The organism is Mesorhizobium sp. M8A.F.Ca.ET.165.01.1.1 (genome assembly GCF_004792065.1).
Classification (GTDB): domain Bacteria; phylum Pseudomonadota; class Alphaproteobacteria; order Rhizobiales; family Rhizobiaceae; genus Mesorhizobium.
In genome coordinates this window covers 57,672-168,834 of record NZ_SRTH01000016.1, presented here as the reverse complement: position 1 = coordinate 168,834, position 111,163 = coordinate 57,672, and the positions used below count along the sequence as shown (strand labels likewise).

The window sequence follows — 111,163 nt, the reverse complement described above, 5'->3', positions numbered from 1 at the left end:
GCTAGCGATTCCTTCTCACGAGAAACAGCCATGGTGTTGTCCTTCTAAAGCGCTGGGGCAAGGATGACGGCCGGGTCCAGGCCGAGGGCGGAGACAAACGCCATCGCGTCGGGGTCATCGGCGAAAACTTCCGGGTGATCGGGTGCGAACCACCGGGCAAAGAACTTCGGCTGCGCTGCCAGCATCGCGTACGCCTGATCCATCTTGTTCAGATCGATGAGGCGCTGCATCACGATCGATTTCCGCACCTTCTCGCGCTCAACGATCGGGCTGTAGTCGGGGAAGGCTTCAGCCAATTCCTCCGCCGTCGCGTAGTCGTCAAAAAGGATCTCGCCTGGCGCCGGCTGATAGTCGTCATCCACCGCGTGGAAGCTGTGGCCCTTGTTGCTGTAAGCGAACATGCCTCGTCTCCCGCTCAAATGTTGTCTTCCCAGCCGTTCAGCAGGACGTTCGTGCTGCCGTTGCTGGACGCGTAATAAATGTTCGTGCTTTCGAGGATGAAATCGAACTGCGAATTGACGTTGATGTTCGACCCGGTAATGCCGCCATTGCCGTTGCCGAGCGGAGGCGCATTCGTGGAGTTCCATGCGCCGTAGGAGTTGTTAGGGGCCAAGATGGCGCGCGTGTTGTCGCTCTGCGCCATCAAGATGGTGCCTCGGATGGCTGAGGCAGTTGTAGGCACGAAGCTGCCGATCGCTACAGCAGTCCACGTCGGCGTGGTCGGGCTTCCGCTGTTGCCACTCGCCATTACCGGGACCGTCGTCGGGTTGGTGCCGATCTGGAGCTGAACACGGCGCCCGTATTGCAACGTTCGCCACAGATTCGACGAGCCATCGTTGCGCACAGCCCCTACGCGCGCCTTGTGGGTATAGGTGGCGGGCATCGTCGGCGCGGTCGCGCTTGTCGACAACAGCGCGGCGGTGGTGGTGCCGTTCCAGATGACCCACAGATGATAGAACGTGTTTGACGCTTCAGCGCCCGTGTCCAGGCCGTTGGCGCCGGATGCGGAAATATCGGCCGTGACGTTGATCGCCGTCAGTCTGGCTGAATTGCCGCTGGCATCTTCGACCGTCAACGCATCTGCGGTCACGGTCGCTTGTGTGTTGCTGGTGACGATGGCTTTCAGGTTGCGGTAAGCGGCGACGAGGAGCTGCTTCGAACTAAGCAGCATACTGCCGTCCGCGTCGGGAACAGTAACCGTGCGCGTGGTCGCCGTGGTGACGCCTGAAACCTGAAACTTCACCTTCTTGGTGGCGTCTGCCTCGTCCACAATGAACGTGGTGTTGTCTTCCAGGCTCTTGTTCTTGAGCGTTTCCGTGGATGTCGACGAGTAGGGCGGCACTGCCGCGCGCTGATACCCGACGCAAGCCCAGTTGCCGCTGCCGAGAGACCGGAGCGTCATGATGTCGCCGGCCGCCGTGGTGATGTTCGCAGCGCCCGGCAGGATCAAGCTGGTTGCGTTGTGCGTCAGTGTCAGAATGCCCGCGAACGTCAACACGCGGACCGCGCCAGCGCCTACCGTGCCAAAGCCGGTGATCGTGACAGTTCCAGTGATGGTGACCGCAACGCCTGTCGCGTTGGCAAGATTGACGGTTGCGGCCGACGCCATGCTGGTGCCGGCTGCGTTGAAATTGTCGCTGCCGCCTATAGCGGTTGTTGCGCCCGAGCCGCCGGCCGTCATTGGCCGTGCGGCGTTGGCGTCGTCGACCAGATCGGCCACCAGCGCGTTGTATTTCGCGCTTTCAATCGTTGTGTTTGGTGTTCCGGCAGTCCCCGGAGGCGCCGTATATACTCCACCAGCGCGAGGCATGGCCGCTCCAATCCTATTGGTCGGCGCGACAGTGCTGGTGCCTCTACGAAAAGATAAGCCGTTTGAAATGTGACCGGGCTGCTGTAGACGGGTGATGGGCCGAAAGCTTGGGGGCTTTGCATGGTGCGGACGCTACTAGCTGTCCTGTCTTTCGCAGCGTTGGCAGGGTGTGATGACATCGCCGGCAGCGACACGGCCTACACGCTCTATCGTTCGTCGGTAACCGGTCCGATGCGCATCCATATTGCGACATTCGATGCGGCTCAAAAGGCAGAGTACAACGATGAGAACTGCCGGATTGCGGCTGGCTTGTTTCAGGCGCAGCCCGGTGTTCTCGTCCGATACTGGTGTGAAAAGGGTCGATACAAGAAATAGGGCGCTACCGATTCCCTCGCCGTCGCCGAACCATCGCGTCAACGGCTTCTTTCACCGACTGGTTGCTGCGGATTGAGCCATCAGGCATCGCCTGGTAGGTGCCCTTGTCGCCTTCGGGCTTTTTCACGGCCACGATGGCTTCGCGCCATGCGAGCCCCAGATACCGGAATGCGGACGCGTAGTGTTCGGCCCAGTCCTTCACTGGGATGTCACGGAACGCCTTCTTGTCGTCGTCCCACTCGCGGCGGAAAGCCTTCAGGCCCTCGATGCCGTCAGCCACGCGTTCATTGTCCGCGAACCGTGCAAGCTTGATTGTCTGGCGGCCGGCGTTCACGCCATCGGCAAAGCTCGCGAGACCGACCATCTTCGGCTTGCGACCGTGATCCTTCAGGGTTTGCAGCCGCGTGCGAGCCGTTCCCCACTGCGGATGCAGGATGTCATGCGGAACGTAGTCGTTGCCCTTGTAGCCCTTGTCGTCGAGCCACTTGCACCAGTCCGCAATGTCTTCGCTGTCCGGCTCGTAGAAATCAACGATGATCGGCGCGCCGTCGATGACCTGGAAACACCATATCGGGTTGTTTGCGGCCTTGCCGAGATCCCAGGCCGTATGAACCGGATAGGCTGGGTTGACCGCGATCGGCTTGCCGATGCGCCCGGCTACTTCCGCCTTGGCGACTTCTGCTCCCCAATACGAGCCGACGAGCGCGCCCGCGAACGAGCAATAGAATTCCTGGTCAATCAGGAGGTCGGCAATCTCTTTGCCGAACAGGCCGGTGTAAATCACCCGCTGCTCTTCAATGTCCGCTTCCGATATCGCCTGTGTTGCGTCGACGCCCAGGACTTCCGTGAACCAGCCGCGCGGGTTCGACAGTCGATCGAAGACGTTGCCCTTTGTCGCGTCCAGCATGCCCTTGGCGTGGTTCTTGCCGCGCGGCGTGGTGATGAACGAAGCCCAGCCGCCGTTCTCGGCAAGGATCGGCGACAGGTACGCCCAAGCCGCCGGCTTCGCCAATGCCCATTCCGAAAAGGTGATTCCGACCGGTGGCGAGCCGACCAGGCTGTTGAAGTTGTCTGAGCCGACAACCTGAAACGTCGATCCGACCTTGAAGCGGATGAACATTTCGTTGTCGTTCATGTTATCGATTAGCGCCTCCGGGAAGGCCTCGAACAGCCGGCGCTTGCTGGTGTGAGGGTTTACAGCGTTCCAGATCGCTTTTCGCGCCTGAGAGGCCTCCGGCAGCATGTGCCAGTAGGTGCCGGGCCGCTCGTGCGCCGACACGGCATGCATGTTCAGGTTTATCTCATCCTTGCCGGCGCGCCGATGCCAGAACAGGAGTTGGCGCTTACACCCCTGCTCCCAAGTGTCCCATGCCTTCTTCTGATACCAGCGAGGCCGCCAGCCGGCGTTAGGAAGCTGAATCGTCGGCATTCGCCTTCGCTTCCTGGTCCGAGAGCTTCAGGACTTGCACGACAAGCGGCCCGCCGTCCCCATCCGTGAGCGCAACCTTGCTGCCGTACTTCTTCGGCCGCATACGTTCCGCAATCCATTTGCGCGTGTCGATCCGTAGCCGCGCGCGCTGGATGTTCTCGCTGTTGAGCTGTTCCGTGGTGCTGCCGTCGCCGTTGGTCCTGGTCATGTAGTCGTTGCGGCTGTCGTCAGCGATGTCGGGCATTTCATCCACATGGCCGTCCGTCTGGAGTTCGCGCGCCCGCGTGTACTGGTCCAGAAACGCCGCGTGGTCCGATTTGAGCAGCCAATTGAAAACCGTCGATCGCGAAGGCATGTCTTCCGCCTCACAGATCGACCGCAAGCTTTGCCCGTCTGCAAGCCGCTCGCAGATCGTGTCCGCTATCTCCTGGGAATAACTGGTCGGTCTAGCCATTGTGAAGCCGCCCCCATATGCCGCGCTTCCGAAGCGGCCGGATTGGTGTGAAGCTCTTTCCGCGCGACCCATAACGCGTCGTGCTGCCCCAGCCGTTGCACCGGTAGCACCACATAATCGAGCCGGTCAGCATCGAGCAGACAATTGACCCGTCTTCACTGACGAGGCGCCGAACGCCGGGATTGATGACCGTATGTCCTTTGCCGTCGCATAGCTTACACTTGAGAAAGATTGGCACGGCTCCGGGCCACTTCATCACGATTGCCGGCTTCATGGTCACTGCCTCCACGAACAGGCGATGATGGCCAAGGCGCCAATGATCATGGTCCCGATCGATCCGAACACCACGAGGCCAGCAATAGCCGCTGCTGCTTGAGCCATCATTTGTTGCCTTCCTTCAATCGGATCTGGACCAGCCGGACGTTGATTCCGAGCCGCTTCGCTATCTCGCGCGCCGACAGCCCGAGCGCTTTCATGTCCTTGATCGATTTGCGCCGCTGCACCGCCAGTTGCCGGCCTCGATGCTTGAACGGGCGCTTCACGCGCACATCGCCCTTTGATTTCGCCCGTGCGACGTACTGGACGACTGTCGTCACCGAAATGTCTAGACAGTCCGCAATCGTCTCGTAGGTCGCCATCTCCTGGTACATGTCGAGCGCCTGGTTGCGGCGCCTCTTCACGATGTCGAGCGCCTTTCCGCCCTTCTTGTTGAAGCTGCTGAAGGCGTGGAATGGTTGTCGCCGTCTCGGCGCGATCATGACGCCCTCCGCTGGTCGAGCGCAGACCGACCCGGAGCGGGATCGCCAGCAACAAGCGCCGTGACGTTGCGCTGCGTCGGGATTGCGTGCGGCGTGATCGTGCGACCGGGCATCACCGCTGCGACCTTGCTCAAATTTGCGCTAGGTTCCGAATTCCGCAAACTTGCGGTTTGATTTGGCGGCCGACGCTTCTTGCACTTCTGGAACCAGACCGACGCCAGGCCCTTCCAGAAGGTGACACCATGCGTAGCGGCGAAGCGCCGGGCCTCTTTGTCCATCGACGTGCCGACAGCCCTGATGGTGCTGGCCAGGTCCTCCGCCATGATATGCGGCGCGAATTCCCGATCGGTCAGTAGATGCTCAACAGCCTTCAGGTGATTGGCTGTGATCGGCTTGAAGCCGCCGGCAGCAACGGTGGTCAGGAACTCCGCAACTCGGGTTTCGACATAACCCAGGTTGAGCTTCTGCAGCTCGCCAACCGCAATCGTGTCATTTGCCTTGAAGTTGCCGGGGAACTTGGGAATGCGGATGCCGGCGCCGGCAGCGGCCTTCAGCGTGGCGATGGCGTCGGGCTTCTCTGCCGCCAATTCAGCGAAGAACAGTTCCAGAGCCGAGACGTTTTTACGGTTGCGGTTGATGTCGACGAACACCGACGCCTCAGCCGCGATGTTTTCCGCTTGCACGATGACCGCCGGAACATGCGTCACCTTGGGATGGAGCTTCGCGGCCTCAAGGCGGTGCTGCCCATCGGTCACGTGGTAGCCGTCGCCAGCAGGCACGACGACCACGGCGCCGAACGAGCGCCACGTGAACGCCTTGACGATTGCCATCACGCGCTGCTCATCGAGCGGGCGCTGATACAGCGGGTCGACTGTGATCCGTCCGGTTTCGATCCAGTCAAGTACCGGCACGTCGCCGGGATCGGGATAATCCTGCTCAGTCATGACGCTTTCCGTTTGTTGAAGGGCAAGACGTTGGAACCGGCATTGTCTTCACCGGCCCCTTCTTCTCTTGGGGTAATCATTGAGGGGGAATAGGCGGCAGATTTTGCCGGGACAGACCGGCAGATTTTGCCGGGACAGGCGCTGTTTTGTCCCGGCAGATTTTGCAGGGACAAATCGGCCCTTTTCGCCGCTTTTTTCTGACGCTCAATTTCCTTCAGATGGCTTGTCCTCGCGTCGGCATGCAGCCGGGCATCATCGCGCCATGGGTTTATCAGCCTGTATGTCGACACCTTGCCGCCCGCCTTTGCTGGCGTGAGGTAGGCCCGTCCCGCGTCGTTCTTTCCAAGCAACCGTGCACGGCTGGTACGAAACTGCCTATCCCCAAGACCGGTCAGCGCCTGTGCTCTCGTGGAAGCGAGCCAGGTTTTGCACGACGGCCATGCCATCACCGCCACATATGCCGCCAGCACCTTGAAATCGGCCGGCGTCAGCGTCGGGTCGATGTTCGCGGTCTCGATAAGATCGAGCTTGAACGATGCCTTCGACCGATCGAGTTCTTCTTTCATGAAGCGCCCTTCTGCCGTGTGGCGTTCGCCATCAGGGCGGTGAGCGCCCGTTGAACAGCAAAGATGCTCTTTTGCTGGTGAAGGTCGTTGAAGTCAGTGCCGACCTCGGGCGGCATGGCGTAGGGGAGCGACGTTTTGCGCGCATAGAACTCGCTGGCGCCGAGCCCATTGAACTGTGGCAGCGGCTTGTCGTTCTCAGCCGCGATGAACACCCGGTTCTCGAGCCGGTCGGCGATCGCCGCGATGTTCGAGGCCGAGAAGCAGACCAGCACTGTAGGCTTGATCTTAATCCCATGTAGGGCCGTGCGTACGGTCAGCGCTGTGGCAAAGCCCTCGCAAAGCCAAGTATCGACGCCGGCACAAAGACGGTGCGACGCGCCGGCTGTGGTGCCGCCGAACAGGAATTTTTTGACGCCGTTCTCCCAGATCAGCTGAGATGATGTCACCTTGCCGCCGATCCGCGCCGGGATCACGATAGCAGAGACGCACCCCGGCTCCGGCACCAAGTAGTCGCCGCCGATCCGGCGCACGTCTGCCACAGACACGACCATGGCTTTCTCGTCGCGGAAGCCCTTGGCCGCCAGGTAGGGATGGCAACCCACGCGCGCGGCGCCGACTAAAGCATCAGCGATCTGCGCGGCGCGCCTGGCATCCGCTTCCTGCTTCCTTTTCGAAAACTCGATCTGCTTGGCGATCTTCTGCCGATCGCGCTTTTCCACATCGCCGCCGATGCCGACAGTGACGTTTTCGCCAGTCTGCCAGTTGTGCGCGGTGACGTGTGTTTCGTTGATTATCAAGCGCCCATCGCCCTTACCGTTCTTGCCGGAGAGCGTGTCAGTCTGAAGCCATTTGCCATATTCGCGGCGCTTCGGCGGGTTGATCCCGACAGATGAGCAGGCCTTGTCGATTGCGTCGTCGATGCTCATGCCGCGCGCCTCGGTTTGTTGCGGAACCGCTTGATTTCGCGCTCGACCAACTGCCATGCGTCGACCTGCACCCGGCTGTGCTCGCATGGGGCCTCGAACAGCCCATATGGCAGCTTGCTACCGGGGTAGATGCCCCTCCACACGCCATAGGCCCACTTGCGAGACGATTCCTCGCCTTTGCGCCCGTTCGACAGGCAGTAGGCCAAGGCGGTGTTCCAGATCGCCTTCGGATCATCGAGACATTTCGCACGTAGGCCTTTGCGCGGCGCGAAGGCGTTCTTGATGCTGAAGTCGACATCGATCAGCTCGCCGTCGACAACCTGGATTTCACCATACTTCGGCCGCTGCCACCCACATGAAAGGCAACTGTCGTGGTGCGGCTCCATCTGAAGCCCGCACTCGCCGCAGAAGTATTTCTGCTTGACCTTCTCGGATGGCTCGCGGGCCTCGCTGTCCTTTTTCTGAGCGCTCGACAGACTGTCGACGCCATGTTCGAACAGCCAGGCGGTGTCCTCGGCGAACGTCACGCAATTGCCTGAGTGGTCGAGCCACAGCCCGAACTCTTTGCCTTCGGCGATCCGCATCACGCGGCCGAGTTCCTGAATATGTGACGAAAACGATTTGCGGTAGGGCCGGCAGGAGATGCCACAGAGCACGTCAGGAACGTCGAAACCTTTGGTCAGCACCGCGCAGGAAACAAGGCCGTGGATGGCGCTGTCCGGCTTGCGGAATTCGTCAATCTTGTCGCGCCGCTCTTTGTCCGAAGCGTCCAGGTAACTGATCTGCTGGAAGTTGAAGCCGGCCGCCGCGAACTGGCGGCAAAGCTCTTCCCCGTGCGCGACGGATGGCGAGAAGACGAGAGTTTTTACAGGCCCGCCGAAGTGCGCTTGCGTCTGCTGCACCCATGTGTGGATGACATCGCCTATGATGGTAATGCCGCGCTGCCCGGCGTCGTCGTCGTCGTACTCCCCGGTAAACGCTTTCTTCGCGCCCTTCATGTCGGGGGTGACGCAAGCCTTGATCTTGAGCGGAGTCAGCCACCCGTCAGCCAGTAGCTGGTTTGTGGTCGCACCATTAACGAGCGCGTCCCAGTGATCTGCCATGCCGTCCGTGAACGGCGTCGCCGTCAGCCCCACCACAATTGCATCGTGCGCGCGGTCGATCAGATCCAGGTTAGATTTGTATTCGCAATGCGCCTCATCGACGATGATGAGCTTCGGCAGTTCGCTGTCTTCGTAGCGGCGGCGGCCGACCGTCTGAGCCGATGCGACTTGCACCGGTTTCGTTGCGTCGGTCAGCCAGTGGTCCGCCTGGATGATGCCGTGGTCGATGCCGTATTTTGCAAAGCGTTGGCTGGTCTGGTCGATCAGGGTGACGCGGTCGACGATGAACCACGCCCTCGATCTCTTGGCCTGGTTTTTGGTCACAAGATCAATGGCCGTTTCCGTCTTACCGAAGGCCGTAGGCGCAACGAGGATGATGCGACGCGCGCCTTCGCGGATACGCTGGCGCAAAAGCTCTTCCGTCCGGACTTGGTGCGGGCGCAGTTCGATCTGCTGATAGACGGGCGGTTGAGCGTTCATGCCGCCGCCCCCGGTGCTTCGTCGATCATCCTGCCGCATGTGGTCAGGAACCACGACCAATCGATTTCGCTGACGCCGGCCGGCTTGGCCCGGCTGAGGAAGCGAGCGAACTGCTCGGCCCATTCGCGCGGTATGTTGCCGTCGAATTCGATAATGGCGGCCCGCTCTTCGAATTCTACGTTTTCGTCAGAGCGAAGATACTCGGCAATGGCCTTGCTGTTCTTGGCGATGAAGCCGCGGGCTTGCGCCGGCAGCTTTTGACCGTTGACGATGCGCAACGCGCTACCGTCGAGCACGATGTTCGCACCAAACGACCGCACCCGGTCGACGAGATCGGCCACGTCAGTCAAGCGGGATCACCTCGTCTGACGGCTGCTGATCGAGCGGGATGACGATATCGCTGGACCAGCCGAGTTCGATAGCCCGCTTCTGCCAAGCCTTCGCCCGCTTCAACCAGCCGGCCTTGTCTGCGCTCTCCTGCGTCAGTCGGGAGGTCAGGACGCGTATCTCTTCGTCCTTGCCGGCAATCACGGCCTCAAAGCCGCCCTTTTGCCACTGGACCCACATGTCCGCGAACTTGCTGTTTTCCGCTTTCAGCTTGGCGTTTTCTTCTTCGAGCCCGCGAACCTGTTCCTCCAGGTCCGCCGCGACACCGTCGGCGGCATCGCTCGCCTTCGCTTGGGCAATAGCCTCGTCACGGATTTTGACGTGTTCCTTCACCGCGTCGGGAAGGGCAGCGCGCGCCGCGTCACGCTGGCGATCGTGTTCAGCCTGTCCTGCCGCCCTGTCGGTCTTGGCCTTATCTTTGGCGGCCCGCTTCTCGGCTATGACGTCTGTGGCGGCCTTAGCTGGCTCATTGCCTTGCGCGACGCGCGAGCTGATTTCTGCCTGCACGGCCGGCAAATCATCCTTTACAGCGCCAACATCACGAGCCGGAATCTGTCCAACGCGTTGGACACTTTGGCCGGTAGCTTCGGCGATCGCAGTAATGACTTTGCCCTGGTCGATAAGCTGATAGGAACGCTGCCGGGAAATGTCGAATTCGGCCCTTACGTAGGCCTCCCAGCTACCGTAGCCGAGAGCCTTCCACGCCTTGCCTTCATAGGCCTTGGTGATGTCTGACCAAGCATTGTCGATGTGTTGGCGGATACGCTTAGTGAGGGCGGTCGCTTGCGCTTTGGTCAGCGCGTCGGGCGCGACTTGCGTTTTGATCATGCAGCTTCTTCCATGGAGAGCAGGCGCCGCAGTTCGGCCAGCGCCTCGTCAGGGGTTGAGCCGGATGCGGTGACGCCGCTCGCGGGGTCGCGAGCGATCACTGTGCCGTCGGCGGTTCGGATGAAGGTGAAGCCGGTCACGCGGCGGCTTTCTGCGCCTTCAGTTGCTGCAAGAGACGGTGACACGGCCCTTCGATTTTCGCCGCGCCACTCTCCATCCGCCAGACGGTGGAGTAGTTGCAGCCCAAGAAGGTGGCGAGTTGAGATCGTTTCCAGTTCCTGGCGTTTCGGATTCGGACGATGTCGTCAGGGGAAATCGGTTCGAGGGGCGGAATGACCTCCGTCAGCATGGCGGCTCCAATGCGTATCGCGTTGACTAATGCGTTAAGCATATACGAAGCATCCCGAAAAACAATGCAGCGCGCATAGCTATTTTCGTGCATACTGCATGAAATCTCGCTTTTCTGAGGATAACTGATGCACAAAGAGCAGACCCCGGCCGACCGCCTACGCGAAGCGCGTCTGAACGCCGGCTTTAAATCCGCGACCAAAGCCGCCGAGGCTTTAAAGATTCCGCTTGGGACCTATGCGGGCCACGAAAACGGCTCACGGACTTTCGACACTGAGGCCGCCAAGCTCTACTCGAAGGCCTTCAATGTCCGCGTGGCCTGGCTAATGTTCGGCGAGATGCCGATGTACACCTACCCGGAAAGTTCGGATGAAGTGATCCGCGAGATGGTTCGCGTTCCGCTTGACCAGTGGGACCCGGCCGAACCGGATCATGGGAGCCACATCGACAGCAGCCAGGTCGGCGAGGATGGCGGCGTACTATCTGGTGCGCACCGATACACGCCGAAAATGCCCGGAGCGACGCCAGAGATTGATGTAAGGCCCGGTGCCGGCCACGGTCAGGTAGGCGCAGAGGTGGTCGCCATTTCAAGCGCTGGCACGGTCACGGGCCATAAGGTTGTCAGCGAATGGCTGATCCCCGACGCTTTCTTTAGGCACGAGCTGCAAGCCTCGCCGGCTGGCTCGATCTTCATGGCCGTTGTGGGGGACAGCATGGCGCCGACGCTCTACCCCGGCAACCGGATCATTGTCGACACGCGGCAAAGCAACTTCGGCGCCGACGGAATTTATGTGTTCGACGATGGCGACGGCGAGCCTAGGGTGAAGCGCCTATCCAAAGTGCTTTTCAGTCAGCCGCCAGCCGTCACGATCCTGTCGGACAACCCCGCGCATCCTCCGCAGAACGCATTACTTGAAGACGTGCGAATCATCGGTCGCGTGGTCGGCCAAGTTTCCCGGCTCTGAGAAAAGTAGGGCGTATCGCATATATTTAATGCGATACGCATTGACTAGGTTAATGCGGCATGCATAAATGGTTCCAGCGAACACGGAGCCAGTCATGCACACCGCCGCACATTCAACCTTCGCCGATCTCGTCCGCCCTGTCGGCCTCGATGTCGAAGCGCAAGATCGACTCGCTACCGCTTGGCGCTACTCGCTTCGCGAAGTCGCCGACCATCTGCTTTTCATCCGCCAGCACCTCGCCACCATCGCGCAGCGCGACGAGATGCTGACCGCGACCATCCGCCGCCACAGCCCGAAGTTCGTCGGCTATGCCCGCCAGCAGCTCGCCTATCGTCTGCCGCTGTACCTCGCCGCAGTCCGCCGCGTCACCGAATACGAAATCAAGATGGATCTTCACGGGGTCGCCTACGCCCGTTCCAGCGATGCGTGGGAGGCCTGATCCATGGGCCTCTTTCCCCTCCAGACCTGGAACAGCATCGGCGTGTCTTCCGCAATCGCGGTGCACAGGGCGGCAGTCGCGGCCGACGAGGCCATGTTTAACGATGCAGGCCACTGTCTCGACCTTGCCGGCGCTGAGCGTACCGAAGCCCGTGAGCAAGCCGCCTGGGAAGCGTTCATCGACGTTCAGTGCGACACCGCCGCCGATGTCCAAGCCAAGATCGCCTATGCGCTGGCGCCGGCCGTCGGCTTCCGGGAATGCAACCTCAGCATGATCGGGCTGAAAGACGGGGAAGACTTCGACCTTGATAAGGGTCCCGCGCGCACCCGCCGCTTTCTCCAGTCGCTGGTGCTGCCGTCATGATCCGCCCTCGTGCACGTGCACGCGTATGCGCGAGCTATTTTTCGGTGCTACTGTCATCCGGCTTAGGCTCGCCCCGGTTTTTCCCGGTTCGGTCCCATGCTGGTCCGAAGGACTCGCCGAACAATTCGCTGAAGTGTTCCCGAAGGGCGGCATCGATCTTCGCACCGTGCGGCTGGCCCTTGAGCTTGTCGATTTCGCTTTGCAGGTTCCGCAGCTGTTCCATCGCCACTTCCACATCACGACCGAGAGCGAGGGTGGTCAGGTGGGCGCTGAGTTCCATAAGCGCCTCCATGTCTTCGACCGACATTCGCGCGAACGCTGCCCGGGCAGCTGCAAAAGCCTTTTTCTGCTCCTCTTCGGAGGAGGGCCTTTCAAGAATGTCTACGACTTGGGTGCCAAACTGGGAACGACGCAGCGCGCGTTTTTGCATAGCCGGGAGACGTGAACTGGCGACTAGGCCCATTTGGACCAGGCGGCGAATTGCCTCCCCGCGCGATCGTATTCGGTTGGCAAACATCCAATCGTCCAGCGCCGTCAACTCGGACGGCGACATCATGATCGGAACGCGCTGGTCTTTAAGTTCGTCGGCCATACCGGGTCGTATAAAAGTTATGCACAAGTTGCGCAAGTTGCGCCTTGCAAGAAGTTCTCAACAGAGTTAATATCTTACGCAAGTTGCACAACATGACAGGAGGCAACGACGATGAAGACGGAACGGTTCGCCCTGATGCTATCGCCCGAAATGGTGGCGGAGGTGGGCGAGTATCGACACCACAACAAGATCGGCTCGTTGGCTGAAGCCATGCGCAGATTGATCACCCAAGGACTGAAGGCCGAAACGAAAACGGCGACCAGCGAGCTTGCAGGCTCAAACTGATCGCCGTTCGAAATGAAACCGCCTTGCAGGGCGGCTCCCCATCAACCATCAACGCCCTAGGAAGCAAAGATGATCAGCGCTCTAAATAGCACCGCATCAGCGGGAAATCCAGACCGGAGGAAATTGCCGGGCGAAAGCTACGGCGACCGGTGGCTTCGCCTGTACGCGGACGACATGAAGATCTACGCCCGCTGCGACCTCGAAGACCTGTCCGAAATCTACGATGCGTTGAAGAACGCCGCCGACGCTGCGTGTTCGGTTTACAATCGGCCTTGCGTCGACACCGACGGCCCTAGCGGCGGGTTCCTGAACGATATCGGTGAAAAGCTCGACGAGCGCCGCGCCGCCCTGATCGAGCACGTGCGCCGCCGGCCTCTGACGACCGAAAAGGAATGGGACGCCTGTTGCAAAATCCTCATGCGGTACGAGGCTGATTGCGGCGCCGAATTCGAACAGTTTTCGCTGATCATCGAGCAAATGCGGGGCAAGCACCCTGCACTGGTCGGCCGCGCATGAACGCCGCCGTCACCATCACAGCATCGACAGGGCGCATCGCCGCCCTGATCGACGCCTACAACCGCGCCTTTGAGGCGAACGAAGCCGCGTGGGAAGCGCGCGGCGTTATCGAGGAAGCGCATGACTTTCCGCTTCCAAAGATCCAGGTCGGGCGCTTGCTGCTCGGCCGCAAGGATGACGGTACCGAGGATTTCATGCCGATCTTTGCGTATGACGAAGGCGACATTCGAAAGCATCTGGAATCGCACCTGCGGGCTCAGCTTTCGATGTTCAGCCGGCCGCAGGATCGCGAAGCCGTTCAGAGGCGGTATGAGGAACGGATTGAACGTCTCGCGGCCGACCTTCGTCAGCAGGAAGAAGCGCGCGCCGATCTCGAACGCGAAACCGGACTGGCTGCGGCCCATGCTGTGGCGTCTGCATCAAGCGACCAGCTCGACGACGCGATGGATGCTATCACCAGCGCCTGCATCGAGACGTTGCACGACGCTCGCGAAATCGCGGCCTTCCTCATCGGCTGGATCGCGCTCGACAACGGCCTCCATGATCCGGATCGCCTGCTGAAAGAGTTCGTCACCAACCTGGCGGGAAAGGCGGTACAATCATGAGCCGTCTCATCCCACATGACGGCCGATCAGATCATAGACACGAGCTATGACCTGATGGCGCTGATGACCGTCGCCGAAGCCGTGGCGAGGGTGCTGGAAGACAACCCCTCGCCGGGAATGGCGGGGGCTCTGGCTCGCCTCTTGGCGTTGATGACTGAGCTTAATGCTCCCCTTCACGATGCACTCGAAAGCCATGAAGGGCGGAACGGCGGTGCGAAGTGACCCGCGCCGTGAACCACTACGATCTGGAAAGCGAAGTGCGGGACGCCGTTTTGCTTTTCGCTGGGCGCATCGCCTTGGAAAAGAGCGAGGCGGTGCTGACCAAGTGGGAGGCCGTTCACGCAGCCGGAGGCGGAAAGTAAGCTGATGGCCAGCAGCGTGGCAGAATACAAGCGCCAGACCCGCGCCCATATCGCGGGTCTGCAAGGGCAACTGACTGCGGCCGAACATAGGGCCGCCCTAGCCGAACGGGCAGAACGCCAGATCGCCAGCGAGCGCGATATCTGGAAGCATCGCGCCCTGGAGGCTGAGGCGGCGCTGAAATCGAGCGGGGCGCGTCCGTGAGCGCTATCCTGGCCGAAGCCAAGACACCGGAAGAGTGGGTGGCCGTGTTCGCTGAACGCGGCATTCACCTTTCGGCCAGAACAATCCGCGCCGACGCTCGCCGCCTCAGGGCTTGCCGGATGCTCGGCAAAGTGATGATGCTGCTGCCCGAGCATATTGACCGCCTGTTTCAGGAGCCTGGACCTTGCCCCTCGAACTCTACGAACGAAACGGATGGTGGTGGTTCAAAGGCCGGATCGACCGCTTACCGACCGGCAAATATTACCGACAAAGCAGCGGCGTACCTTCGTCAGCGCCAGAAAGAGACGCCCAAGCGGCAGTCTTCCAGTTCGAAGGGCGTGAGATCAAACGTGATCTCGTTGGAGACGAAAAAGCGCTGACGTTCGCCGATGCGGTTTTGCTCTACCCGGCGAACCCGATGGAGGCGACCGATCTCCAGAAGATATTGCCGCACATCGAAGACCGCGCCGTAACAACGATCACGCCTCAGGAAGTCCGCAACCTCGGCGCCACCCTCTATCCCACGGGGTCGACGGATTCTTGGCAGCGCCACGTCGTCACTCCAATTCGCGCCGTCATCAACAACGCCCACGACCTTGGGAAATGTCCACCGATCCGAGTGAAGGCCTATTCAAAGGCGGAGCGGCTGAAGCAGGACCGCGTGCGCGGCAAGCAAAGCCGCGTCGAGAAGGTTCCGGGATCTTGGGAATGGCTCCTGGCCTTCCGTACGAAGGCGAACCGCTATCAAGCCGCGATGGCGCATTTCATGTTCGTGACCGGCGCTAGAATTAGCCAAGCAGCAGCTATCCTGCCCGATGACCTTGACCTTCAGAACGCCCGCGTTTGGATGCCCGAGGCCAAAGGCACCGAAGCGCAGTGGGTCGACATCCCTATGGATCTCGTCGTTGAGCTTGCCAACCTACGCCCGCGCCGCCCGAGACAAGGCCCCCATGGCAAAACCCGCATGAAAGAGGCGCGCGTGTTCGGCTATGCCAGCAAAAACGGCGTGTACAAGGCTTGGAAAACGGCATGCAAGAACGCCGGGATTTCTGAGATCATGCCTCACGCCGCCGGCCGCCATGGGTTTGCCACCGAGATGCTCGTTCGTCAGAAGCTCGACGCCCGCACGGTGGCTAAGGCGGGGCGGTGGTCTGACATGGCGCTGATGCAGAAAACCTACATGCACGAGGAAGACACCTCGGACAAGGTGCAAGCCGCTCTTCGTACAGGACGCGTACAGGCCACGAAGGCGGCGTCAGCTAAAGCACGGAAAGCAAAGGCGAAATCGGCATAGTGATTTCCGCCCTCCGAAGGCAGAGGTCACAGGTTCGAATCCTGTCGGGTGCGCCAAGTTCCAGAGGTCCGTTCCGGACACATAGGTTACGGTTTATACCGGAGACATGGGTAACACTTTTGGCCCGAACGGGTTTGGAGCCTGACTTGGCCGCAACCACCCCCAAAACCAGGCGTGTTCTGGTCACCGGCGCCGGCGCTGTCGACGGCATCGGCTTTGCCATTGCCCGCCAGTTTGGCCAGGCCGGGCATGCGGTTTTCCTGACCGGCGCCAGCGCGCGGGTGCTGGAGCGCGCTGGCGAGCTTCGCGGCGAGGGCATCGACGCCAAGGCCGCGGTCGCCGATCTCACCATTGCCGCGGAGGTGGAGCGGCTGCGGGCGGAGGTCGGCGCTGTCGATATCCTGGTCAACAATGCCGGCATGGGATCGCTGGCCTCGCCCTCCGTCGACAAGACGTTCCTGACGATGAGCGAGGCAGAGTGGGACCAAGGCATCGAGACCAGCCTGAAGACGGCGTTTCTCGTCACCAGGGCGTTTCTGCCGGCGATGGTCGAAGCGGGGTATGGGCGTATCGTCAATGTCGCATCGGTGACCGGGCCGCTGGTTTCCTACGAGGGCACCGCCGCCTATTCCGCGGCGAAGGCCGGGATGGTCGGCCTGACCCGGACATTGGCGCTGGAAGTGGCGCGGCACGGCGTCACCGCCAATGCCGTGGCGCCTGGCTGGATCGAGACAGGCGCCTCGAGCGAGCCCGAGCGGATAGCGGCTCGGCATGCGCCGCCGGGCCGCGCCGGGAGGCCGGATGAGGTCGCGGCGGCAGTCGTGTTCCTGGCCTCCGAGAGCGCCAGCTATATCAACGGCGCCTTGCTCGTCGTCGACGGCGGCAACAGCCTTGAAGAACGCAAGGGATAACCGCGCGGCCGGCCTTGTGCCCGAGCAGATTTCGACCTGCTGACGTAATTCCCTCCCTCCAAACGAATGTGATCTCTCTTTCGAGAGAAATTTCCGCGTTGGCAAACAGGTCCTGCCTAGGTGCGCCCCGCTTGACTCAATCATCAGTCTGTACTAATCATAAGTCATGACTGTTGATAGCGTACAGCTCGCCGCCCTGGGCGATCCGACCCGAAGGCAGATTTTCGAGCTGATCGCGGAGCGGCCGCGCTCGGTGGCGGAGGTCACGCGGCAGGTCAGTGTGTCGCAGTCCGCGGTGTCGCAGCATCTGAAGGTGCTTCGGGATTCGCGGCTGGTGCGCGCGGAGCCGAAGGGCGCCAGCAACGTCTACCACATCGATCCGCACGGGCTTGGCCAGATGCGCGCCTGGCTCGACCGGTTCTGGAGCAAGACGCTCGCGGCCTACAAGCTGGCCGTCGAGACCCCACCAGAGGAGTCACCATGAACACCCAGGTCCCCATCGCCTCCGTGAAACAGTCCGTCGTGGTCGAGGCGCCGATCGAACGCGCCTTCAAGGTTTTCACCGAGGATTTCGGCAGTTTCAAACCGCCAGAGCACAATCTGCTTGCAGCCGAGGTCGCCGAGACGGTGTTCGAGCCTCGGGTCGGTGGCCACGTCTATGATCGCGGCGTCGACGGCAGCGAGTGCCGCTGGGCGCGCGTGCTGGCCTATGAGCCGCCCAACCGCGTGCTCCTGAGCTGGGACATCAGCCCGCAATGGCGCATCGAGACCGACCCGGCCAGAACCAGCGAGTGGGAGGTGCGGTTCACCGCCGAAACGGCTGAGCGTACCCGCGTCGAGATCGAGCACAGGAACCTGGAGCGCCATGGCCAGGGCTGGGAAGGTGTCCGCGATGCCGTCGCCGGCGATCAGGGCTGGCCGCTCTACCTGCAACGCTATGTCGATCTGGCTGCACGGCGGGCCTGACAGCAGCTTTTAAAGGCGCTTCGCCGCCTGCGGTCAGGGCACCATGCCCCTGCACGCCCAGGCGACATTGGCGAACGACCTCGGCCCGTCCGGTCGTCCGGCCTGATAGGCATCGCGAACGGCAGCCTCGGCGCGCTCGCGTTCGGCTGCCTCCAGCGTGGTCATGTATTTGCCGAGCGGGCCCTCGCCGGCTGATATCGGCGCCCAATAATCGGCGAAGTCCTGATAATCCATGCGGATCATCAGCTCGGTTTCGGTCACGTCGGCCAGCCCCTGTTCCACGAAACTCCGCTTCATTTCGCCGGGCTGCATCATCGGCTGGAAGCAATAGCGGCTGCGCAGCTGGCGTCCGCTCTCGCTGAGCGCCGCCACAGTGTCGATCATCATGCGCATGCCCGCCATGCCGCCGAGATGGTCCCACACCACGGCCGCGACCACGCCGCCCGGCCGCGTAACACGGCGCATTTCGGCAACCGCCTTGCCGGCTTCCGGCACGAAATGAAGCACCAGCAGGGCCAGCGCACGGTCGAACGCATTGTCCGCGAACGGCAAGGCGGTGGCATCCGCCTGCTGGATTTCGATGCGCGGATCGGCGTTGCGCCGCTTTGCCGCCTCGACGAAAACAGGCGAAAAGTCGATTGCCTCGATCGACGCGAGTTCGGCGGATTTCGCCAGCTCGAACGTCAGGCTGCCGGTGCCGCAGCCAACGTCGAGTATCTTTTCGCCAGGGGCAAGTCCGGCGAAGCCGATGAACTTGGGCGCGAGCTTTCGGCTCCAGCGGCCCATGAGTTGCTCGTAGCCGGACGCGTCATGAACGGTGAAACTCGATGTCATAGGCGCCTCCCCCGGCTGCAGGCGCAGGCTAGACCCCTATCGAGATGAAGCCAAGACGCGGGGAGCACGGTGAATGCCTGCATCCGGGACGGGACAAGGGACCGGTGGTTTATGCGAAGCCTCTGAACGTCGCCACGCTCTCCCGCTCCACCAGTGGACACTCCAGCTTGGTGATGGGATAGCGCCCCCGTCCCGCCACCGCCGGCGCTTCCAGCTGCTCGATCGCCCATTGGCCCATGGCCATATGCGGCAGGATCGAGGTGGTCAGCGGCGGGAAGAGATGGCGGGCGATTTCCTCGTCGTCGTAGCCGACGACGGAGATATCTTGCGGGATGTGCAGGCCGGCTTCCTTCAGCGCCTCGTAGCAGCCGATCGCGGTGCGGTCGTTCTGGCAGAAGATGGCGGTCGGGCGGTCCTTCAGGGCCAGCAGCTTCACAGTCGCGGCGTAGCCGGCGCTGGCCGACCAGTCGCCCTCCACCACCAATTCGCCGTCGAACGGGATGTCGGCGGTGGCGAGCGCCCGGCGGTAACCTTTCAGCCGGTCCTGCGCCGCCTGCATCCAGGGTTCGCCCGTGATGGTGGCGATGCGGCGGTGGCCGTGACTGATCAGATGGCGGGTCGAGCTCTGGCCGCCGGCGATCTCGGAGGGCACCACGGCGGGGAAGGCATAGTCCGTCGTGTAGCAGTTGAGCAGGATGACCGGGATGTCGAGGCCGTAGAGGAAATCGGGCGCCGTGATCTCGCGGGTGAAGATGGTCATGTAGATCAGCGCCGAAATGCCCCGCCTGGTCAGCGCTGAAATGGCGCGCGGCTCCATCACGGCGTCGCCCATGGTCTGCGCCACCAGCAGCACGTTGCCGGCATTCCACGACGCCTGGCGGGCGCCCTCGATGGCGACCACGGCTTCCGGGCTGGTGGCGAGCTGGTCGACAGCGAAGCCGATCACGCCGTCGAGTCCGTCGAAGGCGGCGCCCTCGAAAGCCGCAACCGGCTGCTTCAGCGCCGAGAAGGCAGGGGCGCTATAGCCGAGCGCCCGCGCCGCCTCGATCACCCGCTCGCGGGTCTGCTTGGACAGGCGAATGCCGGGCGAATTGTTGAGCACGAAGGAAACCGTGGCCTGCGAGCAGCCGGCGGCGCGCGCGATGTCGGTCATGGTGACGCGCCCCTTGGGCTTTGCCGGTGCCTTGCGACGCTTCGCGGTTGCGATGTCCGGATCCGTCGTCTCGCTCATGCCGCCCCCCAATCCCCGCCCTGTCTAGCGGCGGCCTGCCGGGCCGACAAGATGGTGTGACGCTGCCAGTCCGTGGGCGCGTCGGCCAGACTAATAGTTATTATCATTCTTGCGGCCCATCCGTCATGCGGGCCCAGCCTCGCAAAAATACCCACATTTGCAAGGCTCCGGCTCGGCGCTGTCAAGCATCGCCGCGTCACCGAATCGGTTCTCCCATGACACCCGAGCGCCACCAGATCGATCCTTTGCTAATAGTATTTACTAATACAAGGATGCGCTGTACCGTCAATCCATCGCATCCAGCCCGATCGGTCCGGCTGCGATGGAAATGCCTGTGAATGGCCCGACGGCGAGCGGATACTGCTTCCGCAAACCATGTCTCAGATATGTGATATGTCAGACAAATCGGACTATTTACGAATGAAGAATGGTTGTCTAAAGTCCGTGGCCGTGGCTGGGAACGACGCCATTCTTCTCAGTGCCGGGAACCCCTTGAGGAGGAGGGCGTCCACGCCGCAGACGGCAATTCAGGTGAGCAAGACAATTCTAGTGAGCAAGTCCGGCCAGTCCTACGACTGACCAAAACGGGAGGTTGAACATGAAATCCTTGATACGCAATGCATCCATGGCCGCCGCGGCCCTGGCTGTCGGCCTGACGGCGACGGCCATCGCGCGCGCCGACGACAAGCCGACGCTGGCCTTCGTCGTCAACGGCGCTTCCGACTTCTGGAAAGCGGCCGAAGCCGGCGTCAAGAAGGCGCAGGGCGAACTGCCCGACTACACGCTCGAACTCAAATATCCCGAACAATCCTCGGTCGCCATCCAGCAGCGGCTGATGGACGATCTGGTGACCGCCGGCGTCAAGGGCATCATGGTCTCGGCCGTCGATCCCAAGACCTCGACCGATGGCTTGAACAAGATCGCCTCGCAGACGGCGCTGTTCACCACGGACTCGGATGCCCCGCAGACCAAGCGTGTCGCCTATATCGGCTCGTCCAATGTCGACGCCGGCAAGCAGGCGGCCGAAATCGCCAAGAAGGCGATGCCGAACGGCGGCAAGTGCCTCGGCTTCGTCGGCCTGCTCGGCGCCGACAATGCCAAGGAGCGCATCCAGGGCATGAAGGACGGTCTCGCCGGCACCAAGATCGAGCTCGTCGACGTGCGCGGCGACGACATCGACCAGGCGCGTGCCAAGAAGAATGTCGAGGACGCGCTGGTCGCCAGCCCCGACGTCACCTGCATGGTCGGCTTCTACTCCTACAACACGCCGCGCATCTATGAAGCGCTGCGCGACGCCGGCAAGCTCGGCTCGATCACCGTCGTCGGCTTCGATGACGATCCGATCACGCTGGGCGGCGTCAAGGAAGGTACAGTTGCCGCCACCGTCGTGCAGCAGCCCTTCGAATGGGCCTATCAGGGCATGAAGCTGATGGCTGCCTATCTCAAGGGCGACAAGTCCGGCATTCCGGCCAACGGGCTCATCATCATCCCGACCAAGATCATCGGCAAGGATGACGTCGACGCCTATGCCGCCAATCTCAAGGCGATGGCAGGAAACTAAGACCACAGGCAGTTCAGCCGGCTCAAGTGACTTGAGCCGGCTGTTCGCATTGACGAACCCTGCCGGGGTCGTCAGTCTGCAGAACGAGCCGTTTTGGCTCACCGGCTGCTGTCAGGCATGATGAATTATTCCGACACATCCATCACGGCGACCACCCCGTTCCTCAGCCTCGAGAACGTGCGCAAGACCTATCCGGGCGTCGTGGCGCTCGACGGGTTTTCGATGGAGGTCAGGCCGGGCGAGGTCATCGGCCTGGTCGGCGAGAACGGCGCGGGCAAATCCACGCTGATGAAAATCCTCGGTGGCGTCACCACGCCGGATACCGGCACCATCACGGTCGATGGCACCGCCCATAGCGGCCTGAGCGTGGAGGGCAGCCTGGGTTCGGGCATCGCCTTCGTTCACCAGGAACTCAATCTGTTCGAGAATCTCGATGTCGCCGCCAACATCTTCTTCGGCCGCGAGCCGCTGCGCGCCGGGCCGCTGCGGCTGGTCGACCGCGCGAAACTGCGCGAAATGGTGGCGCCGCTGCTGAAGCGCGTCGGCGCCAATTTTTCCGCCGACACACAGGTCGCGGATCTCTCGCTGGCGCAACAGCAGATGGTCGAGATCGCCAAGGCGCTGTCGATCAAGGCAAGGCTGGTCATCCTCGACGAGCCGACATCTAGCCTGCCGCTCGCCGAGACCGACAAGCTGCTCGACGTCATCAAGGCGCTGAAGGCCGACGGCATCTCGGTCATCTTCATCTCGCACCGCTTGCACGAGATCGAGCGCGTCGCCGACCGCGTCGTCGTGCTGCGCGACGGCATGCTGGCCGGAACATTGGGCAAGCGCGACATCAACCACGACCAGATGGTCAAGCTGATGATCGGCCGCATGCTGAAGGAACGCGAAAAGGCCTCCGAGGCCGCGCGTGCCCCGGGTGCCGTGGCGCTCTCGGCAAAGGCGGTCCGTACCCCCACCTATCCCAGCCGGCCGGTCGATCTCGATGTCAGGCGCGGCGAAATCCTCGGCCTTGCCGGTCTCGTCGGCTCGGGCCGCACCGAACTGGCACGGGTGTTCTTCGGCATCGAAGCCAGCCTTGGCGGCACGCTGGAGCTCAACGGCAAGCCACTTGCGCTGGCGAGCGCGGCGGACGCCGTCGCGCAAGGCATTTTCCTCGTGCCGGAGGATCGCAAGCTGACCGGCATCCTGCTCGACCTGTCGATCGCGCAGAATATCTCGCTGCCCAATTTGCCGGCGCATGCCAAGCGCACGCTGGTCTCGAACAGCGCGGAAGCGGCTACCGCCGAGAAGCAAAAGAAAAATCTCGGCATCAAGGCGCCTTCGGTGCAGACGCGCACGGGCACGCTGTCGGGCGGCAACCAGCAAAAGGTCGTGCTCGGCAAATGGCTGGCCATGAACCCCAAGGTGATGATCCTCGACGAGCCGACGCGCGGCATCGACATCGGCGCCAAGGCGGAGATTTACGGGCTAATGCGGGCGCTGGCCGATGCCGGCGTCGCCGTGCTGATGATCTCCAGCGACATGGAAGAGGTGATCGGCGTCTCCGACCGCATCGCCGTGATGCATGAGGGCCAGATCTCGGGCATCCTCGACAAGGACCATTTCAGCCAGGAAAACGTGCTGCTGCTGGCGGTTGGCAAGCCGGCAAACTAATGCATGCCGCGCAAAAGTGGCCCTCGGTTTTGCGGCAACGGCATGCATAAACAAAAAGCTGAAGCGCGCGACGCGCTTTAGCTAAGCGGAGACGACGATGACAAAGAAAGATCTCGGCCTGCTGATCCTGATCCTGGTGGTCGGAGCGATCGTTGCCATCATCAATCCGCGCTTCCTCTTGCCGATCAATCTCGCCAACACCTCGAACCTCATCGGTCTCTTCGGTATCCTGTCGATCGGCCAGGCCTTCGTCATCATCACCGGCGGCATCGAACTCTCCGTCGGCTCAGTCGTCGCGCTGCTGGGCACGCTGTTCATCGACTTCATCGCCGTGCGCGGCATGGGATGGCCGATCGCCTTCGTGCTGATCCTGGTGCTCGGCGCCATCATCGGATTGGCGCATGGCTGGCTGATCACGCGGCTCAAGCTGCAGCCCTTCGTCGTCACCCTGTGCGGCCTGTTGATCTATCGCGGCGTCGCGCGCTTCTACACCGCCGACGGCACCGCGGGCTTCGCCTTCGGCCAGAATTTTCCCGATCTCGAGTTCCTGACCGCCGGCCGCTCCTGGGGCGTGCCGAATTCCTTCTTCGCGCTGATCGTCATCGCCATCGTCATGTGGGTGGTGCTGCACCGCTCGGTGTTCGGGCGCTATCTCTACGCCATCGGCAAGAACGAGGAGGCGGCGAAATATTCGGGCATCCGCACCGGGCGGGTCGTCATGGCGGCTTACGTCATCTGCGGCGTGCTCACCGCGCTGTCTGCGATCTATTTCGCCATGTACACGCGCTCCATCTCGCCGGCCAGCCATGGCCAGTTCTACGAGCTCTACGCCATTGCCGCGGCCGTGCTCGGCGGCTTCTCGCTGCGCGGCGGCGAGGGCTCGCTGATCGGCGTCCTCCTCGGCACGGTGCTGCTGCAGGAATTGCAGAACCTGGTCAACCTGCTCGGCATCCCCTCCTCGCTCAACTTCGCGGTGATGGGGGGCGTCATCCTCGTTGGCGTGCTGGTCGACCAGCAATGGGGCGTGTTCCGGGCGCGCCGGCGGATGGTCGATGCCGCCCGCAAGGGCGCGGTCGGGGCGGCCGCGGAATAAGTCCCGCCCGCCCGTGTAGCTGCTTGTTCCTGCCGCCAGATTATTATAATAGCATAACCTGTGCTGCGGAGGCTGACGGGACATGCGCTGCGATTTGCGAGGCAAGGTGGCGCTGGTCACGGGAGCCGCCGGCGCCATCGGCAGTTCGATCTCCAAACGCCTGTCGGACAATGGCGCGGCGATCGTCGTCGCCGACATCAATGGCGAGGGCGCAAGCCAGGTCGCGGCGGGGTTGAGCGATGCGATGGCTTGCGCCACCGACATCCGCGACCCCGCCTCGGTGGACGCCGCGATCGCCGCGCTCATGCAGCGCTATGGCCGCCTCGACATCCTCATCAACAATGCCGGCGTCAACACGCTGGCGCATCGCGTCACGTTAGACGAATTCCCGGCCGACGAATGGGACCGCATCACCGGCATCGACCTCGATGGCCTCTACATCATGAGCCGGGCAGCACTGGCCCCGATGCTTGCCGCCGGCAAGGGCGGGCGCATCGTCAACATCGCCTCCGTCGTCGGGCTCGCCGCCATGCGGCTGCAAAGCCCGTTCGTCGCTGCCAAGGCCGGCATCATCCATCTGACGCGGTCGATGGCAATCGAGCTCGGCGCCAGGGGCATTCTCACCAACGCCATCGCGCCGGGATCGGTGATGACGGCGCTGACCGCCAAGCTGTTCTATGGCGAGGACGGCAAGTTCGCCGGGCGCACGCAGGAATTCCTCGCCCATGTGCCCCTCGCCCGGCCTGCCCGGCCGGAAGAGATCGCCGAGGCGGTGCTGTTCCTGGCCTCGCCGGCCGCCAGCTATGTCAACGGGCAGGTGCTGGCCGTCGATGGCGGCTGGACGGCGGGATACATGATGTGAGCGGGGCCATGGAAATCGATCTCACCGGCTCGACAATAGAACGGGAAGGCGCGAGCAATCCGGTTGCCGAGGCGGCACTCGCCGCCTTGCGCGCCAATGGCGGCCGCGTCCTCGAAGGGGCGCGGCCCGCCGACGTCCTGTCCCCCGACATCGTTCTGGTATCATGCCCGCTGCGTCCGGGAAGCACGGCCGAAAATCCCGGCACCTTGTATGCGGCCGCGCGCAAGGCGGCGGTGGCCATGACCGAGCGCGGCGGCGGACGCATCGTCTTCCTGCTTTCGGTGACTGCCGGCATGCCGATGCGCCGCCATCCGCGCTTTTCCATGGAGAACGCCTCGATCCTGACCGGCATGCGCACGCTGGCCATGGAGTTTGGCCCCAAAATCCTGGTCAATGCCGTCGGCGTCGGCTTGGTCGAGGACGAGACCATGGTTTCGGGTGACAAGGCGATGCTGAGCCATGTCCCGGTCAACCGCGCCGGCAATATCGAGGAAGCGGTTGCGGCCGTGCTGTTCTTCTGCGATCCACTCAACACCTATACGACGGGCCAGATGCTAGGCGTCGACGGGGGATGGATGGCGGGCTATGGGCGCAATTTCTGAACCGTTGACGCTGAAGGCCGGCGCAATCGAGGTCGGGCTGGTGCCGCAAATCGGCGGCTCCGTCAGTGCGCTGCGCTGGCGCGGCATCGATCTGATGCGCCGGCTTTCGGACGGCGATCGCGAGGCCGACAACGTGCTGGGCGTCGCCATGTTCCCGATGACGCCCTATGCCAACCGCATCGCCGGAAATGCCTTTGAGTTCAGGTCAAAGCGTTGGCAGGTCCTGCCCAACAATCCGCCGGAAAAATTCAACGTGCATGGCAGCGGCTGGCAGCATGGCTGGACTGTCGTCGAGGCAGGAGCCGGTAGCGTGACCCTGGCGCTGGATATCGCTGCCGCCGGCGAACCCTTTTCCTATCGCGCGACGCAGGCTTTCGTCGTTTCCGACGAAGGGCTTGATGTGACCATGACGCTGACCAACACCGGACCGGTTTCCCTGCCGTTCGGCTTCGGCCTGCACCCCTGGTTCGATCGCGATCCGGACGTCACTCTGCAATTCAAGGCCAAGCGTTTCTATCTCGAGGAGCCCGACGGCGTTTCCGGCGACCCGATCACGCTGCCACCCGAACTCGACTTCGCCGAAGGCCGGCCATTGCCAGCGGGCTGGCGCAACAATGATTATGCCGGCTGGGGCGGCGAGGCGAGCATCCGCTTTCCCTCGCGCGGCGCGGGGCTGCGGATCACGGCCGATCCGGTCTTCAGGCACCTGATGCTCTATGCCGACCCGACAAAACCGTTTTTCTGCGTCGAACCCCAGACCAATGCCTCCGGCGCCTTCAACCGCGGCCGATGGGATGATCCCGAAGAGGGCGTCATCGCGCTTGGCCCGGGGGAGAGTGCAGCCGGCGCTGTTTCGTTCATGCCCTTCGCGCTTCAATCCTAGAGCAGCCGAGCCAGCAGGCCGCCGTCCACCTGCATGGCACTGCCGGTGACGAAGGACGCGGCATCCGAGATCAGGAAGCCGATGGCCGTGGCGATCTCCGAAGGGTTGGCGATGCGGGCGATCCGGTTGGGCTCGAAGGAGAGGCCCAGCGCCTCCGCGCCGCCGGCCGCTTCCAGGCCGTCGAGCGTCATTCTTGTGGCGACCGAGCCGACCAGCACGGCGTTGACGCGGATGCGGTCGACGGCATAGTCGAGCGCCATCTGCCGCGACAGGCCGACGACCGCCGCCTTGGTCGCCGCATAGGCGGGCACACCGGGAACGGTGGCGTCGGCATGGACGGAGGCGATGTTGACGATGGAGCCGCCGCCGGCCGCGCGCAGCAGCGGCAAGGTCGCCCGGCAGACGCGGAAAATGGCCGTCAGATTGACTGATATGGTCCTGTCCCAGTCCTCGTCGGAAAGCTCTTCCAGCCGCTTGCCGGTCGGATAGATGCCGGCGCAGTTGACGACCGCGTCGAGCCCGCCGAACCGTTCAGTCGCCGCAGCAACGGCTGCCTGGACGTCCGCTTCGCGCGTGAGGTCGCTCTCCCGGAAGACCAGCTGGCTCCCGCCATAACGGCTCGCCAGTGCCTTGCCGTCATCGCCGTCCAGCCCGGCGCCAAAGACCTTGGCGCCGACGGCGACAAGGTATTCCGCCGTTGCCCGGCCGATCCCGGTCGCGGCGCCGGTGACGAAAATGCGTTTGCCGACAAATGTCATGCGGAAACCTGTGCCTGACGCTCGGCCTGCGCTGCGGTGACCGAACGCAAGACGCGATCCTCGCCGCCTTCGCCGCGGCCGAATTCATCGACGATGCGGCCGTCGGCGACGACCAGGCAGCGGTCGCAAAGGCCAATCAATTCCTCGAGTTCCGACGCGACGATCAGCAGTGCGACGCCCTTGTCGGCCAACTCGACCACGAGCCGGTAGATCTCATGCCGGGTTGCCGCGTCGACGCCCTTGGTCGGCTCGTCGAGCAGCAGCACCTTCGGCGCCCGCATCAGCACGCGGGCAAACAGCAGTTTCTGCTGGTTGCCGCCCGACAGATGGGTGACCGAGGCCTGCGGCGACGAAGCCTTGACGTTGAGCGCACGCATGGCTGCCACGATGGCGTTGCGCTCCAGCCCGCCGCGCACCACGCCGTGCCGCGACAGGGGCACGAGATTGCCGATGGTGATGTTGGCGCCGACCGGCAGGTTGAACAGCAGGCCGTCACGCTTGCGGTCCTCGGTCAGCAAAGCGATGCCGGCGGCGCGGGCATCGGCGGGCGATTTGATCGATACCTCCTTGCCGCCGACGTGGATCTCGCCCTCGGCCGGCACGCGGCCGTAGATCCCGTGCAGGATCTCGCTGCGGCCCGAGCCAAGCAGTCCCGCCAATCCGACGATCTCGCCGGCTGCGACGGACAGGTTGATGTCCCTCGCGCCATGGACGGCACCGCCGTGGCCGGCGACGCTGAGACGGCGAACCTCCAGCGCGGTCGGTGCGCCGACAGGCGCGGCATGCTCGGGGAACAGCCGCTGCAACTTTTGCCCGGACATCGAGAAGATGAAGGTCTCGGCGTCAAAATCCTCGCGAGCAATGCGCACCGCCATCTGGCCGTCGCGCAGCACGGTGGCGCGGTCGCAGATGGCGAGCACTTCCGGCAGGCGATGGGTGATGTAGATCATCGCCACGCCCTGTGCCTTGAGCCGACGCAGCACGGCAAACAGCGCGTCGACTTCGGTGCCCGAGAGCGACGCGGTCGGCTCGTCCAGCATCAGCACGCGCGGCTTCATGACAATGGCGCGGGCAATCATCACCAGATGACGCTGCGCCGAGGTCAGCGATGCGACATAGGCCCTGGGGTCGATATCGATGCCAAGATCGGCAAAGATCTCGGCCGCCCGCTGCTCGAGCTTCCGCTGGTGAACCAGCACGCCGTCGCCCAGACCGGTGCGGCCGGCAAAGACATTCTCGGCGACCGAGAGCTGTTCCAGCACCTCAATTTCCTGCGGCACGTAACCGACGCCGTTCGATCGCGCGTCGGCCGGAGAGGCAAAACTGACAGGCCGGCCGTCGAGCTGGATCGTGCCGGTGTAGGAGCCGGCCGGATGCACGCCGTTGAGGATCTTCACAAGGGTGGACTTGCCGGCGCCGTTCTGGCCGAGCAGAGCGTGGATTTCGGCAGACACCACGTCGAAATCGACACCGCGCAATGCCTGCACGCCGCCAAAATTCTTGGCGATCGCGGTAGCTGAAAACAGCGGCGGTTGGGTGGTCGACACAGTGGTCCCTCAGGATGTTGCCGGGTCCGCAGGATGCGGGCCCGGCGGCAGGTGTTACTGGCCGGCGCTGTCCAGCATCTTGTAATAGGGGTCAAGGTCGGCTGCGGTGATCACCTTAGCCGGCAACGGATTGCTGTAGGGAACCGTCTTGCCCTGTGCGAGGTCGCCGAGCAGTTCGGCAACTTTGGCGCTCTCCTCATAGAGCGGCTGCGCGACGATGCCGTAGGCGGCGCCCGATTTCACCAGGTCGAGGTTCTGCCTGATATAATCCATGCCGATGATGACGACGTCGCGTCCGGCCTTGCGGGCGGCGCCCGACCAGGTCTGGATGCTGTTGCCGGTGGTGCCGAAGGCGGCGGTCACGTCGGGATTGCCCTGCAGGATGGCCACCGCCTTGGCTTCGGCCGCCGACGGCTCGAAGCCTTCCATCTGGGTGTCGAGCACCTTGATGCCGGGGTACTTTGCCGCGATGGTCTTGCGGAAGGCATCCGACATGGCGTTCTCGGTGTCGTTGGAAGCGCCTTGCGTCAGCGCCACGGTGCCCTTGCCCCCGAGCTTGTCGCCGATGGCGATGGCCGCATTGGCGCCGACCTCGGCGATGTTCTCGCCGGTCGCAGCCTTCAGCCCATTGACGGTGCCTTCCGGCGGCAGCACGTGCCAGGTGACGATCGGGAAACCCTCCTTGGCAAGCTTGGTGATATAGGAATAGATCGCCGGATCGACCCCGTAGACGCCGATGGCGTCGTATTTGGTGCGGGCAAGCGCCGCTTCGGCAAGCGGCAGCGTCGCGGGAATATCCCAGTTGGTGGCACTCGGATCGCCGACGACCTCGCAGGTGTAGCCGAGCTCCTTGCACTTGTTGAGGAAGCCCGCCTGCATCAGCCTGTGCACCGGGTGATCCTTCATCGCCTGTACCCAGAGCAGATGCACATCCGCCGCCCGCGCTAGGCCCGCCACGCCCAGCGAGGTGGCGACTGTCGCCGCCACCAATGCGGCCCGGATCAGCCCTTTCTTCACCTGAATTTTCATGCCTTACCTCCCATGGTTCACCGGCATTTTTTGCCGGCGCAATATCCTGGCCGGTTCAAGCCCCGGCGATGAAGTAGCGGCGGCGCACTATGTCGAGGCCGACGGCCATGACCATGATCACGCCGACGGCGATCTGCTGCCAGTTGGAGTTGACGCCGATGACGACGAGGCCGCTCTGCACCACTTTCAGCATGAGGATGCCGACGACACCGCCGGCGACCGTGCCGGCGCCGCCGAACAGGCTGACGCCGCCGACCACGACACCGGCGATGACCGTCAGTTCCCAGCCGCTGCCGATCGAAGTGCCGCCGCTGCCGAGATCGGCCATGACGAACATGCCGGCGATCGCCGACAGTGCGCCGACAGTGATGAAGGCGCCGATCTTGCAGGCATTGGTGTTGATGCCGACGAGATGCGCCACTTCCTTGTTGCCGCCGGTGGCATAGATGTTGCGCCCGAGCACGGTGCGCCGCAGCACGAAATCGGCTGCCACCGCCGCGATGATGAAGAAGGCGAAACTCCAGCCGAGGCCGAAGGCGAGATCCGTACCGCCGATCGTATTGATCGCCTCCGGCAGCGGATAGACGGGATAGCCTCCCGTCACCACCTGGATCAGCCCCTGGCCGATGAACAGCATGCCGAGTGTCTGGATGAAGGCTGGAATGCCGAGCCTGACGACAATCAAGCCATTGAGCAGGCCGATCAATGCGCCGACGCCAATGCCGCAAAGAATGCCGACGGTCACCGGCAAGGCGGCCGCGGTCATCAGCTTGGCGGCAACCACCGCGGACAGTCCCGCGACCGAGCCGACGGACAGGTCGAACTCGCCGGCAACCAGCAGAACCGTCTGGCCGATGGCGATGATGCCGACAAAGGAGACGACGTTGAGAATGGCGCGGATGTTGCGCTCCGACAGGAAAGCCGGTTCGAGCAACCAGAAGAAGGCAATCAGCAAGGCCATCGCCGCCAGCACGCCGACTTCGCCCACCGCAATCAAGCCGATCAGTCGCCGCCGGAACGATTGCATGTCCCGGCGCGGAGAGCTCACCTCAGCCGCGCTGTTCATCCTGACCTCCCTGGCGGCGCCTGTTGCCGGATCCCGCGGCCGGCTCCATTCACCCGCGCCAATCCCGGCGCACTCCTCGTCTTCATTAAGATTATAATATTATAACTTGTCAACGATGAAAATTCCACGCCTCGCGACAGCGCGTCGCGTCGCTGGAAAGCGTCCGCTGCAACCGCTATGAATGGGCTGATGTGATCCGTGGGACTTTGCCTTGGTGGATCGCGCTCTCTTGGAGCAGGGTGATGACCGATAAGCCGCCGGCGGGCGAGAAAAAGCCGCAGCGCCTCGGCGTTCGCGAGATCGCCAAGCGCGTCGGCGTTGCGCCGATGACGGTGTCACGTGCGCTGTCCAATCCCGACATGGTGTCGCCGGAGACGCGCGCCAAGGTGCTCGAGGCGATCGAGCAGGCCGGCTTCGTGCCCAACCGCCTGGCCTCCAGCATGCGCGGCAATGGCCGCATGATCGGCACGGTTGTGCCGCCGCTGATCAATTCGGGCATAGCCGAACAGGTGCAAGGCATGTCCGACGAATGCCACGAGAGCGGCTATTCGATGCTCCTGGTGCAAGGTGAATTCACGCAGGAGGCCGAGGAGAAGGCGATCCGCAATCTGCTTGGTTGGCGCCCGGTCGGCATGATCCTGCAGAGCTTCGTGCAAAGCGAGACGGCGCGCGCGCTGCTGAAGAGCAGCGGCGCACCGGTGGTCGAGATCTCCGAGATCAAGGGCCGCAAGCCAATCGACATGGTGGTCGGCGTCTCCAATTTCGAGACAGCCTATGCCATGACCATGCATCTGGCGGCGAAGGGCTACAAGCGCATCGGCTTCGTCTCGACGCCGATCCACGGCAACGATCGTCTCCAGCAACGCCGCACCGGCTACCACGCGGCCTTGACCGAACTCGGCTTCAAGAACCATGCCGACCTGGAGGTCGAGGTGCCGATCACCGCGCAAGGCGGCGCCGAAGCGCTGGTGACGCTGACCTCCCGCCACAGGGATATCGACGCGATCTTCTTTTCCAGCGATACGCTCGCTGTCGGCGCCGTGCAGGAATGCCACCGGCGCGGTTGGGCGGTGCCTGGAAAAATCGCCATTGCCGGCTATGGCGACATGGATCTGGCCGCGCAGCTTCATCCGCCGCTGACCACGGTGAAGGTCAACCGCTACGGGATGGGACGGCGCGCGGTGCGGCAATTGCTGGCAAGGCTCGGCGGCGACACCAAGGTGCCGACCATCACCAGCCTCGGCTTCGAGATCGTCGACCGCGAAAGCGCTTGACGTCTTGATGTTAGTCGAAACGCGCCCCTAGCTTCGTCATCCTAGGGTCTGCGCCGCGTCGCTTCGCTCCTTGCTCCGCCCTAGGATGACGAATTGGCCGGAGGGCTTTTGCCAACCTAAAGGCCACGCTTCCCCGCCTCTTCGCGCCGCCCGAGGCGTTTCTCCCAGCCTTCGGCATGGACGTTGAGATAGGCGTTGGGATCGTAGGGATGATCCTTGATCGCATCGATGTCGAGGTCGATGCCGAGCCCCGGCGCGTCCGGTAGCGACAGATGGCCATTGTCGGGATTGACGGTCGGATGCCAGCTCACCAGCTCGCGCGTCCAGGGGTCGTTGAAGGCGTCGAAATGTTCCTGAATGAGGAAGTTCGGCACCGCCGCCGCCAGTTGCAGGCAAACCGCCGTCGCCACCGGTCCGCCGCTCTGGTGCGGCGCGATATGGCTGCCATGAGCAAGCGCCAGATTGGCCACCTGCATCGACGGCCCGATGCCGCCGAGCGACATCGGCTCGGGCTGGAAGATGTTGACGCCGCCGCCGGCCGCCAGCGTGTAGAACTGACCGACCGTGTCGTACATCTCGCCCGTCGCCACCGGGATCGGCGAGCGGTGCGCCACTTCATGCACGGTCTCCTGGCGGTCGCGCGAGGTCGGCTCTTCCCACCAGCAGATGTCGAGATCGGCGAATTTTTGCGCCGCCTGCAGTGCGGCGATCTCGGTGAAGCGCGCATGCACGTCAATCAGGATCAGCGTGTCCTTTGGCAGCCTGTCACGTAAGGTCCGGCAGATGGCGTAGGAAAGCTCCAGCTCCTCGCGCGAAATGAAGCCTTGGGCGGTGCCGAACGGGTCGAGTTTGAATGCCTTGAAGCCTTTGGCCAGCACCGCTTTCGCCGCATCGAGAAAGGCCTCGGGCGAGCGCTCGGTGCGGTACCAGCCATTGGCATAGCCGAGCACGCTGTCGCGCACCTGGCCGCCGAGCAATTGGTGGATCGGCACGCCGAGGCTCTTGCCCAGTATGTCCCAGCATGCGACTTCGATGGCCGCGATCACCGTGCGGTGGATGTGGCCGCCGTCGAGCGAGACGCTGTCCAGCATGCGTTTGGCCAGCGCGTTGATGCGGCGCGGGTCCTGGCCGATGGCGAGGTGTTTCAACTCGTGCACGCCGGCTTCGGTAGTCTTGATGAAACCGTTCAGCGTGCCTTCGCCGATCCCGTGGATGCCCTTGTCGGTATGTACTTTGACAAACAGCCAGTTCTTCCAGCCGGCGCCGACGGCAAAGGTCTCGATCTCTGTAATCTTCATGGGAGAACCCTAGCTCAATGCGGCAATGGTCGCGATGACGGCCTCGGTCGTCAGTCCGTATTTCGCTTGCAAGGTCGGCACCGCGCCGCATTCGATATAGCGGTCCGGCAGGCCGACGCGCGTCACTGTCTTCGCAATGCCGGCATCGAACAAGGTCTCGACCACAAGGCTCGCCAGGCCACCGACCACGACGTGGTTTTCCACTGTCACGATACGGTCAACCGACGCGGCGAATTCGGCCACCGCCTCGCTGTCGAACGGCTTTATGGTCGGCACATGCAGCACGCCGGCAGCAACGCCCCGTTTTTGCAAAGCATCGGCTGCATCCAATGTCCTTTCGGTCATCAGGCCGGTCGAGATGATGCCGACATCGCTACCCTGGCGCAGGCGGCGCGCCTTGCCGATCTCGAAGACGTAACCGGGCTCGAACACAACCGGCACGCTGCCGCGCAGCAGCCGCATGTAGACCGGTCCTCGATGTTGGGCGATCGCTTCGGTCGCGGCTTCGATCTCGGTCGCGTCGCAGGGGTCGATGATAGTGAGGCCGGGGATCATGCGCATCAGCGCAAGGTCCTCGATCGCCTGATGGGTGCCGCCATAGCCGGTCGTCAGACCGGGGAGGCCCGCGACGATCTTGACGTCGAGATTGGAGTGGGCGAGCGCGATGGCGACGAAATCATAGGCGCGCCGCGTCGCGAACACGCCGTAAGTGGTGGCGAACGGCACCTTGCCGGTGCGCGCCAGCCCGGCGGCGACGGCGACCAGATTCTGCTCGGCCATGCCGACATTGAAGAAGCGCTCCGGGAAAGCGTCTCGGAACGGCAGGATGTCGGTGTATTTGCCGAGATCGGCGGTCAGTCCGACAATGTCGGGGCGGCTCACGCCGAGCCTTGCCAATGCTCGGCCGAAGGGTGCCTCCACACTCCGCCGTCCGCCGCCGACGGCCTCGTCCTGGCCCATGGCCAGCGTGCGGCCGGCCTCCATCGCCGCGCCGCTCATTGGCTCGCTCCCACGGTTTTCTCGAACTCGGCGATGATGCCATCCCATTGCGCCACGTCGATGCGGAAGAAGTGCGACTTCTCGGAGGTCTCGATGCGCGGCACGCCCTTGCCGGGCAGCGTGCGCAGCACGATCGCCTTCGGCTTGCCGTTGCGGTTACGCGCATCCGCCAGCGCGCCAACCACCGCGGTCATGTCATTGCCGTCGATCTCTGACGTCTGCCAGCCGAAGGCGCGCCATTTGTCGGCCACCGGCTCCATGTCGAGCACCACCGGCCCATCGGCCTGGATGCCGTTGCAGTCGATCAGCGCCACCAGCCCGTCGAGCTTGAAGTGGCTGGCCGACATGGCTGCTTCCCAGGTCGAGCCTTCCTGCATTTCGCCATCCGACAGTTCGACGAAGACGCGCGCATCGGAGCGATCGACACGCAGGCCCAGCGCCTGGCCGACGCCCTGTCCCAGACCATGACCGAGCGAGCCGCCGATCATCTCGACGCCGGGCGTGGTGTCGAGCGTTGACATCTCCAGCCGGCTGTTGTCGGCGCCATAGGTGGCGAGTTCCTCGACCGGAAAGATGCCGGCCTCGGCAAAAGCCGCCCACAGCGCGATGGAATAGTGCCCGGTCGACAGCAGGAAGCGGTCGCGGTCGGGCCAACCGAGATTGCCGGGATCGTAGCGCAGCTCGTGGAAATAGAGCGCCGCCAGCACATCGGCGATGCCGAGGCCCTGGCCGATATAGCCCTGGCCCTGGCCGCGCGCCATCGTCAGCATATGACGGCGCAGCAGCATCGCCTTGCGTTCGAGCGCGCCGATGTCGGCGTAGCCGGGAGGAGCGTTTCGCAGCATCTGGATCAGTCCTTGTCGAGCCCGCCCGACATGTTGAGCCGCTCGGCGGTCATGTAATCAGGCGCGTCGAGGCAGAGCCAGACGACGGCCTCGGCCACTTCCGCAATCTCGGCACGGCGGCCGAGCGGGATGCGGCGGGTGCGCTCGTCGAGAAAGGCCTGCAAATCGTCGCGGCCATTGGCACGGGCAAGGTCGATTTCGGTCGAGCGCTGCATTTCGGTGTCCATCATGCCCGGCGCCAGGCTGTTGACCAGCACGCCATAGGGCGCGAGCGCCACTGCCGCGGCGCGGGTGATGGAATCGACGCCGGCCTTGCTCGCCGTGTAGGCGGTGTAGTCGGGCAGCGCCATGCGCGAGCCCGGCGAGGTGATGTTGATGATGCGCCCGGAGCGCTGCTCACGCATCACCCGGCCCGCCGCCTTGCAGGCCATGGCGAGGGCTGTGACATTGAGCGCCAGCGTACGCGTCCAGGCCTTGAAGGTGGCGTCGAGGAAGGGCTCGATCACGCCATAGCCGGCATTGTTCACCAGGATGTCGATGCCGCCCCAGCGCGCGACGACTTTTTCGACGGCCGCTTCCGGCGCGCCTTCCCCGGCGAAATCGCTGACGATGCTTTCGGCTTCCGTGCCGGTTTCGCCGATCTGCCTGGCGGTCTCGGCGAGCCCATCGCCGTTGATATCGGTGACCGCGACGAAACAGCCGCGACGCGCCAGCTGAACCGCCACCTCGCGGCCGAGCCCGCCGGCGGCACCTGTGACCAGCGCCCTGAGCGGCATCTTGTTTCGATTTTCGGCAGGCAAGCGAGCACTCTCCCGGAGGCGATCTTGACGAAATTGATACCGGTACCATAAATGGCTGTCAACGGCTATGTGCTATTGTCATTGGACTGTAGTATCGGCGGGAGTTGGGAGGAAAAGATGAGAGTCGTCGCGCTCGAAACGCTGCAGCTGGCCGAATTCCCGTTCCTGTTCTGGTTGCGCGTCCACACCGACGCCGGCCTTGTCGGAACCGGCGAGACCTTCTGGGCGCCGGGGCCGGTCGCCGCCTACATCCACGACAATGTCGCGTCCTATCTCTTGGGCAAGGACCCGCGCGACATCGAGTTGCACGACCGCACGCTGGGCAGCGTCTATGTCGGCGCGCGCGATTCCGGCGCCGAGGTGCGCGGCAATTCCGCCGTCAACATCGCGCTGTGGGATATTTATGGCCGGGCGCTCGGCGAGCCGGTCTGGCGGCTGCTTGGCGGGCGCACCCACAAGACCGTGCCGATCTACAACACTTGCGCCGGCTACAAGCATGTGCGCGCCACGAAGAAGAATGCCCTTTTCGAACGCGGCGAGGACTGGTCGCTCAAATCAGGCGATTCGAATGAAGGTCCGTATGAAGACCTGCTCGCCTGGCGCTACAATGCCGGCGATCTCGCTAAAAGCCTGAAGTCGGAAGGCATTGGCGCCATGAAAGTCTGGCCGTTCGACATCGCCGCCGAGGCCTCGAACGGCACCCGCATCTCGCTTGTCGATCTCGACAAGGCGCTGGAGCCCTTCCACAAGATCCGCGACGCCGTCGGCCGCGACATGGAGATCATGGTCGAACTGCATGGGCTTTGGACCTTGCCGCCGGTGCTGCGCATCGCCGAGGCGCTGAAACCCTATGACGTCGCCTGGCTGGAAGAGCCGATCCGCTACAACGAACTCGACGCCATGGCCGAGCTCGCCCGCCACACCTCCATCCCGATCGCCGCCAGCGAAAGGCTCGCCTCGCGGCAGATGTTCAAGCAGTTGATCGACAAGCGCGCGGCTAGCGTGATCATGATCGACCTCGCCTGGTGCGGCGGCCTCTCCGAAGCGCGCAAGATCGCCAACATGGCGGAAGCCAGCGAACTGCCTGTCACCTTGCACGACTGCACCGGACCGATCGTCTATGCGGCGAGCTGTGCCTTGTCGGCGACCTTGCCGAACGTCAACTACCAGGAAGCAGTACGCGCCTATTTCACCGGCTGGTACACCGAGATCGTCGCCGACATCCCGCCGGTCCAGGACGGTCATGTCGCGCCGCTCGAAGGGCCGGGCCTTGGCCTCAGCCTGCGGCCGGAGCTGTTCCAGCGGCCTGACGCAGCCGTGCGGATCACCAGACTCTAGCCTCTCGCACAGCTCGGTCAGAGCCAGTAGACATTATGCTATTATAATCTATGATGCGTCGAAGCGGGCGACCAACAAGCCCGCCGCCGGCGCTCTGCCGCCCGGCGCCAGACGCATTCAGGGAGGCTTTGGTGGCAATGTCTGCGGCGCGTGCACGCGAGGATTCCAGGAGTGCGTCAAATCTGCCCGACCGGAAAATCCTGCTCGACCTGTTCGAACGCATGGTGCTGCTGCGCCGCTTCGAAAGCATCGCCCAGATCGCCTGCCGCAAGGGCGAAACGCCCGGTTTCCTGCACCTCTATATCGGCGAGGAGGCGACCGGCGTCGGTGTCTGCGCGCATCTCAGGCCCACCGACTGGGTGACCTCGACCCATCGCGGGCACGGCCATGCGCTGGCCAAGGGCGCCGATCCCGGCCGGGTGATGGCCGAGCTGTTCGGCAAGGCCGATGGTATCTGCGGCGGGCGCGGCGGCACCATGCATCTCTATGACCGCTCGGTCGGCCTGTTCGGCACCAATGGCATCGTCGCCGCCGGCATCGGCCATGCCGTCGGCATCGGCATGAGCGCGCGCCAGCAAGGCCGCGACGATATCGGCGTCGCCTTCTTCGGCGATGGCGCCGCCAATCATGGCGGCTTCCACGAGGCGCTCAACTTCGCCGCCGTGCAGCGGGCGCCCGCCGTCTTCATCTGCGAGAACAATCTCTACGCCACCGCCACGCCGCTCAAATCCGTCACGCTCAATCCCGAGATCGCCAGCAAGGCGGCGTCCTACGGCATGCCCGGCGTCGCCGTCGACGGCAACGACGTCTTCGCTGTCTGGCTGGCGATGAAGGAAGCCACCGAACGCGCCCGCGCCGGCAAGGGCCCGACGCTGATCGAGGCCAAGACCTATCGCACGGTCGGGCACCACGAAGGCGACCCGGTCATCGGCACCTACCGGACGCAGGAGGAACTCGACGCCTGGATCAAGCGCGATCCGATCGACATGTTCCGCAGGAAACTGATCGAGGACTACGGCATCGCCGACGCCGAGGCGCTTGCGGCAATCGAGGCGCGGATCGAGACCGTGGTCGAGCAGGCGCTGACCTTCGCCCGCAACTCGCCCGAGCCTGATCCGGCCACCGTGCGCCTGCATGTTTTCGCCGACCCGATCAATCCGCCCGCCGCCCTGCAGCCGCGCGCGGTCGGCGAGACGCGCATGCAAGGCTGGCTCGAAGCCGTTCGCGACGGCCTCGCCGAGGAGATGCGCGCCAATCCGGCGATCCTTTATTTCGGCGAGGGCACCGGCGAGCGCGGCGGCAGTTTCGCGCACACCAAGAACCTGTGGCAGGAGTTCGGCGCCGAGCGGATGGTCGATACGCCGATCTCCGAACAAGGCTTTACCGCCGCCGCCGTCGGCGCTTCGGCCACCGGCGCGCGCACCGTCTCGGACCTGATGTTCGCCGACTTCGCTTTCGAGACCGCAGGCCAGATCTTCCTGCAGGCCGCCAAGCTGCGCTACATGACCAGCGGCCTGATGAGCGCGCCTATGGTGGTGCGCGTCGGTGCCGGCGCGCTGCGCAGCTCCGGGCCGCATCACAGCGGCATCTACCATCCGATCTTCGCCCATATGCCCGGCCTCATCGTCTGCGTGCCTTCGACCCCGGCGGATGCCAAGGGGTTGATGAAGACCGCGCTGCGGGCCGGCGATCCCGTCATCATGCTGGAGCCCAAGGCGCTGTTTGCCTCGAAAGACGAGGTGCCGGTCGGCGAGCATTTTGTGCCCTTCGGTGTGGCGCGCATCGCCCGGACCGGCACCGATATCAGCATCGTCGCCGCCGGCCAGATGGTGCAGCGTGTGCTGGAGGCCGCGGACCTGTTGGCCGGCGACGGCATCGAGGCGGAGGTGATCGACCCGCGCACCATCATGCCGCTCGACATCGACAGCATCGTCGCCAGCGTGCGCAAGACCCATCGCCTGCTCATCGTCGACGAGGCCTGGGCGATGTGCGGGCTGGGCGGCGAGATCGCACAGGCGATCAACGAACTCGCCTTCGACGAACTCGACGCGCCGCCGGGAAGGCTGCACACCGCGCCGACCTCGCATCCCTTCGCACCGGTGCTGGAGCGCGCCATGCTGGTCGACACGGCGCGCATTGCCCAAGGCGTACGCGACGTCATATCGGGTAAGCCGCCGGTGCCGGATCACTGGTATACGGTCGGCCTGAAGAGTGCTGCGCCGGCTAAACCAGCCCCTGTCCCCGTCAAGACAGCGCCATCGGCGCAAACGCCCGTCGCCGCCAGCGACGACGAGCCGGTGACCATGCCGTTCGGCGATCTCACCGTCAGCGAAGGCACGGTCATCAAATGGCTGAAGGCGGTCGGCGATCCGGTCAAGGAGGGCGAGCTGATCGCCGAGATCGAGACCGACAAGGCCGTGGTCGAGATCGAGGCTCCCGTCAGCGGGACGCTCGCTTCGATCGATCAGCCGGTCGGCGCGGTGGTGCCGATGGGCGGCCGCATCGGCGGCATCAAGAAATAAAGCATCCCAACAAGCGATCCGAAGGACTGGCATGAAGATCCTGTGCGTCAACTGGCAAGCCGCCGACGAGGCCGAACTCGAGCGCGAACATTATCCCGACATCGAGTTCATCCTCGCCCGCTCGACCAATGACAAGGCCGCCACGCTCGATCCGGCAGCCTGCGAGACGTCCGACGCCGTCATCAACTATTCGCCGACCCATAATGTCGCCGCCGCCCCGTCGGCCTTTCCCAAGGCACGCATAGCGGTGCGCTCAGGCGTCGGCTTCGACAACATCGACACATCAGGCTGGGGCGCGCGCAGGATCCCGGCCTGCAATGTGCCGGATTATGGCACGACCGAGGTCGCCGACCACGCTATCGGCCTGATGCTGGCGCTGACGCGCGGCACGTCAACCTATGGCGCGGAGCTTTCCGGGCATGGAGCCGAAGGCTGGCATTTTTCCAAGGCGCCGCTGGTGAGAAGGCACAAGGGCGCCACCTTCGGCATTGTCGGGCTCGGTCGTATCGGGCTCGCCACCGCGCGCCGTGCCGCCGCTTTCGACATGAAGGTGGTATTCTATGATCCGCACCTCCTGTCCGGCGTTGATCTCTCGACCGGCTACGAACGCGTCCATTCGCTGGCGGAGTTGATGGGGCGAGCCGATGTGGTGAGTGTCCACGCACCGCTCAGCGAAGAAACCCGCAAGCTGCTCGGCGCGGCGACCTTCGCCGCCGCCAGGCCAGGCCTCGTGCTGATCAACACCGCGCGCGGCCCGATCGTCGATCTCGACGCGCTGGAGACGGCGATGCGCAACGGCACGGTCAGCGGTGCCGGGCTTGACGTGCTGCCGAACGAACCGGGCGATCTCGACCATCCGCTGCTGGCGGCGTGGCGCAATCGCGAGCCGTGGATCGCCAATCGCCTGATCGTCACCCCGCATGCCGCCTTCTACAGCCCGGCATCGATGCGCGACCTCAGGCTGAAATCGATCGAAGTCGTGCACGCCTATCTTGCCGAGGGCCGGCTCACCAACTGCGTCAACTCCGAGTATCTGAAATGAATGCAGCGGCGGTGCAGGCGAGGCGTCTTGCGGTTTCCCCATACGCCCGCCGCCTGGCGCGCGAGCGTGCGCTGCCGCTCGAGACGCTTCGGGGCAGCGGTCCGGGTGGGCGCATCCTGGCCGCCGATGTGTTGAGCTTCGCCGCGCCCCCGCGGCCTGTCGGTCAGCCAGCTGTCGAGGCCGCTCCAGCCTCCCCTTCCGTCGCCGTATCCAGCATCGCCGCCTTTGCCACATCGATAGCACTGGGCGCTCTGAAAGACCTTCTGGCCGCGCTGGAAAGTACGGGGAGGATGTTCGACATCGACGATGTGCTCTTGCGTGCGGCAGGTCGAGCATTCGATGAATCCCCAGATATCGATCGGGGCGCCGATGCTTGCGTGGCATTGGAGCTGCCCGGCCGGCAAGCAGTGTTCGCGACAGTTCCGGAGATATCCCTGACATCGATGCGCGCAGCGCGGCTTGCATCCCTGCGTGGCGACCGTGACGACGCGGGAAAGTTCGCGGTTCTATCTCTGCGGCTTCTCCCCGCAAGCAGCATTCGGCCGATTATGATGCCACTTCTGCCCGACCGTGCCATGCGCCTGGCCGTTTCGCTCGACACGGCGGGCAATCAAGCCGAGTGCCTGCTGATAACGGATGCCTCGAGCGTCGATGAGTCAAACGCCGCCGCTTGGCTCGCTACCCTGAAATCGGCCATCGAACACCCGCTTCGGCTCTTCGTCTGAGAGGGTTGATCATTGCCGACGTTGCCTAGCCTCGAGCGAAGGAAGCTATTATAAAAGCTTCGACACAGGCGCGACGAGGCACATGGACCATTCCGTTCCCACCATCGAAAGTCTTCCCAAGCGCACGCTCGGCCGCGCCAATGGGCCGCTTTACCGGCAGCTCGCCGACATCCTGCGCGAGCCGATCGGCAACGGCACCTTCCCGGTCGGCGGCGAGCTGCCCAAGGAAGCGACCATCGCCGAGCATTTCGGCGTTAGCCTGATCACCGTGCGCCAGGCGCTGCGCGATCTCGAGGCCGACGGCCTGATCAGGAAGCGCTCGGCGAAACCGGCGGTGGTCACGGCGCGCAATCCGTCGGTAAACCTCAGCTGGAAATTCAAGAACTTCGCCGACATGGCGGCCTTCACAAAGGATGCCGAACTGACGGTCAAATCCTATCGCAAGGAGGTTTCCCCCGTGCTTCAGCGCCATTTCGGCATGGGCAAGGACGAGGCTGGCTACTGCTTGCGCAGCGTGCTGTCGATCGGCGAACAGAGGAAGGCGCAGATCACCACCTATTTTCCGCCCGATGTCGGCGCCCGGTTGAAGCGGGAGGACTTTTCCGACGTGCTGATCTTCCGTTCGGTGCAAAAACATCTCGGCCTGCGGCTCGATGTGGCGCATGTGACGGTGCGCGCTGAAATCGCCGACGAGGCTGTGGCCGCCGACCTCGGCATTGCGCTGGGGGGCGCAGTGCTGACGGTGGAGATGCTCTACCAGTCGGCGGACCAGCGCAGCATCGAATTCTCCGTCGCGCGTCACCCCGCCGACATTTTCAGCATCACCTACGATGCGCCGAACGACCTGTCCTGAAGCCCGCCCGACGCGGCATTTTCTGATGCGGTCCGCATAGACAGGGCCATAAAATTATAATAGCATGATAGCTAGGCTGAGATGCCGGCTTCGGGAGACGTCGCAGGGAGGAAATCCGGCGAATTTTGCCTGCAGGCACAGCCTTGGGAAAGTCCCGGTCAAATTGACATCCGCAATTGGTACCGGTATCATATAATGCTTCCTCAGCCGATGAAGATGGCGCAGTCCATCACCGGCTGGGTAGGGAACACAGGGAGGAGACCATGAAATTGAGGAGCTTGAGCGCCTGCTTCGTGGCGTTTGCCGGGTTCGCGGTGTCTATGTCCGCCACGCCTGGCCATAGCGGAGACAAGAAGCCCTACGTCATCTATCTCTCGAACAATTTCGTCGGCAATGATTGGCGCCAGCAGATGGAGCGCGTCGCCAGTGTCGCGACTACCAAGGAGCCTCTGAAAGGCCGTGTCGACCTCAAGATCGAGAACGCCGAGAACACCGTCCAGGCGCAGATCAATTCGCTGAACAACATCATCCGCCAGAAGCCCGCCGCCATCCTGATCGATGCGTCGTCGGCCGAGGCGCTCAACCCGACCATCAAGAAAGCCTGCGACGCCGGCATCATTGTCGTCAGCTTCGACCAGACGGTGTCGGCCGAATGCGCTTACAAGATGCATTCCGATTTCGACATCATGGCCAACAACCAGGCCGAATGGATGGCCTCCATCCTCGGCGGCAAGGGCAAGGTGCTGATGGACCGCGGCCTTGCCGGCGCGCCGATCTCGGAACAGTTCGAGAAGAATTTCGGAGCCGTGCTGAAGAAATATCCCGGCATCGAGATCGTCGGCTATTTCAACGGCAATTACGCCGCCGGCCCCGAGCAGGAAGGGGTTGCCAGCCTGCTTGCCGCGCATCCGGAAGTCGATGGCATCTTCTCGCAGGGCTACGGCACCGGCGCCATCAAGGCGCTGCAGAATGCCGACCGGCCGCTGGTGCCGATCGTCGCCGCGGCCTTCAACGGCACTGGGGTCACCTGCGCTCAGACCAAGGGCGCAAAATGCTGGCTCGGCGCCAATCCGCCGTCGCTGTCGGCCGAGGCCATCAAGCTCGCGGTCGACATACTCGACACCGGCAAGAAGCCTGCCGACACCACCGTGCTGTTCAACTCGCCGGGTCTCACCACGGATATGGTCGACGCCAAATACGCCGCGAATTCGTCGGCGGTGAAGATCGAATTGGGCAAGACCGTATTTCCCGATCTGGCGCCGGGTCTGTCTTTGCCGGTGTCGCCGAGCTGGGTTGAAATCACGCCCAAGGAGGCCTCGGGAACCTGACTTTACGGATGCAAGGCGCCACTGTTCGGCGGTGCTGTTTCGAAACGAAAAACGGGAGGAGAAAATCATGATAACATTGAGCCGTAACATCGGCCTTGCGGCACTTGCCGTCGCCATGACGGCGATCGGCATGCAGGCCGGTCACGCCGAGGACAAGAAGCCCTACACCATCTATCTCTCGAACAATTTCGTCGGCAATGACTGGCGCCAGCAGATGGAACGCGTCGCCACGGTGTCGGTGAACAAGGGCCCGCTGAAAGGCCGCGTCGACCTCAAGATCGAGAATGTCGAGAACACCGTCCAGGCGCAGATCAATTCGCTGAACAACATCATCCGTCAGAAGCCGGACGCCATCCTCGTCGACGCCGGTTCGGATTCGGCGCTCAACCCGACCATCAAGAAGGCCTGCGACGCCGGCATCGTCGTCATCTCTTTCGACCAGGTGGTGACCGAACCCTGCGCCTTTGCCGTCGCTTCCGACTGGGATCGCATCCCCTCCGTGATGGCCGAGTGGATGGCCACCCAGCTTGGCGGCAAGGGCAACATCATCCTCGACCGCGGCCTGGCAGGCGCGCCGATCTCGGCCCAGTTGCAGCAAGGCTATGAGAAGGTGCTGGCCAAATATTCCGACATCAAGGTCGTCGGCTACTACAACGGCAACTACGCACTTGGGCCGGAACAATCCGGCGTGGCGGCGCTGCTTGCCGCCAATCCGAAGATCGACGGCATCATGACGCAAGGCTACGGCTCGGGCGCCATCCAGGCGCTGAAGGATGCCGGCCGGCCGATCGTCCCGGTCGTCGGCTTCTCCTACAATGTCGCCGCCGTCACCTGCGCGCAGACACAAGGGGCCAAGTGCATCCTTGGCTCCAATCCGGCCTACCTTTCGTCGGAAGCGATCAAGCTGGCGGTCGACATCCTCGACACCGGCAAGAAGCCGGCCGAGCGCTCCGTCTCGGTCAAGGGTGATTTCGTCACCACCGATCCCTTCGAGTCCAAGCTCTATCCGGGCACCAAGATGATCAAGATCGCGGTCGGCGAAAATGCCTTCCCCGACCAGGCGCCCGGCCTGACGCTGCCGATCACGCCCGACTGGGTCGAGATCACCGCTGCGGAAGCCGCCGGCTCGAAGTAACATCACGGGACCACGACCCTGTCTCCCGGCATCGCAAGATGTCGGGAGAGCTTTTCGAAGGCGCATCCATGGACCTCGTCACCGTCAAAGGCCTGTCCAAACGCTATGGCGGCATCGTTGCGCTGAGCGATGCGACATTCAGCGCCCGCGCCGGCGAGGTGCATGCGCTGCTCGGCGAGAATGGCGCCGGCAAGAGCACCTTCATCCAGATCCTGTCGGGCGCGGTGCGGCACGATGGCGGCTCGATCCTGGTCGACGGCCAGGACTATCGCCCCGCCAATCCGGACGTGGCCCAGGCGCGCGGCATTGCCGCCGTCTTTCAGGAACTGTCGCTGATCCCCGACCTCAGCGTGGAACAGAATATCTGGTTCCGCCACGAGCCAAGGACGTTGCTGCGCACCGTCAACCGCGCCGAGATGCGCCGCAGGACGCTTGCCTTGCTCGAAAGGTATGATTTTCCGGCGTTGCGTCCCGACCAGGAATTGCGGCGGCTGACGCTGGCCGAACGGCAGATCGTGGAGATCGCCAAGGGGTTGGCCAAGGACCCGCGCATCCTCATCCTCGACGAGGCGACCTCGGCTTTGCCCGCGCGTGAAGCCGAATGGCTGCTGAAGCTAACCCGGCAACTGGTGGCGGAAGGCAGGCTGGTCATCTTCATCTCGCACCGCATGGCCGAGGTGCGCGCCATCGCCGACCGGCTGACCATCTTCCGCAATGGCAGCACCGTCGCCGCGCACGAGGCCAACGCCGTGTCCGACAACGAGATCGTCACCCAGATGATCGGCCGGCATCTCGACCGGCTCTATCCCGAGCGGGTGGCCACGGCCACGGATCGCGTCGCGCTAAGGGTCGAGGGCCTGTCGAGCGGCAGCCGGCTCTCCGGTGTCGACTTTGCCTTGCGGGAGGGCGAGGTGCTCGGCGTCGGCGGCTTGCAGGGCCATGGCCAGCGCGAGCTGTTCCAGGCACTGTTCGGCGCCAGCAGGGCGAGCGGTGCCGTCGAGCTGTGGGGCAAGCCGGTCGCGATCAGCAATCCACGCCAGGCTTTGACCGGCAGGGATGGCATCGCCCTGGTGCCGGAGGACCGGCGCGGGCAAGGCCTGCTCCTTACCAAGAGCGTGCGCGAGAACCTGACGCTGTCGGTGATCAAGCGCTTCACCGAAAACGGCTTGCTCAGCCGGCAAAAGGAAGCGGCTCTGGTCAAGGAGATGGTCGATTTCCTGCGCATCAAGGCCGGCACGCCTGAGCAGCTCGCCGGTACCTTGTCGGGCGGCAACCAGCAAAAGGTGATCTTCGGCAAGATGCTGTTGACGCAAGCGCGCGTGCTCTTGCTCTACGACCCGACGCGGGGCGTCGATGTCGGCACCAAGGGCGAGATCTTCCAGCTGATGCGCGACCTCGCCGCCAAGGGTTACGCGATCCTGTTCCATTCCAGCGACATGCCGGAACTCGTCCATGTCGCCGACCGCGTGCTGGTCATGCGCGACGGCCGTATCGCCGCGACGCTGGAGGGCGATCGCATCTCCGAGGCCGGCATCTTGCGCGCCGCCATGCTTGAACGCGAGGCGGCTTGAGGCATGGTCATGGCGAGCGCGGAGCAGACTGGCGGGATGATGCAAAGGTCGGCCGACATGAAATCAACCACGCCGGCCATCGATTGGCGCGGCCGCTTGCTCGACCGCGCGCCGTTCCTGGTCGCCTGCCTGATGCTGGCATTGATTGTCGGCATCTACGGCAGCCTGCAATCCGGCGTCTTCACGCTGGATGAACTCAATCTCGACACCGCCGCGGCGATGACGCTGATGCTGGCGGCGACGGGCCAGACGATGGTGCTGCTGCGCGGCGGCATCGACCTGTCGATCGGCGGCATGATCAGCCTTGGCACGGTGATCGCCGCGACACGGTTCGCCGATGATCCGTCAACCACCGGGTTCTGGGCGTTGGCCATCCTTGCGCTCGGTTTTGTCATCGGCGCGATCAACGGCCTGCTGATCTCACTGCTCAAGCTGCAGCCCTTCCTGGTGACGCTCGCGACATGGTCGATCCTCAACGGCGTCGCCATGATCATCCTGCCGACCGACGGCGGCAGCATTCCCACATGGTGGGTCGGCTTTGCCTCCACGCAGCTCTTCGGCCTCACCAGTCCGGCCTGGATGTTGCTGGTCCTGCTGCTGTTCTGGTGGTGGTTCCGCGCCACCCGGGTGGGCATTTCGATCCAGGCAACCGGATCAAACGAAAAATCGGCCTTCCTGTCGGGCGTCTCCATCACCCGCGTCAATCTCGTCACCTACGGCCTGTCCGGTCTGTTCGCGGCGGGCGCGGCGCTGTTCCTGGTGACACAGACCGGTGCCGGTTCGCCGACCATCGGCAAGGACTACATCCTGCCTTCGGTGGCGGCGGCGGTCATTGGCGGCGTCAGCCTGTTCGGCGGCCGGGGCCATCTAGCCGGCACGCTGATCGGCGCCTTCGTGCTCACCCTCATCGGCAACCTCGTCTTCGTGCTGCATGTATCGAGCTACTGGCAGCCGGTCGCGTCCGGTGTCATCCTGCTGCTCTCGGTGCTGGCCAGTTCCGTCGCCGAGAAAACCGCAAGGGGCCGCGTCCAATGAGTGCCTTCCTCGCCCGCAACCGGCTTATTGTGCTCGCCTATGCCGGCATGGTCGTGCTGCTCCTGGTCACGGCGCTGTTCTCGCCCGGCTTCCTCTCCGTCTCCAACATGCGCTCCACCGTCGTGCTGGCGGCCTTTGTCGGCATCGTCGCGCTCGGCCAGACCTTCGTCATCATCGGCGGCGGCATCGATCTCTCGGTGCCATGGGTGCTGAATTCGGCGGCGATCATCATGGCGCTGCTGTGCGGCGGGCAGGATCTGCCGCTGGTCTGGGTGATGCCGCTGCTGCTCGCCGGCGGCGCCTTCATCGGGCTGATCAATGGTGTCGGCGTCGCCCGGTTCGGCGTACCGCCGATCATCATGACGCTGGCCACCAACGTCATCCTGCAAGGCCTGATCCTGGTGCTGACCGGCGGCTCGCCGACCCCCTCGGCGCCGGCGCTGATCCAGTTCCTGTCGGTCGGCCGCATAGCCGGCTTTCCGGTCATCGCGCTGATCTGGCTCGCCCTGACGCTGGTGGCGACCGTGCTGCTCTCCAAGGCGGCCTTTGGCCGTCACCTCTATGCGCTCGGCACCAGCGCCACCGTGGCCGAATTCTCAGGCGTGCCGACGGCACGCACCACCATCCTGACCTATGTGATTTCGGGCCTTACCACCGCCTTCGCCGGCATGCTTTTGACCGGCTATTCCGGCCAGGCCTATCTCGGCATGGGTGATGCCTATCTGTTCACCTCGATCGCCGCGGTCGCCATTGGCGGCGCCTCGATCCTCGGCGGCAGCGGCCACTATCTCGGCACCGTCGCCGGCGCCATGGTGCTGACCATCCTCACTGGTCTTTTGCCGGCGCTCAACCTGTCGAGCGGCGCCCTGCTTGTCGTCTATGGCGCGGTGATCCTGCTCACCGTCTCGATCGGCAGCGAGGCCTTTGCCGGCCTCGGCGGCAGGCTGCGCAGGGGCTGAACGGAGGGAAGAATGGTCGAGATCACTTGTGTCGTCGATGCCAGGGCCGAGCTTGGTGAAGGCACGCTCTGGGACCCCAGGGCCGGCGTGCTCTGGTGGATCGACATCTGGAAGAAGCTGATCCATCGCTACGACCCCGCGACCGGCAAGGACGAGGTCTTCGAAACACCGGAATATCTCGGCTGCCTTGGCCTGCGCGAGAAGGGCGGCCTGGTGCTGACCATGACCAATGGCTTTCATTTCTTCGATCCGGCAACCGGCCAGTTCGAGGCGATCGTCGATCCGGAAGCACATATGCCGAAGACCCGCTTCAACGACGGCAAGCCGGACCGCCAGGGCCGCTTCTGGTCGGGCTCGATGTTCGAGGTGGCGGGACAGCCGATCGAATTCATCGGCGCGCTCTACCGGCTCGATCCCGATCTCTCCGTGCACAAGATGATCGACGGCGTCGGCTGCTCGAACGGGCTGGCCTGGAGCCCGGACTCGAAGACCATGTACTTCTCCGACAGCCATGCCGGCGCGGTCTGGGCCTATGATTTCGACCCCGCCACCGGCGACATCGAGAACCGCCGCACCTTCATCGACATGACGGCAACAGGCGGCGTCGCCGACGGCGCCACGGTCGATGCCGAGGGCTGCTACTGGGTGACCATCCCTGTGACAAGCAAGGTCTGCCGCTACGATCCCGATGGCGAGCTGATGGAAACAGTGGTTCTGCCGACCGACCTGCCGACCTGTTGCGAGTTCGGCGGCAAGGACCTCGACATCCTCTACGTCACCTCTGCCGTCCTCAAGCGCCCGGCCAGCCATTTCGTGCGCCAGAAGAATCCGGGCGGTCTGTTCGCGCTCGACGTCGGCGTCAAGGGCCTGACCTTGCCGGCGTTCAAGGGCTGACGGCTTCGCTCAGACTGCCGACATGACCAGCGGCGTCTCGGTCCTGCGAGTCATTCCGGTAGCGAAACGACGCTCGAGGTAGCCTGCGTAGAGCGACAGCGGCCAGCACAGCGCGAAGTAGATCAGCGACACCGTACCGAACACCATCACCGGCTGGAAGGTCACAGTGTTGACCTGCGTGGCGGCCCGCGCAAGCTCGGTCAGGCCTATCAGCGAGGCGATCGATGTCGTCTTGACGATCTGCACCATGAAGCCGACGGTCGGCGGCAGCATCAGCCGCACCGCCTGCGGGATGATCACCAGCCGCAGCGTCCTGACAAAGCGGAAGCCGAGCGCCGTTGACGCCTCCCATTGTCCCTTTGGAATTGCCTCGATGGCGCCGCGAAAGATTTCGCCGAAAAAAGCGCCGCCATTGAGCGAGAAGGTCACGGCCGCCGCCACCCAGGGGTCCGGCCGGTAGCCAAGGAACGAAGAACCGTAATAGGCCATGAATAGCTGGATCAGGATCGGCGTGCCCATGAAGAACTGGATGTAGCCCGCGGCCAGCCAGCGCAGCGGCCGCGCCGGCGCCACCCGGATCGCCGCCACCATGAGGCCGACCAGGCCGCCGCCGGCAAAGGCGATCAGCGCCAGAAGGATTGTCCAACGCGTTGCCAGAAGCAGGAACATCAGTTCGTTGGGGCCAAAATCGCGCAGGCTCATGATCTAGACCTTCCAGCGGAACATGAGCTTGCCGATGCCGGCAAAGAACAGGCTGGCCGCCTGCACCAGCACGAAATAGATGATGGCGATGACGATATAGACCTCGAAGCTGCGGAAGGTCTGCATGACGAGGTTGTTGGCCACCGCCGTCAGTTCTTCCGCGGCGATGGCGCCGACGATCGAGGTGCCCATGATCTGCAGGATGAACTGCGCCGACAGCGATGGGTAGACGGCGCGCGCCGCCGGCACCAGAACGACATGGCGGATGATGCGGTAGCGGCTGAGGCCGAGCGACTTGGCCGCTTCGATCTGCCCTTCGGGGATGGCCTCGATTCCGGCGCGCAGGATCTCGGTGGCGTAGGCGCCGAGATGGATCGACAGCGCCACGACCGCCGCCGTGTTGCTCGACAGTTTGAAGCCGAACAGCGGCAGCGAGAAGAAGACGAAATAAAGCTGGATCAAGAGCGGCGTGTTGCGGATCATCTCGACATAGGCAGCGATCGGCCACGACAGGAAGCGCGGCCCAAAGCTGCGTCCGACGGCGCCAAGGACACCGATGGCGGTGCCGAACAGGATCGACAGCGCCGCCAGCTGGATGGACTTCTCCAGGCCGCGCAGCAACAGGTCGAGATGCACCAGGATCGGGCCGAATTGCAGGGCGGTTTGCATGGGCATTCCGTCACGAGGTCGAGAAAGCGGGGCTGCTGCCGTGCGCGGTCCCGCCGTGGAATGACGCGATCAGAAGACCGGCAGCACCGGCAGTGGCTGGTTGCGATACTTCATCGACAATGCATCCAGCGTGCCGTCCGCCTTCATGGTGAACAGCCAGGTGTTGACCCACTGCCGGAGATTGTCGTTGCCCTTGGCGACGCCGATGCCGAAGTAGAAGGTCTTCAGCACATATTTCTGCTCGAAGGCGTCGCCGTTCCCGGCCTTCTTCAGGTAGATTTCGCCGTAATCGCCGCCCCCCATGGCGTCGATCTGGCCCGACACCATCGCCTGCAGCAGCGAGGAATAGTCGTCGAAGCGCAGGATCTCGATGCCCGGATTGGCTTCGGCGGCCTTGGTCAGCAATCCGTCCTCGCCGGTGCCGCGCGTCAGGCCAACCTTCTTGCCGACGAGGTCGGCAACGCCCTTGATCGAGGTGCTCTTCGGCGCGATCACCACCGCCGACTGGCCGGCATAGGGAATCGAATAGTCGATCTGGATGGCGCGCGCCGGCGTGATCGAGAAGATCGAGATCACCGCATCGACCTGCTTGGTCAGCAAAGCCGGAATCCGGCCCGGCGAGGTGACGGTGACGAATTCCACAGGCACGCCCAGCGCCTCGCCCATCTTGTTGGCGACCTCGATGTCGAAGCCGGTCGGTTTCAGATTGGCGTCGAGAAAGCCGTAGGGCGGCGTGGTTGTGTCGATGGCAACGACCAGCTTGCCGCGCGAAATGATCTCATCGACCGACTGTGCCGAAGCGATCGACGGCAGCAGCGCCGACAGCGCCAGCACGATGCCGGCTAGCATCGCGTCCCTCAGGAAAGTCCGCATGTTTTCCTCCCATGCATTTTCTGGCGCCTCGTGTCGATATCGACGGTGCGGGGCGCCTGGCCACCCGACGATTTGAAACAGCTCGCTCGCGGACATCCCTTGCAAACCGGAGAGTCAGCGGCTCCTCTGCGAGTTATAATGGTATGCTATTATAATATTATTTGTCTGTCCACGCGCGTTCCGCCAGGGGGCTTCGCGCATTTGATACCGGTACCATATTTTTCATTTTGGACGTGACGTCAAGGGTGCCGGGGCAAGACGATGATGATCCCCGTGGCGCCGCTGAAGCCTGTCCGCTACCGGTGAGCGTGGCGTGCGGCGCGGCGAACGCTTTGCAAAAGGATGGCAAGGCAGCCGACGAGCAGGAGGGCGCCGCCGAGCAGCGGCGGCAATGCGAGCAGCTTCACCCCCGCGGTAACCGCGGCCACAAGGACCAGCGCCAGCAGCGCCAGACTGCCGTCATCGACGAACATGCCGAAGAATTCCCTGGCGACAAGGCGAAGGACGTTCATCGGGCGAGCCCTCCGGCGGCTGTGGGATTGGTGCCGCGCAGCCAGCGCACCATGGCGAAGGATGCCAGTGCGACGATGGCGAAGATGGCGAGCAGAGCAAGATCGGCGCCCGGCCAGTCGGCGCCGATGCCCTCGCCGGTCCAGAAGATGCCGAAGCTGGTCAGCATCAGGCCGACCACGAATTTGAGGGCGTTTTCCGGCACGCGCGCCAGCGGCCGGTGGACAGCGAGACCGACAAGCATCACCAGGACGAAGGCGGCCAGCGCGCCCATGCTCGCGTAAAATGTCTGCCCATGCGCGGCGCCGACAGCGATGACGATGAACACCACCTCCACCCCCTCGAGCAGCACCGCCTTGAACGAGGCCAGCCCGGCGAGGTAGTCGGCGCGCCGATCGTCAGCCTGCCGGTGCAGCGCGGCGGTTTCCTTGGCGAAGGCCGCCTCTTCGTCATGCAGGGCGATGACGCCGACGCTGCGCAGGATGGCTTTTCGCAGCCAGCGCATGCCGAACAGGATTAGCAGCACCCCGACGATGAACTGCAGCGTGTTGATGGGGACAAGCGCCAGCAGCGGCCCGAACGCCAGCACCAGGGCTGCCAGCACTGCCAGAGCCAGCGCAGCACCCGTCAAGGCCGGACGCCAGCTGCGTGTCACCCCGACCGCGAGCACAATGGTGAAGGCTTCGACGACCTCGACCAGGGAGGCGAGAAATGCCGCCGTGACTGTCGAGAGGATGGGTGTCAGTGTCTGCATCAAGGCTTCCTGTCTTGCTCGACCCTGATTCCCTGGGGGCGAATTCCCGGATCGTAGTCCAGAATCACCCTACGCGGCCAGCAGCCCAAAGCGTTCCGGCGGCAGCGCAAGCAGACGGGTGAAACTGGCCTCGATCAGATCAGCCCCGACATGTCGGAGAAGGCCATTGCCTTGCGTAGCAGCTCGGCGAAGCGCTCACCGGCCACCTCGCGCGGACCGCTGTTGTCGATCGAGGTGACGCCAGGGCCGGACAAGGTCACACTGGCGCTGCGCGCCAGCCGTGCCAGCACTTCGCCGCGCGACTCGCGGCCGCGCATCGCCAGCCGCTCGGCCAGCACCTGGGGCGAAGCGGTGATCTCGACGATCGCCAGATTGGCATAGCGTTCGCGCAAGGTCGGGATGACCGCGCGCGATACGTTGGCAACGGCGACGTGGCCATTGGAAACGGACCAGTCGACATCGGCGGGCAGGCCATAGCGCAGGCCATGCGCTTCCCAGGAGATGGCGAAGGCGCCATCGGCCTCGGCCTCGGCGAAGGCGGCGTCGGCCAGCGTGTCGTGATCCTCGCTCGCCGCATCGCTCGGCCTGGTGATGACGCGGCGAACGAACTCCAGCTGCGTCTCGTCGGCGAAAAGCGCCTTGGCGTAACCGATCACCGTGTCCTTGCCGGCACCGCTAGGGCCTACGACGGCAACAAAGACGCCATGACGGATCGGAAAGGTTTCGGCGGACAGTTCGCGCTCGATCAAGGCCGACACCATCATGCCACCCGGCATCCCTGCCGCCACACGGTGCGCACGACCGGAACACGATCGTCGACGCGCACCCGCACCAGATCGGCGCGGCGTCCCTGTTCGATGATCCCGCGGTCGTCAAGGCCGACGGCCTGCGCCGGGTTCTTCGAGACCATGGCGACGGCCTGCGGCAGCGAAATGCCTTCGACCATGTCGCCGAGGAAGAAGGCCGACTGGATCAGGCTGAAGGGGATGTAGTCGGACGACAGGATGTCAAGCAGGCCGTCACTGGCCAGGGTGCGTGCCGAAACATTGCCCGAATGCGAGGCGCCGCGCATGACATTGGGCGCGCCCATCAGCACGCCGAGCCCGGCGGCCTTCGAGGCCCGCGCCGCTTCCTCTGTGGTCGGGAACTCGGCGACCCTCACGCCCTGCTCGATGGCCTCGTCGACATGAGCCGACGTGGCGTCGTCATGGCTGGCGAGCACGATGCCGCGCTCCTGGCAGGCGGCGGCGATGAAGACGCGGTTCGGTCCTGAATTGCGTGCCGACTCGCCCATCCGCTTCTCGCAGAATTTCTTGAAATCCTGATCCGAGAGCTTCAGCTTGCGCTGGTAGTAGTAGGCGTAGGTTTCAAGGTTGACGAACTGGCGCTGGCCGGGCGCATGATCCATCAGCGACGCCAGTTTCACCCTGTCGTCTGTCTCGAAATTGGCGAAGGCCCTCAGGCAGTCCGGTGCCGAGACCTCGCAGCGCAGATGGATGAAATGGTCTGCCCGCAGCCGCTCCTGCTGGACACTGTCCTCGATCGCATCGGCCAGCTTGCGGATGTCGTCCGATGTCAGGTCGGCGTCCTCGTCCATGCCGACGCGGAGCGCATCGAGCACGGTGGTGATGCCGGCGGTCGCCACCTGCGCGTCATGGGCAAGCACCGCGGCGATCGGGTTCCAGCGCACTTTCGGCCGCGGCGCATAATGGCCCTCGAGATGGTCGGTGTGGAGTTCGACCAGTCCTGGAATGATGAAGTCGCCGCCCATGCCCTCGCCGGTCCGGGCCGCGCCGGCATCGATGCCGGCGATAAAGCCGTCGCGCAGCACCAGCGAGCCTTCGACGATCTCGTCGGCAAGAACGATGCGGGCGTTGGAAAGAACAGTTTCGGCGGTCATTGCGGCTGGTCCTTGCTTCTTCCGGCGCCTGTCAGGCGGTTTTTTTGGCCGGGCGGCGTCCAAGCGCGTGCTGGGACAGCACCATGAACGGCGCACCGGGTTCGAGTTCGACAAACAATGTCAGCGCATCCACCAGCACGGGCTGGCGCAACACATCGGCGAAAAGGCCGTCGATCGCCGCGCGCAGGCGAGGGCTTTCCTGTGGCCCGGCCCGGCCCGACAGGGTCATGTGGAAGCGGAAGGTCTCGAAAACATAGGGATAGCCCCACTGGCAGAGATTGCGAAACTCGGCAGGCTTCAGCGAATCCGGGCTGCGCCGCTCGATCTCGGCCTCGCTCAGCGGCGCGCGAAACCGGTCGAAATCGCGCACGACGTCGTCGGCGAAGCGGTTGAGCGGAGGCAGCGGACCATCCGGCACCAGCGCGAAGAAGCTGTCGATCTGGCTGACGACCAGACGCGGGATCGTCACAACCGGCGTTGCTTCGGCAAAATGGTCTAGCGCCGCGCGCAGCGAAGCCTCGGTCTCGGTGGCAGCCAGGCGGAAGGGCGCCTTCAGCGTGGCGTGAAAGCCATAGCGGCGCGCCGAAGCAGTGTGGAAGGCCACTTCCGCCGCCGACAGGTCGGCCACGGCCTCAACCGGGCCGGTCGCGGCACCGAACGGGTCGCGGCCCAGCCAGTTGGCGGCGATACGCGCCAGCAGCTCGTCCTGCCTGGGGGTGAAATAGATGGCATAACGCATGGGAAGTCCTCGTCAGAAACGTTGCCATAGGTGATTTCCATGACGGATTGACGAAGCTTTGAAGGGTTTTCGAAGGCAAATCGACCCTCAGGGTCGTTAGCCGACGATTTTTCCCAACTGGACCAACAAATTCAACCGGAAACGCAGAACGGTCAGGCCTTCATCAACCATTCGTGCTCGGGCGCGTTGTGGAATTTCCACGTCCGCTTCGGCCCGGCCATCACATTGAGGTAATAGAGGTCATAGCCATGGCAGGCGGCACAAGGGTGATAGCCCTTGGGCACCAGCACGACATCGCCGTCCTCGATCGCCATGGCTTCGTCCAGCGCGCGCCGGCCATCCTTGTCGGCGTCGGTATAGACGCGTTGGAAGGCAAAACCCTGCGGCGGGTTGAGGCGGTGGTAGTAGGTTTCCTCGAGATAGGATTCAGCGGGCAGATTGTCCTGGTCGTGCTTGTGCGGCGGGTAGCTCGACGTGTGGCCGCCGGGCGTGATGACCTCGACCACCAGCAGCGAGTCGGCCGGCTGCCCCTCAGGCAGGATGTTGGTGACGTAGCGCGTGTTGGTGCCCTTGCCGCGCACCTCCTGGCCGAGATCGTCCGGCCCGATCACCCGGACCGGCAAGCTGCCGCCAAGGCCGGGCGCCGAGCATACCGCGAGTTCCAGCTCGGTGTCGGCCGTCACCGACCAGTCCGATCCCTGCGGCACGTAGACCGACCACGGCTTGCCCTCGAAAGGCGACATGCGCTCGCCGAGCAGGCCGAGATCCTTGCCGCCGGCTTTTGCCGTACCCTTGCCGGTCACGAAGACCAGGCAGACTTCGCGGTCGTCCGACTGTCCCGAGGCGCTCTGGCCGGGCTTCAGCCGATGCAGATCGAAACCGACATAGGTCCAGCCAGCGCCTTGCGGCGTGACATGCGCGACGCGGCCATTGCCCTTGTCGGCTTTGACGAGCAGTTTCGACATTTTTGTCTCTCCTATCGCAAATCTTCGAGATCGGCCGAAGCCTCCCAACTTCGTCATCCTAGGGCGTAGCAGGAGCGACGCTCCGTCGCGGAGACCCTAGGATCCATTCCGTGACCCCGCAGCGGAGCGGAGCGGAATTCTGCACCGTCGCAACGCTTCAATCCAACGGCATGGATCCTAGGGTCTGCGCCGCGTCGCTGCGCTCCTTGCTCCGCCCTAGGATGACGAAGCGAGGAGCGTTTCGGCCAATCACCAACGTATGCGATCCGTTACGCACGTATCCAATCCACTGGAACTTCTTCCATCATTCCTTGGGTTCGATGCCGACCTTGGGTTCCTCAGGCGTCGCCTTCGCCTCCTCCACGGGCTTGTACAGATAAAAAAACTGCCAGACGGCATAGCCGGCGAAGCCGAGCGCAATCACGCCCCAGAACGGCGTGCCGCTGGCGAACTCGATGATCGACCAGATGACGCAGACCGCGACGACGGCGATGCGCCGCCAGAGCGGCCGGAAGAACGGGTGTTCATAATCTTTCATCGCGCCATCCGAGAGTTGCTGAACCAGTTCTCAGATAAGCCACCCGTGGCGACCAATCCAGCCTTCAGGCATTCGGGAAACCCTGCGTCTCGACCGTGTAGCCGGCGGCGGTCATCACCCGCATCAGCTCCTTGTAGCCGACCTGCGCCATCTTCAACGGCGGGTTCTTCTTCGGATCCTGTTCGGCTTCGACCACGAACCAGCCTTCATAGCCGTGGTCGGCGAAGCGCTGCACGATGGCGCCGAAATCGAGCGAGCCGTCGCCCGGCACGGTGAAGGCGCCGAGCGCCACGGCGTCGAGGAAGGACTGCTTCCCACGGTCGAGCTTGTCAATCACATCCATGCGCACATCCTTCACATGGACATGGCTGATGCGCTTGTGGTGGTTGTCGATGGCGCGCAGCACATCGCCGCCGGCAAAGGCCAGATGGCCGGCATCGAGCAGCAGCGGGATTCCTTCGCCGGAATGGCGCATGAAGGCGTCGAGTTCCGGCTCGGTCTCGACTACCGCCGCCATGTGGTGATGGTAGGAAAGCGGCATGCCTTGCTCGGCGCACCATTCGCCGAATTCCGTCAGGCGCCGCGCGTAGGCCTTCATTTCGTCGCCCGAAAGTTTCGGCTTGGTGGCGAGCGGCCTGGAGCGGTCGCCCTGGATCGAGCGTCCGACCTCGCCATAGACGATGCAGGGCGCGTCGACCGCCTTGAACAGGTCGATCATCGGCTGGATGCGCTCCTTGTTCGCAGCCATCTCCTCGTCGACCAGCGTGCCGGAAAACCAGCCGCCGCATAGCGTGACGTCGGCGGCCTTCAGGATCGGCAGCATCACCTTTGGGTCGTTGGGAAAGCGCCGGCCCATTTCCATGCCGGTGAAGCCGGCAGAGCGCGACTGGCGCAGACATTCTTCCAGCGACACGTCATCGCTCAGTTCGGCAAGATCGTCGTTCCACCATGCGATGGGGGACATGCCCAGTTTGGCTTTCAAGTCGTCACTCCGGGTTAGAACTGCTTATTACCTGTTGGTTGGCGCTGCCCCTCATCCGCCTGCCGGCACCTTCTCCCCGTATAGAGACGGGGAGAAGGAAGGAGCTTCAGCGCCGGCGTCAATCGCCGACGCTCTGCATCCGCCGCTTCTCGTCATAGGCCTTGCGCGCCGCGTTCACCTGCGGCCGGGCCGAGACCTCGGGCACCGCCACGTCCCACCAGTGCCCGCCGGCATCGGTGGAAACCAGCGGGTCGGTGTCGATGACCAGCACGGTGGTGCGGTCGTTCTTTTTCGCCTGAGCCAGCGCCGTCTCCAGCCCGGCGATCGACGAAACTTTTTCTGATGTCGCGCCCATGCTGGCGGCATGCGCGGCAAAGTCGACATCGGGCAGGATCTCGTGGCGCGAGTCCTTCAACAGGTTGTTGAAGTTGGCACCACCAGTCGCCATCTGCAGCCGGTTGATGCAGCCGAACCCCCTGTTGTCGAGCAGCACGATGGTCAGTTTCAGGCCGAGCATCACCGAGGTGGCGATCTCGGAATTCAGCATCAGATAGGAGCCGTCGCCGATCATGACGACGATCTCCTCGCCGGGCTTCGCCATCTTGGTGCCGAGCCCGCCGGCGATCTCGTAGCCCATGGTCGAGAAGCCGTATTCGGCATGGTAGGAGCCGGGCGCGCCCGCCTGCCAAAGCTTGTGCAGTTCGCCCGGCAGCCCGCCGGCCGCGTGCAGCAGCGTCACGCCGGAACCCATGGCGCGCTGCACGGCGCCGATCACCTGCGCGTCGGACGGGAACGCGGCGTTGGTCGACGCCGTCACCTTGGCCGCTTCGGCCTCCCAGGCCTTCTTGCCGCTGGCCGCATTGTCGGTCCAGGCGGCAGGCGCCTTCCAGCCTTTCAGCGCGGCGCCCAATTCGGCGAGCCCTTCCGCGGCGTCGGCGACCAGCGGCAGCGCCCGGTGCTTGCCGGCGTCGAAGGGCTGTACGTTGAGCCCGATGATGGTCTTGCCGGAATTCTTGAACAGCGCCCATGAGCCGGTGGTGAAATCCTGCAGCCGCGTGCCGATGGCGAGTACGACGTCGGCCTCTTCGGCCAGCCGGTTGGCGGCCGAAGTGCCGGTGACGCCGACCGCCGCCATGTTGAGCTTGTGGTCGTCCGGCAGCGAGGACTTGCCGCCTTGCGTCTCGCAGACCGGAATGCCGGCGCCTTCGGCGAACGTCGCCAGTTCGTCGGAAGCCTGCGAATAGAGAACGCCGCCGCCGGCGATGATCAGCGGCTTCTTGGCTCCCTTGAGTGCCGTGACGGCGGCGGCCAATTCGCCACGGTCCGGGCGCGGCCGGCGCTGGCGCCAGACCCGCTCGGCAAAGAAGCTCTCGGGATAGTCATAGGCCTCGGCCTGTACGTCCTGGCAGAGCGCCAGCGTCACCGGGCCGCAATCGGCCGGATCGGTCAGCACCTGCATGGCGCGGCTCAGCGCCGGTATGATCTGCTCCGGCCGCGTGATGCGGTCGAAATAGCGCGACACCGGCCGGAAACAGTCGTTGACCGTCGCGGTGCCGTCCGAAAAATCCTCGGCCTGCTGCAGCACCGGGTCGGGGATGCGGTTGGCGAAGACGTCGCCCGGCAAAAACAGGACGGGCAACCGGTTCACGTGGGCGAGTGCCGCCGCCGTCACCATGTTCAGCGCGCCGGGGCCGATCGAAGAGGTCGCGGCCATGAAGCGGCGACGGAAATTGGCCTTGCCGTAGGCGATCGCCGCATGCGCCATCGCCTGCTCGTTGTGGGCGCGGAAGGTCGGCAGCTCATCGCGCACCTGGTAAAGCGCCTCGCCGATGCCGGCGACATTGCCATGGCCGAAGATCGCCCAGACGCCGCCGAAGATCGGCACTGTCCTGCCGTCGATCTCGGTCATCTGGCGGGACAGGAAGCGGGTCAGCGCCTGCGCCATCGTCAGGCGGATTGTCTTGCTCATGGTTGTTTCCTCCGCAGTCCCTGTGTCGCGGCCTGTTATGCCGCCTTGCGGCCGCGCGCGGCAAGCCACGCCTCGGTCAACTGTTCGAAGCGCGAGGCCATGTCCGCGACCGCCTCGTCATCGGACATTTTGCCGGCCAGCCATTGTTCGGCCGCGTGGACGAAGATGGTGCGGCCGACGGCAAAGCCCTTGACGATGGGCGCCTTGGCGGTTGCGGCAAAAGCCGCCTCCAGTTCGTCCTGCGGCGCTTCCAGACCAAGCAGCACGATGCCACGGCACCAGGGATCGTGCTTCAGGATCACCGCCTCGATCTTGGCCCAGGCGCCGCTCGACGCCTGCGGCTCGAGCTTCCACCAGTCCGGCTTGATGCCGAGCGCATAGAGTTCCTCCAGCGCGCGCGGGATCGTCGTGTCGTCGAGCTTGCCATGCTTGCCGGCGATGATCTCGATGAGAAGTTCCCGGCCGACCTTGCGCGCGGCCTCGAACAGCGCGCGCAGCTTCTGCTGCTGTTCTTCCTTGAGTTCCGCCGGATCGTCAGGGTGGTAGAAGCACAGGCACTTGATGCAGTGATCGACGGGCCATTCGGTGAGCTGCGAGCCGATATCCTGCGAGAATTCGAAGCGCAGCGGCCGCGAGCCCGGCAATTCCACCGGCCGGCCCAGCCAGGCAAAGGGATGCCTGGCGAATTCGAACATCGCCTCGCGGCCATGCTTCTCGTCGATCAGCATGCCGTAGCCGTCGCGGCCGGCAGCGACCTTGGCCGCCGCCTTGACCGCCAGCACTTTGAAATCGCGGATGCGCGCTGGATCGGCGCCGGTCTTGGCCGCCACATCCTCGAGCTGCACACGGTGGTCGCAGGCGAGCGCCATCAGCGAAGGGATGTCGCGCCGGCGGGTGGTTGCCCAATGGATGTGGTTGATCGCCTCGTCCTTGCGCAGTGCGCGATGCTTGCTGCCGTTCTTGAGGAAGAACTGCAGCTCTTCGAAGGTCGGATATTCCGGCGCGCAGAGCAGCCGCGACACGGCGAAGGCGCCGCAGGCGTTGGCCCAGGTCGCCGCGGTTTTGAAGCTTTCACCGCCGAGCCAGCCGCGCAGCAAGCCGGACATGAAGGCGTCACCGGCGCCCAGCACATTGTAGATCTCGATCGGGAACCCTTCGCCGACGATGCCGTCCTCGAGATCGTCGCTGATCGGCCCGTCATAGACGATGCAGCCCATGGCGCCGCGCTTCAAGACGATGGTCGCCGAGGACAGGGCGCGGATCGTCTTCAGCGCGCTCAGGCAGTCGTCGGCGCCGGACGCGATCATGATCTCTTCCTCAGTGCCGACGATGAGGTCGCAATCGGGCAGCACCGTCTTCAACTGGGCCGAGACCCGGTCCGACTTGACGTAGCGCTCGAAACCTTCGGCGTGACCGGCGAGACCCCACAGGTTAGGCCGATAGTCGATGTCGAAGACCACCTTGCCGCCCTTGGCCTTCATGATGCGGATCGCCTTGCGCTGGGCGGCGTCGCTGTTGGGGCGGGAAAAATGCGTGCCGGTGACGACGATGGCGCGGGCCGAGGCAATAAACGCCTCGTCGATATCCTCTTCCGAAAGCGCCATGTCGGCGCAGTCGGAGCGGTAGAAGATCATCGGCGAAACGCCTTCGCTCTCGACCGAAAGCAGCACAAGCGCGGTCAACCGTTCCTTGTCGGTCTTCAGCCCTTCGGTGTTGACGCCTTCGCGTTTCAGCTGCTCGCGGATGAAGCGGCCCATCTGCTCGTCGCCGACGCGCGTCAGCAGCGCCGAGCGCAGGCCGAGCCGCGCCGTGCCGACCGAAATGTTGGCCGGGCAGCCGCCGACCGACTTGGCGAAGGAAGTGATATCCTCGAGCCGCGAGCCGATCTGCTGGCCATAGAGGTCGACGGAAGCGCGACCGATGGTGATGACATCGAGCGGCGCCTGTCTTGCGTCCACGGCTTCGCTCATTGGAACCTCCCGTCGGTCTTGTCGTCATGGACAACATTGTTGGGTAACACGCGCGAGCGGCAGCGTGGCGCCAGCAATATGAAATAATAATTCCAATCCATAGTCAATATGGAATGAGCATTCCCTAGCCTAAAATTGCCTTTTTGGATGTCTGGTCAAGCCTTGCGCTTGCGGCTTGCGTCACGCCGCTTCTCGCCGACGCCGACGGTCAGCGCCATGGCCAGCGCCATTGTCGCCGACAGCGAACGGAAACCGGCGAAATCCGCCTCGGCCACCTCGAACCAGACCCTGGCGAACTGGGCCAGCGGCGAGAATGAGCTGTCGGTGATGGCAACGATCGGCACGCCCTGCTCGGAAATGCTGCGCGCCTCCTCGATCGTGGCCGGTGCGTAGGGCGAGAAGCTGATGGCGATGACGGCGTCCGCCGGCGTGGCGAAGCCGACCATCTCGGCATTCAGGCCGGCAGCCGATTCGATCAGCTGGTTGCGGATCTTCAGCTTGCCCAGCGCGTAGGCGATATAGCTCGCCACCGGATAGGAGCGCCGCTTGGCCAAGACATAGATGGTCTGCGCCTTTGCCAGCAGCGAGATAGCGTCTTCCAGATGCGCGTCGTCCAGTGTGCGGGAAATGTCGTTGAGCGAGGTGCTGGCGGCGGCAATGAAACCGTCGAAGATCGCCCGGTGGCCGGCGCCGCCCTCGGCCTTGGCGCGTAGCGCCTGCAGCCGCTCGTCATAGGAGGAGTTGCGCTCGCGCAACCGCTCGCGGAACACCTGCTGCAGGCTGGTAAAGCCGTCGAAACCGAGTTGCTGGGCAAAGCGGATCAGGGTCGAGGGCTGCACACCGGCCGAAGCGGCGATGCTGGCGGCGGTGCCAAACGCGATGTCGTCCGGATTGTCGAGCGCATAGGCGGCGATCTGGGCGATGCGCTTGGGCAGGCTCTCGCGCCGGTCCAGAATGGTGGCGCGCAGCGTCTCGAAGTCGCGAGGTACCTGTTCGTCCATCGTCTCCGCCCAAGCCTGTCTGGAGGCTCTCTGTGCCTCATCATAGCGGGCCTGCGCAAGAACGCCATAAAAAATGAGGCAGACATTCCATTTCAGGAGAAAATGGACTAATCCATCCATCCAACGCTCAGGCAGTGGAGAAAGTTGGATGGTCGGCGTAGGTCTTATCGGTACGGGTTTCATGGGCAAGTGCCACGCCATCGCGTGGAGCGCAGTGGGAGCCGTCTTCCCCGATGCGACCAAGCCGCGGCTCGTCCATCTCGGCGAGGTCAGCGAGGACCTTGCCAGGCGCAAGGCCGGCGAGTTCGGCTTTGCCAAGGCGTCCGGCGACTGGCGTGCCGTCGTCAACGATCCGGAGGTCGACGTCGTCTCGCTGACGACGCCCAACCAGTTTCATCCGGAAATGGCCATCGCCATCCTCGAAGCCGGCAAGCATCTGTGGTGTGAAAAGCCGATGGCGCCGAGCTTCGCCGAGGCTGAGGCAATGGCGGCCGCCGCCAAGACATCAGGCAAGATTGCCGCGCTTGGTTACAATTACATCCAGAGCCCGGCCATCCGTCACATCGGCGCGCTGCTCGACGAGAAGATCATCGGCGAGGTCAACCATCTGCGCATCGAGATGGACGAGGATTTCATGGCCGATCCCGAGGCGCCGTTCTTCTGGAAGCACGAAGCGACTTCCGGCTATGGCGCGCTCGACGATTTCGCCGTGCATCCGCTGTCGCTGGTCACGGCGTTGTTCGGCCGCGTCGCCAGCGTCATCTGCGACATGGCCAAGCCCTATGCCGACCGCAAGCTGGCGGCGGGCGGGCGGCGCGCGGTCGAGACCTACGATATCGCCAGCGTGCTGATGCATCTGGAAAACGGCATTGCCGGAACGCTGCAGGTCAACCGCTCGGCCTGGGGCCGCAAGGGCCGTATCGCCATCCAGATCTTCGGCTCCAAGGGTTCGATCCTGTTCGACCAGGAGCGGATGAACGAATTCCAGCTCTATTTGACGTCGGACCGACCGACCGAACAGGGCTATCGCACCATATTGGTGGCGCCGCAGCACAAGCCCTATGATCTTTTCGTGCCGGCGCCCGGCCACAGCCTCGGCTTCAACGATCTCAAGATCATCGAGTGCCACGAATTGCTGACGCGGCTGGCCGGCAAGCCGGCCCGGCTTATCGAGTTCGCCGAAGGGCTGGAGATCGAGCGCACCGTGCACGCGATGGCGCGTTCGCATGCGGAAAAGCGCTGGGTGGATGTAAGGTAAAAGTCAGACGCCTATAGCCGCGTTCGTCTCCCAGCCATTGACCCAGATTTGCCGCAAGCGGTCGCCTTCGTCCTTGAAGCGTAACCCGGTCGGCTGGCAGTCCTCGATGCGGTCGCTGCGGAAATTGCGGATTGCCTGGCGCAGCTCGCACCAGGCGACGATGTTGGCGGTTTCGGCGTAGTAGATCAGCGCGATCGGGCGGATCAGCCGCTCGGAGGCACGGCCTGCTTCGTCGCGGTAGGAAAGGTCGAGCTTCTCCTCGTCGCGGATGGCGCGGCGCACCAGCGCCAGGTCGATCGTGCCGGCGGCGGGCGCGGCAAAGCCCCAGGCATGCAGCGCATTGGCGTCGAGCGTCTGGCGCAAGGGCGGCGGCACCGCGCCGGCGATCTTGGCGCTGACGCGCTTGGCCGCCTGCTTGAGCTCGTCGTCTCCCGTGCGCTCGAGCAACGCCAGCGACAGCACGATCGCCTCCATCTCCTCGATCGAGAACATCAGCGGCGGCAGGTCGAAGCCGGGACGCAGGATATAGCCGATGCCACGGCCGCCCTCGATCGGGACGCGCATGGCCTGCAGCGCGGCGATGTCGCGGTAGATCGAGCGTATCGTCACTTCCAGTTGCCCGGCAATCATTGCCGCCGTCACCGGCTGCCTGGCCAGCCGCAGGATCTGGATGATCTCGAACAGGCGCGAGGCCTTGCGCATTTTTCTCCCCGGCTGTGATCACAACTGACACACCATCGTCAGTTGGCTCGATCTATAGGATCGCCCATCGGCTTGAAAATCAACAATTCCTTGGCGGCACGCCCCCAAGAGGCGACAGGCAACTGACATGAGCTACGCGGAAAATCTCTGGCTTTTCTTTCTTCTCCTGTTCGGCATCATCGCCGTTCCAGGCATGGACATGCTGTTCGTGCTTGCCAACGCGCTGACCGGCGGACGCGACAGAGGGCTGGCCGCGACCGGCGGCATCATGGTCGGCGGCATGGTACACACGCTGAACGGCGCTGTCGGCGTCGGCCTGCTCATGCATTTCGTGCCGATCCTGTTCAAGCCGCTGCTGATCGCCGGCGCCGCCTACATGGCCTATATCGGCATCACGCTGATGCGCAGCTCCATCACCGTCGGCCGCGAGGGGCCGGCCGGCAGCCGTTCCGCATGGAAAGCGTTTCGCCAGGGTTTCGTGACCTGCCTGATCAACCCGAAGGCCTATCTCTTCGTCCTGGCCGTCTACCCTCAGTTCCTGAAACCGCACTACGGTCCGATCTGGATGCAGGCGACGATCATGGGCCTGCTGACCGTGCTGACGCAGGCGGCGATCTATGGCGGGCTGGCCATTTCTGCCGGCCGCAGCCGCAGCCTTCTGATCGCCAATCCGCGGGCGACCGTCCTTGCCGGGCGCGCCGCCGGGCTGCTGCTGTTCGCGGTCTCGGTCTTCACCGCATGGGAAGGGCTGAGGGCGGCGTAAGTCCCGGCGCCGCCCCTCCCGCATCGCCATCGTGTCAGGCGGCCCCTTGCCGGCTGTCCAGCATGGCGCGCCGCGCCGAGCGGCGCCATTCTACGGCACCGGCAAGCCCGTGCAGCACGGTCTCGGTGGTCGCCCAGTCGATGCAGCCATCGGTGATGCTCTGGCCGTAGACCAGCGGCTTGCCGGGCACGACATCCTGCCGGCCGGCGACGAGATTGCTTTCGATCATGACGCCGATGATGCGCTCGTCGCCCGCCGCCACCTGGCCCGCCACGTCCGCCGCCACCTTCGGCTGGTTCTCGGGCTTCTTGCTGGAGTTGGCGTGGCTCACGTCGATCATCAGGCGCGGCGCGATACCGATGCGGGCGAGTTCCACCGAAGCAGCCTCGACGCTTGCCGTGTCATAGTTCGGCTGGACACCGCCGCGCAGGATGACATGGCAATCCTCGTTTCCGGTCGTCGCCGCAATCGCGCTGCGTCCGCCCTTGGTCACCGCCATGAAATGATGCGGCTGGGCGGCCGACTTCACCGCCTCGCCGGCGATCCTGAGATTGCCGTCGGTGCCGTTCTTGAAGCCGACCGGGCAGGAGAGGCCCGAGGCCAGCTCGCGATGGATCTGGCTTTCGGTCGTGCGCGCGCCAATGGCGCCCCAGGCGACGAGGTCGGCAATGTATTGCGGCGTCGTCATGTCGAGGAATTCGGTCGCCGCCGGCAGGCCGAGATTGTTGACGGCGGAAAGCACATTGCGCGCCATCCGCAGCCCCTTGTCGATGTTGAAGCTGCCGTCGAGGTCGGGATCGTTGATCAGGCCTTTCCAGCCGACAGTGGTGCGCGGCTTTTCGAAATAGACCCGCATGACGATCTCGAGCCGGTCGGCCAGGGCCTCGCGCAGCGCCGCCAGACGGCTGGCATAGTCAACGGCCGCGACCGGATCATGAATGGAACAAGGGCCGACGATGACAACAAGTCGATCGTCGGCCCCTGTCAGGATGGAGTGGATGGCGTTGCGCGAGGCGGCAACGGTGCGTGTCGCCGTGAGTGAGCGCGGTATCTCGCGCATCACCTCTTCCGGCGTGCTCAGCAGTCTAAGTTCCTTGACCCGAAGGTCGTCTGTAGTGGTCAACACGGCTTTCTGCTCCTGTTTGGGAACCTGCCGGCTGAAACAAAAAAGCCGCCAGGTCTGGCGGCTTGTCGGACTGTTTGCTGCAATCTTCAGATCGAGCGCAATCCTCCCGCCGCCAGCGAGCTGCTAAAGTACCAATAGGTGGCGGACAGGTGGATCATGCCGCTCATATAGTCGAAGCGGCGGCGTTTGTCGATGGGGCGATGAGGGTCAGGTGGCGAAACCGTCGATGACAGCACCCCTCTCCCCGTCCCTATACGGGGAGAGGATGCCGGCAGGCAGGTGAGGGGCGGCGCCTACGTCGGAGAGACAAGCGAGGTGGCAGGGTATGGACCGGTAATTGTCAAAGTCGGTGCTGCCTCTCATTGCCCTGCCGGGCATTTCTCCCCGTATAGTGACGGGGAGAAAGGGCCAGCCGCAACGTCGGCACTATTCCGGCGACGAGCCGGCGATGCTCTGGTCGTAGTCGACCAGCGATCCGGTCATGACGCCCGATTGCGGGCTGACCATGTAGCTGATCAGCCGCGCGAGCTGGCCCGGCTTCACCAACTGGCCCATCGGTTGGGCCGCTTCGGCCTTCGCCAGCCAGTCGTCGGGTGCGTCGTGCCATTTCTTCTGCACGATGTCCTCGCCCTCGGTATCCATCCAGCCGGGCAGAACGGCGTTGCAGCGGATGCGGTTGAAGCGATAGGCGTTGGCGACGTTCTTGGTCAGCGTCATCAGCGCGCCCTTGCTGGTCGAATAGGGCGTCAGGAAGGACTGGCCGGTATGCGCCGACATCGACAGCACGTTGACGATCGAGCCGGGTGCCTTTTTCTCCAGCAGATGCGCCACCACGCCCTGCATCAGGAAGAAGGGGCCGCGCACATTGGTGTCGAAGATCTGGTCGAAAAGCTCTTCCGATGTCTCGACCAGGGAGCCGCGCGCCGAGGTGGCGGCGGCGTTGACCAGCGCGTTGATCGTACCGAAATGCGAGAGCGCGGTGGCGACCGCACGCTTGCAGTCGGCAACCTTCGAAACGTCGGCGCTGATGAAGATGGCGTCGACGCCAGATTTCTTGAAATGGGCAACAGCCTTGTCGCCCTTCTCCTGCGAGCGGCCGATGAGCGCCAGCGCCCGGCAGCCCTCGTCGGCCAATGCCTCGGCGACAGCTAAGCCGATGCCTTGCGCACCGCCGGTGACGATGGCGCGTGTCTGTGAATTACGATCGGTGCTCATTGCTCTGCTCCTGGGTTCTTGACTGCCAACAGTTTCATGAGATTCATTGAGGTTTCCTCGGTGCCCTATCGCAACGTTGGGAAACTTGGTCGAAGCATCCCCAACGTCGTCATCCTAGGGCGAAGCAGGAGCGAAGCTCCGTCGCGGAGACCCTAGGATCCATTCCGTGACCTCTGCCGAAGAACGCAGCGGACCAAAATTCTGAACCGTTGGAGCCGCTTCTATGTAACGGAATGGATCCTCGGGTCTGCGCCGCGTCGCTTCGCTCCTTGCTTCGCCCGTGGATGACGACATGATGGATGTTACGGCTAGTCATAAAGCCCTGTAGATCGACGACCTTACTGTCTAGCCTAGGCGCACTGTCTTGCCTGTCGTCGCCGATTTCAGCGCCGCGTCCGCCAGCTTCAGTGCCACAAGGCCATCGGCGCCGCTTGGCGCTGCCTTCTTGCCCTTTGTCGCCGCCGTGATGAAGGCAGCAATCTCATTGGCATAAGCGTCGAGATAGCGGGTCATGAAGAAGTCGTGCAGCGGCGGGCGCGTATAGCCCTTCTCGTTGGCCAGTTCGATCGACACCGGCCGCTGGTTCTCGGCCGCCACCATGCCTTTCGAGCCATGCACCTCGATGCGCTGGTCGTAGCCATAGGTGGCGCGGCGCGAATTCGAGATGACCGCCTGCTTGCCCGATGCGGTTTCGAGGATGACGCTGACCGAGTCGAAATCGCCGGCTTCGCCGATCTTCTTGTCGACCAGCACCGAGGCATGGGCGCTGACCGCCACCGGCTCCTCGCCGAGCAGGAAGCGCGCCATGTCGAAATCATGGATGGTCATGTCGCGGAAAATGCCGCCGGAGCGCGCGATGTAGTCGAGCGGCGGGGCGCCGGGATCACGCGAGGTGATGGTGACCATTTCGACCGTGCCGATGGCGCCGTCGTCAATCGCCTTGCGCACGGCGGCGAAATGCGGGTCGAAGCGCCTGTTGAAGCCGACCATCAGCGTCGCCTTGGCCTTGTCGACCACGGCCAGGCACTTCTCGACGCGCTTGACGTCGAGATCGATCGGCTTCTCGCAGAAGATCGCCTTGCCGGCCTTGGCGAAGCGCTCGATCAGATCGGCATGCGTGTCGGTCGGCGTGCAGATGACGACCGCGTCGATGTCTTTCGATTTTTCGATGGCGTCGATGGTACGCACCTCGGCGCCATAGGCGCTCGCCAGTTCGCTTGCCGCCTTTTCGAAGGCGTCGGCAACGGCGACCAGTTTTGCCTGGGGGTTGGAACCCACGGCGCGGGCGTGGACCTTGCCGATGCGGCCGGCACCAAGGAGGGCGAAGCGAACAGTCATGGAAATTTTCCTCTAGGGGATGGTTCGAAGCGGGGCGCCGGTCATGGGCGCTGGATGATTTTCCGGTCAAGACAAATCGACGGGAAGGCGATGACCATCGCCGCCGCGCCCGGCCCTTAGGCCGCGAGTTCCGCCTCCCCGGTCTTGGCGCCGGTGATGTAGGAGACGATGTCCTGCCCGTCGGTATTCTCCTTGCGCAGATTGGCAACGATGCGGCCGCGCCGGAACACGACGATACGGTCGCAGAGGTCGAACACCTGGCGCATGTTGTGGCTGATCAGGATCAGCGGCTCGCCATTGTCCTTCAGCGTGCGGATGATGTTTTCGACCTGCGCCGTCTCCTGCACGCCAAGGGCCGCCGTCGGCTCGTCCATGATGATCAGCTTGGAGGCAAAGGTGGCCGTCCTGGCGATCGCCACGCATTGGCGCTGGCCGCCCGACATGTGGCGGATGGTGTTGGACAAATTGGGAATTTTCACCGCGGTGCGGACCAGTGCCGCCTCGGTCGCCTTGCGCATGTATTTGCGGTCGAGGATCGAGAATGGCCCCAGATTGAACAGCACCTTTTCGCGGCCGAGGAACAGGTTGGACGGCACGTCGAGATCGTCGGCCAGCGCCAGGTTCTGGAACACCGTCTCGATGCCCGCCTCGCGCGCCTCGATCGGGCCGGCGAAATTCACTTCCTTGCCGTCGAACCAGACCTGGCCGCTCGTCCGCTGCTCGACGGCGGTGATCTGGCGCACGAAGGTCGACTTGCCGGCGCCGTTGTCGCCCATGATGGCGACATGCTCACCCTTGCGCAGCTCGAAATTGGCGCCTTCAAGTGCATGCACGCCGCCATAGCGCTTGGTGAGGTTTTCGGTCTTCAGGACGATGTCTGACATGGTCAAGCCCTCAATGCCCGCATGCGCTGGCGCCACTGGTCGAGAACGACCGCGCCGACGATGATCACGCCCTTGACCATCTCCTGGTAGTAGGCGTCGAGGCGCAGGAAGGTGAAGCCGGAGATGATGACGCCGAAGATGAGCGCGCCGATCACCGTGCCGATGATGGAGCCACGGCCACCCGACAGCGAGACGCCGCCGATGACCGCCATGGCGATGGCGTCGAGTTCGTACATCACGCCCATGCCGGCCTGGGCGGTGAGGTTCTTGGAGGAGAGCACCACGGCGGCGAGCGCGGCGAGAATGCCGGCGATGACATAGACGAGGATCTTGTGGTTGGCGATCTTGATGCCCGACATGCGCGCGGCATCCTCGTTGGAGCCGATCGCGTAACAGTGCTTGCCGTATCGGGTATAGGTCATGATGAGCTGGAACAGCGCGGCCAGCGACAGGAAGATGATGACTGGCATCAGGCCCTTGCCTATTGCCGCGAAACTGTCTGTCGGGAATGATATCGGCTGCCCCTTCGACCACCATTTGGCAATGCCGCGCGCGGTGACCATCATGCCGAGCGTGGCGATGAAGGGCGGGATGCGCGTGTAGGCGATCAGGGCGCCGTTGACGAGGCCGGCGAGCAGGCCGCAGCCGATCGCCACCAGCACCGGCACGATCACCGGCAGGTCGGTCCAGCCCTGCGCCAGGAACATCGCCTTGGGATTGGGATTGCCGTTGACGGTCGCGACCTGGGCGAAGCTCATGGCGATCATGGCGGTCGCGCCGACGATCGAGCCCGAGGACAGGTCGATGCCGCCGGTGATGATCACTTGCGTGACGCCAATGGCGATGATGCCGACGATCGACACCTGCAGGATGATGATCTGCAGGCGCGCCTCGTTGAAGATGCCGGAGACGTCGCTGCGGGTGTTGAACAGGAAGCTGTCGCCGAGAAAGATCCGGCCGATCAGCTCGAAGATGACGACGAGGATGACGAGCGCCAGGAAGACGTTGAATTCGGCCGGCCAGGTACGCTTCCTGGCGTCATAGCCGACGCCGCCGACGCCGTGAGATGTCTGTGCCAATCTTCTATCCTCCGTCAGCCGCGGTCGTTCCTCGAGCACCTTAAAGGCGCCGAGGGAAAGAGGAGCGGCGCTGCCTTGACGCGAGAGCGCCGCTCCATATGTCCGCGGCTCAGTTCTTCTTCAGGAACTTGTCGATGTTCGCAGGCGTAACCAGCTGGAACGGGACATAGACCTTGTGTTCGACCTTCTCGCCCTTGGCGAGCTTCAGCGCCGCATCCAGCGCGCCCGCGCCCTGGCCGGCTGCATCCTGGAACACGGTGGCATCGAGGTCGCCCGCCTGCATGGCGGCAAGCGCGTCCTGGGTGGCGTCGACGCCGCCGACGACAACCGACTTCATGTCGATGTTGGCGGCCTTCATCGCCTGGATGGCACCGATGGCGCTTTCGTCATTGTTGGCGATGACGCCGTCGAACTTCTTGCCGGTCGACAGCCAGTTGGTCATCAGGTTCTGCGCCTGGTCGCGATCCCAGTTCGAGGTCTGCTTGTCGATGATCTTGATGAAGCTGCAGTCCGGGGTGGCGATGACATCGTCGATGTCCTTGGTGCGCTGCACGGCGGCCTGGTTGGAAAGCTCGCCCATGATGACATAGACATTGGCTTCCTTCTTGCCGGCTTCCTTGAACAGGCGGCAGACTTCCTTGGTTTCGAGCGTGCCGGAATCGGCCTCATTGGAAGCGACGAAGGCCTGGTTGTCGGGCAACGTGTCGACATTGACCGGCTGGCGGTTGACATAGACCAGCGGGATCTTGGCCGCGGCGGCCGCATCCGACATTGCCTGCGTGGCCGAGGTGTCGACCGGGTTGACGATGATGGCGTCGACGCCCGACGCGGCGAAGTTCTTGATCTGGTCGAGTTGCTTGGCGACGTCGTTCTGCGCGTCCTCGACCTGCAGCTCGACGCCGCTCATGCCCTTGGCCTGCTCGATCATGCCGTTGCGCAGCACGGTAAGGAAATTGTCGTCGAACTTGGCCATCGAGACGCCGATCTTGGCGGCCATGGCCGATGAACTCATCAGCGCCGCGAAGGCGACGCCCAAAAGCAGTTTCTTCATTTTAATCTCTCCTCCACTTTGGTGTCCGGTTGCACCGATTTCTCCGGAATCCCCGATCTCCCCGGGGAATCTCTCCCGATTGTCTTCTCCCCGGTGGCGCCTGCCGTTTGCTGGAACGCCAAAGCCTCTGTTTGAAACAGATGTTCCCGGAACGTAAGGACCAAAATACATCACCGATGAAATATTTATTCCATTTCGTCGGGAGGCGTCAAGGGCGATTCCAAAACCGGACGTGCGATTTTGGCGGACGCGTCGACGGTGTGCGGATGCTGCCGGAAGAATGCCGCTGGCTTGGCGGCGGAGCAGACAGGCGCACGCCCGGCGCCGGCGGCGAGGCCTATGGCATCAGCGCGCCAGGTCCGTTCCCTGGATGCCGTCGACAGGCGATGGCAGTTCAGAAATGCCAGATGTCTCTCTGCAGCAAGAGATCGAGCGGCGCTCTCCAGACCCTGTATCCCGCCGCCTGCCTCACCTGCTGTTCGACGCTGAGCTTGCCGCTGACATCGAAGAAAACTCCAATTCGCCTTCGGGCGTGAAGCTTTGTTCCGGTGGTGGTGTAATTGCGGATAGGCAGCTGCTGGCGGCTGATCGTTCGCCCATCCTGTGATAGCGCGACGCCGATGCAGAATTGTTCCGGGGTATGCAAACGCACGATTTCACTGACTCTCTCGCTGGCGGCGTATGCTCGCTCCAGCGCGGGAATGTTGTCATGATGAACGCCAAGGACGCCGCTCGCCCACATGGTTTCATCTCCGGTCAGGATGTGGCCTCCAATTGAGAGCCCTTTGCCTTCGAGCGCTCGATAAGGGGCCTTTGGGCGCCCTTCGCACCGCCACATTATGGAGGACAACGCTGTAATTCGCCTGAAACATCGCGATATGTCGCCGGTCGGATACATGTCCGTGTCCATGAAGAACAGGCGCTCGCAACGCCGCAGCAAATCGACGATGCCGGCTGCCTTGATGCCAAACCTGTATCGATTGCCGAAGGACATCTCGGCCTTTCTCTCGGCCGTTAGCTCGATCGTTTCGATAGGATAGCCGTCGAAAATGGAGGGCCTGTCGGTCAGGACCATGACCCTGGCATCCGGGCAATAGTAAAGCAGGCGAAGGGCGCTGAAGAGCGCGCCACGCGCATAGAGCTCGTCGCTCCCAAAAGCGATGTACCCAAACCCATCTCCGCCCATCGGGCATGTATATATTAGCAATCATTAATGCGTCAAATTTGGATGCCCCGTCGGGCGACGCGCTGAAAGCCCTGGCGCGCTAGATGTTCTCGGGCAGGTAGATGTCGAACGGCAGGAAGGTCTGGCCGGGAGCGTTAGCCGCGCCCGTTTCGATGGCGTGCGCCATGAGATCGAGCAGTTCGCGGCACAAAGCCGCCAGCGGCGTGGAGATCACCATGGTCAGCACCCCGTCCGCCAGGGCGGATCGCGAGACCGCCGATATCTCGTTGCAGACCACCGCTGGCATCTCTGCTGGCTTGGCCTGCCTAAGCGCAGCGACCGCGCCTTCCATGCCGCCGCCCGCGACATAGCAGCCGACGAGGTCCGGATGACGGCCGAGCAGGTCGAGCAGCGTGTCCTGCGTGATCTGGTTGGCCTCGAGATTGACCAGCGTTTCGAGCAGGGTGAAGTCCGGCGCCTGTTCGCGGAAGAAGGAGCGGAAGCCGATCTCGCGCAGCTCATGGCCGTGGAAGCGGTGGCTGCCGACGAAAAGCGCGACCTTGCCCGGCCGCTTCGCCGCTTTCGAGATCATCCAGGCTGCCGTGCGGCCGACCTTGCGGTTGTCGAGGCCGACATAGCCCTCGCGAATGCCGGCGGCGAAGTCGGACAGCAGCGAAAAAACCGGCAATCCCCTGGCCTTCATCTCCTCGACAATGACCGTCAGCGCCGGGTGATCCGGCCCGACCAGGGCGACGGCCTTGCACTTGGCCGCCAGCTTGCGCGTGCGCTCGACGATTTCGTCCGGCGTCAGCGAAACGGCGAAGTCGATGATCGCGACGCCGCGAAAGCGCTGCGATTGCGACACCGCGAGTTCGAGTTGCCGCGCGAACTCCGTGTAGAAGACGTCGTTGCCTCTCAAAAGCAGGAAGCCGAGCCGGTATTCCGGCAATTCATGGCGCATACGCTGCTTGATCAGGCCGGCCGCGTGATAGCCGATCTCGGTCGCGGTCTCGTAGACGCGGCGTGCCGTTTCCTCGCGAACCGGCAAGCGATTGTTGAGCACGCGGTCCACCGTGGCGACGCTGACGCCGGAGACGCGCGCCAGATCTGTTATGGTCGGCCGTTTCGCCATGATCGCCCCGTTCGATTGCCTGGTATTGATATACCACTTTGATAGGAAATGATAGAAACTATCTTTGTGACGTTGAGTCTATCATGGCGCGGCGTTATTTCTAGGCATGAAACCAGTGGTGATCGGCATTCGCATGGCGAATGCCCCTGCCTTGGGAGGCAATCATGACCGCAGCGCCGTCCCGGCGTGCTTATAGCCTGATCGGCCGCGACGCCCGACTTGCCGTCGAAAACGGCCTGTCGGCGGCCGAGTGGTATCACACCGACATTCCCCGCAAGCAGATGAAGGAGCTGATGCAGCGCTCCGATGGCCCGGCGATCCGCGACACCGTGATCTGGCTGGCCGCCCTCATCATCAGCGGCGCCGGCGGCGCCTGGTTCTGGGGCAGCTGGTGGTGCGTGCCGTTCTTCTTCGCCTATGGTGTGCTCTACGGCTCATCCACCGATTCTCGCTGGCACGAATGCGGCCACGGCACGGCGTTCCGCACGCAGTGGATGAATGATGCGGTCTATCAGGTCGCCTGCTTCATGATCATGCGCAATCCGGTGACCTGGCGCTGGAGCCACACGCGCCATCATACCGACACCATCATCGTCGGCCGCGACCCCGAGATTTCGGTCATGCGGCCGCCGGACCTGGTGCGCGTTGTGCTCAACTTCTTCGGCATCCTCGATGCATGGCATGCGATGGCCGACATGCTGCGAAATGCCGCTGGCGTCGTCAGCGCCGCCGAAAAGACCTTCATTCCCGAGCAGGAACAGCCGAAGGTGATCCGTATCGCCCGCATCTGGACGGCGATCTATGCCGCCACGATCGCGCTGGCGCTCTATTGCGGCTCGTTCCTGCCGCTAATGCTGGTCGGCCTGCCCCGGCTCTACGGTGCCTGGCATCATGTGATGGTCGGCCTGCTGCAGCATGGCGGGCTGGCCGAGAACGTCACCGATCACCGGCTGAACAGCCGCACCGTCTACATGAACCCGATCAGCCGCTTCATCTACTGGAACATGAACTACCACGTCGAGCATCACATGTTCCCGATGGTGCCCTACCATGCGCTGCCCAGGCTGCATGCGCTGATCAAGCACGATCTGCCGGCACCGACGCGATCGATCCTGGCCGGGTACCGCGAGATGATCCCGGTCTTCCGCCGCCAGCTGCGCAACGAGGATTATTTCCTCAAGCGCGAGCTGCCGCCGACCGCCAGGCCATACCGCGAGGAATTCCACAACGACGCCGTCGCCGCGGCGGCGGAATGACATCGAACGACTCCAGGGGAGGACTGAATGAGCGATTGGGTCGAGGCGTGCGCCGCCGGTGACATCGATGAAGAGGACGTGATGCGCTTCGATCATGGCGGGCGCACCTTCGCCATCTATCGCAGCCCGGACGACGAGTATTTCGCCACCGACGGACTTTGCACGCATGAGAAGGTGCATCTCGCCGACGGGCTGGTGATGGATGACATCATCGAATGTCCCAAGCACAATGGCCGCTTCAACTACAAGACCGGCGCGGCCAGGGGCGCGCCGGTCTGCGTCAACATCAAGACCTATCCGGTCAAGGTCGACGCCGGCAAAGTCCTCGTTCAGATCGGGTGACCGGCATGGCACGCGGGATGGTGATCATCGGAGCCGGCGAATGCGGCGGTCGGGCCGCACTCGCCTTGCACGATCTCGGCTATGACGGGCCGGTGACGCTGGTCGGCGACGAGCCGCATCTGCCCTATGAGAGGCCGCCTTTGTCCAAGGAGGCGCTAGCCAGCGACGCGCCGGCAATCAAGGCGATCGCCAGCGACGAGGTGCTGGCCGAAAAATCGATCCGGCATATCCATTCCGTCCAGGCCGTGGCTATCGATCGCGCGGCGCACACGGTGCGCCTGTCCGACGGCTCGGCGCTGCCCTACGACAAGCTGCTGCTCGCCACCGGCTCGACGCCGCGCAAGCTGCCGATGCCTGGCCTTGGCGGGCGCTGCGTCTATCTCAGAACCTTCGCCGACGCGCTGGCCATTCGCGCCCATCTTCGTGCCGGCAACCGCATCGCCGTCATCGGCGGCGGCTTCATCGGCCTCGAGCTTGCCGCGGCGGCGCGCAAGCTCGGCGCTTCGGTCACCGTCATCGAGGCGCAGCCGCGCATCCTGATGCGTGGCGTTCCGGCCGAGATCGCCGAAATCATTCACAAAGCGCATGTCGCCGAGGGTGTCGACGTGGTCTGCGGGCAAGGCATCGCCTCCATCGCCGACGAGGGCAAGGAGGTGCGAGTGATGCTTGCCGGCGGGCGCGAGATATCAGCCGACCTCGCCGTCATCGGCATCGGCGCCGTGCCCGTGACCGAGCTCGCGGCGGAAGCCGGCCTGGCCATCGAAAATGGCATCGCAGTCGACGCCGAGCTGCGCAGCAGCGATCCCGACATCTTCGCCGCCGGCGATTGCTGCTCGTTTCCGCTCGCCGTCTATGGCGGCCGCCGCGTGCGGCTGGAAGCCTGGCGCAATGCGCAGGAACAGGGCGCGCTGGCGGCCAGGAACATGCTTGGCGCCGGCGAGGCGCATGCGGCGGTGCCGTGGTTCTGGTCGGATCAATATGGCCTGTCCCTGCAGATCGCCGGACTTTCCGACGAAGGCCGCAGCACGGTGCGTCGCGATCTCGGTGACGGCGCCTTCATCCTGTTTCATCTGGCCGAGGAAGGCAGGCTGGTGGCGGCCAGCGGCATCGGCCCGGGCAATGCGGTGGCCCGCGACATAAGGCTCGCCGAAATGCTGATCGGCAAGCGAGCGAAGCCGTCGGTGGAGGCGCTAGAATCGCCTGACGTCAAGCTGAAGGCGTTGCTGGCGGCCTGAACGGTCGCATCGGCTCGCCGATGGCGGCGCCGCCCCTCATCTGCCTGCCGGCATCTTCTCCCCGTAGAACGGGGAGAAGGGAGCTGTGGCACCCTCGCCGCAATTCATCATGCACCGCTAAAAATTGGCGAAATCATTGATATCAGCATCTTTCTCCCCGTCACTATACGGGGAGAAATGTCCGGCAGGACAATGAGGGGCGGCCCAGGCGTCAACGAGCTAATGCCACCACGCCGGAGCCGCTAGAACAGCGCCCTGAGCTCCGGCAGCTTGTCGTTGACCAGCCAGCCGTAATAATTCTCTTCCGGCAGCTTCTCCGGCTCGCCGGCGGCGCGGCGCTTGCCGTTTTCAGCCTTCAGCGCATAGGCGCGCTGCTCCGGATTGCCGACATTGTAGAGCGTGGCGGTCAGTCCTGGATTGCCCGAAATGTCGAAGCCGGCGATGCTCTTATAGGCGTCGATCGACTTCCTGATCGTCGCCGCGACATATGGCAGCGTCAGGTCCGGATCCATGATGGTCTTGTAGACCGAGTTGGGATCGGAGACGTCGAGCTTCGGCAAGCCGGACACCTTGTGCACGAGGTCGCTCATCTGCAGGGCGGTCAACGGGTTGAGCTGGCCGAGGCCGAAGGTCTGGCCGGCATAGTAGGGCTGGAAGAAGGTGGCGCCGAAACGGTTGTCGGGGAAATCCTCGCCGCCGACTGTCTTGCCGCGAAACGAACGGTTCCAGACCTGTTCGCGGCATTCCCACAGATCGTAGCTGTCCGAAATCGCGGCGCATTTCTTGAATTCCGGTCGCTGCACGAAATCGGTGATGTCCTCGCCGTCATAGGCGAAGGAGAGCTTGCTCGAGAGATAGGAGATCGCCTTGACGTAGTAGGTCTGCAGCCGGTCATAGGCGTCGACATTGTAGGTGTGCTCGCCGACGATGGCGCCGACGATATGCAAGGGGTCGATGCCATAGGCGCTTGCCGCCTTCTTGATCTTGGCGCGCAGATCGGCGTCGTTCTGCAGCAGCGCGTAGACCTTGCGGTACTTCGCCTGGAAGGTGGTGTTGGTCGCCTGCGTGCGTCGGCTTGAGGCGCCGGGAATGTCCGGCTGCTCGGCATTGCGGTTTCCCGCCGGCACCAATGTCGCCGCATCGGCGGCGAACAGCGTCGCCGCCAGCGTCAAGCCGAGAATGACCAGGATGAGTTTTTTCATGCGCCGCCGCCTAGAGAATTGCCGCGCAAACTAGGGTATTGCTCTTGGTTGAGTCGAGAGCGCGTCATCATCCGGCGAGACGAAAGGTGGCCAGATGGTACCATCTGGCCACACATGGCTCCTGCCGGAAGGTGTCACCGGATCCCGCGCCGGAACGGTCCGGCGCTGCCGTTCAAAGGATGAACCGCGACAGATCCGTGTTTCTGGAGAGGTCGCCGACATGCTTCTGGACATAGGCAGCGTCGATTGTGACGGCCGTGCCGTTGCGGTCGGGCGCATCGTAGGAGATCTCGTCCAGCACCCGCTCCATCACCGTCTGCAGCCGCCGCGCGCCGATATTCTCGATGCTGGCGTTGAGGTCGACGGCGACGCCGGCGAGCGAATCGATGGCGTCGTCGGTGAAGGTGAGCTCGACGCCCTCGGTCTTCATCAGCGCGATATACTGCTTGATCAGGCTCGCCTCGGTCTCGGTCAGGATGCGGACGAAGTCCTCCTTCTCCAGCGCGCGCAGCTCGACGCGGATCGGCAGGCGTCCCTGCAATTCCGGCAGCAGGTCGGACGGCTTCGAGACGTGGAATGCGCCCGACGCGATGAACAGGATGTGATCCGTCTTCAACGGCCCGTATTTGGTCGCCACCGTGGTGCCTTCGACCAGCGGCAGCAGATCACGCTGCACGCCTTCACGCGAAGGGCCGCCCGAAATGTCAGACCTGGCCGCGATCTTGTCGATCTCGTCGAGGAAGACGATGCCGTCATTCTCCGCCGCGTCCAGCGCCCGGCGCACCACCTCGTCCTGGTCGAGCAGCTTGTCGGACTCGTCTGCGACCAGCAGGTCGTAGGATTCCTTCACCGTGGTCTTGCGCAGCTTGGTCTTCTTGCCGCCCATCGCCTTCGACAGCATGTCGTTGATGTTGAGCACGCCGATATTGGCGCCCGGCATGCCGGGAATCTCGAAGCCGGGCATGCCGCCATTGCCGGTGTCGGCCACCTCGATCTCGATTTCCTTGTCGTCGAGTTCGCCGTCGCGCAGTTTCTTGCGGAAGCTGTCGCGCGTCGCCGGGCTCGCCGTCTTGCCGACTAGAGTTTCCAGTACACGCTCCTCGGCGTTGACATGGGCGCGCGCCTTGACGTCCTCTCGCATCTTCTCGCGCACCAGGCCGATGGCGATCTCGACCAGGTCGCGGATGATCTGCTCGACGTCGCGGCCGACATAGCCGACTTCGGTGAATTTGGTCGCCTCGACCTTGACGAACGGCGCGCCGGCCAGCCGCGCCAGGCGGCGCGAGATCTCGGTCTTGCCGACGCCTGTCGGGCCGATCATCAGGATATTCTTCGGCATCACCTCTTCGCGCATCTGGCCTTCGAGCTGCTGGCGGCGCCAGCGGTTGCGCAAGGCGATGGCCACGGCGCGCTTGGCGTCCTTCTGGCCGATGATGAAGCGGTCGAGTTCCGAAACGATTTCGCGGGGAGAAAATGTGCTCATATCACTAAATTCCACTTTGCCACTGCTTGATGGCCTCGAACGGATGCAGCAGCATGATCACGTTGAGCGTCAGATTGTCCCGGATGAGATAGCCGGTACCCAGTTCGAAGAGGATGGCGAGGCTGACGATCACCCATATAGGTAGCCTTCGCGCCATCACAAATCCCAGCACCATGGCCAGTGTGTCGGACACCGAATTGATGATGCTGTCCCCGTAATAATCGAGCGAGATGGTGCCGGCGCGGTAGCGCTCGATGATGAACGGGCTGTTTTCGAGGATTTCCCAGCCGCCCTCGATGAGGACGGCGAATGCCAGCCGCAAGCCGATCGGCGAGCGCGGGAACAGGAACCGGGCCAGCGCATAGAACAGGAAGCCGTGGATGATGTGGGAAAAGGTGTACCAGTCCGAAATGTGCTGGGAATTCTCCGAACTGTTCACCACGCCATGCCACAGCTTGACATAACCGCAGGTACAGATCGGCGGATGGCCCATCAGGTAGAGCGTGACGGCCTGGGCGACGAGCAGGCCGGCGACGATCAGCAGCCCCATCCGCCAGCTATCCTCGTAAGCAGAAAGGCTCTTGTCGTCGCTGGATGTGGCCATGCCCTGGATTACCCCTCTTGCGCGTCTTCGGCGTCGATCGCCATCAGCACGACGTCGCCATAGATCGATTGCCTGCGATCAATGGCCCGAAATCCCGCCTTTTCATAGGCGCGAATGGCCCTGATGTTGGCGGGATCGGGGTCGATGATGACGCGCGGCACGCCTTCCTCGAACAGGTCTTCGACGAACTGGCGCACGATCGCCGAGCCATGGCCGATGCCGACCAGTTCCGGCCGGCCGATCGAAAGATCAATGCCGAGCGTGCCGAACGGCTGATCGGAATAGGGATGATCGTCCTCCATATGGGGGTCGTAGCTTTGGAGATAAGCGATCGGCTTGCCGTCGAGCTCCACGATCAGCGGCTCGACGGAAATGCTGTCTATGTGATCGGCAATCTCTGCGATTTCCGTCTCCGGATCGTCCCACCACTCGGCGACATGCGGCTCGGCCAGCCAGCCGGCGATCATCGGCAGGTCCTTTTTGGTCACCGGCCGAAAATCGTAGGGCACCACCCTCTCAGGCGGCATCGAGCGTTTCGACGACGAAATTGTTGTTGGTGTAGACGCAGATGTCGGAGGCGATCTGCATCGCCTTGCGGGCGATCTCCTCGGCATCCTTGTCGGTGTCCATCAGCGCGCGCGCCGCGGCCAGAGCGTAATTGCCGCCCGAACCGATGGCCATGACGCCATGTTCGGGCTCCAGCACGTCACCATTGCCCGTCAGTGCCAGCGAGACCGACTTGTCGGCAACCAGCATCATCGCCTCCAGCCGGCGCAGATAGCGGTCGGTGCGCCAGTCCTTGGCGAGCTCGACGCACGCGCGGGTGAGTTGGTCAGGATACTGTTCGAGCTTTGCTTCGAGCCGCTCCAGCAGCGTGAAGGCATCGGCGGTGGCACCGGCAAAGCCAGCAATCACATTGCCGCCCTTGCCGATGCGGCGCACTTTGCGGGCATTGCCCTTCATGATGGTCTGGCCAAGGCTGACCTGGCCGTCGCCGGCGATCACCACCTTGTTGCCCTTGCGCACGGTCACGATCGTCGTGGCATGCATGGTCAATTCATTGGACATTTCCTGCTCCGAGCAGCGCCATCCCTTTAAAAGGCGATTTGGCGCGGTACGAGTGACTTTGATCGGCCATATGTATGCATGGGGCCAATGATTGCAAACCGCTCGATAGCGGCCGGGATCGCAACTGGCAATCGCCGGATCATGCTGCTAGAAGGCTCTCGTTTTCAAGCCAGCGAGCGCTTGAGGCCCGTGAACCGGTCGCGGTCTGAACCACTGGCACAAGGATAGAGTGATGGCGCCCCGTTCCGCCGATGCAAGCCGCAAGACCAGGGAAACCGACATCTCGGTGTCGATCCATGTCGACGGCTCCGGCAAATCGGACATCGCCACCGGCGTCGGCTTCTTCGACCATATGCTGGACCAGCTTTCCCGCCATTCGCTGATCGACATGACCGTCAGGGCCAAGGGCGACCTGCACATAGACGACCACCACACGGTCGAGGACACCGGCATCGCGCTCGGCCAGGCCTTGACCAAGGCGTTGGGCGAGCGGCGCGGCATCATGCGCTATGCCTCGATCGACCTTGCCATGGACGAGACGCTGACGCGTGCGGCGATCGACGTCTCGGGCCGCCCCTTCCTGGTCTGGAACGTTTCGTTCTCGTCGCCCAAGATCGGCACCTTCGACACCGAACTGGTGCGTGAGTTCTTCCAGGCGCTGGCGCAGAATGCCGGCATCACGCTGCATGTCACCAACCACTATGGCGCCAACAACCATCATATCGCCGAGACCTGCTTCAAGGCGGTGGCGCGCGCGCTGCGCGCCGCGCTCGAGCGCGATCCGCGCCAGCCCGACGCGGTTCCCTCCACCAAGGGTTCTTTGAAGGGATAGCCTCATGACCGCCTATGTCGTGATGGAGCCACCTGGCCGCAGCGAGAAAGTCGACATGACGACGTTGGTCCGCGACGGCTTCACCTGGCTCGGCCTGCTGGTGCCGCCGCTGTGGCTTGCCTGGCACCGGCTGTGGGTCGAAGCGGCGCTGGCCTTTGTCATCATGGGCGTGCTTTCGATGCTTGGTCAGAAACTTGGCCTCGGCGTCGCCGGCTCGCTGCTGTCGCTGCTCGTCTCGCTCTATGTCGGCCTGGAGGGCCAGGGATTGCGCATCGCGGCGATGCGCCGCCGCGGCTGGCATGAATGGGGCGTCGTCGAGGCCGGTCGGCTCGGGGACGCCGACATGCGCTATGCCCTTGAGATCGAAGGTCTTTCGGATGAAGCGGCACCCGCGCCGCGCATCGTTCCGGATGCCGCTCTGGCGCGCCCGGCGCAGCCCGGCATGGCGCTGGGGCTGACCCACATTCCGGGACGGCGCTGAGATGCGCGTTGCGATCATCGATTACGGTTCGGGCAATCTGCGCTCGGCCACCAAGGCTTTCGAGCGCGCCGCGCGTGAGGCCGGCATCGCGGCCGAGATCGACCTGACGGCCGATGCCGACCGTGTGCGCACCGCGGACCGCATCGTCCTGCCCGGCGTCGGCGCTTACGCCGATTGCGCGGCCGGCCTGCGCGCCGTCGAGGGCATGTGGGAGGCGGTCGAGGAGGTCGCCATCGCCAAGGGCCGGCCTTTCCTGGGCATTTGCGTAGGCATGCAGCTGATGTCGCAGCGCGGCCTCGAGAAGACCATCACCAACGGCTTCGGCTGGATATCGGGTGACGTCAAGGAGATCCAGCCTGCCGATCCGGCGCTGAAGATTCCGCAGATCGGCTGGAACACGATCGAATTGGGGCGTCGGCACCCGCTGTTTTCCGGCATTCCGACCGGGCCAGACGGGCTGCATGCCTATTTCGTCCACTCCTACCATCTCGATGCGAAAAACTCCGACGAGGTCCTTGCGGTTGCCGACTATGGCGGCCCGGTGACCGCCACGGTCGCCCGCGACAATCTGGCCGGCACGCAGTTCCATCCTGAAAAGAGCCAGGCGCTGGGCCTGGCGCTGATCACGAATTTCCTGCGCTGGAGGCCCTGATGAGCCATCCGCACCGACCGTTGGCGCTGCCCCTCATTGTCCTGCCGGACATTTCTCCCCGTATAAGGACGGGGAGAAAAACGCTGTCTTCGATGTTTTCGACAATTCTGAAAGAGGCGACGAGGCCGGAACTGCCCCCTTCTCCCCGTCTCTATACGGGGAGAAGTGCCCGGCAGGGCGATGAGGGGCAGCGCGGACCTGTGATGGATCGCAGCGCTCCACCGGCCAATTCGGGCGCCCAAACGTTCCAGGAGCCCCAAGCCGTATGATCCTGTTTCCAGCCATCGACCTCAAGGACGGCCAATGCGTGCGCCTGAAGCACGGCGACATGGCGACCGCGACCATCTACAATGACGATCCGGCCGCGCAGGCCAAGGCCTTCGAAGAGCAGGGTTTTGAGTGGCTGCATGTCGTCGACCTCAACGGCGCTTTCCAGGGCCAGAGCGTCAACAGCGCCGCGGTCGGCGCGATCCTGAAGGCGACGAAGAACCCCGTACAGCTCGGCGGCGGCATCCGCACGCTGGAGCAGATCGAGGATTGGCTCGACCGTGGGCTGGCCCGCGTCATCCTCGGCACGGTGGCGGTGCGCGATCCCGATCTGGTCAGGCAGGCCTGCAAGGCATTTCCGGGCAAGGTCGCCGTCGGCATCGATGCCAAGGCCGGCAAGGTTGCCGTCGAAGGCTGGGCCGAGGCGTCGAGCCTCGGCGTCATCGAACTTGCCAGGAAATTCGAAGGCGCCGGCGTGGCCGCCATCATCTACACCGACATCGACCGCGACGGCGTGCTGACCGGCATCAACTGGGACGCCACCATCGATCTCGCCGACGCCGTGTCGATCCCGGTCATCGCCTCCGGCGGGCTGGCTTCGATCGCCGACATCGTGCGCATGACCATGCCCGACGCACAAAAGCTCGAAGGCGCCATCTCGGGCCGGGCGCTCTATGACGGCCGCATCGATCCCGCAGAGGCGCTGGCCATCCTGCAGGGCAGGCCAGCGACGGAGACGCGGTCGTGAAGGTTTCGCTCATCCTGGCCTCCTATGACAGCGGCCACTATCATGGCGGCATGGGCCAGGGGCCCGACGCGCTGATCTCGGGCGGGCTGGTCGACGCCTTGACCCTTGCCGGCCATGACGTCACGGTCGAAGATATCGGCAGGGTCGGTGACGACCAGGAGCGCGAGATCGCCACGGGTTTCGCCGTCTGCAACGCCGTCTCGGGCGAGGTCCGCATCGCCCGAGACAGAGGGCGGTTTCCCATCGTGCTGGCCGGAAACTGCCTGACCAGTGCCGGCGCGGTAGCCGGCGAAGGCGCCGACGCCATCATCTGGGCCGACCAGCATGGCGACCTCAACACGCCCGAGACGTCCGTATATGGTTTTCTGGACGGCATGGCGCTGTCGACGGTGCTCGGCCTGTGCTGGCGTCCGATGGCATCGGCCATTCCCGGCTTCAGGCCGATCGACCCCGCGCGCTGCGTGCTCGTCAACGCACGCGATCTCGATCCGGCGGAGGAAAAACTTCTCGAAACATTGCCGGTCATCCGGACGGAATGTCCCGGCGTGGCGCAAGCGACGGAACAACTGAAGGCCGCCGGCGCCAACAGCGTGCACATGCATCTCGATCTCGACGTGCATGAACCCAAGGCGCTGCAGGCCAACCGCTATGTCGCATCAGGCGGACCGAACCCGGAGCAGCTGCGCCACGCTGCCTGCGCCATGGCGCTTGCGGTGCCGGTCGTCGGCATCACCGTTTCCGCTTACGATCCGGCCTTCGATGCCCAGGCCGACGTGCCGCCGCTGGTCGGCCAGTTGCTCAACGATCTGCTTGCCACGATAGAGGGCCGCTGATGCTGAAAGCCCGTGTCATCCCTTGCCTCGACGTCAAGGACGGCCGTGTCGTCAAGGGCGTCAATTTCGTCGATCTCATCGACGCCGGCGATCCGGTGGAGGCAGCCAAGGCCTATGATGCCGCCGGCGCCGACGAGCTCTGCTTTCTCGACATCACCGCTTCGTCGGACAATCGCGAGACCATCTTCGACGTCATCGCCCGCACCGCCGAACAATGCTTCATGCCGCTGACCGTCGGCGGCGGCGTGCGCCAGGTCTCCGACATCAGGAAATTGCTGCTGGCCGGCGCCGACAAGGTGTCGATCAACACGGCCGCGGTGAAGAACCCGGATTTCGTCGCCGAAGCCGCCGACAAGTTCGGCAACCAGTGCATCGTCGTCGCCATCGACGCCAAGAAAGTGTCGGCGCCCAATGAAGCCGACCGCTGGGAAACCTTCACCCATGGCGGGCGCGAAAAGACCGGCATCGACGCCATCGAGTTTGCGCGAAAAATGGTCGATCGCGGCGCCGGCGAGATCCTGTTGACCTCGATGGACCGCGACGGCACCAAGGCCGGCTACGACATCGCGCTGACCCGGGCGGTATCGGACGCGGTGCGTGCGCCAGTCATCGCATCGGGTGGCGTCGGCACGCTGGATCATATGGTCGAAGGCATTCGTGACGGCCATGCAGGCGCTGTTCTGGCGGCCTCCATCTTCCACTTCGGCACCTACACCATCGCGCAAGCCAAGGCGCATATGGCCGCGGCCGGCCTGCCGATGCGGCTGGACTCGCTGGGAAACAGGTCCTAGAGCATGTTCCTTGAACCGGCTTTCGGAAAAGAGCAGGCTTAAACAAGAAGATAGACTGACATGGCCGAGTTTTCGCTCTCCGACCTGGAAAAAATCGTCAGCGACCGCGCCCATTCCGGCGATCCGGACTCATGGACGGCCAAGCTGTTTTCGCGCGGCATGGACAAGGCGGCGCAGAAGCTCGGCGAGGAGGCGGTCGAGACCGTGATTGCCGCCGTCAAGGGCGACAAACAGGGCCTCGTTTCGGAAAGCGCCGATCTCATATATCATTGGCTCGTCGTTCTCGGCATAGCGGGCGTTCCGCTGAACGACGTGCTCAGGGAGCTCGAAGGCCGCACCGGGCGTTCGGGCATTGCCGAGAAGGCGTCACGGCCCAAGGGCTGACCGCGAGGGAGGGCAGGTATCTCGATGGATCAGCTCGCGCCAACCGAGAAATATTCCCCGTTTCGCTTTTTCTCGGCCGAGCAATGGTCGCAATTCCGCGCCGACACCCCGCTGACGCTGAGCGAGGACGAGTTCCGCCGCCTGCGGTCGCTCAACGACCCGGTCGACCTCGAAGAGGTCAAGCGCATCTATCTGTCGCTGTCGCGGCTTTTGTCGGCGCATGTCGAGGCGAGCCAGCTTCTTTTCAGGCAGCGCCAGGCCTTCTTCAATGCCGTCGATGTCGCCAAGACGCCGTTCATCATCGGCATCGCCGGTTCGGTCGCGGTCGGCAAATCGACCACGGCGCGCGTGCTGAAGGAATTGCTGGCGCGATGGCCGTCGAGCCCCAAGGTCGATCTCATCACCACGGACGGCTTCCTGCTGCCCAACGAGGTGCTGCGCCGCGAAAACCTGATGGAGCGCAAGGGGTTTCCCGACAGCTACGATGTCGGCGCGCTGCTGCGGTTCCTCTCGGGCATCAAGTCGGCGTTGCCCGACGTTCGCGCGCCGGTCTATTCGCACCTCACCTATGACGTCATCCCCGGCGAGTTCGTCACCATCGACCGGCCCGACATCCTGATCTTCGAAGGCATCAACGTGCTGCAGCCGGGCAAACTGCCGCAGGACGGCAAGATCGTGCCTTTCCTGTCGGACTTCTTCGACTTCGCCATCTATATCGATGCCGACGAGAAGCTGATCCACCAGTGGTATATTTCCCGCTTCATGCGGCTGCGCGAGACCGCCTTCCGCAATCCGGACTCCTTCTTCCATCGCTATTCGCGGCTGTCGGAGGATGCGGCCAAGGCGATCGCCGAGGGCCTGTGGACCAACATCAACCTGAAGAACCTGCGCGAGAACATCCTGCCGACGCGCGCCCGCGCCGACTTGATCCTGCGCAAGGGCGCCGACCACCTGGTCGAGGAAGTGGCGCTGCGCAAGCTCTAGGCTTTCAGAAAACGGTTCCGCTCGAACCGTTTCGATGCGACTGGCGTCCGATTAGAACGCCCTTAACCGATTGGTTGCTAGAACTCCGCCATATCAGCTGTTGTGGTGAAGGCCGTTGGCATGGATGCGCCGCTCATTGCCCCGGGCAAGCCGGCAAGCTTGAATTCCAGCCAGGCCGCGTCTCGTCTCGGTGCTCCGGCCGCTGCAACGTTGCTGATCGTCGCCTATGCGACCATCACCTCGCTTCTTCTACCGGTCAATGTCGACGTCTCCTGGCTGCTGACGGTCGGCGACCGCGTCCTCAATGGCGAACGCCTTTACGTTGATATTGCCGAGGCCAACCCGCCGTTTTCAACCTGGCTCTATCTGCCCTTCCTTGTCATGGAGCGGCTGACCGGGCTCGCGGCGGAACTCTGGCTGAGCGTTGGACTGGCGGCGCTGGCGGTTGCTTCAATCTGGTTTTCGGCCCGCATTCTCATCCAGGCCGATGAATCGCTCAAGCGATACGCCTGGCTCGCTCCGGTCGCGGTGTTTTGCGTGCTGTTCCTGCTGCCGCTGGATTTCGGCCAACGCGAGCAGATTTCCGTCATTGCCTTGCTGCCATGGCTGGCTCTGTTCTCGGTGCGCGATCACAGAGTGGACTTCCACGCCGGCAGCGCTGCCGAGCGGATCGTTGCGGGTGTAGGCGCCGCTGTCTTCGTCATGATCAAACCTCCTTACAGCGTGCTGGCGCTGGCGGTGCCGGCCCTGGTGGTTGCGCTGCAACGACGCTCATTGCGTCCGCTTTGGACGACGGAGAATGTCGTCGGCGGCTTCTTGACCGTCATCTATCTGACTGCGGTCGCAGTCTTCATGCGCCCCTTCTTCACCGATGTCTTGCCGTTGCTGCGTCAGGTCTATCTGCCGATGCGCGCGCCGGTCGTTGATATGTTGACGCTCTGGCCGATCGAAGCGTTCCTGGCAATGGCGGCGACCACGCTCGCAATGGCTCGCCCCGACCGTATTCATCGCGATGCGAAAATACTGCTTCTGGCCGGGACGGCTTATGTCCCCGCTTTCCTCATGATGGGCAAGGGTTGGACCTATCAGGCGCTGCCGTTCCTGACATTTGGCGCCTTGGCGTTCCTGCTCCAATTTGTCCGGCGGCCGCCGTGGCGGGACCTGACCATCTTGGCCAGGACCGGAACCGCGCTCGGCCTGCTTCTCTTGATACTGATCGCCCTTCAGGGACAGGTCTCAGCGCTGTTGCAGCCTCGCGGCGATCTGGACGCGGCGATAGCCGCCATCGCCATCGCCGTCGATCGCCCCACCGTCATGTCGATCGGCTCTCGGCTGCAGGTCGGCAACCCACTCGTGCGGGCGGTCGGTGGCCGCCTTGTCGGTCGTCACCCCTCCGCGTGGATGATCAGGGATTCCGAGCTGCTGATCGAGGCGGGGAGGGATCCGGTCACACGGAAGGAACTGCAGGCACTGCGGGACACATACATTCTCGATATTGCGAAGGAAGTGACCACCAAACGGCCGGACATCGTCCTTGACGATGGGACGGCGGTACCCAGTGCCCCGGTATTGCTGAAGATCGCGGACAACCCCCCTCCGCCGAGGCCACTTCGCGACAACCCCGCGGTCGCAGACGCGCTGCGGGGCTACCGCTTGCTGCTCCAGAATGGTTCGGTGACAGTGCTCATCCGCGCCGATACAGCGGCGCGCTAGCAGCTCGTAGCAGGTTCGTCGAACCTGCTACGAGCCAAATGCGGGATCACGGTTCAGCCATTGGCGAACGGGACGGCGACATAGATCTGGCTGCCCTCGCGTTCGACCAGCAGCAGCACCGACTTGCGGCCTGACTTGCCGGCCTGCGCGATGGCTTGCGTGACCTGCCTGGCGTTCTTCACCGGCGCCTGGTTGACGGCGACGATGATGTCGCCGGGCTGGATGCCGGCGGTGGCCGCGGCCTTGTCCGGGTTGACGGTGGCGACCACCGCGCCGCGCTCGTTGTCGGCCAGGTTCATCTGCTGGCGGATGTCGGGCGTGATGTCCATCAGGCCGAGGCCGATGGCCGGCGCGCGGGAGCCCTGTTCTGTCCCCGGCGCGCTGGAATCGCCGGTGGATGCCGTTTTCACATCGTCGCTGTTGCGGCCGACATCGACGGAAATCCGCATGGCCTTGCCCTTGCGCCAGACATCGAGTGTCTTCCTGGCACCCGGCGCGACGTCGGCGACGGCCCGCGACAGATCCTTGGGATCCTTGACGTCCTGTCCGGCGAAGCTGGTGATGACATCGCCGGTCTCGACACCGGCCTTGGCCGCGGGCGAGCCGTCATTGACCTGCGAGACCAAGGCGCCGGCGGGATGGTCGAGCCCGATGGCGCTGGCCACGTCCGGGGTGACGGGCTGGATCTCGACGCCGAGATAGCCGTATTCGATGTCGCCACCCTTCATCAGCTTGGCAACCACCTTCTGAGCCTGGTCCGATGGAATGGCGAAGCCGACACCGACGCTGCCGCCATTCGGCGAATAGATCGCCGTGTTGATGCCGACGACATTGCCGTTGACATCCACCAGCGGGCCGCCGGAATTGCCGTGATTGATCGGCGCGTCGATCTGAATGAAATCGTCGAAGGGCCCGCTGTGCAGGTCACGGCCACGCGCCGAGACGATGCCGGCCGTCACCGTGGTGCCGATGCCGAACGGATTGCCGATCGCCAACACCTGGTCGCCTGTCATGAGCTTGTCGGAGTCGCCCCATTTCACGGTCGGCAGCGACTTGCCCGCCTTGATCTTCAGCACGGCGAGATCGTTCTTGGCGTCGTGACCGACCAGCTTGGCCGGAAGCTCCGTGCCGTCGTCGAGCGTGACCTTGATCGAGGAGGCGCCGTCGACGACGTGGTTGTTGGTGACGATGGTGCCGTCGGCGCTGACGATGAAGCCCGAACCGAGCGCCTCGGCACGCGGCGACTGCTGCTGCTGTGGAGGCGTCTTTGGACCAGGCATGGCCTGATCGCCGAAGAACTGGCGGAAATAGTCGTCGAAGGGCGAATTGCCGCCAAAGGGCGAACCGTCAGGCGAACCTTCGCTCATGACTTCCGGCTGCCCTTTCATGACTGTCGTGACGGTGACGACAGCGGGCTTGGTCGCGGCCACGGTCGGCGCGAACGAGCCGCTCGGAGCCGTTATCCCTGCGACGGGGGTCTGCGTCGTCGCAACGACGTTGCTCAAGCCGCCATTGCCGGCATTTTGAGCCAAGGAGACGACGGCGGGGGAGATGATCAGCGCGGCGCCCAGCAGGGCGGCGACGCGATGCCGACGAAGAATACCAAGAGGTGACATGGTCGTTCTGTCCGGGCGAGGGTTGATCCGGCGCCGCGGGCGGCTCTTGGGAGAAGGCGCCCGTCAGCGTGTCGACGGCCGGGATGGCCTGTCTCGCCGTACATGGCGGCCGGCCGGATCGACATGAGGTATCTAGGGACCCGAATGGCCTGAATTAGGGTTTTTGCCCGACCTTACGAAGATTTAATTCAGAGCGCGCTTACGGATCGCAGATAGGCCGACGCGATTTCACGCATGCGCTTGCCGTCGAAACTCGGGCCGTGGCCGCCATGGCCGATGCGGATCGGCAGGTCGAGCAGGCGCCGCATCGTGCTGGCATAAGTGCCCCTGTCGGAATCCGGCAGATCGTCGATCAGCGTGTCGTCATAGATGGCGTCGCCACTAAAGAACAGGCCATCGGCCTCGTCGAACAGCGCGATCGAATCCGGCGAGTGGCCGGGAAGGTGCAGCACGCGAAATTGCCGGTCGCCGAGGTCGACCACGTCGCCCTCATCAAGGGTCCGCGTCAGCGGCGCCGATGGGATCTTGTAATCCACCGACTTCCAACCCGGCTCGGGCAGCTTCGAAACCGCGCCCTCGAGATCGTGAAACATGTAGGCGTAGGTCGCGGCCTCATCCATGCTCTCGAATTGCGCCGCGCTCATCCTTGGCCCGGCCCGCAGCGGAAATTCGTGCAGCGAGCCGACATGGTCGAGGTGGATATGGGTGGCGACGACCAGAAGCGGCTTGCCTGCGGGCGTCTCTATCTGCGGCGCCAGCGGACAGATGCCCATGCCGGTGTCGACCAGAAGGTCGGCGTCGCGACCGGTGAAATGCCAGATGTTGGCGCGCACATAGTCGTGCACGAACGGCTCGGTCAGCATCATCGTCCTGTCGTCGACGATGCGCTTGCTGAACCAGTTTTCCATCAGGCGGCACCAGGCATTAATTCCAAGCCCAAGATCAGACGAACGGTTTTCCGACCTTGTATTTTTCCGGCACCAGCCGCTTGAGATAGGCCATGCCGGTCTCGGACAGTTGGTTGGCGTCGGACTTCATGAAATCGTCGGGCATGTGCCGGGTCTTGCCGGCGACGTTCTTCAGCGGCACCTTCTTCAGCACTATTTTGCTGCCATCATACTGCAGCGCGACCGAGCCGCCGCCCTGCTCGGCGACGCCGACGGCGAAGGCGCCGGCATCGAAGGCCTCCTGCGCGTCGACCGCGCTGATGGCGCCGACATAGCCGCGCGGCATGTAGCCGAGTGCGTCGACGCGGGCGCGCTTGCCCGGCAGCCCTTCGGCCAATGCCCGTTCGAGCGCCGCAGGCAGGTCGCTGCCCGACAATTTGACGTTGCCGTGCTGGTCGCGTTCGAGCTTGTCCGCCGGCACCAGGCTTTCGACCAGCGCCTTGCCGTCGGCGGTGCTGACGCCTTCCGACACGGCGACGATACAGCGCTTGTGGCGGTCGAGCGTGGCGCGCACGTCCTCGATGAAGCCTGCGGCGGAGAACGGCCGCTCCGGCGCGTAGACGAGATGCGGGCCGCTGTCGGGGTCGAGCTGCCAGGCCGCGGCGGCCGCGGTCAGGAAGCCGGCATGCCGGCCCATGACGATGCCGACATAGATGCCGGGCAGCGCGCGAAAATCGAGGTCGACCGACAGGAAGGCGCCGGCGACGAATTCGGCCGCCGAGATGAAGCCCGGCGTGTGGTCGTTTTCCTCGAGATCGTTGTCGATGGTTTTCGGCGCATGGACGAAAGCGATCTTGCCGCCGGCGGCATCGGTCAGGATCTGCTGCGTGCCCGAGGTGTCGTTGCCGCCAATATAGATGAAGGCGTCGGCGCCCGCCTTCTGCAGGCCCTTCAGGATGACCTCGCAATAGGCAGCATCCGGCTTGTCGCGCGTCGAGCCCAGTGCCGCGCTCGGCGTTCCGGCAATCAGCCGCAGCCGGTCCTCGGGAATGGCCGAAAGGTCGACATAGTTGCCGTCACGAATGCCGCGCACGCCGTGGATCGAGCCCAGCACCTTGGCGCCGGGATGGCGCTTGCGGATCTCCAGAGTGGCGCCCACCACCGTCTGGTTGATGACGGCGGTAGGGCCGCCGCCCTGCGCGATAACAAAAGTTCCGGCCATTCCTGACGTCTCCCGAGGTTTTCAAGGCACCTTGGCCTGTCTTCTCGCCTCGCGCAACGGAAGAGTCTGGCGGCCGCAAAACGTGGCCACGATCACATGACGACGACGGGGTTTTTCTTCGATACCCGGCTGTAGAGGTCGATGATGTCCTGGTTGATCAGGCGCACGCAGCCCGACGACATCGCCTGGCCGATGCTCCACCATTCGGGCGAGCCGTGGATGCGGTAGCCGGTGTCCTTGCCGTCCTGGTAGATGTAGAGCGCGCGGGCGCCGAGCGGATTGGTGAGGCCGCCGGGCTGGCCGCCCTGCCACTTCGCCAGTTCCGGCTTGCGCTGGATCATTTCGGGCGGCGGCGTCCAGGTCGGCCATTCGCGGCCGTACTGGATGTTGGCCCGGCCGGACCAGCGGAAACCGTCCTTGCCGATGCCGACGCCGTAGCGGATGGCGTCGCCACCCGGCTGGACGAGATAGAGCATGCGCTCCTTGAGATGCACGACGATCGTGCCGGGGGCCTCGCCTGTCGTATCGACGACGATCTGGCGGCGGAATTCCGGCTTCACCTTGAGATAGGGCACCTCGGGCACGTTGAAGCCGTTGTCGGTCAGCGCGGCATACATGACGTCGGCGCTGGTGATGTTCTTGTCGACGCTGATCGAGGGCCGGATCGGCACCGACCCGGTGACCGTATCGTCGAGCTGGAGCGCCGGCAGGCCGCCGCCACCCGAAGTCGAGCAGCCGGCGACGCCGAGCAGCGCCAAGGCGCCCGCCCCGGACAGGACGGCGCGGCGGGAGAGGAGAAGATCGGTTTCGATTGCGTCGCCGTTTCGCGGCGGCGTCGGACCTTGCGGCAACTCACGCATATACCCAAACCCTACGCTGTCGGCGGGAAGCACGGTCCGGCCGGATAGCGGGCATTTTCATCATTCATGGTTGATAAAGCGTGAATGCCTTGCGCTGCTTGCGTTTGCGCATTGCCGGAAACGCCGTTCCGCCCTCCCGGCGACCGTCATCCAGTGTCAGGCACAAAATCACCCCTGTCAGGTCACAATCCCGGCGCTGGTGTTTCCTACCTCTCCCGATGATCAGCGAGCGGCCTCCATGTGCAAGACGTTAAAAACCGACATCAAGCTTTTTGCCGCTGCCATTGTCGCGGCCGCCACGGTTCTCGGTGCCAATGTCAGCCTGGCCGATATCGTGAGCACGCTGGGCGGCGCGAACTGACACCGGGCTGCCGCTGGCGCAATTGATGTCGTAGTCCATAAGGTCGTACCGGTTGCCCGACCGGAATGCGCAAAAAACAAAGATTCGGCCCTTTACATTCTTCGGGACCCAAGGATTTATCCTCTTCTTTGAGCTCAAAGGAGACGAGCATGTCCTTCGAAAACTGGGCCGCCTTCGCTGCCGCGTCGACCATCCTCCTTGTCATCCCGGGCCCGACCATCCTTCTGGTCGTGTCCTATGCGCTGGGCCAGGGCTGGCGCACCGCCTTGCCGATGGCCGTCGGCGTGGCGCTCGGCGACTTCACCGCCATGACCTTGTCGATGCTGGGCATCGGCGCGCTGCTGGCGGCTTCCGCTGGTGTCTTCACCGTCCTGAAGCTGATCGGCGCCGGCTATCTGATCTATCTCGGCGTGAAACTGTTCCGCGCCGGCGGCACGCTGAAGGCCGAACCGCGCACCGACGCGGTGTCTTCGGCCAAGATGATGGCGCATGCCTGGCTGGTCACCGCGCTCAACCCGAAGAGCATCACCTTCCTCGTTGCGTTCCTGCCGCAGTTTCTCGACCGGCATGCCAGTTTCTGGACGCAGATGCTGGTTTTCGAGACGACCTTCCTGGCGCTCGCCTTCGCCAACGCCTTCGGTTACGCGCTGATCGCGGCACGCGCCCGCAACGTGGTGCGCAATCCCAGGGCGATCCGCATCTTCAACCGCACCGGCGGCACGCTGCTGGTCGGCGCCGGCATCGCCACGGTGGCGATGCGGTCCGGCAATTGAGAAAGCAGGCGCGGCCAAGGCGTGTTGAGATTCAGGTCAGGCTGGCACTAGCTGAACATCAGCACAGCTTGCTTCACCATTTGACGCTGAAGCCCAGATTGCCCTCGAGGATGCGGCGTTTGTCGCCGTCAAGGTTGGTGGTGTAATCGCCGGTGGCGAAGATGCTGACCTTGTCCGTCACCTTGGCGACGATACCGCCGCCGAACTCGAACGAGGTCGACCTGCCCTCGGTCGAGATGTCGGTGGTGTCGAAGCTGACACGGTCGGTGCCGCCGAAATCATGCCAGATATTGGCCTTGAGATAGGGCTGCAGCGCTATGCCGTTGACAGAAGCCTCGCCCTGCAACCGAGCGCCCAGCCGGCCGGTGACGCTGCCGTCGCTATCGAATGAGACCGACGAGAAACGGTCCTTGGTATCGTCGAGCGACAGATGCTGCCAGATCAGTTGCGCCTGTGGTTCCAGCGTCCAGCCCTGCGCCAGCGCTATGGGATAGCCGCCCTCCAGCGAGGCGGTGACACCTGTTCCGCCAATGTCGATGCCAACGTCGCGCGACGACGTCGCGTCGCCGCCGAAGAAGGTGGCCATGAGCACCCCGTCGAGGTACCAGCCGCCCTGGCCGATGCGGGTCCAGTAGCCGCCGACGCTGGTGCCGCTGACATCGAGCCCGCCCACGGACAGATCATTCTGCCCCAGAGCCTGGCCGCGCACGTCACCCTTCATGCTGGCATAGGCGACGAAGAGGCCGGCGCGATCGAAGCCGCCCGAAGCGGTTTCGCGGCCGAAGACGTCGAAGCCCGCCTGCAGGCCGAACAAGGTGCCGTCGAAAGACGACGACACCGTTCCCGACCAGCCCATTTTGGCGTCCTGGCCGTAGATGCGGCCCCAGACAGGCGACAGCTCGGCGTTCGACAACAGACTCTGTTCGCCGCGCCGCTCGTGGAAGGTGCCGAGCGTCGTCATCGCAAGGTGCTCGGCCACCGGCGGCAAGGCCGAATAGGTGGGCACCTCGATGCGGTAGAGCAGGATCGTCTCGCCGGCAGCCGGCGTCGGCAGGTCCGGAACGGCGGTCGGCACCACCGGTGGTGGCGGTGGTGGATCAGCCGGCGGCGCTGGCGGCGGTGGCGGCGGCGCCTCGGGTTCGGGGTCGCTCGCCTGCACCGGCGGTGTCGAATCGACCGGCGGATTGTTGATGTCGCCATCGGTCGGCACCGGCACCGGCGGCAACTCGGACGGCGGCGGCGGCGGCTCGGACGGCGGCGGCTCCGGCTCTGGTTGCGGCGCCGGTTCGAGCGCCGACGGCCCGGCGGCCGGTGTTGCCGGTGTGTTCAGCGTCGAACGCAGATACCAGTTCTCCGCGCTGCCGGCGCTGACGCCGCCCTTGAAGAGATAATATTCGAAGGCGCCGGCGGCGACCGGCGCATCGAGGGCAAAGGCGCTTGCGCTCGACGTGGCGCCGTTGACCGCCTGGACGAGCATGATGCCGTCGGACGTGGTCTGCGCCCCGGCGCCGCCGACATTGACCACAGCGATGCCGGTCGAGCCGGAGGCCGTGCCGCCGGACAGCACCAGCCGGTCGGAAGCGGAGCTGTCGTCGCCAAGCTCGGTCTGGAGGAGGAGCAGCCCGCCCATGCCGACATACTTGCCCGATATGGTCAGGCGATCGGAAGCGCCGGTGCCGCCGTTGGTCAGGTCGATGCGGCCGGCATTGACCACATCGGCCAGTTGGCCCGAGGTGAAGGCCTGGATGGAACTGTTGAAGCCACCGCCGCCATAGAGCGTGCTTGCCTGGTCGACGCTGAGCCTTCCGGTGCCCGTGCCGCTGTCGCCCAGTACGAGATTGCCGTCGAGGATCAACTGGGTATCGTTGGTGGCGTCTATGGTTTCCCAGTTCTGGACCCTGGCGATGCCTTCCAGCTTGACGTTGTCGAAGGTAAGCGCATCGGTGCCGAGGCCGCCATTCAGCGCATCGGCTCCGCCGAGATTGGCGTTGGTGAGATTGCTGAGTTTGGCGGTATCGTTGTCGGCGCCGAGGTCGACCGAGCCATAGATGATGCCGCCGCCGTTCCAGACGAAATTGTCCGCGCCGAAGCTCATCAGCACATCGCCGCCCACCGTGCCGCCTGTGATCGTCACGCTGTCGTTGCCGCCGCTGACGCTGATGTTGCCGCCGATCGTGCCACCGGAGAGAATGATGGTGTCCTGATCGAAGCCGGTGACGAGGTTGCGGTCGATGATGCCGCCCGACATGTTGAAATAGTTCTTGTCGAGCTTCATGTTGACGCGGCCGATGCGGCCGCCGGTCATCACGGCACGGTCGCCATCGTCAAAGAAATCGACGATGCGGCCGCCCGTCATGGTGAAGGTGTCCAGCCCGTCGCCCTGGTTCAGCGAACCGACCTGGCCGCCGCTCATGCTGAAGTCGTCGATGCCGGCGCCCTGCTGGACATTGCCGGCGACCGTGCCGCCGCCGATGGCGAAGAAATCCGTGCCGGCGCCCTGATCGACCGCGCCGGTGATGGTGCCGGACTGCATGTCGATGCGGTCCGTGCCGGCGCCGAATGTGACATTGCCGCTCACCTGGCCGGTGCCGCCAGCCGGGAAGGTCAGCGTGTTGTTGCCGCTGGTATCGTTGAGGCTGCCGCTCGAATCGCCACCATCGCAAGTGAAGGTGTCATTTCCCGGAGACGGAACCAGCACGCATGCCGCGAAGGCCGCGGAGCCAGGCAGCAACATAAGCGCTGTAGTTGCAAGTAAGCTAATAAACCCAGGATTGATTCGCCTAGGCCTTCGCCGCGTCAAAGAAATAGCCTCGCCGATGTGCTCCGAACCGCTGTTCGGAGGCTGTATTTCAAAGTGCCGCATCGCGTCCCCTCTCAGATCGCGATTTCAAGCCCCTTACCCGCGCCGCATTGAAGCCACAATTCGTCCAGTTTTACAAAGCCTAATCTGCCTCTCATGGTTGATGAACTGCAAAAATAACTGACATGGCGCAGATGTGCCCGTGAAATGGCATCGCCTTCGCCCATGCTTTAAGATGATGTTGGACCGAGGGGCATCATGCTCATCCGGGTCTGACCAAGGACTCTCGCATGCCAATCAAAGACACATTCGGCTTGGCAGTTTCGGGCGCGACGGAAGCCGGATTCGCGCTCTACGGCCAGGCCGTGCGCGAATTGCAGTGTTTCATCGGCGATCCGGTCAACTCCGTCGATCGCGCCATCGCGCAGGACCCCGGTTTCGTCATGGCGCATGTCTTCAAGGGCTATCTCTTCGGCCTTGCCACCGAGCCGGAAGCTACGGCCGTGGCCAGGACCTGCCACGAGGCGGCGCTGCCGCTTGCCGCGACAACGCGCGAACGGGCGCATGTCTCAGCCCTCGGCCACCTCGCCAACGGCCGCTGGCATCAGGCTTCCGGCATCCTTCAGGACATAGCGATCGATTTCCCGCTCGATGCCGTGGCGCTCCAGGTCGGACACCAGGTCGATTTCTTCACCGGCAACGCCCGCATGCTGCGCGACCGCATCGCCCGCGCCCTGCCGTCATGGCAGGCGGACATGCGGGGTTACCACGCCATCCTCGGCATGCAGGCCTTCGGGCTCGAAGAGATGGCTGAATACGCACAGGCCGAAAGGCTGGGTCGCAGAGCGGTCGAGATCGAACCGCGCGACGGCTGGGCGCAACATGCGGTGGCGCATGTGATGGAGATGCAAAGCCGGCAAAGGGACGGCATTGCCTGGATGCGTGCCGATCCCGATGCCTGGACCAAGGAGAGCTTCCTCCAAGTGCACAATTGGTGGCACCTGGCACTGTTCCACTACGATCTCGGCGAGACCGGCGAGGTGCTGGCGCTCTATGACGGACCGATCTACGGCGCCAGATCGACGCTGGCGCTCAACATGGTCGATGCATCGGCAATCCTGTGGCGGCTTCATCTCGGTGACGTCGATGTCGGCGACCGCTGGGCGGCGCTGGCTGCCAATTGGGTGCCCAGGGCCGCATCCGGCAATTACGCGTTCAACGACGCCCATGCGATGATGGCCTTTGTCGGCGCCGGGCTCGACGCCCCGGCCCGGACCTTGCTCGAGGCCCAGCGCGAGGCGATGCGGGGCGATGCGGACAATGCCGCTTTCACGCGGGATGTGGGGCACCCCCTGACGCTTGCGATCAAGGCGTTCGGGGAGGGCAATTACGCCGAGACCATCCGATTGATCCGGCCCATCCGGGCGATCGCCCATCGCTTTGGCGGCAGCCACGCGCAGCGCGACGTCATCGATCTCACGCTGATCGAGGCCGCCCTGCGCGCCGGCGACGGCGCGCTCGCCAAGGTGCTGACGATGGAGCGCTCGATGGTACGCCCGGACAGTCCGCTGTCGGCGCTGTTTTCGAGACGCGCCGCGGATTTGTCAGAGAATTGACCCGGAACGGATCTTGCCTTAAAAACTGGCTGAAGCATATTTTTCGGAATCCGAAAAAAATAAGAACGTGGGAGGAAACCATGTATCTCGGCCTCGACCTGGGGACATCGGGCGTCAAGGCGCTGCTGATCGATGCCGGACAGGGCGTCATCGGCTCCGGCCATGGCACGCTTGATGTTTCGCGCCCGCATCCCGGCTGGTCCGAGCAGGATCCGCTGCACTGGATACGCGCCTGCCAAGACGCGATCGCCGAACTGAAGGCGTCGCATCCCGGGCAGTTCGCGGCGGTTAAGGGCATCGGCCTGTCCGGCCAGATGCATGGCGCGACCTTGCTCGACGCGGCCGATCAGGTGCTGCGTCCCTGCATCCTCTGGAATGACACGCGCAGCCATGTAGAGGCGGCCGCGCTCGACGCCGATCCACGCTTCCGCGCGCTCACCGGCAACATCGTCTTTCCTGGCTTCACCGCGCCGAAGCTGGCCTGGGTGAAGAACAACGAACCCGCTGTCTTCGCCAAGGTAGCAAAGGTGCTTTTGCCCAAGGACTTCCTGCGGCTTTGGCTGACCGGGGAACACATTTCCGAAATGTCTGATGCAGCCGGTACGTCCTGGCTCGATGTCGGCAAGCGCCGCTGGTCGGCGGACCTGCTCGCGGCGACATCGCTCGACGAGAGCCATATGCCGGCGCTGGTCGAGGGCACCGCGAAGGCTGGCGGGCTGCGCGCCGAACTCGCCTCGCAATGGGGTATCGCGGCCGGCATTCCGGTGGCTGGCGGCGCCGGCGACAACGCGGCTTCCGCCTGCGGCATGGGCACGGTCCGCGCCGGCCACGCCTTTGTCTCGCTCGGCACGTCGGGCGTGCTGTTTGCCGCTAACGCCGCCTATCTGCCCAATCCGGCAAGCGCGGTGCATACCTTCTGCCATGCGTTGCCCAACACCTGGCACCAGATGGGCGTCATCCTGTCGGCGAGCGATTCGCTCAACTGGCTGTCGGAGATCACGGGCAGGGGCGCAGGCGAGTTGACGTCGGAACTCGGCGAGACGCTGAAAGCGCCGACCGGCGTGTCCTTCCTGCCCTATCTTTCGGGCGAGCGCACGCCACACAATGATTCCGCCATTCGCGGTTCCTTCACCGGCCTCGCGCATGAATCGGGCCGCGCCGTGCTGACCCAGGCCGTGCTCGAAGGCGTCGCCTTCGCCTTCCGCGACAGCCTCGAAGCGTTGAAGACAGCCGGCACCACCTTGACGCGGGTGACGGCGATCGGCGGCGGCTCGCGCTCGCGCTATTGGCTGAAGGCCATCGCCACCGCGCTGCAGGTGCCGGTCGACATCCCCGCCGACGGCGATTTCGGCGCCGCGTTTGGGGCTGCGCGGCTTGGCCTTATCGCCGCGACAGGGGCGGATCCGCTGGCCGTGTGCACGGCGCCGAAGACAGACGCCACGATCGAACCGGATGCGGCGCTCGGCAACGCCTATGCCGATGCCTATCACCGCTACCGGGCGCTTTACCCGGCGATCAGGGCTGTAACCGCGTGAGTTGGGGCGTGTCCCACCCTCTTTATCAGGGCGCCGGCGCTGCCCCTCACCTGCCTGCCGGCATCCTCTCCCCGCGTAGGGACGGGGAGAGGGGCGCTCCCGTCACCGGTTTCGCCAATCACCAGCGTAGTGACGAAGGCGCCAAGGTTGCGGCCAGCCCCCTTCACCCCGTCACTATACGGGGAGAAGTGCCCGGCAGGGCGATGAGGGGCAGCACCGACTTTGGCGATTGGTATTCTCCACCACGTCTTGACGAGGTGACCTCACTGCGCCGGCACCTTGTCGAGGAAGCCGGTCACGCTTTTCAGGCGACCGTCCTCGATGACGCCGATGTCGGTGCCTTCGATGACGGACGGGACCCCTTCCGGCCCGAGATTCCACGAAAACCGGATCTTGTCGGCAAAGCCGTCCGGAGTGCCCTTCAGCGAGAAGCGGAAGCCGGCAAAGCGCTGCTGCACGCCGTCGATCAGCGCCGCGACGCCTTCATGGCCGTCGCCCTGCATGAGCGGATCGCGATAGCTGATGTCTTCGGTGAAAACAGCCTTGAGCAACGCTGCCCGGCGGCCGGCATCGCTCTCGTTCCAGGCGGTGATGTAGTTTTGGGCGATCGTGTTGAGGTCGGTCATGATCTGTCTCCTTCGTTTGACGGTTTTGACGTGACCGTTTTCGACCAGCACCGGCGTGAAACCAATTACGCCTGAGGTAATCAGGCAAAACTATCTTGGAGAGGAAGAGAACATGAGCAGCGGCTTTTTCGGCGACATCCAGAAGATCAAATATGAGGGACCGGATTCGACCAATCCGCTGGCCTATCGTTTCTACAATCCCGACGAAGTGGTGGCTGGCAAGCGTCTGGAAGACCATCTGCGCTTTGCCGTCGCCTACTGGCATTCCTTCGCCTGGCCGGGCGGCGACCCGTTCGGCGGCCAGACCTTCGACCGTCCCTGGTTCCCCAAGGCCGGCGGCGTCGACACGATGGAACTGGCGAAACTGAAGGCGGATGTGGCCTTCGAGATGTTCTCGCTGCTCGGCGCTCCCTATTTCTGCTTCCATGACGCCGATGTACGGCCCGAGGGCAAGGATTTCTCCGAAAGTGCGGCCCGGCTGGATGAAATCGCCGATTATTTTGCCGGAAAGATGAAGCAGACCGGCGTCAAGCTTCTCTGGGGCACGGCGAACCTGTTCTCCAACCGCCGCTTCATGTCCGGTGCCGCGACCAATCCCGATCCGGATGTGTTCGCCTATGCGGCTGCGACGGTGAAGAGCTGCATCGACGTCACCAAGCGGCTGAAGGGCGAGAACTACGTGCTGTGGGGCGGGCGCGAGGGTTACGAGACCCTGCTCAACACCGACCTTGCCCGCGAGCAGGAACAGGCCGGCCGCTTCCTGAACCTCGTCGTCGACTACAAGCACAAGATCGGCTTCAAGGGCACGATCCTGATCGAGCCGAAGCCACAGGAGCCGACAAAGCACCAATATGACTACGACGTCGCGACCGTTTACGGCTTCCTCAAGCGCTTCGGCCTGGAAAAGGAGGTCAAGCTCAACATCGAGCAGGGCCACGCCATCCTGGCCGGCCATTCCTTCGAGCACGAACTGGCCCTGGCCAATGCGCTCGGCGTCTTCGGCTCGATCGACATGAACCGCAACGACTACCAGTCGGGCTGGGATACCGACCAGTTCCCCAACAACGTGCCGGAGATGGCGCTCGCCTACTACCAGGTCCTCCAGGCCGGCGGCTTCAAGACCGGCGGCACCAATTTCGACGCCAAGCTGCGCCGCCAGTCGCTCGACCCGCAGGACCTGCTGATCGGCCACATCGGCGGCATGGATTCTTGCGCGCGCGGCCTCAAGGCGGCGGCCCGCATGGTCGAGGACAAGGCATTGTCGGGCCCGCTCGCCGAACGCTACGCCGGCTGGAACAGCGCCGAGGCCAAGGCGATGCTGTCGGGCAAGCGGACGCTGGAAGAGATCGCCGAACGCGTGGTGAAGAAGAAGATCGAGCCGCAGCCGCGTTCCGGCCGCCAGGAACTGCTCGAAAACATCGTCAACCGCTACGTCTGACGCTGCCTGGCCGTCGGCAATCCAAGCCGGCGCACTATGCGATTCGAAAGCTTGGCGCGCGGAAACATTTTGCGCGCCATGCTGAAACCTACGACAAGGTTTTGCCCCTTGCCGCCTCTCAATGACCTCGCTCTTGCCTTCAAACTGCCGTCACGAATCTCGTATAGGTATCGCTCGTGGCGGGAGAGGAAGAAGGAGGCGAACCGATATGCAGAACGAACGTGAAATCGACGCCCTGCTCTCACCTGGCGAAGCCGGATCGATCATTGACCGGCTGATGGCAATGCCGCATCCAAAACAGGGCGCACGCAGCACCAATGAATGGGACCGCGCCGTTGCCAGCCGCTTCGAGACCCATCTCGCGCGGCAGATGCGCTCGCAGATCGACGGCGGCAGCGACCGCCGGAATGCTGCCTGACTTCCCGAATCAACCCTGGCCGAATCAACTCCGGCCCGAATCAACCCAGGCCCCAATCAACCCCGGCCCCAATCAACCCCGGCGAAGCCTGACAGGGGCTTCGCCGAAAGCTCTTGAAAATGCCCTGGAAAAAGCCGCGGCCGACGAGAACCCCGTCCGCCCGGCAATATCCGCCATGGCGATCCGCGTGTCGACCACGAGCCGGCGCGCGGCGCCCAGCCGCAGCCTGAGATAATAGGCGCCCGGCGTCTCGCCGATCGACTTGCGAAAGATGCTTTCCAGGGTCCGCGCCGTCACCCCGGCGCGTTTGGCGACCGCCTCGACGGTCAACGGCTGATCGACATGCGATTCCATCAGCCGGATGGCCTGCGCCAGGCGCGGATCATAGCCGTCGAGCCGGCCGAGCGAGACCAGCGGCTGGGCATCGGTCGAGGCCCGGGCCTGGTCGTAGATGAAGACGCTGGCGACATCGAGCGCCACGGCCATGCCGAGGCGCGTGCGAATGAGATGCAGCATCAGGTCGAAAGTCGGCGACGCGCCGCCCGAGGTGAACACCGGCCCGTCGATGACATAGCGGTCCGGACGGACGTCGACGCCAGGGAAGGCCGAGGAAAAATCCTCCATGTCCTCCCAATGGGTGGTAGCGCTGCGCCCTTCCAGCAAGCCGGCACGCGCCACCAGCCAGGTGCCGGCCTCGACCCCGCCGCACGCGCGGGCCGCTCGCGCCGCCCTCCGCAAACCTGAAAGCAGACCCGACGTCGCGTAATTCTGCGTGCCGAAACCGGCGACGACGACGAGAACGTCGGTCGGCTCCGCCGCGTCGAAACGCCCGCTGACCGCGACCGGCAGGCCGCAGGTGGTGACCGGAGCCTCGCCGGTGACCGAGACCAGCTTGAAATCGAACAGGGTCTCGCCGGAGATGCGGTTGGCGGCGCGCAGCGGGTCGACGGCCGAGGCGACGCACATGATCGACGACCCGGAAAACACCAGGAACGTCACCTTGAGGGTCTCGCGTTCGGCGCGAAAGACAGATTTTTCGCTTTTGATCATATCGCCTTCGTAAAACGCAAAGCAGCCTGGATCAAGGCGAGCGATGCTAGTGGCTGTTTCGAATGGGAGGAGAGTTTCGATGCCGCTCGCGATGAACCGTGAGGTTTTCATTACCTGTGCCGTGACCGGTTCCGGCGGCTCGCAGGACCGCAGCCCGCATGTGCCGCGCTCGCCCAAGCAGATCGCCGACTCGGCCATCGATGCGGCCAAGGCGGGTGCGGCCATCGTCCATTGCCATGTGCGCGACCCCGAAACCGGCAAGCCCAGGCGCGACGTGCATCTCTATCGCGAGGTGACCGAGCGTATCCGCGCGGCTGACGTCGACGTCATCCTGAACCTGACCGCCGGCATGGGCGGCGACATGGTGTTCGGCTCGCCGGAAGCGCCGTTGCCGCTCAACGAAAAGGGCACCGACATGGGCAGCGCCACCAACCGCATGGAACATGTGCGCCAGTGCCTGCCGGAAATCTGCACGCTGGACTGCGGCACCATGAATTTCGCCGAAGCCGACTATGTCATGACCAACACGCCCGGCATGCTGCGTGCCATGGGCGGCATGATGACGGCGCTCGGCGTCAAGCCGGAAATCGAGGCCTTCGACACCGGGCATCTCTGGTTCGCCAAGCAACTGGTCGAGGAAAAGGTGCTCAACCCCGACGCGCTGGTGCAGCTTTGCATGGGCGTGCCGTGGGGCGCGCCCGACGACCTCAACACCTTCATGGCGATGGTCAACAACGTGCCGTCGACCTGGAACTGGTCGGCTTTCGCCATCGGCCGCAACCAGATGGCCTATGCGGCGGCGGCAGTGCTCGCCGGCGGCAATGTCCGCGTCGGCCTGGAAGACAATCTCTGGCTCGACAAGGGCGTGCTGGCGACCAATGCGCAACTGGTCGAGCGCGCCGCCTCCATCGTCACCAATCTCGGCGCCAGAATTCTTGGCCCCGAAGAAGTGCGCAAGAAGCTCAACCTGACCAAGCGAGCGCCGATAGCGGCATAAATTATTCGCAGGGAGGGTCGCTATGGCTACCGTCAAATTCACCGCGATGAAGGATGGCGACAGGCAAGACTACGAGTTCCTGACCGCCCATGAAATCGACTATGCGGCCAAGACCGGCGAGCGGCTGCTCGACGCGCTGGTCCAGCTCGACGAAGGCCTGTCCGGCTACAAGATCACCCGGCTCGGCCATTCGATGCAGGCGGCGACACGGGCCTGGCGCGACGGCGCCGACACCGACTGGATCGCCTGCGCGCTGCTGCACGACATCGGCGACATCTACGCGCCCTACAATCACGACGAATACGCCGCGTCGATCCTGAAACCTTTCGTGCGCGAGCAATGCACTTGGGTGGTGGAGAAGCACGGCGATTTCCAGCGCCTCTATTACGCCCATCATCTCGGCGGCAATCGCCATGCGCGCGACCGCTTCGCCGGCCATGCCTATTTCGACGATTGCGATGCGTTTTGCGAGCGCTGGGACCAGTCGAGCTTCGACCCCGATTATGAGACGCTGCCGATCGAATTCTTCCGGCCGTTCGTGCTCGAAGTCTTCGCCCGCAAGGCCTACGACCCGTCGGTCATCCGCGCCGGCGAGCGCGTGCCCCTCACCGATCCCGAAACCGCCAGGACAAGAACCGGAGCCTCTCAATGAGCATCATCAACAAGGCGGCCGCCATTGGCGGCGGTGTCATCGGCGCCGGCTGGGTCGCGCGCCTGCTCTTGAACGGCATCGACGTCTCCATTTTCGATCCCGATCCCGAAGCCTCGCGCAAGGTTTCGGAAGTGATGAAGGGCGCGCGCCGCGCCTATAAGCAGATGGTGCCCGGCGGTCTGCCCAAGGAGGGCAAGCTGACCTTCGCCAAGACGATCGCCGAAGCGGTCGCCGATGCGGACTTCATCCAGGAAAGCGTGCCGGAACGGCTCGATCTCAAGCACAGGGTGCTGGCCGAGATCGACGCGCATGCGCCGGCCAACGCCATTGTCGGCTCCTCGACCTCGGGCATCAAGCCGACCGACATGCAGGTGGCGATGAAGAAGCATCCGGAGCGCTTGGTCGTCGGCCATCCGTTCAACCCGGTCTACCTGCTGCCGCTGGTCGAGATCGTCGGCGGCGACCAGACCTTCCCCGAGGCGGTCGAGGTCGCCAAGGAGATCTATGCCTCGATCGGCATGAAGCCGGTCGTGATCCGCAAGGAGATCGAGGCCTTCGTCGGCGACCGCCTGCTCGAAGCCGCCTGGCGCGAGGCGCTGTGGCTGATCAAGGACGGCATCTGCACGGTCGAGGAACTCGACGACATCATGCGTTATGGCTTCGGCCTGCGCTGGGCGCAGATGGGCATGTTCCAGGTCTACCGCGTCGCCGGTGGCGAGGCCGGCATGCGCCACTTCATGGCTCAGTTCGGGCCCTGCCTGAAATGGCCGTGGACCAAGCTGATGGACGTGCCGGAGTTCAACGACGAGCTGGTCGACCTGATCGCCACCCAGTCGGACGACCAGGCGCATGGCCTGTCGATCCGCGAGCTGGAAAAGATCCGCGACGACAATCTGGTCGCGATCATGGATGCGCTGTCGAAGCAGAACAAGGGCAAGGGCTGGGGCGCCGGCGCGCTGCACAAGGATTATACCAAACAGCTCGCCAAGCTGGCGGCGAAGAAGCCCGCGGCTTCAAAGGCGGCGGAAAAGGCCAAGGCCGCCAAGCCGGTGAAGAAAGCCGAAAAGCCGAAGAAAAAGAAGAAGGGCTGAGACCATGGATTTCGGTCTTTCGGAAGAGCAAAAGCTCATTGTCGAGACGACGCGTGCCTTCGTCGAGAACGAGCTTTATCCGCATGAGCGCGAGGTCGAGCGCACCGGCGTGCTGCGCCGCGAGCTGATCGAGGAGATCAAGGCCAAGGCGATCGAGGCCGGGCTCTATGCCGCCAACATGCCGGCCGATGTCGGCGGCGCGGGGCTCGATACGGTGACCTGGCTGCTTTACGAGAAGGAACTCGGCCGGGCCAATTACGCGCTGCACTGGACCTGCGTGGCGCGTCCTTCCAACATTCTGCTCGCCGGCACGCCGGAGCAGCGCGAAAAGTACCTTTTCCCCTGCATCCGCGGCGAGAAATGGGATTGCCTGGCAATGACAGAGCCGGGCGCCGGCTCCGATCTGCGCGGCATGAAGGCATCAGCCGTGCAGGATGGCGACGACTGGGTGCTGAACGGCACCAAGCACTTTATCTCGCACGCCGATCTCGCCGATTTCGCCATCGTCTTCATGGCCTCGGGCGAGGAGGAGTCTGCGCGCGGCAAACGCAAGAAGATCACCGCCTTCTTCGTCGACAAGGGCACCAAGGGTTTCACGGTGCGCGACGGCTATCGCAACGTCTCGCATCGCGGCTACACCAACGCCATTTTGGAGTTCGACGATTGCCGGCTGCCGGCATCCCAGGTTCTGGGCGAGGTGCACAAGGGCTTCGACGTCGCCAATTCCTGGCTCGGCGCCACGCGTCTGCAGGTCGGCGCCACCTGTCTCGGCCGTGCCGAGCGGGCGCTTGGCCATGCCGTCGAATACGCCGCGCAGCGCCAGCAGTTCGGCCAGCAGATCGGCAAGTTCCAGGGCGTGTCGTTCAAGCTCGCCGACATGGCGACGGAACTCAAGGCCGCCGACCTGATGGTCTTCGAAGCCGGCTGGAAGTACGATCAGGGCACCGTCACCGACCAGGACATGGCCATGGCCAAGCTGAAGGCCACCGAAATGCTCGCCTTTGTCGCCGACGAGGCAATCCAGATCCATGGCGGCATGGGGTTGATGGACGACCTGCCGCTGGAGCGCATCTGGCGCGATGCCCGCGTCGAGCGCATCTGGGAAGGCACTTCGGAGATTCAGCGACATATTATTTCGCGGGCGCTGCTGCGTCCGTTCGGCGCTTAGAGCATGATCGCGCAAAATCGGGATTCGGTTTTGTCGGGCAAACAAGATCGTTTGTCCTGAGATCGCGCAAAAAACGAAAAGATGACCATGCATAAACTTGAACGTCTCCTGCGCCCGAAATCGATCGCCGTGTTCGGTGGCGTGCAGGCCGCCGCCGTCGTGGCGCAATCGATCAAGATGGGCTTTGCCGGCGAGATCTGGCCTGTGCACCCGACCAAGGACGAGGTGGCCGGCCGCAAGGCCTACCACTCGGTCGCGGATCTGCCCGGCGCGCCGGATGCCGCCTTTGTCGGTGTCAACCGGCACCTGACCATCGAGGTGGTCAAGGCGCTGGCCGAGCGCGGGGCCGGCGGCGCCGTCTGCTTTGCCGCCGGATTTCTCGAAACCGAGGCTTATGACGACGACGGCGAACGGCTGCAGGCCGAACTGGTCGCGGCCGCCGGCCAGATGCCGATCATCGGGCCGAACTGCTACGGCCTGATCAACTATGCCGACGGCGCGCTTTTGTGGCCCGACCAACATGGCGGCATCAGGCTGGACGAAGGCGGCAAGGGCGTCGCCATCATCACCCAGTCGTCCAACATCGCCATCAACATGACGATGCAGAAGCGCGGCCTGCCGATCGCCTTCCTGATGACCGCCGGCAACCAGGCGCAGACCGGCCTGTCGGAAATGGCGCTCGGCCTGATCGAGGATGAGCGTGTGACGTCGCTCGGCCTGCATATCGAGGCCTTCGACTCGGTAGCCGGCTTCGAGCGCCTAGCCGCACGGGCGCGCGAGCTCAGGAAACCGATCATCGCCATGAAGGTCGGCCGGTCCGAACAGGCGCGGCAGGCAACCGTTTCGCACACCGCATCGCTGGCCGGCTCGGACGCTGCTTCCGGCGCCTTCCTGAGGCGGCTTGGCATTGCGCGTGTCGATTCCATCCCCGCCTTCATCGAGGCGCTGAAGCTGCTGCACATCACCGGCCCGCTGCCTGGCTACAAGCTCTCGTCGATGAGCTGTTCGGGCGGCGAAGCGTCGGTCATGGCCGACAGTGCCGAAGGGCGCTGGGTCAACTTCCCGGTGCTGACCGACACCCACCGCGCCCATGTCAAATCGACCCTCGGGCCGCTGGTCGCGGTGGCCAACCCGTTGGACTACCACACCTTCATCTGGAACAACGAGCCGGCGATGACGGCCACCTTCACCGCCATGGTGTCGGGCGGCTTCGACTTGAACATGCTGGTGCTCGACTTCCCGCGCCCCGACCGCTGCTCGGTGACCGACTGGTGGGCGACGCTGCGCGCCTTCGAATCGGCGCTGAAGACCAACAAGGCGCATGGCGCCATTGTTTCCTCGCTACCGGAGAACCTGCCCGAGGAATACACCGCCGAGCTGATGGCGCGCGGCATGGTGCCGCTGTTCGGCATTTCCGAGGCGATGGACGCCGCAGGCGCGGCAGCCTTCATCGGCTGGGCATGGGCTGAACCGCAGGCGCAGCCGGTCGACACATCCGCTGCCGGCGCGGCTGGCGGCGACCACGTCACGCCCGACGAGGCCGAAGCCAAGGCGCGGCTGATCAAGGCCGGGCTTCCCGTGCCCAAGGGCGAGCGCGCCGGCAATGCGGTCGAGGCGGTGATTTCGTCCATGGCGCTCGGCTTTCCGGTTGCCCTGAAGGCTCTTGGCGTCACCCACAAATCCGAGGTCGGCGCTGTCCGGCTCAACCTCAAGGATGCCGAGTCGGTCAGCACGGCGGCGCATGACCTGTTGCCGCTCGGCACCGGGCTCTATGTCGAGCGCATGGTGCGCGACGGCGTCGCCGAACTGATCGTCGGCTTCACCAGGGATCCGATGTTCGGCGCCGTCATGACGCTGGGCACCGGTGGCGTGCTGGTCGAACTGCTGCGCGACAGCGTCACGCTGATGCTGCCGGCGACGCGCGACGACATCGAGGCCGCGCTGCGCGGGCTGAAACTGTTCCCGCTGCTCGAAGGCTATCGCGGCCGGCCGAAGGCCGATGTCGCCGCCGCCATCGACGCGATCGCTGGCATCGCCGGTTTCGTGCAGGAGAATGCCGGCGAGATCGAGGAACTCGACATCAATCCGCTGATCGTCTGCACACAGGGCAAGGGCGCCTGGATCGCCGACGCGCTGCTGGTGCTGGGAGAGACCAAGAATGTCTGACGTCATTTCGACTCGCCGCGAAGGCACCATCCTGGAGGTCACGCTCGACCGCCCCAAGGCCAATGCGATCGACCTG

General features: G+C 63.9%; 118 protein-coding genes and 1 tRNA gene (2 of these 119 only partly in view). 58 read left to right on the top strand and 61 right to left on the bottom strand.

Going from position 1 to position 111,163, the window contains the following annotated elements; genetic code table 11:
* The 3 genes in view from EN808_RS29955 to EN808_RS36515 are tightly spaced (at most 14 nt apart) and all read right to left on the bottom strand, a layout consistent with a single transcriptional unit that may run on beyond the window.
* Window positions 1-32, bottom strand: the 5' portion of a protein-coding gene (locus EN808_RS29955) for a glycoside hydrolase family 108 protein (protein WP_135917725.1). The gene continues 823 nt to the left of window position 1, outside the view; the window shows 32 of its 855 coding nt (coding positions 1-32); it begins with the start codon at window positions 30-32; its stop codon lies beyond the left edge, outside the window.
* A 12-nt stretch (window positions 33-44) separates the two neighbouring features.
* Window positions 45-401, bottom strand: coding sequence for a hypothetical protein (locus EN808_RS29950; RefSeq protein ID WP_135917723.1), 357 nt, complete (start codon window positions 399-401; stop codon window positions 45-47).
* 14 nt (window positions 402-415) lie between these two features.
* Window positions 416-1,720: a hypothetical protein gene (locus EN808_RS36515; RefSeq protein WP_189524191.1), complete on the bottom strand. Its 1,305-nt coding sequence runs from the start codon at window positions 1,718-1,720 to the stop codon at window positions 416-418.
* 210 nt (window positions 1,721-1,930) lie between these two features.
* Between EN808_RS36515 and EN808_RS29940 the strand changes: the two genes are divergently transcribed.
* The gene (locus tag EN808_RS29940; protein WP_135917721.1) at window positions 1,931-2,185 is read left to right on the top strand and encodes a hypothetical protein; all 255 of its coding nucleotides are present in this window, start codon (window positions 1,931-1,933) and stop codon (window positions 2,183-2,185) included.
* A gap of 4 nt (window positions 2,186-2,189) precedes the next feature.
* On the opposite strand, the gene EN808_RS29935 is transcribed toward EN808_RS29940, so the two are convergent.
* From EN808_RS29935 to EN808_RS29890, 11 genes are all read right to left on the bottom strand, one after another.
* Window positions 2,190-3,614 carry a hypothetical protein gene (locus EN808_RS29935; protein WP_135917719.1) on the bottom strand — a complete coding sequence of 475 codons (1,425 nt, stop codon included), beginning with the start codon at window positions 3,612-3,614 and terminating at the stop codon, window positions 2,190-2,192.
* Window positions 3,592-4,068, bottom strand: a complete 477-nt coding sequence (locus EN808_RS29930) for a terminase small subunit protein (RefSeq protein WP_135917717.1) — start codon at window positions 4,066-4,068, stop codon at window positions 3,592-3,594. The genes EN808_RS29935 and EN808_RS29930 overlap by 23 nt, the downstream gene beginning before the upstream one ends.
* A gap of 380 nt (window positions 4,069-4,448) precedes the next feature.
* Window positions 4,449-4,826 (bottom strand): helix-turn-helix domain-containing protein, encoded by a 378-nt coding sequence (locus EN808_RS29925; protein WP_135917715.1) that lies wholly within the window; start codon window positions 4,824-4,826, stop codon window positions 4,449-4,451.
* The gene (locus EN808_RS29920; RefSeq protein ID WP_135917713.1) at window positions 4,823-5,770 is read right to left on the bottom strand and encodes a DUF6551 family protein; all 948 of its coding nucleotides are present in this window, start codon (window positions 5,768-5,770) and stop codon (window positions 4,823-4,825) included. Before EN808_RS29920 ends, EN808_RS29925 begins: the two co-directional genes overlap by 4 nt.
* Window positions 5,767-6,336: a hypothetical protein gene (locus tag EN808_RS29915; protein ID WP_135917711.1), complete on the bottom strand. Its 570-nt coding sequence runs from the start codon at window positions 6,334-6,336 to the stop codon at window positions 5,767-5,769. The genes EN808_RS29920 and EN808_RS29915 overlap by 4 nt, the downstream gene beginning before the upstream one ends.
* Window positions 6,333-7,262 carry a toprim domain-containing protein gene (locus tag EN808_RS29910; protein WP_135917709.1) on the bottom strand — a complete coding sequence of 310 codons (930 nt, stop codon included), beginning with the start codon at window positions 7,260-7,262 and terminating at the stop codon, window positions 6,333-6,335. The genes EN808_RS29915 and EN808_RS29910 overlap by 4 nt, the downstream gene beginning before the upstream one ends.
* Window positions 7,259-8,845 (bottom strand): DEAD/DEAH box helicase family protein, encoded by a 1,587-nt coding sequence (locus tag EN808_RS29905; RefSeq protein WP_135917707.1) that lies wholly within the window; start codon window positions 8,843-8,845, stop codon window positions 7,259-7,261. The genes EN808_RS29910 and EN808_RS29905 overlap by 4 nt, the downstream gene beginning before the upstream one ends.
* Window positions 8,842-9,186, bottom strand: coding sequence for a hypothetical protein (locus tag EN808_RS29900; RefSeq protein ID WP_135917705.1), 345 nt, complete (start codon window positions 9,184-9,186; stop codon window positions 8,842-8,844). Before EN808_RS29900 ends, EN808_RS29905 begins: the two co-directional genes overlap by 4 nt.
* A 1-nt stretch (window position 9,187) precedes the next feature.
* Complete coding sequence (locus tag EN808_RS29895; RefSeq protein ID WP_135917703.1) at window positions 9,188-10,060, bottom strand: hypothetical protein; 873 nt, start codon at window positions 10,058-10,060, stop codon at window positions 9,188-9,190.
* A complete protein-coding gene (locus EN808_RS36510; RefSeq protein WP_189524190.1) occupies window positions 10,057-10,200 on the bottom strand; it encodes a hypothetical protein in 144 nt (47 codons plus the stop codon). Before EN808_RS36510 ends, EN808_RS29895 begins: the two co-directional genes overlap by 4 nt.
* A complete protein-coding gene (locus EN808_RS29890; protein WP_135917701.1) occupies window positions 10,197-10,409 on the bottom strand; it encodes a hypothetical protein in 213 nt (70 codons plus the stop codon). Before EN808_RS29890 ends, EN808_RS36510 begins: the two co-directional genes overlap by 4 nt.
* Window positions 10,410-10,536: 127 nt before the next feature.
* Between EN808_RS29890 and EN808_RS29885 the strand changes: the two genes are divergently transcribed.
* The 3 genes from EN808_RS29885 to EN808_RS29875 all read left to right on the top strand — a co-directional run bounded on the left by EN808_RS29885 (window position 10,537) and on the right by EN808_RS29875 (window position 12,175).
* Complete coding sequence (locus EN808_RS29885) at window positions 10,537-11,373, top strand: LexA family transcriptional regulator (RefSeq protein WP_135917699.1); 837 nt, start codon at window positions 10,537-10,539, stop codon at window positions 11,371-11,373.
* 94 nt (window positions 11,374-11,467) lie between these two features.
* The gene (locus EN808_RS29880) at window positions 11,468-11,812 is read left to right on the top strand and encodes a hypothetical protein (RefSeq protein WP_135917697.1); all 345 of its coding nucleotides are present in this window, start codon (window positions 11,468-11,470) and stop codon (window positions 11,810-11,812) included.
* 3 nt (window positions 11,813-11,815) lie between these two features.
* Window positions 11,816-12,175, top strand: coding sequence for a hypothetical protein (locus EN808_RS29875; protein WP_135917695.1), 360 nt, complete (start codon window positions 11,816-11,818; stop codon window positions 12,173-12,175).
* A gap of 34 nt (window positions 12,176-12,209) precedes the next feature.
* On the opposite strand, the gene EN808_RS29870 is transcribed toward EN808_RS29875, so the two are convergent.
* Complete coding sequence (locus EN808_RS29870; RefSeq protein ID WP_135917693.1) at window positions 12,210-12,767, bottom strand: hypothetical protein; 558 nt, start codon at window positions 12,765-12,767, stop codon at window positions 12,210-12,212.
* A gap of 111 nt (window positions 12,768-12,878) precedes the next feature.
* Here EN808_RS29870 and EN808_RS36505 point away from each other — a divergent pair, with 111 nt between their 5' ends.
* The 11 genes from EN808_RS36505 (at window position 12,879) to EN808_RS29830 (ending at window position 17,908) form a co-directional block, all read left to right on the top strand.
* Window positions 12,879-13,052: a hypothetical protein gene (locus EN808_RS36505; RefSeq protein WP_189524189.1), complete on the top strand. Its 174-nt coding sequence runs from the start codon at window positions 12,879-12,881 to the stop codon at window positions 13,050-13,052.
* 69 nt (window positions 13,053-13,121) lie between these two features.
* Window positions 13,122-13,568: a hypothetical protein gene (locus EN808_RS29865; protein WP_135917691.1), complete on the top strand. Its 447-nt coding sequence runs from the start codon at window positions 13,122-13,124 to the stop codon at window positions 13,566-13,568.
* On the top strand, window positions 13,565-14,173 hold the full coding sequence (locus EN808_RS29860) for a hypothetical protein (protein ID WP_135917689.1): 609 nt from the start codon (window positions 13,565-13,567) through the stop codon (window positions 14,171-14,173). Before EN808_RS29865 ends, EN808_RS29860 begins: the two co-directional genes overlap by 4 nt.
* Before the next feature lie 15 nt (window positions 14,174-14,188).
* Complete coding sequence (locus tag EN808_RS29855; protein WP_135917686.1) at window positions 14,189-14,395, top strand: hypothetical protein; 207 nt, start codon at window positions 14,189-14,191, stop codon at window positions 14,393-14,395.
* Window positions 14,392-14,535 (top strand): hypothetical protein, encoded by a 144-nt coding sequence (locus EN808_RS36500; RefSeq protein WP_189524188.1) that lies wholly within the window; start codon window positions 14,392-14,394, stop codon window positions 14,533-14,535. Before EN808_RS29855 ends, EN808_RS36500 begins: the two co-directional genes overlap by 4 nt.
* Window positions 14,536-14,539: 4 nt before the next feature.
* Complete coding sequence (locus EN808_RS29850; RefSeq protein ID WP_135917685.1) at window positions 14,540-14,737, top strand: hypothetical protein; 198 nt, start codon at window positions 14,540-14,542, stop codon at window positions 14,735-14,737.
* Window positions 14,738-14,921: 184 nt separating this feature from the next.
* On the top strand, window positions 14,922-16,031 hold the full coding sequence (locus tag EN808_RS29845; protein WP_135917683.1) for a site-specific integrase: 1,110 nt from the start codon (window positions 14,922-14,924) through the stop codon (window positions 16,029-16,031).
* A tRNA-Ser gene (locus tag EN808_RS36175) sits at window positions 16,017-16,087 on the top strand. The genes EN808_RS29845 and EN808_RS36175 overlap by 15 nt, the downstream gene beginning before the upstream one ends.
* A gap of 90 nt (window positions 16,088-16,177) precedes the next feature.
* On the top strand, window positions 16,178-16,942 hold the full coding sequence (locus tag EN808_RS29840; protein WP_135917681.1) for an SDR family NAD(P)-dependent oxidoreductase: 765 nt from the start codon (window positions 16,178-16,180) through the stop codon (window positions 16,940-16,942).
* Window positions 16,943-17,108: 166 nt separating this feature from the next.
* The gene (locus tag EN808_RS29835) at window positions 17,109-17,426 is read left to right on the top strand and encodes a metalloregulator ArsR/SmtB family transcription factor (RefSeq protein WP_135917679.1); all 318 of its coding nucleotides are present in this window, start codon (window positions 17,109-17,111) and stop codon (window positions 17,424-17,426) included.
* Complete coding sequence (locus EN808_RS29830) at window positions 17,423-17,908, top strand: SRPBCC family protein (protein ID WP_135917677.1); 486 nt, start codon at window positions 17,423-17,425, stop codon at window positions 17,906-17,908. Before EN808_RS29835 ends, EN808_RS29830 begins: the two co-directional genes overlap by 4 nt.
* 33 nt (window positions 17,909-17,941) lie before the next feature.
* Here the strand turns inward: EN808_RS29830 and EN808_RS29825 are convergent, their stop codons facing one another.
* Complete coding sequence (locus EN808_RS29825) at window positions 17,942-18,742, bottom strand: class I SAM-dependent methyltransferase (RefSeq protein ID WP_135917675.1); 801 nt, start codon at window positions 18,740-18,742, stop codon at window positions 17,942-17,944.
* A gap of 109 nt (window positions 18,743-18,851) precedes the next feature.
* On the bottom strand, window positions 18,852-19,973 hold the full coding sequence (locus tag EN808_RS29820; RefSeq protein WP_189524187.1) for a LacI family DNA-binding transcriptional regulator: 1,122 nt from the start codon (window positions 19,971-19,973) through the stop codon (window positions 18,852-18,854).
* A 598-nt stretch (window positions 19,974-20,571) separates the two neighbouring features.
* Here EN808_RS29820 and EN808_RS29815 point away from each other — a divergent pair.
* The 6 genes from EN808_RS29815 to EN808_RS29790 all read left to right on the top strand — a co-directional run bounded on the left by EN808_RS29815 (window position 20,572) and on the right by EN808_RS29790 (window position 26,633).
* Window positions 20,572-21,534, top strand: a complete 963-nt coding sequence (locus EN808_RS29815) for a sugar-binding protein (RefSeq protein WP_135917673.1) — start codon at window positions 20,572-20,574, stop codon at window positions 21,532-21,534.
* A gap of 120 nt (window positions 21,535-21,654) precedes the next feature.
* Window positions 21,655-23,193 carry a sugar ABC transporter ATP-binding protein gene (locus EN808_RS29810; RefSeq protein WP_135917741.1) on the top strand — a complete coding sequence of 513 codons (1,539 nt, stop codon included), beginning with the start codon at window positions 21,655-21,657 and terminating at the stop codon, window positions 23,191-23,193.
* A gap of 97 nt (window positions 23,194-23,290) precedes the next feature.
* Entirely contained in the window at window positions 23,291-24,286 is a 996-nt protein-coding gene (locus EN808_RS29805; RefSeq protein ID WP_135917671.1) for an ABC transporter permease, read from the top strand.
* Window positions 24,287-24,368: 82 nt separating this feature from the next.
* Window positions 24,369-25,148: an SDR family NAD(P)-dependent oxidoreductase gene (locus EN808_RS29800; RefSeq protein ID WP_135917669.1), complete on the top strand. Its 780-nt coding sequence runs from the start codon at window positions 24,369-24,371 to the stop codon at window positions 25,146-25,148.
* A gap of 8 nt (window positions 25,149-25,156) precedes the next feature.
* Window positions 25,157-25,750 (top strand): SDR family oxidoreductase, encoded by a 594-nt coding sequence (locus tag EN808_RS29795; RefSeq protein WP_135917667.1) that lies wholly within the window; start codon window positions 25,157-25,159, stop codon window positions 25,748-25,750.
* Window positions 25,734-26,633: an aldose 1-epimerase gene (locus EN808_RS29790; RefSeq protein WP_135917665.1), complete on the top strand. Its 900-nt coding sequence runs from the start codon at window positions 25,734-25,736 to the stop codon at window positions 26,631-26,633. The genes EN808_RS29795 and EN808_RS29790 overlap by 17 nt, the downstream gene beginning before the upstream one ends.
* On the opposite strand, the gene EN808_RS29785 is transcribed toward EN808_RS29790, so the two are convergent.
* From EN808_RS29785 to EN808_RS29770, 4 genes are read right to left on the bottom strand one after another with little or no spacing between them, the layout of a single operon-like run.
* Window positions 26,630-27,391, bottom strand: coding sequence for an SDR family NAD(P)-dependent oxidoreductase (locus EN808_RS29785; RefSeq protein WP_135917663.1), 762 nt, complete (start codon window positions 27,389-27,391; stop codon window positions 26,630-26,632). The two genes, EN808_RS29790 and EN808_RS29785, sit on opposite strands and share 4 nt — an antisense overlap.
* Complete coding sequence (locus EN808_RS29780; RefSeq protein WP_135917660.1) at window positions 27,388-28,938, bottom strand: sugar ABC transporter ATP-binding protein; 1,551 nt, start codon at window positions 28,936-28,938, stop codon at window positions 27,388-27,390. The genes EN808_RS29785 and EN808_RS29780 overlap by 4 nt, the downstream gene beginning before the upstream one ends.
* A 54-nt stretch (window positions 28,939-28,992) precedes the next feature.
* Complete coding sequence (locus EN808_RS29775; protein WP_135917658.1) at window positions 28,993-29,967, bottom strand: substrate-binding domain-containing protein; 975 nt, start codon at window positions 29,965-29,967, stop codon at window positions 28,993-28,995.
* 55 nt (window positions 29,968-30,022) lie between these two features.
* Window positions 30,023-31,033, bottom strand: coding sequence for an ABC transporter permease (locus EN808_RS29770; RefSeq protein ID WP_135917656.1), 1,011 nt, complete (start codon window positions 31,031-31,033; stop codon window positions 30,023-30,025).
* Between the two features lie 242 nt (window positions 31,034-31,275).
* Here EN808_RS29770 and EN808_RS29765 point away from each other — a divergent pair, with 242 nt between their 5' ends.
* Window positions 31,276-32,307, top strand: coding sequence for a substrate-binding domain-containing protein (locus tag EN808_RS29765; protein WP_135917653.1), 1,032 nt, complete (start codon window positions 31,276-31,278; stop codon window positions 32,305-32,307).
* A gap of 116 nt (window positions 32,308-32,423) precedes the next feature.
* Here EN808_RS29765 and EN808_RS29760 read toward each other — a convergent pair whose 3' ends face one another.
* Genes EN808_RS29760 through EN808_RS29745 form a run of 4 tightly spaced genes read right to left on the bottom strand, consistent with a single transcriptional unit; the run spans window position 32,424 to window position 36,249 of the window.
* Window positions 32,424-33,605, bottom strand: a complete 1,182-nt coding sequence (locus EN808_RS29760) for a mandelate racemase/muconate lactonizing enzyme family protein (protein ID WP_135917651.1) — start codon at window positions 33,603-33,605, stop codon at window positions 32,424-32,426.
* 9 nt (window positions 33,606-33,614) lie between these two features.
* Window positions 33,615-34,604, bottom strand: coding sequence for a transketolase C-terminal domain-containing protein (locus tag EN808_RS29755; protein ID WP_135917649.1), 990 nt, complete (start codon window positions 34,602-34,604; stop codon window positions 33,615-33,617).
* Entirely contained in the window at window positions 34,601-35,449 is an 849-nt protein-coding gene (locus EN808_RS29750) for a transketolase (RefSeq protein ID WP_135917647.1), read from the bottom strand. Before EN808_RS29750 ends, EN808_RS29755 begins: the two co-directional genes overlap by 4 nt.
* 5 nt (window positions 35,450-35,454) lie before the next feature.
* On the bottom strand, window positions 35,455-36,249 hold the full coding sequence (locus tag EN808_RS29745; protein ID WP_127277917.1) for an SDR family oxidoreductase: 795 nt from the start codon (window positions 36,247-36,249) through the stop codon (window positions 35,455-35,457).
* Window positions 36,250-36,366: 117 nt separating this feature from the next.
* On the opposite strand from EN808_RS29745, the gene EN808_RS29740 reads away from it, so the two are divergent.
* The 11 genes from EN808_RS29740 to EN808_RS29690 all read left to right on the top strand — a co-directional run bounded on the left by EN808_RS29740 (window position 36,367) and on the right by EN808_RS29690 (window position 49,651).
* Window positions 36,367-37,587, top strand: a complete 1,221-nt coding sequence (locus tag EN808_RS29740) for a mandelate racemase/muconate lactonizing enzyme family protein (protein WP_127277918.1) — start codon at window positions 36,367-36,369, stop codon at window positions 37,585-37,587.
* A 137-nt stretch (window positions 37,588-37,724) separates the two neighbouring features.
* Entirely contained in the window at window positions 37,725-40,109 is a 2,385-nt protein-coding gene (locus tag EN808_RS29735) for a thiamine pyrophosphate-dependent enzyme (protein ID WP_245521003.1), read from the top strand.
* 31 nt (window positions 40,110-40,140) lie between these two features.
* On the top strand, window positions 40,141-41,151 hold the full coding sequence (locus tag EN808_RS29730) for a C-terminal binding protein (RefSeq protein ID WP_135917643.1): 1,011 nt from the start codon (window positions 40,141-40,143) through the stop codon (window positions 41,149-41,151).
* Window positions 41,148-41,876 carry an E3 binding domain-containing protein gene (locus tag EN808_RS29725; RefSeq protein WP_135917641.1) on the top strand — a complete coding sequence of 243 codons (729 nt, stop codon included), beginning with the start codon at window positions 41,148-41,150 and terminating at the stop codon, window positions 41,874-41,876. The genes EN808_RS29730 and EN808_RS29725 overlap by 4 nt, the downstream gene beginning before the upstream one ends.
* An 82-nt stretch (window positions 41,877-41,958) precedes the next feature.
* Window positions 41,959-42,729, top strand: coding sequence for a GntR family transcriptional regulator (locus EN808_RS29720; protein ID WP_135917638.1), 771 nt, complete (start codon window positions 41,959-41,961; stop codon window positions 42,727-42,729).
* Between the two features lie 263 nt (window positions 42,730-42,992).
* Window positions 42,993-44,057 carry a substrate-binding domain-containing protein gene (locus tag EN808_RS29715; protein ID WP_245525149.1) on the top strand — a complete coding sequence of 355 codons (1,065 nt, stop codon included), beginning with the start codon at window positions 42,993-42,995 and terminating at the stop codon, window positions 44,055-44,057.
* A gap of 67 nt (window positions 44,058-44,124) precedes the next feature.
* Entirely contained in the window at window positions 44,125-45,192 is a 1,068-nt protein-coding gene (locus tag EN808_RS29710; RefSeq protein WP_135917636.1) for a substrate-binding domain-containing protein, read from the top strand.
* Window positions 45,193-45,260: 68 nt separating this feature from the next.
* Entirely contained in the window at window positions 45,261-46,763 is a 1,503-nt protein-coding gene (locus EN808_RS29705; RefSeq protein WP_245525148.1) for a sugar ABC transporter ATP-binding protein, read from the top strand.
* 57 nt (window positions 46,764-46,820) lie between these two features.
* Window positions 46,821-47,798, top strand: a complete 978-nt coding sequence (locus EN808_RS29700) for an ABC transporter permease (RefSeq protein WP_245525147.1) — start codon at window positions 46,821-46,823, stop codon at window positions 47,796-47,798.
* Window positions 47,795-48,757, top strand: coding sequence for an ABC transporter permease (locus EN808_RS29695; protein WP_135917630.1), 963 nt, complete (start codon window positions 47,795-47,797; stop codon window positions 48,755-48,757). The genes EN808_RS29700 and EN808_RS29695 overlap by 4 nt, the downstream gene beginning before the upstream one ends.
* A 12-nt stretch (window positions 48,758-48,769) precedes the next feature.
* The gene (locus EN808_RS29690; protein WP_135862708.1) at window positions 48,770-49,651 is read left to right on the top strand and encodes an SMP-30/gluconolactonase/LRE family protein; all 882 of its coding nucleotides are present in this window, start codon (window positions 48,770-48,772) and stop codon (window positions 49,649-49,651) included.
* 9 nt (window positions 49,652-49,660) lie between these two features.
* Here the strand turns inward: EN808_RS29690 and EN808_RS29685 are convergent, their stop codons facing one another.
* From EN808_RS29685 to EN808_RS29615, 14 genes are all read right to left on the bottom strand, one after another.
* Window positions 49,661-50,353, bottom strand: coding sequence for an amino acid ABC transporter permease (locus EN808_RS29685; RefSeq protein WP_135862710.1), 693 nt, complete (start codon window positions 50,351-50,353; stop codon window positions 49,661-49,663).
* A gap of 3 nt (window positions 50,354-50,356) precedes the next feature.
* The gene (locus EN808_RS29680; protein WP_127280479.1) at window positions 50,357-51,022 is read right to left on the bottom strand and encodes an amino acid ABC transporter permease; all 666 of its coding nucleotides are present in this window, start codon (window positions 51,020-51,022) and stop codon (window positions 50,357-50,359) included.
* A 69-nt stretch (window positions 51,023-51,091) separates the two neighbouring features.
* Complete coding sequence (locus EN808_RS29675) at window positions 51,092-51,895, bottom strand: transporter substrate-binding domain-containing protein (protein WP_135862712.1); 804 nt, start codon at window positions 51,893-51,895, stop codon at window positions 51,092-51,094.
* Window positions 51,896-52,191: 296 nt separating this feature from the next.
* On the bottom strand, window positions 52,192-52,407 hold the full coding sequence (locus tag EN808_RS29670) for a hypothetical protein (RefSeq protein WP_127279298.1): 216 nt from the start codon (window positions 52,405-52,407) through the stop codon (window positions 52,192-52,194).
* Complete coding sequence (locus EN808_RS29665; protein WP_127279299.1) at window positions 52,404-53,159, bottom strand: COG4280 domain-containing protein; 756 nt, start codon at window positions 53,157-53,159, stop codon at window positions 52,404-52,406. The genes EN808_RS29670 and EN808_RS29665 overlap by 4 nt, the downstream gene beginning before the upstream one ends.
* Before the next feature lie 134 nt (window positions 53,160-53,293).
* Window positions 53,294-53,923: a phosphonate metabolism protein/1,5-bisphosphokinase (PRPP-forming) PhnN gene (phnN, locus tag EN808_RS29660; protein WP_167531402.1), complete on the bottom strand. Its 630-nt coding sequence runs from the start codon at window positions 53,921-53,923 to the stop codon at window positions 53,294-53,296.
* Entirely contained in the window at window positions 53,920-55,059 is a 1,140-nt protein-coding gene (locus EN808_RS29655; RefSeq protein ID WP_135917628.1) for an alpha-D-ribose 1-methylphosphonate 5-triphosphate diphosphatase, read from the bottom strand. Before EN808_RS29655 ends, phnN begins: the two co-directional genes overlap by 4 nt.
* Before the next feature lie 31 nt (window positions 55,060-55,090).
* A complete protein-coding gene (locus EN808_RS29650; protein WP_135917626.1) occupies window positions 55,091-55,798 on the bottom strand; it encodes a DUF1045 domain-containing protein in 708 nt (235 codons plus the stop codon).
* 152 nt (window positions 55,799-55,950) lie between these two features.
* On the bottom strand, window positions 55,951-56,763 hold the full coding sequence (gene iolB / locus EN808_RS29645) for a 5-deoxy-glucuronate isomerase (RefSeq protein ID WP_135917737.1): 813 nt from the start codon (window positions 56,761-56,763) through the stop codon (window positions 55,951-55,953).
* Between the two features lie 304 nt (window positions 56,764-57,067).
* Window positions 57,068-57,301, bottom strand: coding sequence for a DUF3329 domain-containing protein (locus tag EN808_RS29635; RefSeq protein ID WP_127871209.1), 234 nt, complete (start codon window positions 57,299-57,301; stop codon window positions 57,068-57,070).
* Window positions 57,302-57,365: 64 nt separating this feature from the next.
* Window positions 57,366-58,283 (bottom strand): myo-inosose-2 dehydratase, encoded by a 918-nt coding sequence (iolE, locus tag EN808_RS29630; protein WP_135917624.1) that lies wholly within the window; start codon window positions 58,281-58,283, stop codon window positions 57,366-57,368.
* Window positions 58,284-58,401: 118 nt separating this feature from the next.
* Entirely contained in the window at window positions 58,402-60,252 is a 1,851-nt protein-coding gene (gene iolD / locus EN808_RS29625) for a 3D-(3,5/4)-trihydroxycyclohexane-1,2-dione acylhydrolase (decyclizing) (RefSeq protein WP_135917622.1), read from the bottom strand.
* 35 nt (window positions 60,253-60,287) lie between these two features.
* Entirely contained in the window at window positions 60,288-62,222 is a 1,935-nt protein-coding gene (iolC, locus tag EN808_RS29620) for a 5-dehydro-2-deoxygluconokinase (RefSeq protein ID WP_135917620.1), read from the bottom strand.
* 155 nt (window positions 62,223-62,377) lie between these two features.
* Window positions 62,378-63,223, bottom strand: a complete 846-nt coding sequence (locus EN808_RS29615) for a MurR/RpiR family transcriptional regulator (protein ID WP_127280184.1) — start codon at window positions 63,221-63,223, stop codon at window positions 62,378-62,380.
* A 148-nt stretch (window positions 63,224-63,371) separates the two neighbouring features.
* On the opposite strand from EN808_RS29615, the gene EN808_RS29610 reads away from it, so the two are divergent.
* Window positions 63,372-64,481: a Gfo/Idh/MocA family oxidoreductase gene (locus EN808_RS29610; RefSeq protein ID WP_135917618.1), complete on the top strand. Its 1,110-nt coding sequence runs from the start codon at window positions 63,372-63,374 to the stop codon at window positions 64,479-64,481.
* Window positions 64,482-64,484: 3 nt separating this feature from the next.
* On the opposite strand, the gene EN808_RS29605 is transcribed toward EN808_RS29610, so the two are convergent.
* Window positions 64,485-65,183 (bottom strand): YafY family protein, encoded by a 699-nt coding sequence (locus tag EN808_RS29605; RefSeq protein ID WP_135917616.1) that lies wholly within the window; start codon window positions 65,181-65,183, stop codon window positions 64,485-64,487.
* A gap of 127 nt (window positions 65,184-65,310) precedes the next feature.
* On the opposite strand from EN808_RS29605, the gene EN808_RS29600 reads away from it, so the two are divergent.
* Window positions 65,311-65,946: a LysE family translocator gene (locus EN808_RS29600; protein ID WP_135862718.1), complete on the top strand. Its 636-nt coding sequence runs from the start codon at window positions 65,311-65,313 to the stop codon at window positions 65,944-65,946.
* A gap of 34 nt (window positions 65,947-65,980) precedes the next feature.
* On the opposite strand, the gene EN808_RS29595 is transcribed toward EN808_RS29600, so the two are convergent.
* The 8 genes from EN808_RS29595 to EN808_RS29560 all read right to left on the bottom strand — a co-directional run bounded on the left by EN808_RS29595 (window position 65,981) and on the right by EN808_RS29560 (window position 74,936).
* Window positions 65,981-67,072 (bottom strand): 3-deoxy-7-phosphoheptulonate synthase, encoded by a 1,092-nt coding sequence (locus EN808_RS29595; RefSeq protein ID WP_127279236.1) that lies wholly within the window; start codon window positions 67,070-67,072, stop codon window positions 65,981-65,983.
* A gap of 426 nt (window positions 67,073-67,498) precedes the next feature.
* Window positions 67,499-68,287: an SDR family oxidoreductase gene (locus EN808_RS29590; RefSeq protein WP_135917614.1), complete on the bottom strand. Its 789-nt coding sequence runs from the start codon at window positions 68,285-68,287 to the stop codon at window positions 67,499-67,501.
* A 345-nt stretch (window positions 68,288-68,632) separates the two neighbouring features.
* Complete coding sequence (iolG, locus tag EN808_RS29585; protein ID WP_127279234.1) at window positions 68,633-69,625, bottom strand: inositol 2-dehydrogenase; 993 nt, start codon at window positions 69,623-69,625, stop codon at window positions 68,633-68,635.
* A 116-nt stretch (window positions 69,626-69,741) separates the two neighbouring features.
* The gene (locus EN808_RS29580; protein ID WP_023772158.1) at window positions 69,742-70,509 is read right to left on the bottom strand and encodes an ATP-binding cassette domain-containing protein; all 768 of its coding nucleotides are present in this window, start codon (window positions 70,507-70,509) and stop codon (window positions 69,742-69,744) included.
* A 2-nt stretch (window positions 70,510-70,511) separates the two neighbouring features.
* Window positions 70,512-71,588 carry an ABC transporter permease gene (locus EN808_RS29575; protein WP_135883870.1) on the bottom strand — a complete coding sequence of 359 codons (1,077 nt, stop codon included), beginning with the start codon at window positions 71,586-71,588 and terminating at the stop codon, window positions 70,512-70,514.
* A 109-nt stretch (window positions 71,589-71,697) separates the two neighbouring features.
* Window positions 71,698-72,639 carry a sugar ABC transporter substrate-binding protein gene (locus EN808_RS29570; protein WP_015314570.1) on the bottom strand — a complete coding sequence of 314 codons (942 nt, stop codon included), beginning with the start codon at window positions 72,637-72,639 and terminating at the stop codon, window positions 71,698-71,700.
* 394 nt (window positions 72,640-73,033) lie between these two features.
* A complete protein-coding gene (locus EN808_RS29565) occupies window positions 73,034-73,714 on the bottom strand; it encodes a hypothetical protein (RefSeq protein WP_245525146.1) in 681 nt (226 codons plus the stop codon).
* 190 nt (window positions 73,715-73,904) lie between these two features.
* Window positions 73,905-74,936, bottom strand: a complete 1,032-nt coding sequence (locus EN808_RS29560) for a LacI family DNA-binding transcriptional regulator (protein ID WP_135883872.1) — start codon at window positions 74,934-74,936, stop codon at window positions 73,905-73,907.
* Window positions 74,937-75,100: 164 nt separating this feature from the next.
* Between EN808_RS29560 and EN808_RS29555 the strand changes: the two genes are divergently transcribed.
* From EN808_RS29555 to EN808_RS29545, 3 genes are read left to right on the top strand one after another with little or no spacing between them, the layout of a single operon-like run.
* A complete protein-coding gene (locus tag EN808_RS29555; RefSeq protein WP_135917610.1) occupies window positions 75,101-76,192 on the top strand; it encodes a fatty acid desaturase family protein in 1,092 nt (363 codons plus the stop codon).
* Window positions 76,193-76,219: 27 nt separating this feature from the next.
* Entirely contained in the window at window positions 76,220-76,534 is a 315-nt protein-coding gene (locus EN808_RS29550) for a MocE family 2Fe-2S type ferredoxin (protein ID WP_127280380.1), read from the top strand.
* A gap of 5 nt (window positions 76,535-76,539) precedes the next feature.
* Window positions 76,540-77,769: an FAD-dependent oxidoreductase gene (locus tag EN808_RS29545; protein ID WP_135917608.1), complete on the top strand. Its 1,230-nt coding sequence runs from the start codon at window positions 76,540-76,542 to the stop codon at window positions 77,767-77,769.
* A 242-nt stretch (window positions 77,770-78,011) separates the two neighbouring features.
* On the opposite strand, the gene EN808_RS29535 is transcribed toward EN808_RS29545, so the two are convergent.
* From EN808_RS29535 to hslV, 5 genes are all read right to left on the bottom strand, one after another.
* Window positions 78,012-78,971: a DUF1402 family protein gene (locus EN808_RS29535; RefSeq protein ID WP_127871197.1), complete on the bottom strand. Its 960-nt coding sequence runs from the start codon at window positions 78,969-78,971 to the stop codon at window positions 78,012-78,014.
* A 172-nt stretch (window positions 78,972-79,143) separates the two neighbouring features.
* Entirely contained in the window at window positions 79,144-80,454 is a 1,311-nt protein-coding gene (hslU, locus tag EN808_RS29530) for an ATP-dependent protease ATPase subunit HslU (protein WP_127871196.1), read from the bottom strand.
* A gap of 4 nt (window positions 80,455-80,458) precedes the next feature.
* Window positions 80,459-81,058, bottom strand: a complete 600-nt coding sequence (locus tag EN808_RS29525) for a DUF2585 domain-containing protein (RefSeq protein ID WP_127871195.1) — start codon at window positions 81,056-81,058, stop codon at window positions 80,459-80,461.
* 8 nt (window positions 81,059-81,066) lie between these two features.
* Window positions 81,067-81,585, bottom strand: coding sequence for a GNAT family N-acetyltransferase (locus EN808_RS29520; RefSeq protein ID WP_127871194.1), 519 nt, complete (start codon window positions 81,583-81,585; stop codon window positions 81,067-81,069).
* Window positions 81,575-82,126: an ATP-dependent protease subunit HslV gene (hslV, locus tag EN808_RS29515; RefSeq protein ID WP_127279611.1), complete on the bottom strand. Its 552-nt coding sequence runs from the start codon at window positions 82,124-82,126 to the stop codon at window positions 81,575-81,577. Before hslV ends, EN808_RS29520 begins: the two co-directional genes overlap by 11 nt.
* A 232-nt stretch (window positions 82,127-82,358) precedes the next feature.
* Between hslV and hisB the strand changes: the two genes are divergently transcribed.
* The 9 genes from hisB to EN808_RS29465 all read left to right on the top strand — a co-directional run bounded on the left by hisB (window position 82,359) and on the right by EN808_RS29465 (window position 89,811).
* Window positions 82,359-82,958 (top strand): imidazoleglycerol-phosphate dehydratase HisB, encoded by a 600-nt coding sequence (hisB, locus tag EN808_RS29510; RefSeq protein WP_127871193.1) that lies wholly within the window; start codon window positions 82,359-82,361, stop codon window positions 82,956-82,958.
* A 4-nt stretch (window positions 82,959-82,962) separates the two neighbouring features.
* Entirely contained in the window at window positions 82,963-83,439 is a 477-nt protein-coding gene (locus tag EN808_RS29505; RefSeq protein ID WP_127871192.1) for a DUF2628 domain-containing protein, read from the top strand.
* Between the two features lies 1 nt (window position 83,440).
* Window positions 83,441-84,091, top strand: a complete 651-nt coding sequence (gene hisH / locus EN808_RS29500) for an imidazole glycerol phosphate synthase subunit HisH (protein ID WP_135917606.1) — start codon at window positions 83,441-83,443, stop codon at window positions 84,089-84,091.
* A gap of 265 nt (window positions 84,092-84,356) precedes the next feature.
* Window positions 84,357-85,106, top strand: coding sequence for a 1-(5-phosphoribosyl)-5-[(5-phosphoribosylamino)methylideneamino]imidazole-4-carboxamide isomerase (gene hisA, locus EN808_RS29490; RefSeq protein ID WP_135917604.1), 750 nt, complete (start codon window positions 84,357-84,359; stop codon window positions 85,104-85,106).
* Window positions 85,103-85,939, top strand: coding sequence for an arginase family protein (locus EN808_RS29485; RefSeq protein WP_135917602.1), 837 nt, complete (start codon window positions 85,103-85,105; stop codon window positions 85,937-85,939). Before hisA ends, EN808_RS29485 begins: the two co-directional genes overlap by 4 nt.
* Complete coding sequence (hisF, locus tag EN808_RS29480) at window positions 85,936-86,730, top strand: imidazole glycerol phosphate synthase subunit HisF (protein ID WP_189524194.1); 795 nt, start codon at window positions 85,936-85,938, stop codon at window positions 86,728-86,730. The genes EN808_RS29485 and hisF overlap by 4 nt, the downstream gene beginning before the upstream one ends.
* Before the next feature lie 60 nt (window positions 86,731-86,790).
* Window positions 86,791-87,114, top strand: coding sequence for a phosphoribosyl-ATP diphosphatase (locus EN808_RS29475; protein ID WP_127280828.1), 324 nt, complete (start codon window positions 86,791-86,793; stop codon window positions 87,112-87,114).
* Between the two features lie 24 nt (window positions 87,115-87,138).
* The gene (gene coaA, locus EN808_RS29470; RefSeq protein ID WP_127280827.1) at window positions 87,139-88,098 is read left to right on the top strand and encodes a type I pantothenate kinase; all 960 of its coding nucleotides are present in this window, start codon (window positions 87,139-87,141) and stop codon (window positions 88,096-88,098) included.
* Between the two features lie 120 nt (window positions 88,099-88,218).
* Window positions 88,219-89,811: a hypothetical protein gene (locus EN808_RS29465; protein ID WP_135917597.1), complete on the top strand. Its 1,593-nt coding sequence runs from the start codon at window positions 88,219-88,221 to the stop codon at window positions 89,809-89,811.
* A gap of 53 nt (window positions 89,812-89,864) precedes the next feature.
* On the opposite strand, the gene EN808_RS29460 is transcribed toward EN808_RS29465, so the two are convergent.
* The 5 genes from EN808_RS29460 to EN808_RS36495 all read right to left on the bottom strand — a co-directional run bounded on the left by EN808_RS29460 (window position 89,865) and on the right by EN808_RS36495 (window position 94,796).
* Window positions 89,865-91,427 (bottom strand): DegQ family serine endoprotease, encoded by a 1,563-nt coding sequence (locus EN808_RS29460; protein WP_135917595.1) that lies wholly within the window; start codon window positions 91,425-91,427, stop codon window positions 89,865-89,867.
* A 188-nt stretch (window positions 91,428-91,615) separates the two neighbouring features.
* A complete protein-coding gene (locus tag EN808_RS29455; protein WP_135917593.1) occupies window positions 91,616-92,335 on the bottom strand; it encodes an MBL fold metallo-hydrolase in 720 nt (239 codons plus the stop codon).
* A 34-nt stretch (window positions 92,336-92,369) separates the two neighbouring features.
* A complete protein-coding gene (locus EN808_RS29450; RefSeq protein ID WP_135862746.1) occupies window positions 92,370-93,536 on the bottom strand; it encodes a diphosphate--fructose-6-phosphate 1-phosphotransferase in 1,167 nt (388 codons plus the stop codon).
* Window positions 93,537-93,628: 92 nt separating this feature from the next.
* Window positions 93,629-94,396 carry a L,D-transpeptidase gene (locus tag EN808_RS29445; protein WP_135917591.1) on the bottom strand — a complete coding sequence of 256 codons (768 nt, stop codon included), beginning with the start codon at window positions 94,394-94,396 and terminating at the stop codon, window positions 93,629-93,631.
* A 250-nt stretch (window positions 94,397-94,646) separates the two neighbouring features.
* Window positions 94,647-94,796 carry a hypothetical protein gene (locus EN808_RS36495; protein ID WP_167531394.1) on the bottom strand — a complete coding sequence of 50 codons (150 nt, stop codon included), beginning with the start codon at window positions 94,794-94,796 and terminating at the stop codon, window positions 94,647-94,649.
* A gap of 110 nt (window positions 94,797-94,906) precedes the next feature.
* On the opposite strand from EN808_RS36495, the gene EN808_RS29435 reads away from it, so the two are divergent.
* The gene (locus EN808_RS29435) at window positions 94,907-95,530 is read left to right on the top strand and encodes a LysE family translocator (protein ID WP_135917589.1); all 624 of its coding nucleotides are present in this window, start codon (window positions 94,907-94,909) and stop codon (window positions 95,528-95,530) included.
* A 73-nt stretch (window positions 95,531-95,603) separates the two neighbouring features.
* On the opposite strand, the gene EN808_RS29430 is transcribed toward EN808_RS29435, so the two are convergent.
* Window positions 95,604-98,393: an autotransporter outer membrane beta-barrel domain-containing protein gene (locus EN808_RS29430; RefSeq protein WP_135917587.1), complete on the bottom strand. Its 2,790-nt coding sequence runs from the start codon at window positions 98,391-98,393 to the stop codon at window positions 95,604-95,606.
* A gap of 227 nt (window positions 98,394-98,620) precedes the next feature.
* Between EN808_RS29430 and EN808_RS29425 the strand changes: the two genes are divergently transcribed.
* Window positions 98,621-99,946, top strand: coding sequence for a tetratricopeptide repeat protein (locus EN808_RS29425; protein ID WP_135883886.1), 1,326 nt, complete (start codon window positions 98,621-98,623; stop codon window positions 99,944-99,946).
* A gap of 80 nt (window positions 99,947-100,026) precedes the next feature.
* The gene (gene xylB, locus EN808_RS29420; RefSeq protein ID WP_135917585.1) at window positions 100,027-101,481 is read left to right on the top strand and encodes a xylulokinase; all 1,455 of its coding nucleotides are present in this window, start codon (window positions 100,027-100,029) and stop codon (window positions 101,479-101,481) included.
* Between the two features lie 263 nt (window positions 101,482-101,744).
* On the opposite strand, the gene EN808_RS29410 is transcribed toward xylB, so the two are convergent.
* Window positions 101,745-102,107: a nuclear transport factor 2 family protein gene (locus EN808_RS29410; protein WP_127279346.1), complete on the bottom strand. Its 363-nt coding sequence runs from the start codon at window positions 102,105-102,107 to the stop codon at window positions 101,745-101,747.
* Window positions 102,108-102,219: 112 nt separating this feature from the next.
* Here EN808_RS29410 and xylA point away from each other — a divergent pair, with 112 nt between their 5' ends.
* Complete coding sequence (gene xylA / locus EN808_RS29405; RefSeq protein ID WP_127871181.1) at window positions 102,220-103,545, top strand: xylose isomerase; 1,326 nt, start codon at window positions 102,220-102,222, stop codon at window positions 103,543-103,545.
* A gap of 208 nt (window positions 103,546-103,753) precedes the next feature.
* On the top strand, window positions 103,754-103,963 hold the full coding sequence (locus tag EN808_RS29400; RefSeq protein ID WP_127279348.1) for a hypothetical protein: 210 nt from the start codon (window positions 103,754-103,756) through the stop codon (window positions 103,961-103,963).
* Between the two features lie 72 nt (window positions 103,964-104,035).
* Here EN808_RS29400 and EN808_RS29395 read toward each other — a convergent pair whose 3' ends face one another.
* On the bottom strand, window positions 104,036-105,013 hold the full coding sequence (locus EN808_RS29395) for a GlxA family transcriptional regulator (protein WP_135917583.1): 978 nt from the start codon (window positions 105,011-105,013) through the stop codon (window positions 104,036-104,038).
* Window positions 105,014-105,092: 79 nt separating this feature from the next.
* Between EN808_RS29395 and EN808_RS29390 the strand changes: the two genes are divergently transcribed.
* From EN808_RS29390 to EN808_RS29365, 6 genes are all read left to right on the top strand, one after another.
* Window positions 105,093-106,010: a 3-keto-5-aminohexanoate cleavage protein gene (locus EN808_RS29390; protein ID WP_135917581.1), complete on the top strand. Its 918-nt coding sequence runs from the start codon at window positions 105,093-105,095 to the stop codon at window positions 106,008-106,010.
* Window positions 106,011-106,032: 22 nt separating this feature from the next.
* Window positions 106,033-106,662 (top strand): HD domain-containing protein, encoded by a 630-nt coding sequence (locus tag EN808_RS29385; RefSeq protein WP_135917579.1) that lies wholly within the window; start codon window positions 106,033-106,035, stop codon window positions 106,660-106,662.
* Complete coding sequence (locus tag EN808_RS29380) at window positions 106,659-107,753, top strand: carnitine 3-dehydrogenase (RefSeq protein ID WP_127277789.1); 1,095 nt, start codon at window positions 106,659-106,661, stop codon at window positions 107,751-107,753. The genes EN808_RS29385 and EN808_RS29380 overlap by 4 nt, the downstream gene beginning before the upstream one ends.
* Before the next feature lie 4 nt (window positions 107,754-107,757).
* Complete coding sequence (locus EN808_RS29375) at window positions 107,758-108,921, top strand: acyl-CoA dehydrogenase (protein ID WP_127277788.1); 1,164 nt, start codon at window positions 107,758-107,760, stop codon at window positions 108,919-108,921.
* 87 nt (window positions 108,922-109,008) lie between these two features.
* Window positions 109,009-111,087, top strand: a complete 2,079-nt coding sequence (locus EN808_RS29370; RefSeq protein WP_135917577.1) for an acetate--CoA ligase family protein — start codon at window positions 109,009-109,011, stop codon at window positions 111,085-111,087.
* Window positions 111,080-111,163, top strand: the 5' portion of a protein-coding gene (locus tag EN808_RS29365) for a carnitinyl-CoA dehydratase (protein ID WP_127277786.1). 699 nt of this gene lie beyond the right edge of the window; the window shows 84 of its 783 coding nt (coding positions 1-84); it begins with the start codon at window positions 111,080-111,082; its stop codon lies beyond the right edge, outside the window. The genes EN808_RS29370 and EN808_RS29365 overlap by 8 nt, the downstream gene beginning before the upstream one ends.

Coding starts and splice junctions, on each gene's coding strand:
- coaA (WP_127280827.1), top strand. CDS start 87,139: ATGGATCAGCTCGCGCCAACCGAGAAATATTCCCCGTTTCGCTTTTTC.
- EN808_RS29615 (WP_127280184.1), bottom strand. CDS start 63,223: ATGGACGAACAGGTACCTCGCGACTTCGAGACGCTGCGCGCCACCATT.
- EN808_RS29545 (WP_135917608.1), top strand. CDS start 76,540: ATGGCACGCGGGATGGTGATCATCGGAGCCGGCGAATGCGGCGGTCGG.
- EN808_RS29590 (WP_135917614.1), bottom strand. CDS start 68,287: ATGAGCACCGATCGTAATTCACAGACACGCGCCATCGTCACCGGCGGT.
- EN808_RS29445 (WP_135917591.1), bottom strand. CDS start 94,396: ATGCGTGAGTTGCCGCAAGGTCCGACGCCGCCGCGAAACGGCGACGCA.
- EN808_RS29550 (WP_127280380.1), top strand. CDS start 76,220: ATGAGCGATTGGGTCGAGGCGTGCGCCGCCGGTGACATCGATGAAGAG.
- iolD (WP_135917622.1), bottom strand. CDS start 60,252: ATGAGCAAGACAATCCGCCTGACGATGGCGCAGGCGCTGACCCGCTTC.
- EN808_RS29865 (WP_135917691.1), top strand. CDS start 13,122: ATGATCAGCGCTCTAAATAGCACCGCATCAGCGGGAAATCCAGACCGG.
- EN808_RS29730 (WP_135917643.1), top strand. CDS start 40,141: ATGAAGATCCTGTGCGTCAACTGGCAAGCCGCCGACGAGGCCGAACTC.
- EN808_RS29425 (WP_135883886.1), top strand. CDS start 98,621: ATGCCAATCAAAGACACATTCGGCTTGGCAGTTTCGGGCGCGACGGAA.
- phnN (WP_167531402.1), bottom strand. CDS start 53,923: ATGATGGTGTCGGCCTTGATCGAGCGCGAACTGTCCGCCGAAACCTTT.
- xylA (WP_127871181.1), top strand. CDS start 102,220: ATGAGCAGCGGCTTTTTCGGCGACATCCAGAAGATCAAATATGAGGGA.
- EN808_RS29600 (WP_135862718.1), top strand. CDS start 65,311: ATGAGCTACGCGGAAAATCTCTGGCTTTTCTTTCTTCTCCTGTTCGGC.
- EN808_RS29790 (WP_135917665.1), top strand. CDS start 25,734: ATGGGCGCAATTTCTGAACCGTTGACGCTGAAGGCCGGCGCAATCGAG.
- hisB (WP_127871193.1), top strand. CDS start 82,359: ATGGCGCCCCGTTCCGCCGATGCAAGCCGCAAGACCAGGGAAACCGAC.
- iolB (WP_135917737.1), bottom strand. CDS start 56,763: ATGTCGAAACTGCTCGTCAAAGCCGACAAGGGCAATGGCCGCGTCGCG.
- EN808_RS29670 (WP_127279298.1), bottom strand. CDS start 52,407: ATGAACGTCCTTCGCCTTGTCGCCAGGGAATTCTTCGGCATGTTCGTC.
- EN808_RS29820 (WP_189524187.1), bottom strand. CDS start 19,973: ATGAGCGAGACGACGGATCCGGACATCGCAACCGCGAAGCGTCGCAAG.
- hslV (WP_127279611.1), bottom strand. CDS start 82,126: ATGTCCAATGAATTGACCATGCATGCCACGACGATCGTGACCGTGCGC.
- EN808_RS29765 (WP_135917653.1), top strand. CDS start 31,276: ATGACCGATAAGCCGCCGGCGGGCGAGAAAAAGCCGCAGCGCCTCGGC.
- EN808_RS29855 (WP_135917686.1), top strand. CDS start 14,189: ATGACGGCCGATCAGATCATAGACACGAGCTATGACCTGATGGCGCTG.
- EN808_RS36495 (WP_167531394.1), bottom strand. CDS start 94,796: ATGGACTACGACATCAATTGCGCCAGCGGCAGCCCGGTGTCAGTTCGC.
- EN808_RS29370 (WP_135917577.1), top strand. CDS start 109,009: ATGCATAAACTTGAACGTCTCCTGCGCCCGAAATCGATCGCCGTGTTC.
- EN808_RS29950 (WP_135917723.1), bottom strand. CDS start 401: ATGTTCGCTTACAGCAACAAGGGCCACAGCTTCCACGCGGTGGATGAC.
- EN808_RS29655 (WP_135917628.1), bottom strand. CDS start 55,059: ATGACCGCCGAAACTGTTCTTTCCAACGCCCGCATCGTTCTTGCCGAC.
- EN808_RS29695 (WP_135917630.1), top strand. CDS start 47,795: ATGAGTGCCTTCCTCGCCCGCAACCGGCTTATTGTGCTCGCCTATGCC.
- EN808_RS29935 (WP_135917719.1), bottom strand. CDS start 3,614: ATGCCGACGATTCAGCTTCCTAACGCCGGCTGGCGGCCTCGCTGGTAT.
- iolC (WP_135917620.1), bottom strand. CDS start 62,222: ATGAGCGAAGCCGTGGACGCAAGACAGGCGCCGCTCGATGTCATCACC.
- EN808_RS29395 (WP_135917583.1), bottom strand. CDS start 105,013: ATGATCAAAAGCGAAAAATCTGTCTTTCGCGCCGAACGCGAGACCCTC.
- EN808_RS29465 (WP_135917597.1), top strand. CDS start 88,219: ATGGATGCGCCGCTCATTGCCCCGGGCAAGCCGGCAAGCTTGAATTCC.
- EN808_RS29720 (WP_135917638.1), top strand. CDS start 41,959: ATGGACCATTCCGTTCCCACCATCGAAAGTCTTCCCAAGCGCACGCTC.
- EN808_RS29560 (WP_135883872.1), bottom strand. CDS start 74,936: ATGGCGAAACGGCCGACCATAACAGATCTGGCGCGCGTCTCCGGCGTC.
- EN808_RS29715 (WP_245525149.1), top strand. CDS start 42,993: ATGAAATTGAGGAGCTTGAGCGCCTGCTTCGTGGCGTTTGCCGGGTTC.
- EN808_RS29835 (WP_135917679.1), top strand. CDS start 17,109: ATGACTGTTGATAGCGTACAGCTCGCCGCCCTGGGCGATCCGACCCGA.
- EN808_RS29725 (WP_135917641.1), top strand. CDS start 41,148: ATGAATGCAGCGGCGGTGCAGGCGAGGCGTCTTGCGGTTTCCCCATAC.
- hslU (WP_127871196.1), bottom strand. CDS start 80,454: ATGAGCACATTTTCTCCCCGCGAAATCGTTTCGGAACTCGACCGCTTC.
- hisH (WP_135917606.1), top strand. CDS start 83,441: ATGCGCGTTGCGATCATCGATTACGGTTCGGGCAATCTGCGCTCGGCC.
- EN808_RS29920 (WP_135917713.1), bottom strand. CDS start 5,770: ATGACTGAGCAGGATTATCCCGATCCCGGCGACGTGCCGGTACTTGAC.
- EN808_RS29460 (WP_135917595.1), bottom strand. CDS start 91,427: ATGTCACCTCTTGGTATTCTTCGTCGGCATCGCGTCGCCGCCCTGCTG.
- iolG (WP_127279234.1), bottom strand. CDS start 69,625: ATGACTGTTCGCTTCGCCCTCCTTGGTGCCGGCCGCATCGGCAAGGTC.
- EN808_RS29680 (WP_127280479.1), bottom strand. CDS start 51,022: ATGCAAACCGCCCTGCAATTCGGCCCGATCCTGGTGCATCTCGACCTG.
- EN808_RS29520 (WP_127871194.1), bottom strand. CDS start 81,585: ATGCCGCCTGAGAGGGTGGTGCCCTACGATTTTCGGCCGGTGACCAAA.
- EN808_RS29910 (WP_135917709.1), bottom strand. CDS start 7,262: ATGAGCATCGACGACGCAATCGACAAGGCCTGCTCATCTGTCGGGATC.
- EN808_RS29755 (WP_135917649.1), bottom strand. CDS start 34,604: ATGAGCGGCGCGGCGATGGAGGCCGGCCGCACGCTGGCCATGGGCCAG.
- EN808_RS29390 (WP_135917581.1), top strand. CDS start 105,093: ATGCCGCTCGCGATGAACCGTGAGGTTTTCATTACCTGTGCCGTGACC.
- EN808_RS29735 (WP_245521003.1), top strand. CDS start 37,725: ATGTCTGCGGCGCGTGCACGCGAGGATTCCAGGAGTGCGTCAAATCTG.
- EN808_RS29825 (WP_135917675.1), bottom strand. CDS start 18,742: ATGACATCGAGTTTCACCGTTCATGACGCGTCCGGCTACGAGCAACTC.
- EN808_RS29930 (WP_135917717.1), bottom strand. CDS start 4,068: ATGGCTAGACCGACCAGTTATTCCCAGGAGATAGCGGACACGATCTGC.
- EN808_RS29565 (WP_245525146.1), bottom strand. CDS start 73,714: ATGGTCCTGACCGACAGGCCCTCCATTTTCGACGGCTATCCTATCGAA.
- EN808_RS29430 (WP_135917587.1), bottom strand. CDS start 98,393: ATGCGGCACTTTGAAATACAGCCTCCGAACAGCGGTTCGGAGCACATC.
- EN808_RS29400 (WP_127279348.1), top strand. CDS start 103,754: ATGCAGAACGAACGTGAAATCGACGCCCTGCTCTCACCTGGCGAAGCC.
- EN808_RS29890 (WP_135917701.1), bottom strand. CDS start 10,409: ATGCTGACGGAGGTCATTCCGCCCCTCGAACCGATTTCCCCTGACGAC.
- EN808_RS29435 (WP_135917589.1), top strand. CDS start 94,907: ATGTCCTTCGAAAACTGGGCCGCCTTCGCTGCCGCGTCGACCATCCTC.
- EN808_RS29685 (WP_135862710.1), bottom strand. CDS start 50,353: ATGAGCCTGCGCGATTTTGGCCCCAACGAACTGATGTTCCTGCTTCTG.
- EN808_RS29525 (WP_127871195.1), bottom strand. CDS start 81,058: ATGGCCACATCCAGCGACGACAAGAGCCTTTCTGCTTACGAGGATAGC.
- EN808_RS29535 (WP_127871197.1), bottom strand. CDS start 78,971: ATGAAAAAACTCATCCTGGTCATTCTCGGCTTGACGCTGGCGGCGACG.
- EN808_RS29830 (WP_135917677.1), top strand. CDS start 17,423: ATGAACACCCAGGTCCCCATCGCCTCCGTGAAACAGTCCGTCGTGGTC.
- EN808_RS29450 (WP_135862746.1), bottom strand. CDS start 93,536: ATGGCCGGAACTTTTGTTATCGCGCAGGGCGGCGGCCCTACCGCCGTC.
- EN808_RS29875 (WP_135917695.1), top strand. CDS start 11,816: ATGGGCCTCTTTCCCCTCCAGACCTGGAACAGCATCGGCGTGTCTTCC.
- EN808_RS36505 (WP_189524189.1), top strand. CDS start 12,879: ATGAAGACGGAACGGTTCGCCCTGATGCTATCGCCCGAAATGGTGGCG.
- EN808_RS29570 (WP_015314570.1), bottom strand. CDS start 72,639: ATGAAGAAACTGCTTTTGGGCGTCGCCTTCGCGGCGCTGATGAGTTCA.
- EN808_RS29380 (WP_127277789.1), top strand. CDS start 106,659: ATGAGCATCATCAACAAGGCGGCCGCCATTGGCGGCGGTGTCATCGGC.
- EN808_RS29605 (WP_135917616.1), bottom strand. CDS start 65,183: ATGCGCAAGGCCTCGCGCCTGTTCGAGATCATCCAGATCCTGCGGCTG.
- EN808_RS29885 (WP_135917699.1), top strand. CDS start 10,537: ATGCACAAAGAGCAGACCCCGGCCGACCGCCTACGCGAAGCGCGTCTG.
- EN808_RS29895 (WP_135917703.1), bottom strand. CDS start 10,060: ATGATCAAAACGCAAGTCGCGCCCGACGCGCTGACCAAAGCGCAAGCG.
- EN808_RS29940 (WP_135917721.1), top strand. CDS start 1,931: ATGGTGCGGACGCTACTAGCTGTCCTGTCTTTCGCAGCGTTGGCAGGG.
- EN808_RS29710 (WP_135917636.1), top strand. CDS start 44,125: ATGATAACATTGAGCCGTAACATCGGCCTTGCGGCACTTGCCGTCGCC.
- EN808_RS29455 (WP_135917593.1), bottom strand. CDS start 92,335: ATGGAAAACTGGTTCAGCAAGCGCATCGTCGACGACAGGACGATGATG.
- xylB (WP_135917585.1), top strand. CDS start 100,027: ATGTATCTCGGCCTCGACCTGGGGACATCGGGCGTCAAGGCGCTGCTG.
- EN808_RS29860 (WP_135917689.1), top strand. CDS start 13,565: ATGAACGCCGCCGTCACCATCACAGCATCGACAGGGCGCATCGCCGCC.
- EN808_RS29810 (WP_135917741.1), top strand. CDS start 21,655: ATGAATTATTCCGACACATCCATCACGGCGACCACCCCGTTCCTCAGC.
- EN808_RS29925 (WP_135917715.1), bottom strand. CDS start 4,826: ATGATCGCGCCGAGACGGCGACAACCATTCCACGCCTTCAGCAGCTTC.
- EN808_RS29410 (WP_127279346.1), bottom strand. CDS start 102,107: ATGACCGACCTCAACACGATCGCCCAAAACTACATCACCGCCTGGAAC.
- EN808_RS29740 (WP_127277918.1), top strand. CDS start 36,367: ATGAGAGTCGTCGCGCTCGAAACGCTGCAGCTGGCCGAATTCCCGTTC.
- EN808_RS29665 (WP_127279299.1), bottom strand. CDS start 53,159: ATGCAGACACTGACACCCATCCTCTCGACAGTCACGGCGGCATTTCTC.
- EN808_RS29795 (WP_135917667.1), top strand. CDS start 25,157: ATGGAAATCGATCTCACCGGCTCGACAATAGAACGGGAAGGCGCGAGC.
- EN808_RS29505 (WP_127871192.1), top strand. CDS start 82,963: ATGACCGCCTATGTCGTGATGGAGCCACCTGGCCGCAGCGAGAAAGTC.
- EN808_RS29375 (WP_127277788.1), top strand. CDS start 107,758: ATGGATTTCGGTCTTTCGGAAGAGCAAAAGCTCATTGTCGAGACGACG.
- EN808_RS29650 (WP_135917626.1), bottom strand. CDS start 55,798: ATGCGTTATGCCATCTATTTCACCCCCAGGCAGGACGAGCTGCTGGCG.
- EN808_RS29800 (WP_135917669.1), top strand. CDS start 24,369: ATGCGCTGCGATTTGCGAGGCAAGGTGGCGCTGGTCACGGGAGCCGCC.
- EN808_RS29775 (WP_135917658.1), bottom strand. CDS start 29,967: ATGAAAATTCAGGTGAAGAAAGGGCTGATCCGGGCCGCATTGGTGGCG.
- EN808_RS29815 (WP_135917673.1), top strand. CDS start 20,572: ATGAAATCCTTGATACGCAATGCATCCATGGCCGCCGCGGCCCTGGCT.
- EN808_RS29635 (WP_127871209.1), bottom strand. CDS start 57,301: ATGAAAGATTATGAACACCCGTTCTTCCGGCCGCTCTGGCGGCGCATC.
- EN808_RS29905 (WP_135917707.1), bottom strand. CDS start 8,845: ATGAACGCTCAACCGCCCGTCTATCAGCAGATCGAACTGCGCCCGCAC.
- EN808_RS29690 (WP_135862708.1), top strand. CDS start 48,770: ATGGTCGAGATCACTTGTGTCGTCGATGCCAGGGCCGAGCTTGGTGAA.
- EN808_RS29555 (WP_135917610.1), top strand. CDS start 75,101: ATGACCGCAGCGCCGTCCCGGCGTGCTTATAGCCTGATCGGCCGCGAC.
- EN808_RS29705 (WP_245525148.1), top strand. CDS start 45,261: ATGGACCTCGTCACCGTCAAAGGCCTGTCCAAACGCTATGGCGGCATC.
- EN808_RS29850 (WP_135917685.1), top strand. CDS start 14,540: ATGGCCAGCAGCGTGGCAGAATACAAGCGCCAGACCCGCGCCCATATC.
- EN808_RS29770 (WP_135917656.1), bottom strand. CDS start 31,033: ATGAACAGCGCGGCTGAGGTGAGCTCTCCGCGCCGGGACATGCAATCG.
- EN808_RS29385 (WP_135917579.1), top strand. CDS start 106,033: ATGGCTACCGTCAAATTCACCGCGATGAAGGATGGCGACAGGCAAGAC.
- EN808_RS29580 (WP_023772158.1), bottom strand. CDS start 70,509: ATGTCAGACATCGTCCTGAAGACCGAAAACCTCACCAAGCGCTATGGC.
- EN808_RS29675 (WP_135862712.1), bottom strand. CDS start 51,895: ATGCGGACTTTCCTGAGGGACGCGATGCTAGCCGGCATCGTGCTGGCG.
- EN808_RS29870 (WP_135917693.1), bottom strand. CDS start 12,767: ATGGCCGACGAACTTAAAGACCAGCGCGTTCCGATCATGATGTCGCCG.
- EN808_RS29700 (WP_245525147.1), top strand. CDS start 46,821: ATGAAATCAACCACGCCGGCCATCGATTGGCGCGGCCGCTTGCTCGAC.
- EN808_RS29805 (WP_135917671.1), top strand. CDS start 23,291: ATGACAAAGAAAGATCTCGGCCTGCTGATCCTGATCCTGGTGGTCGGA.
- hisA (WP_135917604.1), top strand. CDS start 84,357: ATGATCCTGTTTCCAGCCATCGACCTCAAGGACGGCCAATGCGTGCGC.
- EN808_RS29760 (WP_135917651.1), bottom strand. CDS start 33,605: ATGAAGATTACAGAGATCGAGACCTTTGCCGTCGGCGCCGGCTGGAAG.
- EN808_RS29475 (WP_127280828.1), top strand. CDS start 86,791: ATGGCCGAGTTTTCGCTCTCCGACCTGGAAAAAATCGTCAGCGACCGC.
- EN808_RS29750 (WP_135917647.1), bottom strand. CDS start 35,449: ATGCTGCGAAACGCTCCTCCCGGCTACGCCGACATCGGCGCGCTCGAA.
- EN808_RS29785 (WP_135917663.1), bottom strand. CDS start 27,391: ATGACATTTGTCGGCAAACGCATTTTCGTCACCGGCGCCGCGACCGGG.
- EN808_RS29880 (WP_135917697.1), top strand. CDS start 11,468: ATGCACACCGCCGCACATTCAACCTTCGCCGATCTCGTCCGCCCTGTC.
- EN808_RS29915 (WP_135917711.1), bottom strand. CDS start 6,336: ATGAAAGAAGAACTCGATCGGTCGAAGGCATCGTTCAAGCTCGATCTT.
- EN808_RS29610 (WP_135917618.1), top strand. CDS start 63,372: ATGGTCGGCGTAGGTCTTATCGGTACGGGTTTCATGGGCAAGTGCCAC.